Origin of the sequence: uncultured Cyclobacterium sp., assembly GCF_963977555.1 — a bacterium.
Taxonomy (GTDB): Bacteria; Bacteroidota; Bacteroidia; order Cytophagales; family Cyclobacteriaceae; genus Cyclobacterium.
The window spans coordinates 1-115,343 of sequence record NZ_CAXBPD010000004.1; the positions used below are offsets into that span (position 1 = coordinate 1).

Annotated in this window: 100 protein-coding genes (1 of these 100 running past the window's edge); 57 read left to right on the forward strand and 43 right to left on the reverse strand. The window is 38.8% G+C overall.

The window, feature by feature from the left end; all coding sequences use genetic code 11:
* The first annotated feature begins 186 nt into the window (after positions 1-186).
* Entirely contained in the window at positions 187-1,065 is an 879-nt protein-coding gene (fabD, locus tag AAC073_RS05690) for an ACP S-malonyltransferase (RefSeq protein ID WP_339922882.1), read from the forward strand.
* A 204-nt stretch (positions 1,066-1,269) separates the two neighbouring features.
* Here the strand turns inward: fabD and AAC073_RS05695 are convergent, their stop codons facing one another.
* On the reverse strand, positions 1,270-1,536 hold the full coding sequence (locus AAC073_RS05695) for a hypothetical protein (RefSeq protein ID WP_339922883.1): 267 nt from the start codon (positions 1,534-1,536) through the stop codon (positions 1,270-1,272).
* 77 nt (positions 1,537-1,613) lie between these two features.
* Positions 1,614-2,102, reverse strand: a complete 489-nt coding sequence (gene folK, locus AAC073_RS05700; protein ID WP_339922884.1) for a 2-amino-4-hydroxy-6-hydroxymethyldihydropteridine diphosphokinase — start codon at positions 2,100-2,102, stop codon at positions 1,614-1,616.
* Between the two features lie 78 nt (positions 2,103-2,180).
* Here folK and sppA point away from each other — a divergent pair, with 78 nt between their 5' ends.
* The 3 genes from sppA to AAC073_RS05715 all read left to right on the forward strand — a co-directional run bounded on the left by sppA (position 2,181) and on the right by AAC073_RS05715 (position 7,585).
* The gene (gene sppA, locus AAC073_RS05705) at positions 2,181-3,941 is read left to right on the forward strand and encodes a signal peptide peptidase SppA (protein WP_339922885.1); all 1,761 of its coding nucleotides are present in this window, start codon (positions 2,181-2,183) and stop codon (positions 3,939-3,941) included.
* A gap of 12 nt (positions 3,942-3,953) precedes the next feature.
* The gene (locus AAC073_RS05710; RefSeq protein ID WP_339922886.1) at positions 3,954-4,850 is read left to right on the forward strand and encodes an endonuclease/exonuclease/phosphatase family protein; all 897 of its coding nucleotides are present in this window, start codon (positions 3,954-3,956) and stop codon (positions 4,848-4,850) included.
* Between the two features lie 110 nt (positions 4,851-4,960).
* Positions 4,961-7,585: a valine--tRNA ligase gene (locus AAC073_RS05715; RefSeq protein ID WP_339922887.1), complete on the forward strand. Its 2,625-nt coding sequence runs from the start codon at positions 4,961-4,963 to the stop codon at positions 7,583-7,585.
* Between the two features lie 160 nt (positions 7,586-7,745).
* Here AAC073_RS05715 and AAC073_RS05720 read toward each other — a convergent pair whose 3' ends face one another.
* The 5 genes from AAC073_RS05720 to AAC073_RS05740 form a co-directional block, all read right to left on the reverse strand.
* Complete coding sequence (locus AAC073_RS05720) at positions 7,746-8,285, reverse strand: inorganic diphosphatase (protein ID WP_339922888.1); 540 nt, start codon at positions 8,283-8,285, stop codon at positions 7,746-7,748.
* Between the two features lie 190 nt (positions 8,286-8,475).
* Positions 8,476-9,564 (reverse strand): hybrid sensor histidine kinase/response regulator, encoded by a 1,089-nt coding sequence (locus tag AAC073_RS05725; RefSeq protein WP_339922889.1) that lies wholly within the window; start codon positions 9,562-9,564, stop codon positions 8,476-8,478.
* Between the two features lie 3 nt (positions 9,565-9,567).
* Entirely contained in the window at positions 9,568-11,700 is a 2,133-nt protein-coding gene (locus AAC073_RS05730; RefSeq protein WP_339922890.1) for a 7TM diverse intracellular signaling domain-containing protein, read from the reverse strand.
* Positions 11,690-12,397 (reverse strand): hypothetical protein, encoded by a 708-nt coding sequence (locus AAC073_RS05735; protein WP_339922891.1) that lies wholly within the window; start codon positions 12,395-12,397, stop codon positions 11,690-11,692. The genes AAC073_RS05730 and AAC073_RS05735 overlap by 11 nt, the downstream gene beginning before the upstream one ends.
* The gene (locus AAC073_RS05740) at positions 12,387-13,496 is read right to left on the reverse strand and encodes a ThiF family adenylyltransferase (RefSeq protein ID WP_339922892.1); all 1,110 of its coding nucleotides are present in this window, start codon (positions 13,494-13,496) and stop codon (positions 12,387-12,389) included. Before AAC073_RS05740 ends, AAC073_RS05735 begins: the two co-directional genes overlap by 11 nt.
* A 260-nt stretch (positions 13,497-13,756) precedes the next feature.
* Between AAC073_RS05740 and AAC073_RS05745 the strand changes: the two genes are divergently transcribed.
* On the forward strand, positions 13,757-14,221 hold the full coding sequence (locus AAC073_RS05745) for a response regulator (RefSeq protein ID WP_339922893.1): 465 nt from the start codon (positions 13,757-13,759) through the stop codon (positions 14,219-14,221).
* Between the two features lie 24 nt (positions 14,222-14,245).
* Here AAC073_RS05745 and AAC073_RS05750 read toward each other — a convergent pair whose 3' ends face one another.
* Genes AAC073_RS05750 through AAC073_RS05760 form a run of 3 tightly spaced genes read right to left on the reverse strand, consistent with a single transcriptional unit; the run spans position 14,246 to position 17,451 of the window.
* Positions 14,246-15,466, reverse strand: coding sequence for an alanine dehydrogenase (locus tag AAC073_RS05750; RefSeq protein WP_339922894.1), 1,221 nt, complete (start codon positions 15,464-15,466; stop codon positions 14,246-14,248).
* The gene (tsaE, locus tag AAC073_RS05755) at positions 15,463-15,891 is read right to left on the reverse strand and encodes a tRNA (adenosine(37)-N6)-threonylcarbamoyltransferase complex ATPase subunit type 1 TsaE (RefSeq protein ID WP_339922895.1); all 429 of its coding nucleotides are present in this window, start codon (positions 15,889-15,891) and stop codon (positions 15,463-15,465) included. Before tsaE ends, AAC073_RS05750 begins: the two co-directional genes overlap by 4 nt.
* Before the next feature lie 6 nt (positions 15,892-15,897).
* A complete protein-coding gene (locus AAC073_RS05760) occupies positions 15,898-17,451 on the reverse strand; it encodes a PglZ domain-containing protein (protein ID WP_339922896.1) in 1,554 nt (517 codons plus the stop codon).
* Between the two features lie 52 nt (positions 17,452-17,503).
* On the opposite strand from AAC073_RS05760, the gene AAC073_RS05765 reads away from it, so the two are divergent.
* The 7 genes from AAC073_RS05765 to AAC073_RS05795 are packed head-to-tail and all read left to right on the forward strand — an operon-like array spanning position 17,504 to position 23,606.
* Entirely contained in the window at positions 17,504-18,745 is a 1,242-nt protein-coding gene (locus AAC073_RS05765; RefSeq protein WP_339922897.1) for an HD domain-containing protein, read from the forward strand.
* 17 nt (positions 18,746-18,762) lie between these two features.
* Positions 18,763-19,785: a UDP-3-O-(3-hydroxymyristoyl)glucosamine N-acyltransferase gene (lpxD, locus tag AAC073_RS05770; RefSeq protein ID WP_339922898.1), complete on the forward strand. Its 1,023-nt coding sequence runs from the start codon at positions 18,763-18,765 to the stop codon at positions 19,783-19,785.
* A 48-nt stretch (positions 19,786-19,833) separates the two neighbouring features.
* Positions 19,834-21,228, forward strand: coding sequence for a bifunctional UDP-3-O-[3-hydroxymyristoyl] N-acetylglucosamine deacetylase/3-hydroxyacyl-ACP dehydratase (locus AAC073_RS05775; protein ID WP_339922899.1), 1,395 nt, complete (start codon positions 19,834-19,836; stop codon positions 21,226-21,228).
* A complete protein-coding gene (gene lpxA, locus AAC073_RS05780; protein ID WP_339922900.1) occupies positions 21,225-22,004 on the forward strand; it encodes an acyl-ACP--UDP-N-acetylglucosamine O-acyltransferase in 780 nt (259 codons plus the stop codon). Before AAC073_RS05775 ends, lpxA begins: the two co-directional genes overlap by 4 nt.
* A gap of 1 nt (position 22,005) precedes the next feature.
* A complete protein-coding gene (locus AAC073_RS05785) occupies positions 22,006-22,641 on the forward strand; it encodes an ATP-binding cassette domain-containing protein (protein WP_339922901.1) in 636 nt (211 codons plus the stop codon).
* A 43-nt stretch (positions 22,642-22,684) separates the two neighbouring features.
* Entirely contained in the window at positions 22,685-23,164 is a 480-nt protein-coding gene (locus AAC073_RS05790; RefSeq protein WP_339922902.1) for a hypothetical protein, read from the forward strand.
* Between the two features lie 16 nt (positions 23,165-23,180).
* Positions 23,181-23,606 carry a nuclear transport factor 2 family protein gene (locus tag AAC073_RS05795; protein ID WP_339922903.1) on the forward strand — a complete coding sequence of 142 codons (426 nt, stop codon included), beginning with the start codon at positions 23,181-23,183 and terminating at the stop codon, positions 23,604-23,606.
* Between the two features lie 34 nt (positions 23,607-23,640).
* Here the strand turns inward: AAC073_RS05795 and AAC073_RS05800 are convergent, their stop codons facing one another.
* Positions 23,641-26,034, reverse strand: coding sequence for a Smr/MutS family protein (locus AAC073_RS05800; RefSeq protein WP_339922904.1), 2,394 nt, complete (start codon positions 26,032-26,034; stop codon positions 23,641-23,643).
* The gene (locus AAC073_RS05805) at positions 26,035-26,385 is read right to left on the reverse strand and encodes a DUF4296 domain-containing protein (protein ID WP_339922905.1); all 351 of its coding nucleotides are present in this window, start codon (positions 26,383-26,385) and stop codon (positions 26,035-26,037) included.
* Between the two features lie 106 nt (positions 26,386-26,491).
* Here AAC073_RS05805 and AAC073_RS05810 point away from each other — a divergent pair, with 106 nt between their 5' ends.
* The 3 genes from AAC073_RS05810 to AAC073_RS05820 are packed head-to-tail and all read left to right on the forward strand — an operon-like array spanning position 26,492 to position 29,298.
* Positions 26,492-27,370, forward strand: coding sequence for a DUF58 domain-containing protein (locus AAC073_RS05810; protein WP_339922906.1), 879 nt, complete (start codon positions 26,492-26,494; stop codon positions 27,368-27,370).
* Positions 27,363-28,265, forward strand: a complete 903-nt coding sequence (locus AAC073_RS05815) for a hypothetical protein (RefSeq protein WP_339922907.1) — start codon at positions 27,363-27,365, stop codon at positions 28,263-28,265. The genes AAC073_RS05810 and AAC073_RS05815 overlap by 8 nt, the downstream gene beginning before the upstream one ends.
* Positions 28,258-29,298, forward strand: a complete 1,041-nt coding sequence (locus AAC073_RS05820; RefSeq protein WP_339922908.1) for a VWA domain-containing protein — start codon at positions 28,258-28,260, stop codon at positions 29,296-29,298. Before AAC073_RS05815 ends, AAC073_RS05820 begins: the two co-directional genes overlap by 8 nt.
* Positions 29,299-29,429: 131 nt before the next feature.
* On the opposite strand, the gene AAC073_RS05825 is transcribed toward AAC073_RS05820, so the two are convergent.
* The 4 genes from AAC073_RS05825 to AAC073_RS05840 form a co-directional block, all read right to left on the reverse strand.
* On the reverse strand, positions 29,430-30,851 hold the full coding sequence (locus tag AAC073_RS05825; RefSeq protein ID WP_339922909.1) for a Gfo/Idh/MocA family oxidoreductase: 1,422 nt from the start codon (positions 30,849-30,851) through the stop codon (positions 29,430-29,432).
* Positions 30,852-30,944: 93 nt separating this feature from the next.
* Complete coding sequence (locus AAC073_RS05830) at positions 30,945-31,877, reverse strand: amidohydrolase family protein (protein WP_339922910.1); 933 nt, start codon at positions 31,875-31,877, stop codon at positions 30,945-30,947.
* Positions 31,878-31,897: 20 nt separating this feature from the next.
* Positions 31,898-33,268: a TrpB-like pyridoxal phosphate-dependent enzyme gene (locus AAC073_RS05835; protein ID WP_339922911.1), complete on the reverse strand. Its 1,371-nt coding sequence runs from the start codon at positions 33,266-33,268 to the stop codon at positions 31,898-31,900.
* A 20-nt stretch (positions 33,269-33,288) separates the two neighbouring features.
* Positions 33,289-36,627 carry a VCBS repeat-containing protein gene (locus tag AAC073_RS05840; protein ID WP_339922912.1) on the reverse strand — a complete coding sequence of 1,113 codons (3,339 nt, stop codon included), beginning with the start codon at positions 36,625-36,627 and terminating at the stop codon, positions 33,289-33,291.
* A gap of 426 nt (positions 36,628-37,053) precedes the next feature.
* Here AAC073_RS05840 and AAC073_RS05845 point away from each other — a divergent pair, with 426 nt between their 5' ends.
* Positions 37,054-38,550 carry a hypothetical protein gene (locus tag AAC073_RS05845; protein WP_339922913.1) on the forward strand — a complete coding sequence of 499 codons (1,497 nt, stop codon included), beginning with the start codon at positions 37,054-37,056 and terminating at the stop codon, positions 38,548-38,550.
* A 103-nt stretch (positions 38,551-38,653) separates the two neighbouring features.
* On the opposite strand, the gene AAC073_RS05850 is transcribed toward AAC073_RS05845, so the two are convergent.
* Both AAC073_RS05850 and AAC073_RS05855 read right to left on the reverse strand, forming a co-directional pair.
* Positions 38,654-40,258 carry a SusD/RagB family nutrient-binding outer membrane lipoprotein gene (locus AAC073_RS05850; RefSeq protein WP_339922914.1) on the reverse strand — a complete coding sequence of 535 codons (1,605 nt, stop codon included), beginning with the start codon at positions 40,256-40,258 and terminating at the stop codon, positions 38,654-38,656.
* A gap of 18 nt (positions 40,259-40,276) precedes the next feature.
* Complete coding sequence (locus tag AAC073_RS05855; protein WP_339922915.1) at positions 40,277-43,501, reverse strand: SusC/RagA family TonB-linked outer membrane protein; 3,225 nt, start codon at positions 43,499-43,501, stop codon at positions 40,277-40,279.
* Between the two features lie 558 nt (positions 43,502-44,059).
* Here AAC073_RS05855 and AAC073_RS05860 point away from each other — a divergent pair.
* The 5 genes from AAC073_RS05860 (at position 44,060) to AAC073_RS05880 (ending at position 48,247) form a co-directional block, all read left to right on the forward strand.
* Positions 44,060-44,743 carry a YggS family pyridoxal phosphate-dependent enzyme gene (locus AAC073_RS05860; RefSeq protein ID WP_339922916.1) on the forward strand — a complete coding sequence of 228 codons (684 nt, stop codon included), beginning with the start codon at positions 44,060-44,062 and terminating at the stop codon, positions 44,741-44,743.
* 5 nt (positions 44,744-44,748) lie between these two features.
* On the forward strand, positions 44,749-45,123 hold the full coding sequence (locus tag AAC073_RS05865) for a DUF423 domain-containing protein (RefSeq protein WP_339922917.1): 375 nt from the start codon (positions 44,749-44,751) through the stop codon (positions 45,121-45,123).
* 16 nt (positions 45,124-45,139) lie between these two features.
* The gene (locus tag AAC073_RS05870) at positions 45,140-46,429 is read left to right on the forward strand and encodes a D-alanyl-D-alanine carboxypeptidase (RefSeq protein ID WP_339922918.1); all 1,290 of its coding nucleotides are present in this window, start codon (positions 45,140-45,142) and stop codon (positions 46,427-46,429) included.
* 8 nt (positions 46,430-46,437) lie between these two features.
* Positions 46,438-47,487 carry an LD-carboxypeptidase gene (locus AAC073_RS05875; RefSeq protein ID WP_339922919.1) on the forward strand — a complete coding sequence of 350 codons (1,050 nt, stop codon included), beginning with the start codon at positions 46,438-46,440 and terminating at the stop codon, positions 47,485-47,487.
* 100 nt (positions 47,488-47,587) lie between these two features.
* On the forward strand, positions 47,588-48,247 hold the full coding sequence (locus tag AAC073_RS05880; RefSeq protein ID WP_339922920.1) for a GDSL-type esterase/lipase family protein: 660 nt from the start codon (positions 47,588-47,590) through the stop codon (positions 48,245-48,247).
* A 110-nt stretch (positions 48,248-48,357) separates the two neighbouring features.
* Here AAC073_RS05880 and AAC073_RS05885 read toward each other — a convergent pair whose 3' ends face one another.
* A complete protein-coding gene (locus AAC073_RS05885; protein WP_339922921.1) occupies positions 48,358-49,206 on the reverse strand; it encodes an SDR family oxidoreductase in 849 nt (282 codons plus the stop codon).
* 303 nt (positions 49,207-49,509) lie between these two features.
* On the opposite strand from AAC073_RS05885, the gene gntA reads away from it, so the two are divergent.
* Positions 49,510-50,199 carry a guanitoxin biosynthesis heme-dependent pre-guanitoxin N-hydroxylase GntA gene (gntA, locus tag AAC073_RS05890; protein ID WP_339922922.1) on the forward strand — a complete coding sequence of 230 codons (690 nt, stop codon included), beginning with the start codon at positions 49,510-49,512 and terminating at the stop codon, positions 50,197-50,199.
* Positions 50,200-50,272: 73 nt separating this feature from the next.
* Entirely contained in the window at positions 50,273-50,860 is a 588-nt protein-coding gene (locus AAC073_RS05895; RefSeq protein ID WP_339922923.1) for an urea carboxylase-associated family protein, read from the forward strand.
* A 96-nt stretch (positions 50,861-50,956) separates the two neighbouring features.
* Here AAC073_RS05895 and AAC073_RS05900 read toward each other — a convergent pair whose 3' ends face one another.
* Positions 50,957-51,349, reverse strand: a complete 393-nt coding sequence (locus AAC073_RS05900) for a DUF1573 domain-containing protein (RefSeq protein WP_339922924.1) — start codon at positions 51,347-51,349, stop codon at positions 50,957-50,959.
* Positions 51,350-51,388: 39 nt separating this feature from the next.
* Positions 51,389-52,816 (reverse strand): AAA family ATPase, encoded by a 1,428-nt coding sequence (locus tag AAC073_RS05905; protein WP_339922925.1) that lies wholly within the window; start codon positions 52,814-52,816, stop codon positions 51,389-51,391.
* A gap of 16 nt (positions 52,817-52,832) precedes the next feature.
* On the opposite strand from AAC073_RS05905, the gene AAC073_RS05910 reads away from it, so the two are divergent.
* The 4 genes from AAC073_RS05910 to coaD all read left to right on the forward strand — a co-directional run bounded on the left by AAC073_RS05910 (position 52,833) and on the right by coaD (position 55,289).
* Positions 52,833-53,342 carry an NUDIX hydrolase gene (locus AAC073_RS05910; RefSeq protein ID WP_339922926.1) on the forward strand — a complete coding sequence of 170 codons (510 nt, stop codon included), beginning with the start codon at positions 52,833-52,835 and terminating at the stop codon, positions 53,340-53,342.
* Between the two features lie 62 nt (positions 53,343-53,404).
* Positions 53,405-53,986: a hypothetical protein gene (locus AAC073_RS05915; RefSeq protein ID WP_020891805.1), complete on the forward strand. Its 582-nt coding sequence runs from the start codon at positions 53,405-53,407 to the stop codon at positions 53,984-53,986.
* A gap of 56 nt (positions 53,987-54,042) precedes the next feature.
* Positions 54,043-54,837: a DUF3822 family protein gene (locus AAC073_RS05920; RefSeq protein WP_339922927.1), complete on the forward strand. Its 795-nt coding sequence runs from the start codon at positions 54,043-54,045 to the stop codon at positions 54,835-54,837.
* Positions 54,834-55,289 (forward strand): pantetheine-phosphate adenylyltransferase, encoded by a 456-nt coding sequence (gene coaD, locus AAC073_RS05925; protein ID WP_339922928.1) that lies wholly within the window; start codon positions 54,834-54,836, stop codon positions 55,287-55,289. Before AAC073_RS05920 ends, coaD begins: the two co-directional genes overlap by 4 nt.
* Here the strand turns inward: coaD and AAC073_RS05930 are convergent.
* A complete protein-coding gene (locus AAC073_RS05930) occupies positions 55,277-55,966 on the reverse strand; it encodes an NUDIX domain-containing protein (protein ID WP_339922929.1) in 690 nt (229 codons plus the stop codon). The genes coaD and AAC073_RS05930 overlap by 13 nt on opposite strands.
* 82 nt (positions 55,967-56,048) lie before the next feature.
* Between AAC073_RS05930 and pyrE the strand changes: the two genes are divergently transcribed.
* Positions 56,049-56,693 (forward strand): orotate phosphoribosyltransferase, encoded by a 645-nt coding sequence (pyrE, locus tag AAC073_RS05935; protein WP_339922930.1) that lies wholly within the window; start codon positions 56,049-56,051, stop codon positions 56,691-56,693.
* Positions 56,694-56,766: 73 nt separating this feature from the next.
* Here the strand turns inward: pyrE and AAC073_RS05940 are convergent, their stop codons facing one another.
* Together AAC073_RS05940 and AAC073_RS05945 are read right to left on the reverse strand one after the other, a co-directional pair.
* Complete coding sequence (locus AAC073_RS05940; RefSeq protein WP_339922931.1) at positions 56,767-57,552, reverse strand: TIGR02757 family protein; 786 nt, start codon at positions 57,550-57,552, stop codon at positions 56,767-56,769.
* Positions 57,545-58,105, reverse strand: a complete 561-nt coding sequence (locus AAC073_RS05945; protein ID WP_339922932.1) for a hypothetical protein — start codon at positions 58,103-58,105, stop codon at positions 57,545-57,547. Before AAC073_RS05945 ends, AAC073_RS05940 begins: the two co-directional genes overlap by 8 nt.
* 149 nt (positions 58,106-58,254) lie before the next feature.
* Here AAC073_RS05945 and AAC073_RS05950 point away from each other — a divergent pair, with 149 nt between their 5' ends.
* Genes AAC073_RS05950 through AAC073_RS05960 form a run of 3 tightly spaced genes read left to right on the forward strand, consistent with a single transcriptional unit; the run spans position 58,255 to position 61,464 of the window.
* Positions 58,255-59,835, forward strand: coding sequence for a peptide chain release factor 3 (locus AAC073_RS05950; RefSeq protein ID WP_339922933.1), 1,581 nt, complete (start codon positions 58,255-58,257; stop codon positions 59,833-59,835).
* A 24-nt stretch (positions 59,836-59,859) separates the two neighbouring features.
* Positions 59,860-60,591, forward strand: a complete 732-nt coding sequence (locus AAC073_RS05955; RefSeq protein ID WP_339922934.1) for an RluA family pseudouridine synthase — start codon at positions 59,860-59,862, stop codon at positions 60,589-60,591.
* Positions 60,592-60,606: 15 nt separating this feature from the next.
* The gene (locus AAC073_RS05960) at positions 60,607-61,464 is read left to right on the forward strand and encodes a TraB/GumN family protein (RefSeq protein ID WP_339922935.1); all 858 of its coding nucleotides are present in this window, start codon (positions 60,607-60,609) and stop codon (positions 61,462-61,464) included.
* On the opposite strand, the gene AAC073_RS05965 is transcribed toward AAC073_RS05960, so the two are convergent.
* Positions 61,459-62,178: a VTT domain-containing protein gene (locus AAC073_RS05965; protein WP_339922936.1), complete on the reverse strand. Its 720-nt coding sequence runs from the start codon at positions 62,176-62,178 to the stop codon at positions 61,459-61,461. The genes AAC073_RS05960 and AAC073_RS05965 overlap by 6 nt on opposite strands.
* Before the next feature lie 102 nt (positions 62,179-62,280).
* On the opposite strand from AAC073_RS05965, the gene AAC073_RS05970 reads away from it, so the two are divergent.
* The gene (locus AAC073_RS05970) at positions 62,281-63,420 is read left to right on the forward strand and encodes a cystathionine gamma-synthase (protein WP_339922937.1); all 1,140 of its coding nucleotides are present in this window, start codon (positions 62,281-62,283) and stop codon (positions 63,418-63,420) included.
* Position 63,421: 1 nt separating this feature from the next.
* Here the strand turns inward: AAC073_RS05970 and AAC073_RS05975 are convergent, their stop codons facing one another.
* The 5 genes from AAC073_RS05975 to AAC073_RS05995 all read right to left on the reverse strand — a co-directional run bounded on the left by AAC073_RS05975 (position 63,422) and on the right by AAC073_RS05995 (position 70,268).
* The gene (locus AAC073_RS05975) at positions 63,422-64,258 is read right to left on the reverse strand and encodes a hypothetical protein (protein WP_339922938.1); all 837 of its coding nucleotides are present in this window, start codon (positions 64,256-64,258) and stop codon (positions 63,422-63,424) included.
* 2 nt (positions 64,259-64,260) lie between these two features.
* Positions 64,261-65,223, reverse strand: coding sequence for a Smr/MutS family protein (locus AAC073_RS05980; protein ID WP_339922939.1), 963 nt, complete (start codon positions 65,221-65,223; stop codon positions 64,261-64,263).
* 220 nt (positions 65,224-65,443) lie between these two features.
* A complete protein-coding gene (gene leuS, locus AAC073_RS05985) occupies positions 65,444-68,218 on the reverse strand; it encodes a leucine--tRNA ligase (RefSeq protein WP_339922940.1) in 2,775 nt (924 codons plus the stop codon).
* 126 nt (positions 68,219-68,344) lie between these two features.
* The gene (locus tag AAC073_RS05990) at positions 68,345-69,289 is read right to left on the reverse strand and encodes a hypothetical protein (RefSeq protein WP_339922941.1); all 945 of its coding nucleotides are present in this window, start codon (positions 69,287-69,289) and stop codon (positions 68,345-68,347) included.
* An 82-nt stretch (positions 69,290-69,371) separates the two neighbouring features.
* Entirely contained in the window at positions 69,372-70,268 is an 897-nt protein-coding gene (locus AAC073_RS05995) for a mechanosensitive ion channel domain-containing protein (protein ID WP_339922942.1), read from the reverse strand.
* A 211-nt stretch (positions 70,269-70,479) separates the two neighbouring features.
* Between AAC073_RS05995 and AAC073_RS06000 the strand changes: the two genes are divergently transcribed.
* The 4 genes from AAC073_RS06000 to AAC073_RS06015 are packed head-to-tail and all read left to right on the forward strand — an operon-like array spanning position 70,480 to position 75,106.
* Positions 70,480-72,021 carry a bifunctional GNAT family N-acetyltransferase/carbon-nitrogen hydrolase family protein gene (locus tag AAC073_RS06000; RefSeq protein ID WP_339922943.1) on the forward strand — a complete coding sequence of 514 codons (1,542 nt, stop codon included), beginning with the start codon at positions 70,480-70,482 and terminating at the stop codon, positions 72,019-72,021.
* Positions 72,021-72,566, forward strand: coding sequence for an HAD hydrolase family protein (locus tag AAC073_RS06005; RefSeq protein ID WP_339922944.1), 546 nt, complete (start codon positions 72,021-72,023; stop codon positions 72,564-72,566). The genes AAC073_RS06000 and AAC073_RS06005 overlap by 1 nt, the downstream gene beginning before the upstream one ends.
* Positions 72,567-72,587: 21 nt before the next feature.
* On the forward strand, positions 72,588-73,436 hold the full coding sequence (kdsA, locus tag AAC073_RS06010) for a 3-deoxy-8-phosphooctulonate synthase (RefSeq protein ID WP_339922945.1): 849 nt from the start codon (positions 72,588-72,590) through the stop codon (positions 73,434-73,436).
* Positions 73,433-75,106: a L,D-transpeptidase family protein gene (locus AAC073_RS06015; protein WP_339922946.1), complete on the forward strand. Its 1,674-nt coding sequence runs from the start codon at positions 73,433-73,435 to the stop codon at positions 75,104-75,106. Before kdsA ends, AAC073_RS06015 begins: the two co-directional genes overlap by 4 nt.
* Positions 75,107-75,125: 19 nt before the next feature.
* On the opposite strand, the gene AAC073_RS06020 is transcribed toward AAC073_RS06015, so the two are convergent.
* Positions 75,126-75,854: a murein L,D-transpeptidase catalytic domain family protein gene (locus AAC073_RS06020; protein WP_339922947.1), complete on the reverse strand. Its 729-nt coding sequence runs from the start codon at positions 75,852-75,854 to the stop codon at positions 75,126-75,128.
* A gap of 595 nt (positions 75,855-76,449) precedes the next feature.
* Here AAC073_RS06020 and AAC073_RS06025 point away from each other — a divergent pair.
* From AAC073_RS06025 to AAC073_RS06050, 6 genes are all read left to right on the forward strand, one after another.
* Complete coding sequence (locus tag AAC073_RS06025) at positions 76,450-76,860, forward strand: 6-carboxytetrahydropterin synthase (protein WP_339922948.1); 411 nt, start codon at positions 76,450-76,452, stop codon at positions 76,858-76,860.
* Positions 76,820-77,521: a GTP cyclohydrolase I FolE gene (gene folE / locus AAC073_RS06030; protein WP_339922949.1), complete on the forward strand. Its 702-nt coding sequence runs from the start codon at positions 76,820-76,822 to the stop codon at positions 77,519-77,521. Before AAC073_RS06025 ends, folE begins: the two co-directional genes overlap by 41 nt.
* A 178-nt stretch (positions 77,522-77,699) precedes the next feature.
* Positions 77,700-78,380, forward strand: a complete 681-nt coding sequence (locus AAC073_RS06035) for an SDR family oxidoreductase (RefSeq protein ID WP_339922950.1) — start codon at positions 77,700-77,702, stop codon at positions 78,378-78,380.
* An 80-nt stretch (positions 78,381-78,460) separates the two neighbouring features.
* Positions 78,461-78,724 (forward strand): hypothetical protein, encoded by a 264-nt coding sequence (locus AAC073_RS06040; protein ID WP_339922951.1) that lies wholly within the window; start codon positions 78,461-78,463, stop codon positions 78,722-78,724.
* Between the two features lie 55 nt (positions 78,725-78,779).
* The gene (locus AAC073_RS06045) at positions 78,780-79,223 is read left to right on the forward strand and encodes a hypothetical protein (protein WP_339922952.1); all 444 of its coding nucleotides are present in this window, start codon (positions 78,780-78,782) and stop codon (positions 79,221-79,223) included.
* Positions 79,223-79,852, forward strand: coding sequence for a flavin reductase (locus AAC073_RS06050; RefSeq protein ID WP_339922953.1), 630 nt, complete (start codon positions 79,223-79,225; stop codon positions 79,850-79,852). Before AAC073_RS06045 ends, AAC073_RS06050 begins: the two co-directional genes overlap by 1 nt.
* 80 nt (positions 79,853-79,932) lie before the next feature.
* Here AAC073_RS06050 and AAC073_RS06055 read toward each other — a convergent pair whose 3' ends face one another.
* Positions 79,933-81,393, reverse strand: coding sequence for a trypsin-like peptidase domain-containing protein (locus AAC073_RS06055; protein WP_339922954.1), 1,461 nt, complete (start codon positions 81,391-81,393; stop codon positions 79,933-79,935).
* Between the two features lie 252 nt (positions 81,394-81,645).
* Between AAC073_RS06055 and AAC073_RS06060 the strand changes: the two genes are divergently transcribed.
* The 4 genes from AAC073_RS06060 to hslU all read left to right on the forward strand — a co-directional run bounded on the left by AAC073_RS06060 (position 81,646) and on the right by hslU (position 88,207).
* Positions 81,646-82,809, forward strand: a complete 1,164-nt coding sequence (locus AAC073_RS06060; RefSeq protein WP_339922955.1) for a 1-deoxy-D-xylulose-5-phosphate reductoisomerase — start codon at positions 81,646-81,648, stop codon at positions 82,807-82,809.
* Between the two features lie 3 nt (positions 82,810-82,812).
* On the forward strand, positions 82,813-84,132 hold the full coding sequence (gene rseP / locus AAC073_RS06065; RefSeq protein WP_339922956.1) for an RIP metalloprotease RseP: 1,320 nt from the start codon (positions 82,813-82,815) through the stop codon (positions 84,130-84,132).
* A gap of 193 nt (positions 84,133-84,325) precedes the next feature.
* Positions 84,326-86,809, forward strand: a complete 2,484-nt coding sequence (gene lon, locus AAC073_RS06070) for an endopeptidase La (RefSeq protein WP_339922957.1) — start codon at positions 84,326-84,328, stop codon at positions 86,807-86,809.
* A gap of 6 nt (positions 86,810-86,815) precedes the next feature.
* On the forward strand, positions 86,816-88,207 hold the full coding sequence (hslU, locus tag AAC073_RS06075) for an ATP-dependent protease ATPase subunit HslU (protein WP_339922958.1): 1,392 nt from the start codon (positions 86,816-86,818) through the stop codon (positions 88,205-88,207).
* Between the two features lie 21 nt (positions 88,208-88,228).
* Here the strand turns inward: hslU and AAC073_RS06080 are convergent, their stop codons facing one another.
* The gene (locus tag AAC073_RS06080; RefSeq protein ID WP_339922959.1) at positions 88,229-90,361 is read right to left on the reverse strand and encodes a molybdopterin cofactor-binding domain-containing protein; all 2,133 of its coding nucleotides are present in this window, start codon (positions 90,359-90,361) and stop codon (positions 88,229-88,231) included.
* Positions 90,358-90,819 (reverse strand): (2Fe-2S)-binding protein, encoded by a 462-nt coding sequence (locus AAC073_RS06085; protein ID WP_339922960.1) that lies wholly within the window; start codon positions 90,817-90,819, stop codon positions 90,358-90,360. Before AAC073_RS06085 ends, AAC073_RS06080 begins: the two co-directional genes overlap by 4 nt.
* Before the next feature lie 300 nt (positions 90,820-91,119).
* Here AAC073_RS06085 and AAC073_RS06090 point away from each other — a divergent pair, with 300 nt between their 5' ends.
* From AAC073_RS06090 to AAC073_RS06120, 7 genes are all read left to right on the forward strand, one after another.
* A complete protein-coding gene (locus AAC073_RS06090) occupies positions 91,120-92,121 on the forward strand; it encodes a beta-ketoacyl-ACP synthase III (RefSeq protein WP_339922961.1) in 1,002 nt (333 codons plus the stop codon).
* 17 nt (positions 92,122-92,138) lie between these two features.
* The gene (efp, locus tag AAC073_RS06095) at positions 92,139-92,702 is read left to right on the forward strand and encodes an elongation factor P (protein WP_339922962.1); all 564 of its coding nucleotides are present in this window, start codon (positions 92,139-92,141) and stop codon (positions 92,700-92,702) included.
* Between the two features lie 114 nt (positions 92,703-92,816).
* On the forward strand, positions 92,817-93,275 hold the full coding sequence (accB, locus tag AAC073_RS06100) for an acetyl-CoA carboxylase biotin carboxyl carrier protein (RefSeq protein WP_339922963.1): 459 nt from the start codon (positions 92,817-92,819) through the stop codon (positions 93,273-93,275).
* A 29-nt stretch (positions 93,276-93,304) separates the two neighbouring features.
* Positions 93,305-94,657, forward strand: coding sequence for an acetyl-CoA carboxylase biotin carboxylase subunit (gene accC / locus AAC073_RS06105; RefSeq protein WP_339922964.1), 1,353 nt, complete (start codon positions 93,305-93,307; stop codon positions 94,655-94,657).
* A 634-nt stretch (positions 94,658-95,291) separates the two neighbouring features.
* On the forward strand, positions 95,292-97,607 hold the full coding sequence (locus AAC073_RS06110) for a PSD1 and planctomycete cytochrome C domain-containing protein (RefSeq protein WP_339922965.1): 2,316 nt from the start codon (positions 95,292-95,294) through the stop codon (positions 97,605-97,607).
* Between the two features lies 1 nt (position 97,608).
* Entirely contained in the window at positions 97,609-99,066 is a 1,458-nt protein-coding gene (locus AAC073_RS06115; protein ID WP_339922966.1) for a DUF1501 domain-containing protein, read from the forward strand.
* Between the two features lie 38 nt (positions 99,067-99,104).
* Complete coding sequence (locus tag AAC073_RS06120) at positions 99,105-101,246, forward strand: c-type cytochrome domain-containing protein (RefSeq protein WP_339922967.1); 2,142 nt, start codon at positions 99,105-99,107, stop codon at positions 101,244-101,246.
* A 29-nt stretch (positions 101,247-101,275) separates the two neighbouring features.
* Here the strand turns inward: AAC073_RS06120 and prfB are convergent.
* The 8 genes from prfB to AAC073_RS06160 form a co-directional block, all read right to left on the reverse strand.
* A protein-coding gene (gene prfB, locus AAC073_RS06125) for a peptide chain release factor 2 (RefSeq protein WP_339922968.1) occupies positions 101,276-102,380 on the reverse strand; the annotation gives its coding sequence in 2 pieces (ribosomal slippage) (positions 101,276-102,319 and positions 102,321-102,380; 1,104 coding nt in all).
* Positions 102,381-102,684: 304 nt separating this feature from the next.
* Entirely contained in the window at positions 102,685-103,200 is a 516-nt protein-coding gene (locus tag AAC073_RS06130; protein WP_339922969.1) for a hypothetical protein, read from the reverse strand.
* A gap of 40 nt (positions 103,201-103,240) precedes the next feature.
* Entirely contained in the window at positions 103,241-104,308 is a 1,068-nt protein-coding gene (locus AAC073_RS06135) for a branched-chain amino acid aminotransferase (protein ID WP_339922970.1), read from the reverse strand.
* Positions 104,309-104,314: 6 nt separating this feature from the next.
* Positions 104,315-104,863: a cob(I)yrinic acid a,c-diamide adenosyltransferase gene (locus AAC073_RS06140; protein WP_339922971.1), complete on the reverse strand. Its 549-nt coding sequence runs from the start codon at positions 104,861-104,863 to the stop codon at positions 104,315-104,317.
* 15 nt (positions 104,864-104,878) lie between these two features.
* The gene (locus tag AAC073_RS06145; RefSeq protein ID WP_339922972.1) at positions 104,879-105,595 is read right to left on the reverse strand and encodes an ABC transporter ATP-binding protein; all 717 of its coding nucleotides are present in this window, start codon (positions 105,593-105,595) and stop codon (positions 104,879-104,881) included.
* A 78-nt stretch (positions 105,596-105,673) separates the two neighbouring features.
* Positions 105,674-108,448 carry a tetratricopeptide repeat protein gene (locus AAC073_RS06150; RefSeq protein WP_339922973.1) on the reverse strand — a complete coding sequence of 925 codons (2,775 nt, stop codon included), beginning with the start codon at positions 108,446-108,448 and terminating at the stop codon, positions 105,674-105,676.
* On the reverse strand, positions 108,448-108,735 hold the full coding sequence (gatC, locus tag AAC073_RS06155) for an Asp-tRNA(Asn)/Glu-tRNA(Gln) amidotransferase subunit GatC (protein ID WP_339922974.1): 288 nt from the start codon (positions 108,733-108,735) through the stop codon (positions 108,448-108,450). The genes AAC073_RS06150 and gatC overlap by 1 nt, the downstream gene beginning before the upstream one ends.
* 319 nt (positions 108,736-109,054) lie before the next feature.
* Positions 109,055-110,422: an NfeD family protein gene (locus AAC073_RS06160; protein ID WP_339922975.1), complete on the reverse strand. Its 1,368-nt coding sequence runs from the start codon at positions 110,420-110,422 to the stop codon at positions 109,055-109,057.
* Between the two features lie 147 nt (positions 110,423-110,569).
* Here AAC073_RS06160 and AAC073_RS06165 point away from each other — a divergent pair, with 147 nt between their 5' ends.
* The 4 genes from AAC073_RS06165 to rpmF all read left to right on the forward strand — a co-directional run bounded on the left by AAC073_RS06165 (position 110,570) and on the right by rpmF (position 113,752).
* Positions 110,570-111,715, forward strand: coding sequence for a LysM peptidoglycan-binding domain-containing protein (locus AAC073_RS06165; protein ID WP_339922976.1), 1,146 nt, complete (start codon positions 110,570-110,572; stop codon positions 111,713-111,715).
* Between the two features lie 186 nt (positions 111,716-111,901).
* Positions 111,902-112,921 (forward strand): 4-hydroxythreonine-4-phosphate dehydrogenase PdxA, encoded by a 1,020-nt coding sequence (gene pdxA / locus AAC073_RS06170; RefSeq protein ID WP_339922977.1) that lies wholly within the window; start codon positions 111,902-111,904, stop codon positions 112,919-112,921.
* 69 nt (positions 112,922-112,990) lie between these two features.
* Complete coding sequence (locus tag AAC073_RS06175; protein ID WP_339922978.1) at positions 112,991-113,542, forward strand: DUF177 domain-containing protein; 552 nt, start codon at positions 112,991-112,993, stop codon at positions 113,540-113,542.
* 18 nt (positions 113,543-113,560) lie between these two features.
* Positions 113,561-113,752, forward strand: a complete 192-nt coding sequence (gene rpmF / locus AAC073_RS06180; RefSeq protein WP_020891741.1) for a 50S ribosomal protein L32 — start codon at positions 113,561-113,563, stop codon at positions 113,750-113,752.
* A gap of 54 nt (positions 113,753-113,806) precedes the next feature.
* Here the strand turns inward: rpmF and AAC073_RS06185 are convergent, their stop codons facing one another.
* On the reverse strand, positions 113,807-115,343 hold the 3' portion of the coding sequence (locus AAC073_RS06185) for a hypothetical protein (protein ID WP_339922979.1). 47 nt of this gene lie beyond the right edge of the window; the window shows 1,537 of its 1,584 coding nt (coding positions 48-1,584); its start codon lies off the right edge, out of view — the gene reads right to left on this strand; the stop codon is at positions 113,807-113,809.

A 115,343-nucleotide genomic window follows, 5' to 3' on the forward strand; every position in this document is an offset into this window, starting at 1 on the left:
AATAAAATTCCGATATTTTTACAACATTTTTTCCGCTACTAACTTAGTATGACGTAGCTTGTTATTGTTTTCGGAATAAAATACACCATTGGTTTCTTTCTTAGAATTGGCTCCCCAGTTAAAAATTGAGCCTACCCAATTTTTTACTTATCTTTGAGGCTTTATTTAAAACTTGAACCAATTACAATGGTAGCCTATATGTTTCCGGGCCAAGGAGCCCAATTTCCAGGAATGGGAAAATCACTTTATGAGAGCAGTTCAGAAGCCAAAAAGCTTTTTGATCAGGCCAATGAAATTCTTGGCTTTCGCATTACCGACATCATGTTCGATGGCACAGCAGAAGCGCTGAAGCAAACAAATGTAACCCAACCTGCGGTTTTCCTTCATTCTGCCATAGCCGCTTTAACGGCGCCTGATTTTCATCCGGATATGGTAGCGGGTCATTCATTGGGAGAATTTTCTGCCTTGGTCGCCAACAAATCCTTACAGTTTGAGGATGCTTTAAAACTGGTTCACCAAAGGGCTTTGGCCATGCAGGAAGCCTGTGAAATTAATCCATCTACAATGGCTGCTATTCTCGGATTGTCCGATGAGAAAGTAGAAGAAATTTGTGCTTCGATAGAAGGCCACATAGTGGTGCCTGCCAATTATAACTGTCCAGGACAGTTGGTGATATCAGGTAGTTTAGAGGGCATTCAGATCGCCTGCGAAAAACTAAAAGAGGCTGGAGCCAAGCGTGCCTTACCATTGCCTGTAGGTGGCGCCTTCCATTCTCCATTGATGGAGCCTGCCAAACTAAAACTAGAAGCTGCCATTAATTCCACCACCTTTGCTGATCCGATTTGTCCTGTATATCAAAATGTAAGTACCACTGCCGTCAGTGACGTAAATGCGATCAAAGAAAATTTAATCGAACAGCTTACAGCTCCTGTAAAATGGACACAGTCTGTGCAAAACATGACCAAGGATGGCGCCAAGCTTTTTATAGAATGTGGCCCTGGGAAAGTATTGCAAGGTTTAGTCAAAAAAATTAACAATGAAGTAGAGACCAAATCACTTGATTAATGCGGGAAAACTAATTCTGCTAGCAAAACAAATTGAGTCTATCTTCAACATTAAAGATAGACTCAATTTTTATTTTCAATACTTTGGTAAACTTCAGTAGTAGACAAAAGTTTTACGCTCGACAGCTTGCGTCCCAAAATACAAATCATTTGTAATTTCTTCAATTAATCTATCGTTCAAATAATATTTGTATTCAAACGCGGGTCAATATTCTGGGCTTATTATCTTTAAGGATCTGGCTATCAATAAATCTCTTTCATTGTATAAATATCTGTACCGATAAAAAGGGTTCTCCATTCCTGCTTCCCGGAAATGCTCTTCTCTAATTAATCGGTCATTATCATCTATGTAAAAATATTCGTGCAACTCATACATTTCATCATCACCACGCCGATAAGTGACTTCCCTACCCAGTTCATCGTACTCAAAGCGCTCATATTCTTCAAATATTCCATCGCTGTCCTCCTCCACGCGTATGGTACGACCATCATCTTCATAAAACCGTTGAAAATCAAAATCGAAAAACAGCCCCTCAGTTCCTGACCCTTTTAGCTTATATCACACCATGGCTTCACCTTCAGGCTATCCTCACATTCTTCCCTCAAAACCATAGACGACTTTCCCATCTGTGGATGTACAAAGTCAGGCAAAACCTCCGCCAAAGGCACAAGAACGAAGTTTCTATCTACCATATAAGGGTGAGGCACTTTTAATCTTTCAGTATTGATTATTTCATAATCATAATATAGAATATCGATGTCCATCGTTCTATCCCCCCATTTTATAACCCGCTCCCTTCCCAATTGATTTTCTATATTAAGAATAAAATCCAGACAATCTATAGCATCTAAATTGGTAGTCAAGACAAGCACTTGATTGAGATAAGGCGTCTTTGATTCCCCACCCCAAGCTGCTGTTTGATATATTAACGATTCCTTTTCGAGGCTCATTTGTTGAGTTAGCAGTTTTCTTGCATTTTTTAATAAAGAAAGTCTATCTCCCATATTCCCCCCTAAGCCCAATACCACCTGATGCATACTGAATTAATTAAATCAAAATCAACAGTTTTGTTAAAAATAGGTTAATTTTGAAGATTATAAAAAGAGGATAAAGATATGAAATTTTTAAGCAATGTATTGGCTGTCATTGTTGGATTGCTGATTTTCTGGGTAATTGGCTTTTTTATGCTGGCCGGAATAATCGCTATCAGCTCCAGCGGAGACCAAACGGAAATTGAAGAAAATTCTGTTCTACATATTAAACTCAATGGCATCCCAATTGTAGAAAGCGCCCCAGACGATGACTTAGGGCTGCCTCCTCTACCGTATATTGGCAACACAACCACTATAGGCCTTAATCAAATAATTAAAGCCATCCGGACTGCCGCTGAAAATGATGATATCAAAGGCATTTATCTCGAGAGTGGTATGCTATCCGCTGGGCAGGCACATATTTTAGAAATCAGAAATGAGCTCAATTCATTTAAAGAGAAGGGGAAGTTTATTGTTTCTTATTCTGAATATTATTCCGAACCCGGCTATTTTCTTAGTTCTGTAGCAGATGAAATCTACCTCAACCCAATTGGGGATATAGAATTCAATGGATTTTCCAGTGCTCCTGTATTCTTCAAAGGCATGTTTGAAAAATTGGAAATTGAACCTGTTATTTTTAGAGTAGGCGAATTTAAAAGTGCCATTGAGCCATTTATTTTAGAAAAAATGAGTGAAGAAAATCGTCTTCAAACCAGGACCTATCTAAATGACATGAATACGGTGATGGTGGAGCAAGTAGCCAATAGCCGTAATCTAGAAACTGAAAAGGTTAGAGAAATCAATGATGGCATGTTGGTTAGAAACGGACAGGATGCTTTGGATTACAAATTAATTGATGGCCTTTGGTACGATGACCAGGTAATCACACGCTTAAAGGATAAACTAGAGATTTCAGAAGAAGATGAAGACATCAATACCATTGGTATTACTGCCATCAATCAATCCGCCAAATCCAAGAACAGGCTTTCTGAAAATACCATTGCCTTGATCATTGCGGATGGGGAAATCGTAGGTGGAGAAGCCATAGACCAAATTAGTTCTGAACGGTTTCTAAAGGAAATCAGGAAAGCAAGGAAAAATGAAGATGTAAAAGCAATTGTAATACGAATAAATTCCCCTGGTGGATCGGTGGTTGCCTCTGAAGTAATTTGGAGAGAACTTTCCGAGGCCCAAAAAGAAAAGCCTTTAATCGCTTCCATGTCCAATTATGCTGCATCGGGTGGGTATTACATTGCCGCACCAGCTGACACCATCGTTGCCTATCCAAACACCATTACTGGTTCTATCGGTATTTTCGGACTTTGGTTCAATGCCAAAGGGTTATTAAACAACAAACTGGGCATCACTACAGATGAAGTCAGCACTGGAACCTACTCTAATTTGCTAGACCCTACCAAAACCATTTCGGAAGCGGAAAAAGCCATCATGCAGAAAAAGGTAGAAGAAGGTTACGATACCTTTATCAGTAGGGTTTCAGAAGGAAGAAACATGAGCCGGGAGCAAGTCTTAGCCATCGCTGGAGGTAGGGTTTGGTCAGGAAAAAAAGCCAAAGAAAATGGATTGGTAGATGTGCTTGGTGATTTTGACGATGCCATAGAAATTGCAGCTAAAAAAGCGGGAATAGCAGATGATTACAGACTTGTTGTCTATCCAAAGCAAAAAAGTGTTTTTGAACAGATAATGGAGGATTTGGGAAGTGATGTACAAAGCACCTACCAACGAATCAAATTGGGTTATTCTTATGAGATTTTCAACACACTTGAAAAAATCGAAAAATTGCAAGGAAGAATGGTTCTATTACCATTTCAATCAGAAATAAAATAACTACCTATAAAAATGAATATTTTCACCTCTTTCCGATTAAAATTGCGGTATTTCAAACTTTCTGGTTTCACGCTTTCTATAATCCTAATACTGTTTACTTTTATTCAGGCTCAAACATCATTGGCTCAAGGAAAATACAATATCGCTACTTATAATATTCGCTATGCCAATCCAAATGACGAGGGAAATCTATGGGAAGATCGAGCACCACATTTAATAAATCTCATCCGTTTTCACGAAATGGATATCATAGGCATTCAGGAAGGGCTATTTAACCAACTTGAAATGATTAAGGAAGGGCTAGACTTCCCATACATAGGCGTGGGAAGAGATACTGGAGAGAAAGAAGGAGAATTTAGTGCTGTTTTTTACAATCCTGAGAAATTTACACTTCTTGATCAAGACACCTTTTGGCTCTCTCCTACACCAGATAAACCCTCAAAAGGTTGGGATGCCTCCTTAAATAGAATTTGCACCTGGGGTAAATTCAAAACGCAAGAAGGTCAAGAATTTTATGTATTCAATGTACACTACGACCATAGGGGTCAAAAAGCTAGAGAAGAAAGCAGCAAATTAATAATCCAGAAAATTCAAGCCATTAACACACAAAATCTCCCTAGCATTTTAACAGGAGATTTTAATATAGAAGACGACAATCCTGCGTACAAGGAAATTGTAAAGGACGATAGGATGAAGGACAGTAAGATGGAATCCAAGAATCCTCCCTACGGCCCATTAGGTACTTTCACCGGTTTCAAATGGGACATGCTCCCAGAAAAAAGAATTGATTATATTTTTGTCAACGATGGTGTAAGCGTCACGCACCAAGGTACTCTTTCCGACAATTACGGTAAAAAATACCCTTCAGATCATTTCCCTGTGATGGTGAAAGTTAACATAGGCAACTAAAAATTCATTCACTTTTCCTTAGCAAAATATACAACTTTTGGTAATCCTTCTCATAAAGGTGCTCCAAAGAGTATAATTGTATTATTTTTGCACCTCAAATTGATTAGACCATGGCATTACCTACCAAATATACCCCCTCAAGCATTGAATCTAAATGGTACCAATATTGGATGGAGCACGGAATGTTTCATTCCGAACCTGACGCCAATAAAGAACCTTATTCAATAGTAATCCCCCCTCCCAATGTGACTGGCGTACTGCATATGGGCCATATGCTCAACAATACCATTCAGGACATCCTGATCCGGAAAGCGAGAATGGAAGGTAAAAATGCTTGCTGGGTACCTGGTACAGATCATGCATCTATTGCTACTGAAGCAAAAGTAGTGGCCATGCTAAAGGAACAAGGGATTGAAAAAAAATCGCTTTCCAGAGAATCTTTTCTAACCCATGCCTGGGAATGGAAAGATAAATATGGCGGTATAATACTTGAGCAGCTTAAAAAGCTAGGCGCTTCTTGTGATTGGGAAAGAACACGTTTCACCATGGACAAGGACCTTAGTGAAGCAGTGACCAATGTATTTGTAGACTTACACAAAAAAGGTAAAATTTACAGGGGCATCCGGATGGTGAACTGGGACCCAAAAGGCCGAACTGCTCTATCTGACGACGAAGTTATATTTAAGGAGATTCCTTCTAAGCTCTATTATATAAAATACCAAATAGAAGGCGAAAATGAATACCTAACGATCGCTACCACCAGGCCTGAAACCATAATGGCCGATGTGGCAATTTGTATTCATCCAGAGGATACACGTTTTTCGCATTTGAAAGGAAAAAAAGCATTGATTCCATTGATCAATAAAGCCATCCCCATCATTGAGGATGATTATGTAGACATGGAATTTGGTACTGGTTGTTTAAAAATTACTCCAGCGCATGACATTAATGATTACGAAATTGGCATCAGGCATCAATTGGAAGTAATTGATATTCTTAGCGATGACGGAACATTGAATGAAAAAGCCCAATTACTTGTCGGAGAAGATCGATTTATAGCAAGGAAAAAGATAGCAAAATTATTAAAAGAAGCAGCACAACTAGAGAAAGAAGAAGCTTATAATTCCAATGTAGGCCACTCCGAACGAACTGATGCTGTAATAGAGCCAAAACTATCGATGCAGTGGTTTATGGCAATGGAGCAAATAACCCAACCTGCTCTTAAAGCAGTTATGGATGACAGCGTGAAGCTCTTCCCGCCGAAATTCAAAAACATGTACAAAAGCTGGATGGAAAATGTAAGGGACTGGTGCATTTCTCGTCAGCTCTGGTGGGGTCACCGTATACCTGCTTTTTATCTTCCTAATGGCGAATATGTAGTTGCGGCTTCAATAGAAGAAGCGGTAATTTTGGCCAATGATAATGGGGGCAATTTCACTGCAGCTGACTTAAGGCAAGACGAAGATGTTCTGGACACTTGGTTTTCTTCTTGGTTATGGCCTATCTCAGTTTTTGATCCGGAATTCTTTAAAACAGGTAAAAAGAATGAAGACCTTGCTTATTATTACCCAACAAATGACTTGGTAACTGCCCCAGAGATATTGTTTTTCTGGGTAGCCAGAATGATAATTGCAGGATACGAATATACGGGTGAAAAACCATTTCAGAATGTATACCTAACGGGAATCGTTAGGGACAAATTGGGTAGAAAAATGTCCAAGTCACTTGGCAATTCTCCAGACCCGCTCGCTTTAATTGAGCAATATGGTGCTGATGGTGTGAGGACAGGCATGCTATTTAGTAGTCCTGCTGGTAATGACCTCCCTTATGATGAAAAACTAGTGGAGCAGGGCCGTAACTTCTCCAATAAAATTTGGAATGCCTATCGATTGATAGAAGGCTGGGAAGTTATTGAAAAGGATGAAAGCACCAATCAAACAGCAATTGACTGGTTTGAAAACCGTTTTAACCAATCCCTCGCCGAAATCGCTGACCACTTTGATAAGTTCAGGATTTCAGACGCTTTAATGTCCGTTTACAAGCTTATCTGGGATGACTTCTGCTCTTGGTACCTGGAAATGGTCAAGCCGGAATATCAAGCTCCAATAGACAAGAAAACTAAGGATAAAACCATAGTCCTTTTCGAAAACCTGATGAAGGTATTACATCCTTTTATGCCTTTCATCACCGAAGAGCTTTGGCAACAATTGGGGAAAAGAGAAACCAATGAAGCACTAATGTTATCAGATTGGCCTCAATTAGGATCGTTTGATACTAAAATCATAGAAGAGGCTTCAAAGATATTTGAGATCGTATCGCAAATCCGTAATGTAAGGGCTTCAAAAGGGATTTCTCCTAAAGAGGCTTTCGAACTTACCATACACACAAACGATCCAAAATTATACACAAAGTATGAAGCAATTGTCTCCAAACTAGCCAATATAAGCGCAATACAGTTTGGGGAAAATGTAGCCAATGCCGTTAGTTTTGTAGTCAAATCTGATGAGTTCTTTATTCCTTTGAATGAGAAAATCGATCTTGAGCAAGAACGAGAGAATTTGCAGAAAGAACTAGATTACACTTTAGGCTTCTTGAAGGCTGTTTCTAAAAAACTGCAGAATGATAAGTTTGTCAACCATGCTCCAGAAGCCGTGGTGGCCAAAGAAAAGCAAAAGATGGAAGATGCCATATCTAAGGTAAAAGCATTGGAGGACAACATTAACAAATTAGGCTAGGCTTAAGCATTTTATGCGATCCTATTTCCTCAAAAAGGGCCGCTGATGAAGCGCTTCCAAACACTTACCATATAAATACAGTAGCCCGAGTTGTGAAATAAATAAATTATTTCGCAACTCGGGCTAAACTAATATTTCAATAATTAGAGAGAGTAAACCCCTATTTAATAGTCTTAAAGGTTTTATTGTAGAGCTCTACGGATTCATTAATAATGCGCATAGCATCTTCTTTTCCTAGGAAATCTTCCACCTTCACTTCCTTATTTTCGAGTTTTTTATAATCCTCGAAAAAACGATGAGTTTCCTTCATTAAATGGGGAGGAAGTTCAGAAATATCCTCATAATAATTTACAGACTGGTCATCAGCAGCTACAGCAATGATTTTATCATCGGCTTCACCACCATCAATCATTCGCATAACTCCAATAACTTTTGCCTTTACAAGCGTCATCGAAGGAATGTCTATTTGGGAAATAATCAATATGTCAAGGGGATCACGATCCTCACAGAAAGTTTGAGGTATAAAGCCGTAATTGGCAGGATAGTGCACAGCTGAAAAAAGCACACGATCCAAAAGTAACATACCTGATTCTTTATCAAGTTCGTACTTTCCTTTACTTCCTTTGGGTATTTCTATTACTCCAGTTACGTATTCTGGTGAGTTTGGCCCAATACTCACATCATGCCAAGGGTTAATCATAAAAAAACATTTTTTAATAAAAATTAATGTTGCAAATTACCTCCATTTTATATCTCAACAAAGAACTTTGGAGAATATTAATAGGGTATCAGGATATTTAAACGTACCATACAATAGAAAATTGCGAGTTTTAACTTGTTTAAAATTCAAACATTTTTCTTTGAATAAGATTGAAGCTACTTAGGTAAAGTTATAATTCTAACAAGTCAGGAAGGTGTACATGGACTTTAGTGCCTATTTTAGGAACGGAATTAAGAATAACATGACCTTTAAGCTGTTCTATTGATTCTTTCACCATGTATAGCCCAAGGCCAGATCCCACGTTTCTTTGAGTAGCCCTGTGAAATAGATTAAAGACATCATTTTTATGCTTGTCCTCAATGCCTATTCCATTGTCAGAGACTTCAATCATCGCCCCTTTAGGATTCACTTCAATATTGATCTTTATCCATTTGCCTTCTTCGTCCTTCTGAAATTTGAAGGCATTACTGAACAAGTTATTAAGAATCACCCTAATCTTTGATTCATCTGAATGAAACACGTCTTTCTGGTCAATGGACAAAAATATTTCAATCCCATCTAGTTTCCATTTTAATTTGTATTCATTCAGTAATTGCCTAAGGATATCTTCAAATTTTATCGTGACAATTTTATTTTCGATTTTTGTTGACCTGTAAAAATCTAGCATTTTATAAATAAAATCATCTAGCTTCAAGGTCGCAGAATCTATCATCTCAAAATACTCAATTATACCCGGATCCTTTACTTCCATTTTTGCAAGTTTGGATATGCCTGATATACTCATCAGTGGGCCACGCAATTCATGTGACAAACTGTATACAAACTGATTCATCTCAGAATGAAGCTTTTGCAGTCGATTGTTCTTCTCTTTTAACTCTTTTCTGGCATTGAAAATCTCTGCTGCATTTAGGATTGCATTTTTTATCTGCTCAATGTTCCATGGTTTATCTATAAATCGATAGACCTCGCCTCTATTGATAGCGTCAATAACACTAGTAATATCGGAGTATCCTGTTAAAAGAATTCGAATCGGATCAGGATTAATTTCAACCAGTTTTTCAAAAAACTCAACCCCGGTCATACCTGGCATCCTTTGGTCCGCTATGACAACTTGAAACTCATGGTTCTTGGCAAGAATCAACCCATCCTCAGCATCTATTGCCGTTTGCACTCTAAATTCTTTCCTCAATGCTGCCTTGAATGAGTTTAGATTATTGTCTTCATCATCAATATACAGCACCTCAATCCTTTTCGTCATCTGTTATCCTTTTTGGTTAACTGGCAATGCGATATTAAAAACAGTTCCTACACCTTGCTCAGAATCCACCTTAATGGACCCTTTGTGATTTTCAATGATTGTATAAACTATAGATAGCCCTAAACCCGTACCTTGACCAACGGCCTTGGTAGTGAAAAATGGTTCAAATATCTTCTCCTTCACTTTATCTGGCATACCAACTCCATTGTCTTTAATTTGAATTCCAACCATCTCATCTTTAAAGAAAACATTTATGGTAAGTTCAGGCTCTCTACCTTCAATAGGATGATCAAGAAGTGCATGAATAGCATTGCTAATTATATTCATGAAGACCTGATTTATCTTTCCAGCCAAACATTCTACCATAGGAACGTCTTCATAATTCTTGGTTAACTTAATAACACCAGACATAGTACTATTAAGGAGAATCAATGTACTATCTAATCCTTCACGAAGATCAACTTCTTTGACATCTTGTTCATCCACTCTTGAGAATAATTTCAGACCACGTACTATCTCTACTGTCCTTTTAGCACCATCTTCCATCCCATTAAGCAATTGCTCAACTTCTTCTAATAAGTAATCGAACTCAATTTCTTCCTCCATCTCATCGAGCTGCTCTTTACTTTCCTCAGAAAACTCTAATTTGCCCTTCTCCCTATACACATCCATCAATTCGAGAATGTCTTTGAGGTCACGTTTTAAAGGAGAGATATTTGAACTAACAAAATTTATGGGGTTATTGATTTCATGGGCTATTCCTGCTGTCAACTGACCTAGAGATGCCATTTTTTCTTGATTAACAAGTTGAGTCTGCGTGTTTTGGAGATTCTTCAAGGTCAATTCTAATTCCTCTGTTCTGGATTTGACCATGTCCTCCAAATAAACGTTTTGTTCCTTGATTAGTCTTTCATTCTCTTTGACAGCTTCAAGCTTGTCTAACTGCTCATCTTCTTTCTCCTTCTTCAAAATATTAATTTTATCAGCCAAAGCAAAAGAAAGCAATAATGCTTCAATGGCAGTTCCCGCAAGTAAAGGTGCATTCGCATAGGAACCCAAATTAATTATCATCAGGTTATGAAGTATTAGCACTACCAGCCCGATCAAAAGGAAACTCCAGGCCAGCAAAAAGAAATAAGCAGACCTATTACCTCCTCGCGCGGCTACTATCCCTATAGTGAAAAAACAAACAACAAATATAAGCCCGTTCAAATCCATCATGGAATAGCTTATTTCAACAAAGCCCATTTGCCACAGCACCAGGGATATCACATAGGACAAGGGGATTAGGTAAAGGTATTTCTCATATTTAGGAATGTATTCATTGGTTCTCAGGAACAACTGAATAAATGGAATAACAAAGACACTGGACAGGGTAGTAAACCCAATTATACTCAACTCATATAGGAATACGTCCTTTTGAAGCAGGAAGTAAGAATGTCCAGAAATAGAGAGCTGAGCCAGCCCAATAAACAAAATATAGAAACAATAAAATAAATAAACCCTATCCTTAACAGCGAAATAGAGGATCAGGTTGTAAAGAAAAAGCGCAACCATTATTCCAAAGTAGAAACTTATGATAATGAGGCGCAGACTATAATTTGAATAAAAAGAGGAGTAGGGATAAATAAAGGCCTCAAATTTTAAAGGCACTTTAGAATAAACTCTTAGAACAACTGAAGAACTAAATTCATTGTCAAGCTGAAGATTAAAATATGGATTTGGGTTGCGCAGGGAGTTTTCGCTCTTCAAGACAGTACCTGACAACTCTTTATAAACCAGTTCTCCATTTCTATTGAACCGGTATAATTCCACCTCCCTAAATGATGGGTTGCTGATTTCAAGAAAGTAAACACTGTCTTTATTTAACCAGCCAAAATCATCTAGATCGAGTTTTACGAATAAATCCTTTTTAACGGCCCCAAGGTCCACACCTCCCAGAGCTATAGAATCGAAGGCAGTTAGGTCTAAATCCTCACCAATGGCATCTTGTTCTCCAAAAAAATAGGAATAATTGGTAAATCGTAAATCATCATCCTGTTTTAACATCCCCAAAAAGGAAATTATTGGCAATATCACCACCACTAATGAAAGGATTGTTAAAGATGCATATTTGAAATAAGTCTTATTTTTCATTCTGTGGCTTAGGGATTTGAAGTTCAAACTGTAATTCCATTTCACCTTTCGGACCACTCTCTACAGTATTAAAATTAATTTTATTCCTTAATTCAAATATATAATTCCTTTCCGTTTCCTGAGCGTGAGACAGTTCAGGTATATCATTGATCTCTAAAGCTGTTGCTATCAATCCTTCTTTTGGATAATAAAACGAACCATTATCTCCTAGAACGGTAATTATCTCATAGCCAACGCTCTTAGAGATACTCAATGTTACAGGAGAACTTAGACCAAAAAGCTTTTTCAAATTCAACTGTGGAAGAATGGCAATTCCAACCCTAACCAAATAAATACTTCCAATCCCATATCCTGCAACCTCTCGGCTATTCCACAAGCCACAATACTCGGCTACTTCCAGGTCTTTAAACTCTGCCAGATAAGCACCAATTTTAGGATCAATTTCTTTAATTGCCAATTCAAAGGGCAAGGGGAAATATTCCGTTCTTAATTGAATTCTACCTCCACCTAATATTCTTTGATCCTCCATGGACTCAAAAAGAATCAGGTAAACATGGGGATTCAAAGCCCATGACCTATCAGCGGATGTCACTTTCGTAATTCCATAAGATTCTAAAACCTTATGGTGACCGAAAATATACTTTTCGGTAGCATCGACATCATCAATGGCTCTAACTATCCTAACTCTAACTTTCATTAAAATCGATTATCTTGTCCAGATCAACATAAAACCTTCCTGATTTTACTTTGTGATTCAAAAGTAACAGTCTTGCATAATGACAACAAGCTGCTCCACCTAAAAACACAGAGGATGCAAGTTGAGGCCACGATGTTATGGTTTTTCCCAATTCAGAAAAACTAAATTTTACCCTTGGCGAAAGGTTATCAAATTGTAATAGAGACATCATTATATCCTTAGCCTTTTCTTGCAGCTTAGAAATAATTTCTCCCTCTGGGCCATATTCAGTTAATAGTCCATGAAAAATCAATCTCTCCGGTTCCTGATCAAACCTTTCGATATCAATCATACCACGGTCACTTGTATCCATCATTACAGGTATTTTAAGAGCCTTTGCTTTTATTCTACTCAGAATTTTAATTGGTAAACTATCACATTCTTCAATCAATAGATCCATTTTTCCGTTTAAGTTAAAAAAATCATTGATATTATCCTCGATAATCCCCTCATTATATAATGTAACTTTTAAATATGGGTCTATTTCAGCAATTTCTCTAGCAACAATCCATGATTTCTTTATACCAATATTGTACACACCAGTTCTTATGCGATTCATATTGCTCAAATCCAAGGTGTCAAAATCAGCAATTCTCAACTCTCCGAAACACCTTTCCATCGCCAGACTTATTGCCACACTCTGCCCGACAGATAGACCTATTATGCCAATAATCTTATTCTGAAGCAAGTCCTGCTCTTCATCTGTGATTTTGTAGCGATTCCGAATGGTACGTAATTTTACAAAATCTTTTTCCTCCAATATTCGTACTGCCGTATTGCGCCATGGATAAAAAACCCAGACCCCATTTTCAGATTCGGAAAATCCAGAATTTGAGAAATATTCATTTTTTTTTTCTGCTGCTTCCTCATGAGACAACTTTCTCTTAGGGTTTTGCGTTTTTATGAGTTCTGAAAGTTGTAAATCAAAAGAATCAAAAAACATTACCTTACCTGTTTCTTTAAGCTGTTTGAGATCTTTTTTGTCCTTCTTATTTCGAGGTGAGAACAAAACAGGCTTATAGGCCTGATTAAACTCATTAATCTTAATTGAGTTTTCCATAAATATTAATAACTGAAAAAAGGATATACTGTAAGTAAAGTTATATTTTTGTAATTACAAATAATCAAGTGAGTAGAATTAATTTAATATTTTTTGATTTTCAGGTTTAAATTTATTAATTTATAGAATAAACTTTTGAATATAAATATATTAAGTTTAAACTAGTAAATTATATTTGAAGAAGAGCGATAATTTGCTTAAAATTAAAAATTGAATTTCTTGTTCTTAGCAATTTATTGTGGTATTTCGAAACTTAAGGTATGGAAAATAATAAAATCAGAATCCTCTATGTGGATGATGAGGTCAACAACTTAAAAGCGTTTAAGGCCACTTTTAGAAGGGAATATAAAATATTTTTAGCAGATTCTGCTGACGAGGGAAGAGACATACTGCTTCAGGAAGACATTGACATTATCATTACTGATCAAAGAATGCCTAAGGAAAACGGGGTAGATTTTTTGGAGTCAATTATTCCTATGCATCCAGATCCTATGCGTATTTTACTTACGGGCTATACTGATATTCAAGCGGTTATTGATGCTATCAATAAAGGAAAAGTGTATCATTATCTTACAAAACCCTGGGAAGAAGACTATCTCAGAACGGTAGTAAAAAATGCCTATGAAGTTTTTTCGTTAAGAAAGGAGAATAAGCAATTAACAGACAGCTTGCTCAAAGCCAATGATCAATTGGAGTTTCTCCTTAGGCAAAACCTCCTTTCCTAACTTTGTTTTAAGGATAGTCCTTTTTTAATATCTGGCGGCCAGTAACAATTGAAGCTCCTTGTGGGTCATTTGAAATTTTCGGCCCAAATGTGCACTAGTAAGACTGCCACGGTAGGTATATACCCCTTTCATGAACCATTTATAATTGAAAACCATTTCTTCTGGCCCTCCTATATCTGCCATCTGAAGTAAAATGGGGGTAAAGATATTACTAAGGGAATAGGAGGCTGTCCTTGAAACTCTCGATGCGATGTTTGGTACGCAGTAATGGATAACGCCATGTTTTTTAAACACTGGCTCGTTATGGCTGGTCATTTCTGCTGTTTCTATACATCCGCCTTGATCTATACTTACATCAATGATAATGCTTCCTTCCATCATTTGAGAAACCATTTCCTCAAACACAACTATTTTTGACCTACCCTTCTCTGCTCTAAGCGCTCCTATGACAACATCTGACTCCTTTAAGGCCTGACCTAAGACGTAATTGTCTATGGTAGATGTAAACACTTGCTGACCGAGGACCTGCTTAATTCGCCTTAATTTATATATTTGGTTGTCAAATATTTTAATGTTAGCACCAAGACCTAAAGCTGTTCTGGCCGCATACTCAGCCACTGTTCCAGCACCAATAATTACAACCTGAGTAGGCGGAACCCCAGTTATCCCCCCTAGAATTAATCCTTTACCGTCATTCACGCTGTTGAGGTACTCCGCAGCCACTAGCATGGCAGTGCTACCCGCTATTTCACTCATGGCCCTCACCACAGGCATGCCTCCTACTTTATCTTCCAGATTTTCAAAAGCTACTGCGGTAATTTTCTTCACATTCAGTTGCTGAATAAATTCGGCTTTTTGCTTGCCTAACTGGAGAGCTGAAATCAAACATGAACCTTGGCGCATATAGCCAATTTCCTCAGCAGAGGGGGGCTCAACCTTTAAAACTACCTCAGCATCAAAAGCCTCCTGACTGGTATAAACAATCCTTGCTCCAGCATCTGAATAATCCTTATCAGAAAATTTTGATAATTTACCAGCATTGGTTTCAACGACTACCCGCTGTCCATTGTTAACTAACAAAGTCACTGCCTCGGGCGTAAGAACGACCCGCTTTTCTTGATCAGCCGTTTCCTTAGGTATGCCAATCAATATTGGAGGACCTTTCCTCTTTAAACGGTCCATAGATTCCTGGGTGTACACCAAAGGCTCTTCGGCAATTTCGGTAAAACCTGTTTTACCTATCATTGATTGATGGTTTTAATGGCAATATTTCTTTTTTCAACTTGATCACTCTCAATCGTAATTAATGCGAATTTATCTGGCAAAAACATAGGGATTTTTTCTGCCCATTCTACAAAACAATAATTGCCACTGGAGAAATATTCTTCTATCCCCATGTCCAAGGCTTCCATTGGATCCTCTATTCTATAGAAATCAAAATGATACACTGGATCCCCTTGATCACTTGTGTACTCATTAACTATTGAGAATGTAGGACTGCTTACAGGGTCTATGATATTGAGTTTTTCGCATATCGCTTTTATCAAAGTGGTTTTACCCGCTCCCATATCTCCTTGGAAAACCCAAATTTTCATATCCCTGCATAAATCAATGATTGCCTCAGCAGCATTTGAAATCTCACTAATATGATCGCAAAATATTCGTTTCAATTAAAATTATTTTGGCTGCAAATGTACAATAGGAATAATCATTTCTTCAAGAGAAACCCCTCCATGTTGGAAAGTATCCCTATAATAGTTTACGTAATAATTATAGTTATTGGGATAGGCAAAGAAATAATCCTCTACAGCAAATACATAACTGGATGAAATATTCAAACGAGGAAGCCTCGCTTCATCCGGATTATCTATTTCAAAGACCTTTCCCGATTCAAAATTAAGGTTTTTTCCTTGTTTATACCTTAAGTTGGTGGTAACGTTTCGATCTCCGATGATTTTATAAGGTTTATTCACACGTTTGGTTCCATGATCAGTTGTTACAATCACCTCTGCACCTGCGGCGCTAATTTTCTTAAAAAGCTCAAACAAAGAGCTATGCAGGAACCAACTTATGGTCAAAGAGCGATAGGCAGATTCATCTGGGGCCAATTCTCTGATCATTTTCATATCAGTCCTGGCGTGTGACATCATGTCCACGAAATTATACACCAAAACATTCAACTCATTTTTCATCAAGTTGGGAAACTGATCCAATACTGCTTTCCCTTGGTTGGTTTGCAATATTTTATTGTAGCTTGAACGAATAGAAAGACGGTTCTTTTTTAAATTAACCTTCAAAAATTCGGCTTCGTTGTTGTTTTTCCCTTCATCTGTATCTTCACCTTCCCATAAATCAGGATGCGATTTAGCCATTTCAAGAGGCATCATACCACTGAACAAGGCATTTCTTGAAAAGGCTGTCGTTGTAGGCAGTATGCTATAATAGGTCCCATTCTCCTTAACCAAAAAGTAATCTCTCAGTTGGGTTTCTATCATCTCCCATTGATCCAGTCTTAAATTGTCAATTACAATAAAAAACAAAGGCTTATCCGTTTCAATTTTTGGAAACACATGTTTCTTCATCACCTGATGGGACAAAACAGGCTTGCTAACGTTAGGCACATTTAGCCATTCCAGGTAATTTTCTTTTATAAATCGGGAAAAGTTTGCATTTGCCTCTACTTTTTGAGTTTCAAGCACTTCCTGCATACTTTTATTTTCGGTTTCATCTATTTCAAGTTCCCAATAGGTAAGCTTTTTATAGATATCTGCCCACTCTTCATGGTCAATAGCATCATTGTAAGCCATACTTATATTCCTAAAATCCTGTTGATAGGATAAGTTGGTCTTTTCACTTATCAGTTGTTTGTTTTGAAGGATCTTCTTCACTGAAAGCAAAATTTGATTCGGATTTATGGGCTTGATTAAGTAATCAGCAATTTTTCCACCGATAGCATCATCCATGATATGCTCTTCTTCACTCTTGGTGATCATCACCACAGGTATTTGTGGTTTAATGGTTTTGATTTGCTGAAGGGTTTCTAGACCTGTCATACCAGGCATCATCTCATCCAAAAAAATCACATCGAAATTATCTTCCTCTACCTTTTCAACAGCATCTAATCCACTATTCACCGTAACAATGTCATAGCCTTTTTGTTGTAAAAATAATATATGTGGTTTTAGGAGATCGATCTCATCATCTGCCCATAATATTTTGAAATTTTGCATATCAATTGGTTTAATTCTTTTTTAGTTTAATTACTTTTGGCAAGATACCTCTATGAACAGGACATTGAAAAGTTATAAAATCATAAATGACCCAGTATACGGGTTTATCAACATTCCTAGTGAGCTGATTTTTGCCGTCATTGACCACCCTTACTTTCAAAGGTTACGTAGAATCAAGCAGCTTGGTTTGACGGATATGGTTTACCCCGGCGCACTGCATACACGATTCCATCATGCCATTGGAGCGATGCACCTTATGAGCATCACTTTAGACCAGCTCCGGAATAAAGGTATAGAGATTTCTGAGACCGAATATGAAGCTGCACTACTCGCCATCTTGCTCCATGATATTGGCCATGGCCCATTTTCTCATGCTTTGGAATCAATATTACTAGAGGGCCAACATCATGAAACACTTTCACTCCTCTTTTTTGACGAATTAAATAAGCAATTTCATGGCCAGCTTTCACTGGCGAGAAAAATATTTGTTGGAAGTTACGAAAGAAAATTCTTTCACCAACTTGTATCTAGCCAATTGGACATTGATAGGTTGGATTATTTACAAAGAGATTGTTTTTTTACAGGGGTATCAGAAGGCACTATAGGGGCAGATCGTATCATTAAAATGATGACCATCGTAAATGATGAAGTTGTCATCGAGGAGAAAGGAATTTACAGCATAGAAAATTTCTTAAACGCGAGAAGACTTATGTACTGGCAAGTTTACCTGCATAAAACGACTGTCTGTGCCGAGAAAATGCTAATTAATCTGATCTTAAGAGCAAAGGACCTTGGGCGTGCAGGGTATCCACTGCCAGGCTCCATTGAGTTCATAGGTTTTTTGAATAATGACCTACCCAAAACAGGTAATATTGAAAACCCAGATTGGCTGGATGATTTTGCGCAACTAGATGATTTGGATATTTGGGGAGCCATCAAACTTTGGAAAGACCTTGACGACGTAGTACTAAGCCAAATCTCAAAAATGTTTTTGACTAGAAATTTGTATAAAATACATCTTAGCAACCTGCCACTAACTACTAGCAAAGTAGCTGATATGAAATCGAAAGTTCAAAAAAAGCTAATGGTTTCCGACAAAGAATTAAATTATTTTTTCTCAGAAGGTGAAATAAGCAACTATGGCTATTTGAAAGAAAATAAAATTTTAATCCTGACTAAAAAAGGGGAAGTTTTGGATGTAGCAACGGCAGCAGATTTACCAAATATAAAAGCCATGAGTAAAATTGTTAAAAAATACTATGCTTGTCATGCTAAAAACATAACTTTACGTTAAAAATTAATTAATACCTAATGGAATTTACCGTCGATCAAATTGCTCAACTTTTGGATGGAACTGTAGAAGGTGATGGTTCGCAGGTGATCAATAACCTGGAAAAAATCCAGGAAGGAAAACCAGGAAGCATAGGTTTCCTCGCTAATTTAAAATACGAAAAACACCTATACAGCACCAATTGCTCAGCAATTATTGTTTCAAAGGACTTTGTACCACAAAAATCCTATACGGCAACATTGGTAAAAGTGACAGACCCTTACTCTGCTTTTTCCAAGTTATTGGAAAGCTATGCAGCCCTCACCAGACCAAATCCACTTGGTATAGAAGAGCCCAGTTTTTTTGGAAAGGACAGTACCATTGGGGAGGGATTTTACCGAGGAGCATTTTCCTACATAGGTAAAAACTGCACAATCGGAGACAATGTTAAAATTTATCCTCAGGTATTTATTGGGGACAATGTCACCATTGGTAACAATTGCGTATTTCATCCGGGTGTAAAAATTTACGCTCAAACAAAAATAGGTAGCTACTGCGAAATCCACGGCGGAACGATTATTGGTAGCGATGGTTTTGGTTTTACCCCTCAGCCGGACGGTACCTATAATAATGTACCTCAGTTAGGAAATGTCATCTTAGAAGATCATATTAGCATAGGTTCTAATTCCACCATAGATTGTGCTACTATGGGGTCAACGCTAATTAAAAATGGGGTAAAAATAGACAATCATGTTCAGATTGCTCACAATGTCACTTTAGGAGAAAACACAGTTATTGCTGCTCAAGCAGGTGTAGCTGGCTCTACAGTAATAGGTAAAAACTGCGTTTTAGCAGGGAAATCTTCTATTGTTGGGCACATTGAACTGGCCGATAACACTACTATTGGAGGTAATACTGGTGTAATGAAATCAGTAACTGAACCAGGAACAACTTTATTTGGTTTTATAGGTTTTGATGTAAAAGCTTTCTTAAAATCTTATTCTGTATTCAAAAAACTACCTTTACTTCAGGACAAATTAAGAGAGCTGGAAAAAAAACAATAAATTCGCAATCTGAATTGGTCCACCTCTAGTAAATAGTTATTTATTTTAATGAAAGTAAAACAGCATACCATAAAAAAACAAGTTACCGTGAACGGTGTAGGTTTACACACGGGAATTGTAGCTAACATGACCTTTGTACCAGCGAGCCCTAACCATGGATATAAATTCCAAAGAATGGATCTGGAGGGTCAGCCTATTATTGATGCAGATGTGGATAATGTTGTAGACGTTTCTCGAGGCACCACCTTAGAACAAAGCGGTGCAAGAGTATTCACAGTCGAACATGTGCTTGCAGCGCTTGTAGGGATGGAAATAGACAATGTACTTATCCAGCTTAATGGCCCTGAGCCTCCAATTTTGGATGGTAGTAGCATACAATTCATAAACGTCCTGGAAGAAGCAGGGCTTGAGGAACAAAATGCGCTAAGGAGATTTTTTGAAGTCCCAGAAAGCATTCATTACAAAGACAGCGCGAGAGAAGTAGAGATGGCAGCTTTGCCGCTAGACGACTTTAGGGTTACGGTGATGGTAGATTATAACTCACCTGTTTTGGGAAGTCAGCACGCTTCTATTACGGACATTGGCCAATTTAAAAGCGAAATCGCTTCCTGCAGAACATTTTGTTTCTTGCATGAGTTAGAAATGCTATACAAAAACAACCTGATACAAGGTGGAGACCTTAACAATGCCATAGTGGTTGTGGACAGGGTTGTCGAGGAGGCCGAACTAGCTAATCTAGCCAAAATGTTTAACAAGCAAAAGGTTGAAGTAAAGAAAGAAGGCATTTTAAACAATGTAGATCTAAGGTATAAAAACGAACCAGCGAGGCATAAACTGCTAGATGTGATCGGTGACCTGGCTTTGGTAGGGCGTCCACTTAAAGCTCAAATTTTAGCAGCCAGACCTGGGCATGCGGCCAATGTCGCTTTTGCAAAAAAAATAAAGCGGGCTATGGAAAAGGCAGGCCCTATGCATATCCCATACTACGATCCAAAATCACCTCCAGTTTTAGATATAAATCAAATAAGTAATATTTTACCTCATAGGTATCCTTTCCAATTATTAGACAAGGTCATATACCTGGATGATAAAGTGGTAGCAGGCGTGAAAAATGTAACCATCAATGAACCTTTTTTTATGGGACACTTCCCAAATAATCCGGTCATGCCAGGCGTTCTTCAAGTGGAAGCCATGGCGCAAACAGGGGGTATTCTCGTTTTGAGTACTGTTGAGGATCCTGAGAACTATTGGACCTATTTCCTTAGCATAGAAAATTGCAAGTTTAGGAAAATGGTTATACCTGGTGACACATTAATTTTTAAATGTGAATTACTGAACCCAATCAGAAGAGGAATAGCAAAAATGAAAGGGGAGGCATTTGTAGGTAATGCCTTGGTTTGTGAAGCCATAATGACTGCCAGCATTGTAAGAAAAGACGCATGATCAGTAAACTATCCGAAGTAAGTGAAAAGGCCCGTTTGGGAGAAAATGTTTCAATAGAAGCTTTCTCGTCCGTTCATCCTGATGTTGAAATTGGTGATGGCACATGGGTAGGCTCTAATGTAACCATCTACCCTGGAGCCAGAATAGGTAAAAATTGCAGAATTTTCCCTGGTGCAGTAATCTCTGCTATTCCTCAAGACTTGAAATTCAGTGGTGAATCGTCCCTTGTGGAAATAGGAGACAATACGACCATTCGTGAATTTGTAACTATTAACAGGGGAACTGCTGACAAACAAACCACCAAAATAGGGCATGACTGCCTGTTGATGGCCTATGTACATATCGCACATGATTGCTTGATTCAAAATCGCGTAATTATTGCGAACTCTGTGCAGGTTGCAGGACATGTAACCATAGATGACTGGGCTTTTGTAGGAGGCAGTAGTGCCATACACCAATTTGTGAAAATTGGGATGCACAGTATGATTTCAGGCGGATCTTTGGTAAGGAAAGATGTGCCCCCATTCACTAAAGCAGCAAGGGAACCTTTAAGCTATGCAGGTGTAAATTCATTGGGGTTAAGGCGAAGAGGGTTTGAAAGCAAAACCATCAGTGAGATTCAAGAAGTTTATCGTTTTCTTTTTTTAAATAACTGGAACAATAGCAGGGCCTTGGAAGAAATAGAAATTAATCTTCCTGCCACAAAGGAACGTGATGAGATAGTTAATTTCATTCGATCATCTGAAAGAGGTGTAATGAAAGGATATATTCAGTAATATGTTATCTGTAAAGCTGGAAGGAGGAGGAAAGAAATTTCAGCGTGAATGGATATTCAGAAACCTAGACCTTGACTTCACTGAAGGTACAAAATCGGCAATCATAGGAAGTAATGGTTCTGGAAAATCCACATTAATCAAATGCCTCTCCTCTCAAATGCCACTTACTGAGGGAAAGTTGCATTTTACTCTGAATAAAAAAGAGGTGTTAGAAGAGAATATTTACCAGCACCTGACCATTAGTGCTCCCTATCTGGATTTTCCTGAAGAGTTTTCTTTAAAGGAATTTTTGAGTTTTCATTTTAAATTCAAAAAACTTATAGATGGAATTGATATTCCTCGGCTAATCGAACTGATGTACCTTGAAAACTCAATAAATAAACCATTAAATTATTTTTCTTCGGGCATGAAACAAAGGCTAAAATTGGGCATTTGTTTTTTCTCCGATGCGCCATTTTTACTATTGGATGAGCCTACCTCAAATCTCGATGAGCGAGGAATTAGCTGGTACAGAGATTTAGTAGAAAAATACAGTAGCAAAAAGTGCCTGCTTATCGCCTCAAATGACACAAGAGAATTCGATTTTTGTGAAAAAATTGTTTCAATTGAAGATTATAAACTAAAGCGAATACTTTGATAAAATTCGGAAATGATTAATTTTACTTTTTAAGGATATGATTATGAGAACGCTAGTAAACAATTATTTGATTTTTATTTTGTTCGTGTTTGCAGCTTGTACGGAAAGTGGGACCGAAGATCCTAAAAAAACACCTGAAGAAATTGCAACCGAGCTGCTGACAGGTGCAAGTGGCAGCCAAACCTGGTCCTTAGAAAATGGAGGCTCCGTTTCGAAAGATGGGGCTACGGTTACATCCGACTTTAGCGGTTTTGAAATTCGCTTTATTGCCAATAATGCGGGCAATACCTATACGTCAAAAAACAGTAACTTGCTTTTCGACACCAATGGTAACTGGGCCTTTTCAGGAGCTAACTTTGATAAAATTATTCTTTCGGGAATTCAGCCAGCATCAAACAAAGAGATTTCCTTTACTAAAAATCAGGAGAAATTACGTTTGGAGTTTGTGGTTCCTGCACCTCAGAATGCCCGAGTAGATGCATTGGCAGGCTTCTATGTTTTTGACTTGACAATTATTAATTAAACAAACCCGATTAAAAATGTTCAAATACCTCTTTACCCTTTGTTTCCTTTTTTCTTCAGCATTAATGGCTCAGGAAAAGCAAGTAGCGGCAGTAGAAAGTGCCGTCACCGAATTGGTCAATGCCATGGTGGCAGGTGATGCTTCCCGTCTAGAAAAGATCACAGATTCTGAATTGACTTATGGGCACTCTAGTGGCTTATTAGAAAACCAAAGTGAATTTATCGAAGCATTAAGTTCAGGCAATTCCAATTTCACAGAAATAAACATCGAGAATCAAACCGTAAACATTACTGGAAAAATTGCACTTGTTAGGCATTTTTTAATTGGAAAAACTCTCAATAAAGGTAGCGGTCCTGAACCTGTAAATCTTGGCGTTTTGACCGTTTGGCACAAAAAAGGAAAAAGCTGGATTTTACTTGCTCGTCAGGCATACAAAAGATAATTAGATGGGGAGGGGTAACATTCATCAGTGCTTTTTAATTTTTAAACTGCACCAATGTTACCCCAGAGCCTCCTCTATCCGCATGCTCGTCCGAAAACCCTGCCACCGAGGAAGTACTTCTTAAGAGGTTCCTTGTTAGCTCCCTTAGAATACCATCCCCTTTTCCATGAATTACTTTGACATCATTGATGCCCAACATAAATGCGTCATCAATGAAATTTTGAACCAAAATTAATACTTCTTCCCCTCTTTTCCCTCTTATATCCAGATTTGGTGAGAAATTTGCCATCTTTGAAGAGGTGTCGTAAGTAATTCTTTTTTCTATCGCTCTCTTTTCCTTTTTAAGAGACGTATTTGATATTTTTTCCAATCGATTTAGATTCACCGTAGATTTAAGGTCACCAATAGTGACAGATACCTGCTTCCCTTTAATTCCAAGGACTTCTGCTAAGGCTCCATTGTCTTTAATTCTCACTTGGTCCCCTACGCCAATTGCCCCACTTTCAACCTTGATTGTTTCTCTTGGTTCAACAGGCTTTTTCTCGGGCTTTATTGCTGCCTTATGTGCATCAAACTCTTTCCTTATCTGTTTGGTTGTTTCTTTGTTTGCTTGAGATTCTTTGATAGAACGAATGGTATTCTCGATTTTCCGATTGGTATCATCTAGCAATACCTTGGCTTGCGCTTTGGCTTCATTTAAAATAACCTTTTGTTGACCATCTAAAGTCGCTTTTAGTGAATTGTACTCCCTTAGCTTGATGGCAAGCAACCTGTCTTTCCGCTCCACTTCAGCCATCAGGTTTTCATATTTACTTTTCTCACTTTCAACTTTGAGCAGCAACTTATCATACCGTACTCTCGTTTCTCCGATTTGTGCTTTCGCATGAAGAACAATTTCTTCAGGTATTCCTATTTTACCGGCAATTTCAAAAGCAAATGAGCTTCCTGGCTTTCCAATCTCAAGCTCATAAAGTGGCTCAAGCCTATCCACATCAAACCTCATTGCACCATTTACCATTCCCTGACTTTTGGAAGCCAGTTGTTTCAAGTTACCATAGTGAGTGGTAACCAAGCCAAAAGCACCTGACTTGTTCAAGGCCACCAATAGGGCTTCCGCTATTGCACCACCAAACTGCGGCTCTGTTCCAGTACCAAATTCATCAATGAAGAATATCGTTTTTTTATTGGCAAAGAAAGTAAAGTGCTTCATGTTCATCAAGTGTGAACTGTAAGTACTCAAATCGTTCTCTATATTTTGTTCGTCTCCTATGTCTATAAAAAATTGATCGAAGATGGCACATTTTGATTTCGGCTCCATCGGAACAAGCAAACCACATTGGTACATAAATTGCACAAGGGCTACAGTTTTAAGGGTAACGGACTTTCCGCCTGCATTTGGGCCTGAAATTACCAATAACCTATTGTTAGGATTCAGGTGAATGGTTACAGGTACAATTTCTTTCTTCTGCTGCTTGAGCGACATTTCCAGGAGTGGATGTCTGGCTTTTACCCAAGACATTTCTCTTTCTTTAACCATCTCCGGATTTATGCCATTGATTTTTACAGCAAATTTGGCCTTCGCTCTAATGAAATCAACCATTCCTAGAAAATAAAAGGCCCTTCTTAAGGTTGGTATGAATTCTCTGAGCTCGTCAGTTAGTCTCATAAGGATCTTCTGAACTTCCCTCCGCTCCATGTATAGGAGATCTTTGATATCATTATTGATGTCCAGAACTTCTGCAGGCTCAAGGTACACTGTTTGCCCTGTTGCCGATTCATCGTGGATAAATCCTTTGATACGCCTTTTATACTCAGCCAATACAGGAATGACCATTCTGCCTCCCCTTATAGTAATAGAGGCATCTTCAGGGGTAAACCCTTGCGCTTTTGCTGTCCTATAAATACTATCAAGTACTTTCCGAATTCTATTTTCTTCGTAAGAAAGTTGGGTTCGGACAAGGTTCAATTCCTTGGAAGCATTGTCCTTCATTCTACCCTTGTCATCAAGTACTTTATCTATACTAAACTCTAAAGGTATATTGTCTTCTACCATTCCCAAAAGTTGGTACAATTGGGGGTATTCTTCTGCATTTTTCTTAAAAAAAAGAACACAGCCAGAAAGTGTTTTTAATCCGAGTCGAATCTCATGAAAATCTTCTTCAAAGAGAAAAGTCCCTTCAATCTTCGCTTTGTTTAGATAAGGGTAAATATTAATATAATTATTACTAGGGAATGGATCACCTGAGACCAATATCTGTCTAAACTCCTCAGTTTGAGACAAAAGCCTACTAAGTAATCGTCGGTCTTTCGAAAAAGCAATTTTTTTTACAAAATCAGCCCCCAGAATACCTGTGCATTCTTGTCTGATTAAATCTTTGATCTTGTCAAAGTCTATTTTCTCCTCTAAATTATCAGGATATAATTTCATTTATGGCTGTTGGTTTTGCTGCGCTTCTTTTTCTTTGACTGACAATGAATCAATTGCCCGTTCATATAAATATTCCATTTTGGCGGCATCCCTCAAATAAAATTCCAAACTTTTAACATAAACTGAATCAGGGATACCGTACTTTTCAAAAATACGCCTTTCCAAAATCGGATAAAGGACCTTGGAAGAATCATACGGAATGGAGAGGGACTGCACAAAGCCCTCTGTCATATGTATTTCCACAAGAATATTGACCATGGTGTCTTCAGATAAAATATCATCTGAACCATTATTATCGCGACAGGAAATCGTCCCGAGAAGAAAAGCAAAAGCTATACATAGGTGTTTCACATTTCAAAATTACCTAATTCCTTTTAAAATTGACAATAAGTATAGGCTAAGTCGTTTTATTATTCGAATGAGACTGCTAAATTAGGCCTCTGATTCAAAAATGAAAATGAACCAACTGATAAAAAAGCTTAGAAAATATGAAATCCTACTCAGGAAAGTGGCGAATAGTCATCTCCAAGGGGATCATCTCTCTATTTTCAAGGGTGCCGGCCTAGAGTTTGACGATCTTCGTCCCTATCAGTATGGTGATGATGTGAGAACTATTGAATGGAAAGTTTCTGCAAAAGGACATGGGACATTTGTCAAAACCTTTAAAGAGGACAAAGACCAAAGCATTTATTTCCTTTTAGATGTCAGCGGATCCCAAGATATCGGTAGCAAAGTGCGTAAAAAAATTGACCTCGGTAAAGAAATTGCAGGGGTATTGACACTGGCATCCGTTCATGAAGGATCACAAGTGGGACTAGTAAGTTATTCTGATCAAAAAGAAACCATTATTACCCCAGGTAAAGGAACTCGACAAGCAGTTAAAATCATAAAAGGAATATTTAATTCAGAAACAAAATCAAAAAAAACAGACCTTAACGGCTTGTTTACATTTTGTCTCAACCTTATTAAAAAAAGGTCTATTCTTTTCGTCATATCAGATTTTATAGATGAAGAATATGAAAGGCCTTTAAAAGCCTTGGCTTTCAAACATGATTTAGTTGTATTGCAAATGACTGATCCAATAGAGTCGGCTTTGCCTTCTTTAGGTATAATTCCTGTTTTTGATAAAGAGGAAGATAAAACCACTTGGGTAAATACTGCTTTCGGTGGATTTTCGAAAAAAATCGCCACGTCATTTACTAGCGACAGGACCAACCTCAAAGATTTTTGCAAAAAGAACCAGATCAATTATCTTCAGATAGCAACTGATCAGGACATCGTCCTACCTTTGATGGAATTATTTAAGTTGAGAAATAAAACCATGAAACGTGGATAGAATAGTAAAACTAGGTTGTTTGGTTATCTTTCTTATCTCATCTATTCCCTTTGCTCAAGGGCAAGATGTTGTGGTAGAAGGATATTTTTTGCAGGATTCTGCAAAATTAGGGGAAAGAGTAGGCTATGTTTTAAAATCTAGCTATCCAAGTGATGTACCTGTAATATTCCCAGATTCAACTTATAACTTTGGGAATTTTGAATATTTGAACAAACAGGTATTTTCTTCCCTTTCAGAAGACAGTCTCACCTTGGACAGTGCCGTTTACTGGATTTCAAATTTCTCTTTAGATTCGGTGCAAGCTTTTCGCATGCCTGTGTTTGAAGTGCTAAACTATGACAGTATCAGTCATTTCCCTCAACCTGCTATGCTGGGGCTGACACTAACAATAGATGAAATACCTGAAGAACTGGCTTTCGAAGAAAACAACAGCTACCTCAATATACCTGTTGCTTTCAATTACCCATATTTAATCATTGGCATTTCAGTTCTGGTAATTCTAATAGTGCTCGCCTTCCTGGTATTTGGAAAAGGCCTCTTTAAGCGTTGGAAAGCTTATAGGGAACGAAAAAAATGGCGCACATTCATCTCCAATTGGGAAGGCTCTATGAATTCCCTAGTGAAAAACCCAGGTATTCAGGAAGCAGATGAGTTGTTGGGATTATGGAAAAATTATTTAGAGAATTTAACCGGCCTACCCTACAAGGAGTGGACCGCTACCGAAATCTCGGTTCACCTAAATAAACCAGAGATAATTAAGGACTTTAGAAAAGTCGAACTCATTATTTATGCCAACCGCGTAGATGATAATATTCAGGAAGCCTGTGATAATCTATTAAATATATCTGAAGGTCTATTGGAAGAAAAAATAGATAAAATTTACAATCATGACTGATTTCTCTTCCTTTTTCTCTTGGAGCTGGTTTTCTCCGGAAACCCTCCGCAGCTTTGAGTGGGAAAACTTTTTCTTACTTCATCTAATTTGGGTCATTCCAATAGTACTTTTAATCAGGAAGTTGATTAAAAAACTGCAAAAGCCAGTATTAGAACTCTCTCTACCGAAAATTGTCCCTTCCAAAAATCCATGGACTTACCTTCGGCTTATTCCTTCCCTATTCTTTCTGCTTGCTTTATGGATGGTGATAATAGCCCTCGCAAGACCACAACGAACGAATGAAAAGGTAGAACAATACACCGAAGGAATAGACATCATGCTGGTATTGGATATTTCCGAATCCATGGACTTACAAGATTTCACACCCAATAGATTAGAGGCAGCGAAAGAAACTGCAATTGATTTTATCAACGGTAGAATCGCCGATAGAATAGGCATGGTAATCTTCTCAGGTGAAGCTTTTTCTTTAGCCCCACTTACCACTGATTATGAACTTTTAACAGATTTGGTAAATAGCATTACCTTCAACATGATGGACGCCAAAGGCACAGCAATTGGCAGTGCTGTATCCACTGGGATCAACCGCATGAGGGAATCTGAAGCCAAATCCAAAGTAATGGTCTTATTGAGTGATGGAGACAATAACGCGGGAAACGTGGACCCGGTTTTCGCCGCCCAGCTTGCTGAAGCTATGGATGTGAAAATTTACACCATTGCTGTAGGTAAAGATGGGATGGTGCCTTATGGTACTGACTTTTTTGGCAGGCCACAGATGATAGAAAGTTACCTCAATGAAGAAACATTAAGGAATATAGCCCGCATCACTAAAGCTGAATTCTTTAGGGCTTCAGATGACCAGGCATTGGAAAATATATTCACGAAAATAGACGAATTAGAGAAGGCTGAAATCATAGAGTCCAGGTACAAAGAAACAATGGACTATTACAGGCCTTACCTCATGTGGGGGATACTGTTTTTCTTTGCGTGGATGGCTTTAAAAAGTACATTTTTCAACAATTTTCTATTGGATTAAGGATAGCAAAGAAACCTACAGACAAACCTTGAGATGCGCCAATGACCTAACCCATCTTTTCTATTTTTCATAAAATAGACCAAAAAAAGCCGACTTATTTATTAAGTCGGCTTTTTTTGGTCTATGATGGCTTAGCTCATCTCCCATCCATTTCTAACTGGTTCTTTAATGTATTGATCCACTTCACTTAAGCCAATTGCTTTAAGATTTTTGGCATCCCATTTAATTTTTTGTCCTTTCATTCTTAAGGAAAGCACGCCTAATAAAGTGATTTCTGTCAAATGAGCACCATACTCGAAGTTTGAACTTGCTGCCGGTCCTCCTTTTATAGCATCCACCCAATCTCTAAAATGACCATTGGAACGTGGAATAACTTCTTTAGGCTTTTTCAAATTTGCCGCTAGGCTCTCTGGAAAAACATGAGGCACTCGATCTCCTCCATTCACTATTACTCCTTTATCACCTACAAACAAAGTTCCTCTTGAAGGCCACTGATATCCTTCAGGCAAGGATGGATGAAGTTTGGGTTTAAGTCCACCTGAATACCAAGTCAATTGGATGGGCTTACCTGTATTGTTGTCAGGGAAATTATAATAACCAATCTCTCCATAAGGTGCGATATTTTCATTGCTAAATCCTGCAGGAAAAACCTCGATAGTATCAGGGTGACCAAGCTCAAAAGCCCAGGTCGCTGCATCCATATCATGGCAGCCGAAGTCTCCCAGAGCACCACAACCGAAATCCCAAAAATCTCTCCATGTCACAGGGGTATACCACTCATGAAAGGGGCGGTTGGCTGAGGGGCCCAACCATAAGTCCCAGTCAAAGCCATGAGGCTTTTGTGTATTGGTAGTAGGTACGGCTTGCATTTCGTCTATCCACCTTGAAGCTGGCACCCAAGAGTGGGTTTCCTGAACATTTCCAATGACACCAGCCCTAAGGTACTCAACTGTTTGACGTATGCCATCCGTACTATGCCCTACATTCCCCATCTGAGTAGCCAATCCAGTTTCTTTAGTCAAATCCTTGATCATTCTGGCTTCCCAAATATTATGGGTAAGGGGTTTTTCGCAATAAACATGCTTCCCTAGCTTCATAGAGGCGTAGGTGACAACGGCATGGGTATTGTCTGGGGTCGAGCAACAAATTGCATCCAAGCCCTTTTCCTTCTCGAGCATTTCCCGAAAATCAAGGTATTCATTTACTTTATAGTTTTCCGATTTGTCTTCAAAATGGTCTTCTACCATTCTTTTCACAGGGTTTCTTCCGGCGATGGACCTGTAATAAAAATTGGCAAGATCCCAGTACTCAGCAGGATCAGCAATGGCAGTGATTTGCACATCGTCAAGTTTCATTAAATCCTGGGCATTTTGTCGACCTTTACCCCCTACTCCCACCATGCCAACATTTACTTTATCACTTGGTGCTACATGACCTTTACCCCCGAGAACAAATCTTGGTACTATAAAAAAACCCGCAGCACTTAATGAAGAGGTTTTAATAAAATCCCTCCTGGAGCCAGGCTTTTTATCTTTATTTGGTTTATCAAGCATTGTTAATTTTTTTGTTTAATAAATATAAAAAAACTATCGATAATCTCCTTAAAACATTGAATTCCTAGCTACAACAATTTTATACCTGCCTTCTCATAACCTATATATGGATGCTGCATTTCTGTAATACAATTTTTTCTTTTCACTGAACGTCAAACCCTGAGTCATTGTATAAAAAACTTTTATCCAATCACGGTAACTTGCGGCTCTTAACAAAACCGGCCAATCCCCACCGAAAAGTACCCTATCAATCCCAAAGACCTCTAAGACGGTATCAAAATAAGGTTCCATCTGTTCAATACTTCCAACCGTTAAATCTGTTTTGGTCAGCATTCCTGAAATTTTGCATGAGACATTTTGCAAGGATGAAAACGGTGAAATGGCTTTTTCCCAAGTTTCCCAATCGTTGTTTCCAATATCAGGATTGGCTATATGGTCCAAAATTATCACCAAATTTGGGTTTGATTTAGCAAATTTAAATGCTGCCGGAAGATCCCTAGGTCGTATATTGAGATCATAAGACCAATTAAATTGACCAAGCAATTTAATACCCTCCAGAAAATTCTGGTGGCCTGGCATAAAAGCTTTCCGAATACCTTTAACAATTTTTCTTTCTGCCATTACCTCCATTTCCTTGGCCCCTGACATGCCCTTCTCTAATGGGAAATAGGCCACCATTCCAGAAATCCTCTTGTCTTTTTCTTGAATCCCTCTCACCCAATCTACTTCCTGAAGGTATTGACCAGGATCCCTCGCACATTCTACGAAAACCATTTTCTCAATCGGTAATCCAGCAGTCGCTTCCTTATAGTCTGCCAATAAGTAGTTTCTGGAAAGAGGGTTTTCAGGATTCTGTAGCCAAGGATAATCCAAGTGATTTAAATCCCATAAGTGGAGATGGGTGTCAATCAAGGGAATATCCTTTTCAACATCATTGGGATCAATGTCATAAAACGGAACTCCCCCAGGTAATGTCAAGGCAGCACAAGCTAAACCTCCTTTTTTTATAAAACCTCTTCTATGCATAGACTAAATAAGCTTATCTCTTAAACAGGAATTGTAGGCGTATTTAATTTTGAAATAGAATTGTCGATCTCTTCCTGGCTAAGTTCATGGCTTTTTATTTTTCCAGAAAAATAATCATCGTAGGCCTTCATATCAAAATTACCATGTCCACAGAGGTTAAACAAGATGGTTTTGGATACCCCTTCCTCCTTGCATATTTTGGCTTCCTTAATGGCTGTGGCAATACCATGATTGGCTTCAGGAGCAGGTATTATTCCTTCTGATCTGGCAAAAAGCACCCCAGCCTCAAATATTTCAAGGTTATCGTGCGACTGCGCCTCAATCAGGTTATCCTTTAGCAATTGGCTAACAATTACCCCTGCTCCATGATATCGAAGACCTCCAGCATGAATTGGGGCAGGAATAAAGTCATGTCCAAGGGTATACATTGGCAACAATGGTGTCATCCCTGCGGTATCCCCAAAGTCGTACCTGAATACGCCACGGGTAAGTTTTGGACAGGAGGCCGGCTCACTGGCAATGCATCGAATTTTTTTACCCCCTTCCAGGTTTAACCTCAAAAAGGGGAAAGAAAGTCCAGCGAAATTTGATCCTCCACCAAAGGGAGCAATTACAATGTCTGGCATATCACTGCCCGCTTTTTCCATTTGCTTGATCGCTTCCAATCCGATAATCGTTTGGTGTAATTTCACATGGTTAAGCACAGATCCTAAGGCATATTTAGTATCCTCCCGAGTGGCTGCCATTTCTACTGCTTCAGAAATAGCGATCCCAAGGCTTCCTGGAGAATCGGGATGCTCCGCAAGGATCTTTCTACCCGCAGCTGTTCTATCTGAGGGAGAAGGGTAAACATTGGCTCCCCAGGTGTTCATCATCATTTTCCTGTAGGGCTTGTCATTATAGGAAAGCCTAACCATGTAAACATCACACTCAATACCAAAATGCTGACAGGCAAAGCTCAGTGCACTTCCCCACTGCCCAGCACCAGTTTCTGTGGTAATCCTTTTTACACCCTCCTGCTTATTGTAATAAGCTTGTGGGATAGCCGTGTTGGGTTTATGAGACCCAGAAGGACTTACGCCTTCATATTTATAATAAATCTTTGCAGGTGTATCCAGTGCTTTCTCCAAACCATATGCCCTGTACATAGGAGTAGGTCTCCATATAGCATACATATTCCGAACCTCATCGGGTATCGTCACCCATTTATCGCTTGTCATCTCCTGCTTGATCAAAGCTTCTGGAAACAAAGGAGCCAAAGCCTCAGGACCTAGAGGTTCTAGGGTTCCAGGGTTTAATGGTGGCAATGGTTTATTAGGCATATCTGCTACGATATTGTACCAGCTTTCTGGTATTTCCCTTTCCTCTAAATTTATCTTTCTGTTTTTCATTGAATGAATACATAATAGGTTTACTGATTTTTTCTAGACAAGTTTTTCAAAGGCTTTTTTGTTAAACTATTGTTGAGGACATAGGCCTCCACTCCTTGATTGTTTATACCAACCAACAATACTTTAAGATACGATAATGCTATAAATTGTATATTCTTCACATCGCCTATAAAGTTTAATCCAGTTTCCAATGGGGGAACTGTTGAAAACTGGCCCTTTCCATCTCCGAGATAAATTTGACCAAAATTGGCATCTATCATGCCTAATCGAAGCCTGGCTGTATTCTGATTTCCACCAAGAATAAAATCCAGATGCCCATCCTCATCAAAATCCATAGCACTAATCGCAAAAACAGGGGCATATTGTGCTTCTACCGGCAATTCATGTCTTTCGAATTTATCACCTTTATTTTCCAAATAAATCGTTTTCAGTTCATTAACTTCTAACTTTTGAGCTTTAGCTAGCGCTTCTTTGCTAAATAGGTCCTCAAGTGTGGCTTTTGAAAAGGAGGCATAATCGGTAAACTTACTACGCATTCCGTACATTTGATCCAATAATTCATCCCTGCTCATAAAAGGTACAAGCTCTCCCTCGAAATAGTAATTTAAAATGGGGTCTACTGAACCATTGCCATCAAAATCAGCATATACTAGGGTCAAAGGCTCCTTCACATTGGCCTTTAACTGACTATTTGTACCAAAATTTCCCACAATAAAATCCAAATCCCCATCACCATCAAAGTCGGCCGGCGCCAATTTTGACCATTTCCCAACCAACGGGACTTCAAAGTATTGGGAAGTCTGGTTAATGAAACTTTTCCCCTCCTTGTTCAAAAAAACACTTATAGGCATCCAATCGCCAACAATTATCAAATCCTGCCATCCGTCTTGATCAATGTCCAGCCATGAAGCATCGGTAACCATGCCTAGGTCTGATAAACCTGGAAAAAGCACAGTGGTATGGTCTTCAAACTTACCTTTTCCGTCGTTGATAAAAATAAAAGACGCGGCAGGTTTTGGGTATTGTCCTGGAACAGCTCTTCCTCCAATAAAAAGATCCAAATCTCCATCATTGTCAAGGTCTATGGGCTTCACCACGCTCCCACTGCTCAAAGCTTCCGGCAATGCATCTGCTTGAAACTTAAAGTTTCCACTACCTTGATTGATGTACAATTGGTCCTTTAATTCAGGAGAATCTCTTTCAAAGTCGTGATACCCTCCTTTTACAATATACAAGTCCTGCAAACCATCTCCATTCGCATCAAAAAAAACAGCATCAGTAGTAGCACTTCCAATTTCATCCGTTAAATTCAATCCTTGAGACTCCAAAAATTGACCTGTAGAAACCTGAAAATATAATTTTCCCGGTTTTTCAGTAGTGCCCCCTATAAATACATCTGCATACCCATTCTTATTCACATCTCCCACAGCTATCACTGGCCCACTAGGAGACAACATATGTGACAAAAGTGGTTGACGCTTAAAATCATTGAATCCAGCTTCTGTGTGTGTATAAGGAATGGGGGAAACAATTTTAGTAAAAAGAGGTGGTTTTTTTTCTAAAGCATTTGGCAGTTTGGTCTTTGCATTGCGTTCTTCGAGAACAAGTAATTGATTGCTTTCGATATCCATTATCCATTGCTCTTTGCCTCCAGTCCAGCTAATCTTCAAAGAGTCGACATTGGCTACGCTTCCTAAGCCTATATGCAAAACATGGCTGACCGAGGATTGGAAGCCCCGAGTAGGTTGCTGTTCAAAATACTGCTGTTCACTACCCGTGTACACAGAGACTTTCGCTCCTACGCCACTGGTATTGAAGCCTTCACCCTGCAGCTTTATTTTAAGGTAGTTCCCTGCACTTTTTTCAGGTTTCAACACATTGGCATAAACACCTGCATAGTCATTTAAATGGTTGACAACCAAATCCAGTGCGCCGTCATTATTAAGGTCAGCATAAGCCGCTCCATTCGAGAAATTCGGTTCAGAAAAGCCCCAATCATCGGAAACATCTTCAAAAACTAGCCCATTCTTATTTCTATACATATAATCCTGAATAGGTGTAGAACTCATACTTGTCACGAGGTGTAGGGTATCTGCTTTTTCCTTTGCCCTTGCTTTGCTGAAATAATAGTCCCCTTTGTACTTTAAAAAATCCCTGTTGGTATAATCTCGAAAATAGCCGTTACTTACAAAAAGATCTTTCCAACCGTCATTGTCAAAATCCGTAAAGAAAGCGGCCCAACTCCAATCCGTATTTGAAACTCCCGCAAGCTGCCCAATTTCGCTAAACAAACCAGTCCCTTGGTTAATATGGAGCATATTTCGCATGTTTTGATGGTAAAACCCTTTCATCACCATCAATGCATATTGCTCATAATTCTCCGGTCCATAAAGTAATTTTTGTCGCTCATTGTCCTTAGGAAGCATGTCCAGGGTAAAAATATCCGATAGCCCGTCGTTGTTTACATCACTGATATCAGAACCCATAGAGTAATAAGAAATGTGTTGTAAATATTCCGTCAACTTTTCCGAAAAAGTGCCATCCCCGTTGTTTATATACAAATAATCAGGCTCTATATAATCATTTGAAATGTGCATATCAGGAAAGCCATCCCCGGTAATATCTGCAATTGCTATACCCAAGCCAAACCCCATAGAATTCCCAATAATACCAGCCGCTTCACTAATATCAGTAAAGACGCCATTATCATTCCTAAAAAGTTTGTCTCCTGAAAGGGAATTTCTGTCCTTCCTTTTCGCGTCAAAATCTATTTCATTGATTACTTGCGTATTGTGGTTGAGCAAATACATGTCAAGATCACCATCCAGGTCATAATCAAAAAATGCAGCCTGAATGCTATTGGCTGGATCCGCCAATCCGTACTTTTCGGCCTCATCTATAAAAGTATTGTTCTTTTGATTGATCAGCAATTCATTTTTTCTGGATATGGCGTCTCCTTTCCCCGAATAACAAACATAAATGTCCAGGTAACCATCTCCATTGACATCCGCCATAGTAGCTCCGGTAGTCCAAGCATTTTTACCTTGCACTCCTGCAGCCTTACCAATATCCTTGAATTTAAATTCCCCTTGGTTTAGATAAAGGCCATTGGAAGTCATGTTTCCAGTAAAAAAGAGGTCATCCAAGCCATCATTGTTAATATCACCTATGGCTACACCTCCTCCATTATAAAAATATTCATAGGTTAAAATATTGGTGTGCTGGCTCTCTATCAATTTATTTTGAAACTTAACTCCAGTTTTTCGACTTGAGATTTTATCAAAACCTTGTGCCATCATCCAAAAAGGACTAAGGTATAAGAACAATACAAAAACGACGTAAATATTATTGTTTTTCATAACGCAATTTTCTCCCCTATTTCCCACTAAATATTTAACCATGGAGCTCAGTAGTAAATCTACATTTTTTCGAGGGATCGCACAATAGGTATAATTGCACTTTAAAAGGCTAAAAATAGACTTTTCGCAGTTTTTCTTCCCTTCTTACAATTAATTTAGAAATGCTGATGGCAGACATCCCTTAGCTAAGGGTAAGGCTAAAATATTCTGTAATAAAAGAGTTTATTAACTTTGGCTATTTAAGCGCTATTTTCACGATTAATCATCGTACTATCCTGCTATTTTTCTTCATAAAAACAGGTACCAACATAAAACCCAAAGCAATTGCCTCACTAAAGGGAAGTATTCAATTGAGTAGCTTCACTCTCGGTTTGTTCAATGTTTAAAATTTCTTTATTATTAAACAACCTTAAGTAAACCTGAAAAATGTCCTACTATAAGTTACCTACCTGTATAATCTTGCTCCTTATTGTTTCATCATGTAACAAAAAAGAGAAGAGTTTATTAATCTGGGAAGCTAACTTCCCGGTGATCGGTTCGCAATCATCACCTAGGTCTGCAGACCTAAATGGGGATGGAATACTGGATTTTGTAATCGGGGCAGGAAAGAATGAATTGGAGCACACAGAATCAGGTATTTTAGCCATTAACGGCTTGGATGGTGAGCTTTTGTGGACACAGGAAACGGAAGACCAAGTATTTGGATCAGCTACTTTTTTGGATGTAAACAAAGATGGAATACCCGATGTTTTTATTGGAGGTCGGGGACCTCACCTTAAGGCCATCGACGGTCAGTCTGGAAGTTTGATTTGGGAATTTGATACATTGGATCATTTAAACCATCCCGTTCTAAAACATGCCAGGTTTAACTTCAACAATAGCGTCACTATACCTGATCAGAATGGAGATGGAGTAGAAGAATTGCTTTCTAGTAATGGGGGAAATGCTAAAATTGCTCCCAATGTTACTGAAGGCAGGTATCCTGGGGTTTTAATGGTGATCAACCCTGTAAATGGTGAAATCATGGCAGCGGATACCATGCCAGATGCCGGAGAAACTTATTTGTCACCTTTGTATATCCACCAGGAAGCTACAGGTTCTCAGCAAGTACTTTTTGGGACAGGTGGAGAAACCTTACCTGGAAGCCTTTATATAGCAGAACTGAGTGATCTTATGGATAATAACTTGTCCAACGCTAGACCCTTGGTAAGTGAAAAGGGACATGGCTTTATTGCTTCACCGGTATTAGTAGATCTGAATAAAGATGGATTTTTAGATTTTATCGGCATTTCTCATGCAAGTACCATTACGGCTATCGATGGTAATCGCCTAAACACAATATGGCAACTTCAATTGCCTGACACCGAATGCAGTAATAGTTTTGCGGTGGGTCAATTCACCGACGATGACATTCCTGACTTATTTACTTTTGTGAGTAAAGGAATATGGCCAGAAAACACGGGATTAGTGCAAGTAATGATAGATGGTAAGTCCGGTAAGCCTTTAATAAAAAAAGAAATGGGATGTACCGGGTTTTCCTCACCCATAGCCTATGACCTCAATAATGACGATATGGATGAGGTGATATTCAGCATCAATGAATACGACTGTAGTAGAGCCATCGACGATCGGTCAGCTTTTCTGATCGAAAACAAATTAATGTTGATGGATTTCAAAGCAGACACTACCTTCATTCTGGATCAAGCAAAAGGGTTTAAAAATGTGTTTTCTACACCGTGGATCGGGGACCTGGACAGCGATGGTTATTTGGATTTGGTACATTGCCAGTATTTTAGTCACGGAGATATATTATCCTTTCTCGGAATGAAGATTAAAAGAATCGACTTGCCTATAAAAATAAGAGACAAACCACTGTGGGGGGCTATCATGGGATCCGATGGAGATGGAATATATAAACAATAAAAAGGCTGCCCATGGGCAGCCTTTTATAAAACACTAAATTAACCAAGTAAAAACATTCTTTGTTTCTAAAACATTGATTTTTTTTTCAAAGCAAAACCTCACTTTAGTTTGCTACGTCCCACCATACACGAGTAGTGTTTATATCTGGCAAAGTAGCTCCTTCTTGAAAATTCGCATTGGCTGCAACTTCAGATGATGGGTACCTAAGTTTTCTCATGATCTGTCCTTGCGTAATATTTCCAGGGTAGTTGGTAGGAGTTAACTGAGGATATCCAGTTCTTCTCCAGTCAGACCATGCTTCCCACCAGTTGAAAAACTTGCTCACCCACATTTGCTCTCCAATCATTTCCAATGCAGGCTTTTCTACACCATAAGGATGTCTTTGAAGGTAAGCGGCTACTGCCTCATCAGAAACAGTTAAAGAAGCATCAAAGGGGGTATACATTTGCATGGCACCTTTCACACCAGCCTCATAATGATCCTCAGCAGCATTTGGAATTCCAGAACCAATTCCTCTTTCCAAAGCTTCCGCCTGCAAAAATGCAGATTCAGCATAATTCATGAAGATATAAGGCGCATCTAATTGAAGCATCAGGTAATTAATTTTGGAATAGGTTGTTACCAAATTTACTTGCTCTCCTTCCAGCTCATCCAAGCCAGAGGCATCATATCCATTTGGCATCCCTCTTTGTTCCAATGGATTGGTATTGGTAGGAGTCCATGCAACTGCTGACCAATCAGCTATTCCTCCACTAATGATCATTAATCGTGGGTCTACCTCATCTGCTGTAGTTGCACCAGCTTTTAACCAATCTACTAGGGTATTGCTTAGGTAAGTAGGCTGTCCTCCATCACCTGGATAGAAAGCCCTAGAAATACCATTCTGATTGATCCAAACGCTAGGACCTTCTGACATGGGCACCCAGGCATTGTCATCATTGCTTTCCATAACGCCTCCTGCAATTGCCTTGGTAACATATTCATCGGCCATTTGAGGCGCTACATTTGAAACCCTCATCGCTAACCGCAGCATCAGTGAATAACCAAATTTTTTCCATTTGGCTATATCCCCTTCGTAAATAATGTCTGCTTTTGAAAAGCCATCATCTGGATTAGAGGTACTCATTGCCGCAGTCGCTTCCTCCAATTCTTTTAATAAATCAGGATAAATGGCTGATTGCTCATCGTATTCAGGAAAGAAAACACCTTCCATTCCTTGGAGCGCATTGAAATAAGGGACATTCCCATAAAAATCCGTAAGTCGATGGAAATTCAAAACCCGCATAATTCGTGCAGCGTTTCTAGTATTTATTTTATTCCCTTCATCGTATCCTCCCGGACCTGTTTGTTTGATTACTTCTGAAATATTTTTCAATGCATCTCCATAGAAGAATTCGAAAGGTGCGCTATTTGACTCAAAATTTTCAGTGTATTTATCCCCAGGAGCGATTCCACCACCAGCATTGGCCAAATGCTGAATCAAGTAGGCAGTCATGCCTATATTGGTTCTCCAATCAAGGTACCTATTGTCTCCAGCAGATCCTCCTGAAGCAGATCCTAGCTGAGCAGCCGTGAACATGAAATTCAAATCTATTTCATTTACTGCCTGTGGATTAATATTTAGATCCTGTAGTTCTTCTGTATTGCAAGAGGTAAAGCATACACTAACCGCCAAACCAAACAGAAGAAATTTATTTATAATTTTCATAATTCTTTCTTTTAACGATTAAAATGAAGCCCTTAAGTTGAACCCATAAGACCTTGATTGAGGCATGCCAAAGAAATCAAGGCCTTGCCCATTTCCTGAAGAATAGCCCGACTCCGGATCTATATTATCCACGTTTTTCCATAGGATGGATAGGTTTCTCCCTACAAAGGAAAGGCTCACATTGGTAAAAGGCGTTTTCTCCATTAAGGATCTAGGGAAATTATAACCGAAGGTAATTTGCCTTAACTTGGCAAATGACCCATCATAGATAAAATGATCCTGCACCCTGTTGCCCATTTGGTTCCAATAATTATTGGCTTCACCTGGCGAAAGTGTTTTAGAAAATGCCTCATAAATAGGAGTTCCATCAGAGGTTGTGCCTGATTGAATAACGCCGGATACTGAAAGCGGGTCTTCCCCTTCTCTACCTTGTATTGTTTGCTTGTGCAATCCCCATTGGGTTAATCTAACATTAGTACCTGAATAAATCTCTCCTCCTACTCTGAAATCAATCAACGCAGAAAGGTTAAAACCTTTATAAGTAATACTATTGTTAAATCCTCCGGTAAAATCGGGAATACCGTTTCCGATTACTTCCATTTGGTCGGACTGTACAGGCGCTCCATTTTCTTCGAAAACTGGTTGCCCATCAGGTGAGGTTTTTTGTACCCAGCCTGCCAGTACGCCAAAAGGCTGTCCGGTTCTATGTTGTACAAATACCGTCCTTGTTCTTGGCTCCTCTACGTTCAGGATATCCGTCCCTTCAATTAAGGATAAAACTTTGTTTCTGTTTCTGGCAATGTTGAATGAAACATCCCAATTGAAATCTTTGGTGCGTACTGGGGAACCGGTTAATAAAATTTCAACTCCTTTGTTCTCCATCTCTCCTAAATTCACCAATGTTGATCCAAAACCTGAAGCCCTTGAAATTTGTGCATTCAACTGGTCATTGGTACTTTTCTGATGGTAATAGGTGAAATCCAAACCCAATCTGTTTTGGAACATTCGAAAATCTAAGCCGAATTCTATCTCTGTGGACAACAAGGGTACTAAAAATGGATTTGGAATGGTTCCATTGTTATTCCCAGCAGTTGCATAAGAGGCCATTGGTACCGTATTGCCTTCAAAACCAACAGCAGGAGCACCCAATAAAGTATAGGTATTTTGAATCTGATAGGGGCTTACGGTAGAACTACCCACTCTGGCCCATGAAGCTCTAACTTTTCCGAAACTTAACCAGAGAGGAAGATCCTCCATGGCATCAGAAAATACAAAACTACCTCCCACTGAAGGATATGTTATATCATTTAAAGAAGGATCTAAAGTAGAAAACCAATCTGTCCTACCTGTTCCTGTAAGGAATAGTATGTTTTTATAATTAATTTCTGCAGATCCATAAACCGAATTAATTCCCCATCCGGAATAACCATATCCAAAATTTCTGGTGACTGTATTATTGATCGCATGGAAGAATGGCACATTAAAATTAGTACCGTTAGCTGAAATGGTTTCATCTTCTCGACGCATTCTATTGGCTCCTAAAAAGGCTACTACACCAAAATCACCAAACTGTCTATTATAACCCAACATGGCTTCCAGGTTAATTTCATTTACCCTTCGCTCAGCCTCCGACATGTTCCCACCTCTTGAGTACCCCGTTCCTTGTGGAGTCAGTGAAGTACCTCTTCGGGTATACCAGTCCATCCCTGCTCTACCTGATAAATAAAGATGCTCTGTAATGTCATACTTCAAAGACCCCGAGGTGATAATTCGATCCCTGGTATCACTGATTGACAATTGGTAGGTCGAAAAATAAGGATTTTGACCCCAAGGATTATTGGTCATCAAGTATTCCTCTTGTTCTGCAAAACCCCAAGTGCTCAATAATGCTGGATCCGTTCCAATAGGAATAGTTCCCAACCTATCTGGATCACCTTGTCCCCAAAGTACATTGACATTTGGTGGCAAAGCAAAAATAGACTGAAAGGCATTACCTGGCGAATCTGATAGCCTTGGCCGGTTTTGAGTTCGTTCATTGGAATAAAGCACTTTGGCATCAAAGGTTAACTTTTTACCAAATTTACCGCTTGTGGCCAATGACATATTGATGCGATCAAACCCTGCATTTGGAATAACGGATGAACTCCTTAAATCGGTCACATTGAATCGGAACGTTTGTGTGTCGCTTCCTCCAGACAATGAGAGGCTGTTGGTAAAAGATTTACCGGTTTGATAAAAACGATTCCAATTGTCCCCTGCATCCACATAGGGTCTTTCTATTCCATCAAAATGCATAGAGGTACCAGAACCTAATCGTTCTCCCCAAGCTTGGGTTCCCCAATCATAACCATCCCTTACAGAAGTTGGTCTTACAGCGCTTCCTGTAATTTGATCACCTTGAAACCTTCCAGATCCAAACTCCCTTTGCAAGTCGGTTTGATTGTTAATTCTTTCAAACACCACATTGGAATTGAATTCTACGCCAATTCCTTTTCGTGAAGTTCCTCTTTTGGTCGTAATAAGAATTACACCATTTGCTGCTCGCGAACCATATAGTGCTGCTGCACTGGCCCCTTTTAGTACCGACATGGATTCAATGTCATCAGGATTGACACTGGTCATGCCATCTCCCTGATCTGCACCACCCCAAACTCCGGCTTGTCCAAAATTGGTATTGTCCATTGGCACCCCATCAATAACATAGAGTGGTTGGTTTCCCCCTTGCAGAGAAGTATTTCCTCGAATGATTACACGCGAAGAGCCTGCTGGTCCAGAGGCCACATTACTCACATTCACACCAGCTACCCTACCGGCAAGCTGATTGGCAATGTTATTTTCTCTGGCTTGAGTGAATTCTTCTCCTCCTACTTTTGTCATTGAATATTGGAGGGCTTTGACATTTCTTTCAATACCCAAGGCAGTTACTACGACTTCGTTCAATTCCGAAGCATCTTCTGCTAAGCCAACATTAATTGTGCTACGGTTTCCAACCGTTTCTTCAACGGCCTCAAAACCCAAAAAGGAAAAGACTAACACAGTCTGCGCACCTTGAACATTGAGACTGTATTTGCCATCCACATCTGTAGCAGTACCTGTGGAAGTACCCTTAATAAGAATTGACACCCCGGGTAAAGGTGTTCCGTCTGAACTGTCTGTGACTGTTCCCGTAATAGTCTGTCCTATAACACTACCTCCCATAGAAGTCAGCAGTGCCATAAAGACGATAAGTAATAGGTTTTTCATAAATGGTTATTTTGGTGTTAAAAACAAAACTTAAATATCTATTAACCCTCTCCTCTCTTTTTACACCAGTGGAAAACACCCCCGAAGACTCTTTTTAAAATAAAGGACTTAAGTCACTTTACTGAAAACGGAAATATTTACAACTGGCTCCAAATGATGATGAAAGGTTAAATAAACTTAAATTTCTCAGAAATGTAGAATATTAAAAACATAAAAAAAAATTGTGCTTGTCATTTTTCAAATTTTAATCGGGAAAATATTTACACGACCGGAAATTGCTATTAAAACTTTTTAAAGAATTTCTCCTTGGCCTCATGAAAAAATGATTTAAAGATACATTCACACTTATTAAATATTTTTGGCCTCTAAAATGGTAATAAAAAAACGTGAAAACATCAAATTCATCCAAAGTTTACTATTATAAATGCTAAACGAGAAAGCCTCTTATTAAATAAAAATAATTTTTAAGCTCGTTTAAGCCTCTAATATTTTAGTAATGTCTATAATATACCAATATCTTTGTTCTCAGAATCGAAACTGATGTAATTACATTAGAAAATGCAAAAAACAGAAATAAGCCAAAATTTAGAAGCCGTAAAAGCCACTTTTCCAAATCCAGATTGCCTTCTGGTAGCTGTAAGCAAGACAAAACCAAATGCTGCAATTCAACAAGCCTATGAGGCAGGCATACGAGACTTTGGGGAAAACAAAGTCCAAGAGATCACTGATAAAGCTGCCCAGTTGCCCAAAGATATAAAGTGGCACATGATAGGACACTTGCAGCGCAATAAAGTGAAATTTATTGTCCCGTTTATTCATTTGATTCACAGTGTGGATTCTTTGCGATTACTAAAACAAATTAATAAAGAGGCAGGAAAAGCGGGTAAAACAATCAATTGTTTGTTGCAAGTCTATATAGCAAATGAAGAGACAAAATTCGGCTGGGACAAAGAAGAGTTAAATTGCTTCCTTTTAGGAAATGAAGTAAGCACCATGCACCATATCCAAATAGTGGGGTTAATGGGAATGGCTACTAACACTAAAGATGAAGAGGTAATTAGAGGAGAGTTTAAATCTTTAAAGGCTCTGTTTGACGCCTTGAAAAAGGCTATCCTCCCTGAAAATGTCGAAATGAGAGAAATTTCAATGGGCATGAGTGGTGATTACCTGCTGGCACAAGAAGAAGGAAGCACTATGGTAAGGATAGGAAGTGCTATTTTTGGTTCTAGAAATTACAATTAAACAATATGAAAGCTAGTCAAATAATTCAAACAGCAGCAGTTTTTGGTGCGCTTGCTGTAATTTTCGGGGCATTTGGAGCCCATGCATTAGAGGAAATTTTGGTGAGTACTGGCAGATTGGAGACCTATGGAACCGCTGTTAATTATCATTTCTACCATACTTTAGCACTTTTACTTATCGGTATTTTATACCATTTATTCCCTGATAAAAAACGGCTGAATTACAGCGCTATTTTCTTCATTGTAGGAATATTAGTCTTTTCAGGCAGCCTGTATTTCCTTTGTTTGAGCCAAGTCACATGGTTAGGTGCCATCACACCCTTAGGAGGGCTTTCTTTTATTTTGGGATGGGTGATGTTACTATTAAGTTTCGGTAAATAATAGCTAATACATATTTATGAAGTTAAAGTTTTTATCAGCGATTTTAATATGGCTGTTTATTTTTCAAAACGTTCAGGCACAAGATGTAAAGTCATCATTTTTAGGTTTAGATAAGTTAATGGGGGAGAATTCCTTTTTTGACAATCACCTTACGGGATTCATGCTCTATGATCTTGATAGCCAGACGGTCCGTTACGAGAAAAATAGTCATTTGTATTTTATCCCTGCCTCTACCACTAAACTGTTCACTTTTTTTGGGGCGATGATGGTTCTTACCGACAGCACTACTTTTTTAAGATTTGTACCCAATGGAAAAAATGTAACCATATGGGGGACAGGTGATCCTTCCTATAAATACCCTGCTCTACCCAATCCAAATATTAAAGCATTCCTAGCGACTTACGACACAATAAAGTACTCAGAAAGCAATTGGAAAAACGATCCTTTTGGTTTTGGATGGCAATGGGACGACTACTATTATTCTTATGCTGCAGAAAAATCACCTATACCATTGTATGGTAACCTAGCAAGTTCCAGAAACGTCAATAACAAGCCTGTTTTAACTCCAAATATCTTCTCTGTCGAATACTCAGACAAGTCAGTAAGAAATGTGCAAAGAAATTGGCGAAACAATCAATTTTACTATAACCCGAGAACATATAATGGAAGGGACAGTAAGGTACCTTTTATGACCTCCCCTGAAATTTTTGCAACTTTGGCTACTAAGGATTGGGGAATTCCCGTTAAACTTTCTGATTCGAAATTACCCCCAGACCACTACCTTCTAAAGGGCATTCCAACCAAGGCACTGTATAAAGAAATGTTATTGGAAAGTGATAACTTTATTGCCGAACAACTGCTTTTACAAATTTCCGATCAGGTCTTTTTAGAACTGGACAGTGAAAAAGCAATTGAATACATTAAAAAAACTTATCTTTATGACTTACCGGATGACCCACAATGGGTAGATGGTTCTGGCCTGTCTAGGCACAATTTGTTCACTCCTCGTACTATGGTGGCCTTAACAGAAAAAATTTATCGCCTATTCCCAGACAAAGAACTTTTCAGTTTATTACCAACTGGGGGAAGAACTGGCACATTGAAAAATAATTATTCCGCTTCTATACCATATATTATGGCTAAAACGGGAACCATTAGTAACAACCATAGTCTGGTCGGTTATTTGAAAACAAAAAAAAATAAAATTTATGCCTTTGCATTTATGAACAACAACTACCCCTACAAAGCAACAGCGGTAAGGACTGAAATGGAAAAGGTACTGTTATATATCCGTGATAATTTCTAGATACCACCATGAAAAAAAGACGCTTCTTGCAAACTGTTGGACTTGGGATTTTGCCAGTTTTAGGGTTTTCGCATCCATTTCAAAAGACCTCTCTGCCTAAAAAATTATTACCCAATGCTTTGAAACCAGGAGATTTGGTGGGGCTTGTAAGCCCATCTTCTGCTACTGCGGACCTGATGCAATTTACTTTTGCCAAAGAAGCCATGGAAGGATTAGGGTTTAAAGTAATCGAAGGAAAGCACCTCCGAAACAGAAATGGACACTTGGCGGGGACAGACAAAGAAAGGGCAGCAGACTTAAATGAGATGTTCGCCAATAAAATGGTAAAAGCAATTATTTGTATAAGAGGTGGCTCTGGTGCTTCCAGAATACTTCCCCTTATCGATTACGAAAATATTAAAAAAAATCCCAAGCCTATTCTTGGCTACAGTGACATCACCGCTTTACACAATGCCATCCATTCAAAAACTGGCCTCATAACTTTCCATGGACCGAATGGCTCCGGAACTTGGGGGGAATTCAATGTCGCTCAGTTTAAAAGCGTTTTTTTTGAGCAAAATGACAATATCCATTTTGAAAATGAGGTAGAAGAAACGGATGACCTGGTCATAAAAAAGAACAGAACAAGGACAATTTACCCCGGCAAGGCTACCGGAGACCTTATAGGAGGAAACCTGACAGTACTTACCTCCCTCGCAGGTTCCCCCTACCTTCCGTCGTTCAAAGATAAAATTCTTTTCCTTGAAGACATAGGCGAAGAACCCTACAGGATAGACCGCATGATGAGCACCTTAATGTTAATGGGCGTTTTCGAGGAAATAAAAGGTTTTGTTTTTGGTCAATGTACAGACTGTGATCCAAGCGGAGGTTATGGAAACCTCACCATAGATCAGATTTTTGATGATTACCTCCTTCCCCATAAAATTCCCGCTTATCGGGGAGCTATGATTGGCCATGTGCCAAAACAATTCCTTTTGCCATTTGGCGCTAAAGTTATGCTGGATGCTGACAAAGGCACATTGACCACCATGCAGCCCATTTTCCAACAGTTCAGATAAATCAGTGAAGGTCTATTTGAGTGCCATTCGACCCTGGAGCGTACTTGCAATTTCTATTTTGTGCGTATCGGTAATCGCTTCATGTAAATCCAATGAACCTATGATCGAAAATAATAACATCCCCATTACGAAAGCCCAGACCGATGGATTAAAATACCTGGCTTTGGGAGATAGTTATACTATAGGAGAAGGCGAAAGGACTGAAAACAGTTATCCCTTTCTAGTAGAAAAAATGCTTGAAAAAGAAGGCTTCAACTTCTCCTTTATCAAGGTAATCGCAAAAACAGGATGGACAAGTGGAGAACTGCTTGACGCAGTAAACCAAGAAAACATTGGAGCAAATTCTTTTGACATCGCCAGCCTCCTTATAGGAGTAAACAATCAATACAGGAACCAAACCTTAGATCAGTTCAAGAAAGAATTGATTGAATTGATAGTTATTACACAAGGGTTTCTTGGGGATAATAACCAAAAAAACTTAGTGCTCATTTCAATCCCTGATTGGGGAGTTACCAGTTTTGCCCAATCCGCAGCAAAACCTCAACATCAAATTAAAAAGGAAATAGATGCCTTTAATGCTGTAATAAAAGATGAAGCTTCAAAATATGGACTGCATTTTTTAAATATAACAAACAGCTACAGAGAAATAGGTGGTTTAGAAAAAAATCTGGTGACTGACGGATTACACCCCAGCAAGCATATTTACAGCCAATGGGCATATCAGATCCGTGAAGTATTCAAAGGGATGGCAGACCATTAAAAGCAGGAAAAAGGCATGTAATCAATTGATAACCATAATTGTAGTCGTCTTACTAATGAAGCAACAAGCTTTATTTCCTGTCAGGGGAACAGCAAATTAGGGTTGCCCATTTAACCACCAATCAGTTCCCCTCCATTAACGTGGATAAATTGCCCTGTTACATAACTGCTATCCTCACTCGCAAGGTACACATAGGCAGGTGCCACCTCACTTGGCTGCCCTGCGCGCCCAAGAGGAGTATCTTGTCCGAAATCTGATACCTCGTCAAAAGTAGCAGGAATAAGAGGGGTCCAAATAGGCCCTGGTGCGACGCCATTTACCCTGATTTTCTTTTTTGCCAAATTTTGAGAAAGAGAACGCGTGAAACTTACAATTGCACCTTTAGTGCTCGAATAATCGATTAAGTGTTCGCTGCCCCTGTAAGCGGTAACTGAAGCTGTGTTGATTATAGCATCCCCTTCCTTTAAGTGTGACAAAGCTGCCCTCGTTATATAAAAAAATGAATAGATGTTTGTTTCAAATGTTTTATGCAGTTGATCACTGTTAATTTCCGACAATGAATTCTTTGGAAACTGCGTAGCAGCATTGCAAACTAAAACATTCAACCCACCCAAGGAGCTCACACATTCTTCAACAAGAGCTTTGCAAAAGCTTTCCTGCCTCACATCTCCTTCTATCAAAAGACATTTTCGCCCTTCTTTTTGAATCAACCTTTGGGTTTCTTCTGCGTCGGTAATTTCATTTAAATAAACAATAGCAACATCCGCACCTTCTCTTGCAAAATGTACCGCCACACTTCTTCCTATACCGCTATCTCCCCCTGTTATAAGTGCTACTTTATTTTTCAATTTGTCACTTCCCTTATAATTTTCTCGGATGATCTCAGGAACCGGCTTCATCTTATGTTCCTCACCAGGTTGTTGCTGCGATTGACTTGGAAACTCCTTTGGTTTATTCATAATACTGTTTAGTTATAGAAGCAAATTAATACTGGGAAAAGCAATTCAATGACGCTATTAATGAATTCTTTAACTCATGAGAACAGGAAATAGAAATAAATGAAAAACTGTATTTCAATATGGTATCATTTACCATTTAATAGGGATGACTAACCTAGATTTTAAGCTATAATTTGGTAAACAAGCTTGCAGCTTATCCCTATTGAATTAAAAATTAGCGCTAAAGCATATCAAGGTGTAAAAGGTCTGAAAGTTGTACTAATAATTCAAGATTAAAAATAAACCAACTTAAATTTAATTATCATGGAACCCACTAATAAGAATCCAAAAAGTGGTCCTAAACCACTGGAGATAAAACAGGAATTAGAGGAATTTATTATTGAGAATGAACACCCATGTATAATGGCCAATGCGGTGTTCAAATTAAATAATTTCGAACTCAACCTTTTTGATAAATTGGCTTCAAGAACCACCGCTGGTAAAATGTTAAACGCGATTAAAACTTATTTGTCCAATTACCAATTTAACAAGAATACGTTTAAATCCTTTATAGCTGTTTTTCCTCAATCAGAGGTAGATTCAGAAGAAGAATTCGAAAAGTTGTTGTGGAAACAATTGCAATATATCCACGAAATAGATGAGCAGCCTTGGGATCCAAATGTAAGTAGTGACCCTGAAAATGCTAATTTTAGCTTCAGCATAGCAGGCCATGCTTTTTATGTTGTGGGTATGCATCCTCATAGTTCACGAATGGCCAGAAGATCTGCCTACCCCACGCTGGTATTTAATTTGCACAGTCAGTTTGAAAAGTTACGGGAAATGAATGCTTTCCGTAAAGTACGTGATAAAATCAGAGCCCGGGATATTGCATTTCAAGGTTACATAAATCCAGTATTGAAGGATTATGGGGACAATAGTGAAGCCATTCAATACAGTGGTCGAAACACAGCCGAAAATTGGAAATGTCCCTTTCACTCAAAAAGTGAATTTTAAAATTTAGGCGCAAATCAAACTATCCAATGTTATCCATACAATTAACAATTATTGAAAACCTCAAAAGCTTAGCATGAATATTATTAAAAAACAGTCGGGAACTGCCTTTAAATTATTCAAAGGTCAAAAGTTAAAAGTCATCGACCCAGAAGGGATGCAAGTGAGTGACATGGTGCTTTTTAATGCAAATGATATTGGTGAGAAATTGTCCTCTGGGAAGACTTTGGATTTTGAAGAAACAATTCTCGTATCTACCAATAATTACCTTTGGAGTAATAGGTGTAATCAAATGATGCAAATAATAATGGATACCAATGGAAGAAATGACTTTCTACTTGCGCCATGTAGTCCAGAGACATTTAAAATCATGTATAAGTTTGACGACTATCACCCGAGTTGTTTTGAGAATTTGTATACCAATTTAGCACCCTATGGAATTAAACCAGATGACATTCCCACGGCATTTAATCTTTTCATGAATGTTCAATTTGATCAAGATGGAAAAATAAAAGTCCTTCCACCAACAAGCAAGGCAGGAGATTACCTACTTTTCGAAGCCAAGATGGACCTTATTATTGCCTTGACAGCCTGTTCAGCAGAAGACAGCAATGGTGGGACTTTTAAGCCCATTCACTTTGAGATTTTGGATGAATTGGTTTAGGTACGCTCTTCATCAGAATTGACAAATTAAAATAAAAAACCTACCCAATTTAATTGGGCAGGTTTAAATCAATTGCTGGAAAGCAATAGTTCGTTTTTATTTAGGGAGGACATTTGAAATGAGTGATACCTTTTCGATAGGCTCACTAGCATTGGAATATATCCTCACCACGCTATTTTGTTTGCCCATTTTCCCCGCGGAATTAAAAGACACTTTTATCTCAGCTGTTTTACCGGGTGCTATTGGCTCTTTGGGCCAGCTTGGCACTGTACAGCCACAAGTTGCTGCTACATTTGAAATAATTAATGGAGTTTTGCCGGTGTTTTCAAATTTGAAAACATTCTCCACTTTGTCTCCTTGCTTGATGTCTCCAAAATCTTTTGAATCAGACTCGAAGGTAATTACGGGACCATTTACTGTTTTTTCTTGGGCGATCACAAATGCTGTACTTAAAACAACCGCCAATACTACTGTTAGTAACCTTTTCATATTCATCAATTTAATTCATTCCTACTTACTGGTACATTATTATTTAATAAAAAAATTGTTGTGAAAGTTCACCATAAACAATTCTTTTTTTGCTCTCGTCATGGCTGTATACAACCATCTGACATAATTTTTATCAATTTGCTCTTCGTTCAGGTATCCCTGATCAACAAAAACAGCATCCCACTGCCCACCTTGTGATTTATGACAAGTTAAGGTATAGGCATATTTCACCTGAAGGGCATTCAAATAAGGGTCTTTACTCATCGCTTCCCTAATCTTGCTCTTCTGTTCCAGATCCTGATAGTCCTCAGCCACTTGCTGATAAAGCGCCTTCCATTCCTCAAATGTCAAAGCAGGCTTATTGGAGTGCAAGGTATCCAATATAACGCGCGCCTCAAAAGGTACCTCATCTGGATAATCTATCAATCTTAATTCAAGTGTAGCAAACCTTAGGCCATATAACTCCTCAAATGAACGAATTTTAAGTATCTCTACAAAATCCCCATTGGCCAAAAAGCTCACCTTATCAGAAGATTCCATATAAGTATAATTGTTTTTAACAATCATTAGCCGCTCTCCGGCACTTAATTCGTCTTCATAATAAAAAATAGAATTCCTAATGTATTTATTGTATTGAACCGCAGCCTTATTGGATCTGGTAATGATCATCGTATTGTCTAAGCCAAATTTATCATAAGCATACCTCAAACCATCTTCTAATCTTTCGCCGGTCATTCGGTAAAAATCCTTAAACCCTTTGGAAGTAAATAATATTTTTGGCTTGACATTTAACACCTCATTCCTCAGAGAGGTTGCATTGGCCAAAATTCCTGAATCCTGCTCTTGCCTCGTAACGATGGTAAGCAAGGCTTCATTTACGTCAAGTTTGTAATTCCTTATGAGGTAATTTTTATCTAAGGCAGGGCTATCTTCACTCCCTACCGGTGGCAATTGGGCAATGTCTCCTATTAAAAGCAGGCGGTTCTCTGGGTTTTGAAAGACAAAACCTATAAGGTCTGCCAAGAGCGACTTCCCACTCATTCTATCATCGGAAAGCATGGATGCTTCATCTATAATAAATACAGATTTCTGATAATAATTCTTCTGCACCGTAAAACTCTCAGCCCCTTCAGCAGCTCCTTGCTTGGCCCGGTAGATGATCTTATGAATGGTATAGCCTGTCTTATCGGCATAGGTACTCATTACTTTTGCGGCGCGTCCGGTAGGAGCCAGCATTACAGCACGCAATCCCAATGATGGCAAAACCTTGACCAAGGCAGCCAAAACCGTGGTTTTTCCTGTTCCTGCGTACCCCTTTAGAATAAATGTTGCGCCCGAAGGCGCTGTTTTATCTAAAAATTTATCCATCGAACCAAAGAAATTATCCTGATCAGAGGTTGGCTCATGCGGGAAAAATTTTCTAATTCTTTCTGATGGCTTTGGACTTGCTTGCTTATCTTTATGCATCTATTGCGAAACTAAGATGAAAAAGCCGAACATAAAAAAGGACATTGTTGATAATTTCGGAAACCGGCTCAGAACCAGAGTAAACGGCCTTCTCATTCAGGACAATAAATTATTAATGATCAAACATCATATGGGCGCCGACCACTGGTTTTGGAATGTCCCTGGTGGTGGCATGCAGTTCGGACAGGATGCCAAAGAGAATTTACAAAGGGAATTTCTGGAAGAAACTGGTTTATATATTGATGTTGGAGCGTACCTATTTGTGCATGAATTTTTGGAACCACCATTGCACGCAATTGAATTGTTCTTTGAAGTTAGCCAAACAAATGGTAAATTAGAAGTTGGAATTGATCCTGAGCTAGATACAAACAAACAGGTAATAGAAGAGGTGAAATTTCTTAGCATTGAGGAAATCAAAAAAATACCCTCCCATCAAAAACATGCTTTATTTGGAAGAATAAATTCTCTGAAAGATGTAAGAATATGGAAAGGATATTTTAATTTTGGAAATAAATGCATAAAATAGCATTCTAATTACGAACCATCAATTCTTTATAATAATTTAATTACGCTTTAAAGATATTCAAAATGACATTGAGTAAAATCTTATCGATTGTTTTTCTATTGGGAGCCTTAGGTCTCGGGTACAAACTTTATCTGGGAGTGGACGAAGTTGTAGAAGAAGAAAAAGTACTAAATAGGACTGAAGAAAGGATTATTGAAAAGCTTGAAATGCTTAGAGATGCCCAAATTGCCTACCAAGCTGCCAACGATGGTTATGCTTCCAATTGGGAAGAACTTAAAAAGTTCATTACAGACGGTAGTATATACTTGGTTCAAAGAACTGAAACCACCAAGTTGCTAGACTATGGTAAAGAAGAAACTACTGTAACGTTAGATACTTTAGGTTCTGTTAATGTTCAGGATTCTCTTTTCAACGAAGCCAAATATCCTGATTTTGACCTGGAATTATTAAATGTTGTACCTGGATCAGGAGGGAAAACATTTGAATTCTTCGCTGACAAAATCGAACGAAGCAGCAGAGAAATCGCTGTGTTTGAAATCAGAGACCCAGCACCTCGTAATCCAGAGAGAAGAAGAAATAACAATGAAAAAGCTTTAAGAGTTGGTTCAAGAACAGACTCTTCTACTTCAGGAAACTGGGAATAAATTTGGATACGGTAGGTTCCCATATCCAAAGCAAATTCATTAGCGATAAATTTGATATGCAAGCCATATCAAGTTTATCGCTTTTCTTATATGAAAAATTACTAGTTGTCATCGCACACGAAGGTGAGAAGAAGGACATAACAGCTACTTATACTTATTCTTTTCAAGACCAGAATACCATTCAGCACCTCATAGAAACGGAAGCAATTTTCAATGCGCCTAATACTGTAGGAAAGCTGTATGTTCATCACCAAAAATTCACTTTGGTCCCCACCTCCCTATTCAACCCCTCCCAAGGGGCTAAGTACCTAAGCTTTGCCACTGAGGTCAATGAATTGGAGGATAGTGTCACTTATACCGGTGTTTCTAATAATACCATTCAAATTCTTGGGACGGTAAATAAAAACTTAATAAACAGTCTTGACAAAAAATTACCTGAGCTGGAAATAACCCATGGCGCAGCACATGTGTTGGGCTTCTTTCTGACTCAAACACATGACCTACTTAACCAAGAATTATTTATACACGCTTCCCCAGACTGTATGTATTTGGCAGCTTTCAGTGAAGGTGAACTGAATCTTTTCAACCGATTTATTATTACGGATGAAGCTGCGTTTTTACGCTATTTGTTCACCTTTATCCAACAGATGGCCTTTGATCGATCCCATTGTAAAATTCGTTTCTTTGGCAACCCTGAATGGCTCCATACCAACATGGATAACATGGAGCTCTATTTCAAAAACGTACATTTAAATACCCCCATTCAAAATATTTCCTACCTCAAGGGGGCAGAATCCTTTATGAATACACAACTTTTAGAGGCTTTCTGGCAACAAAAAAATTTTTCATGAAGAAAACAGCCCTTTTCCCAGGTTCTTTTGATCCTTACACCAATGGTCATCATGACATAGTCATGAGGGGATTGAATATATTCGATGAGGTTATTATCAGCGTAGGGCACAATACAAGTAAGAAAAACAGGTATTTTGACATTGATTTTATGGTCGAAAAAATCAAAAACACCTATAAAAAAAACCCATCTGTTAAAGTGATTGTTTATGATGAGTTAACCTCATCTCTAGCCAAAAAGTACGAAGCCAGGTATTTGCTCCGTGGACTAAGAAACACTACTGATTTTGAGTATGAAAACACTATCAGTCAGATGAACAGATACCTCAACGAATCATTAGAAACAGTATTTCTGATCACCACCCCTAAATATGCTGCCATCAGCTCTACTATCATTCGGGAAGTTCATAAGTATGGCGGAAATGTGAACAAATTCCTACCCTATAAAGTCTGAAGAATCTCTGGATTTGTCTTTAAAAACTGCTTGTAAAGGTACCGCATTGATGGGTAAGAGTTAATTAATGCTGTTTTAGCTTCATGATGCTTCAACCACTTGGTATCCATAATTCCTTCCTCAATCTGAGGTTTCATTTTTGAATCATTAAGAGATTTCATATTGTACCAATAGGTCTTCTTAAGTATGCTTTTCCTGTTTTGAGTATAGGTATGCCATGTTACACAGATAAGATCTTCAAGCTTCACTTTAATGTTGCATTCTTCTTCTACCTCCCTGGCAGCACATCCTTCAGGCGTCTCTTTCTTTTCAAATTTCCCTTTTGGCAGATCCCATTTACCTAGCCTATAAATAAACAATACCTTATCTTCCTTGGTCACTACACCCCCTGCGGCTTTAATGATTACAAACCTGCTTTTTATGAATTTTTTAAGTTCAGATTTTGCTTCAGTCACAAGGGTAATACTATCCAAGTTTTTAAGTTTCCTCGTTCGCATTAAGAATAGTAGCTGAACAATTATGTCTTTAGAAGGGTTTTTTATCAGAACGTCATCATAAAAATCTGCTGACGCTGGTAATTCTACGGGATTATCATAAACACACTCAAATGACTTTTTTGGCAGGAAATCCTTTGTTGCCACAAGGTCCAGTGGTTTATCGTTGATAAAGATTTTCATAAAATGATCTAATTTTTTCAAAAATGCATTTTTTTTCCAGTGTGCACAACCCTGAGTAAATTTTAAATGTTAAATTTATCGCATGGAAATTTATGATCAAAGCACCGCTTCTCTAATCGCAAAAAAGCTACTTGAAATAAAAGCCATCAAACTGTCACCAAAGGATCCTTTTACTTGGGCATCTGGATGGAAATCCCCTATTTACTGTGACAATAGGCTTTCTCTTTCATATCCAGAAGTTAGGAAAATTATTCAAGAAAAATTAACAAGTGTTGTTCGTACTCACTTTCTAAATATTGAAGCTATAGCAGGAGTAGCTACAGCAGGTATTCCGCAAGGAGTGTTAATTGCCGACAAACTTGATGTTCCTTTTATCTATGTTCGTTCCAAAGCAAAGGGACATGGGATGGAGAATATGATTGAAGGGAAAATCACCCCCGGCCAAAAGGTGGTGGTCGTAGAAGACCTTGTCTCTACAGGAGGAAGTTCACTTAAAGCTGTTAAAGATCTACGAGCAGCAGGCTTTGAGGTATTGGGAATGGTTGCTATTTTCACCTACGGTTTTGAGATATCCGACATCAATTTCGAGAAGGAAGACGTGAAACTTTATTGTTTGAGCGACTACAGCTCTTTGCTTCCTCAAGCTTTAGAACAAGGATATGTATCCGAAGAGGACATGAATACCTTGGCAGAATGGCGAAAAAGTCCAGATGTGTGGCAGCCATAAAAACTTAAGAGCCTAAGGTGGTTATTAGAGTGGGCCAGTACTCTATTTTGAGGATCAAAATCTATGAAACCTTTTACTTTAAGCCTGTCTTTTCCTCATTTTGCAACACCCCTAATCCAAATAAAGCGAAATCATATTTAACGGGATCTACAGCGTCAAAAGCGCGTAAATTCCTTGTTAATTCCATGGCTGTAAGCCAGTCTGTTTGTTTCCTTCGAATCAACCCCAAGGACCTACCTATTCGATCTACATGAAGGTCGCAAGGGCATATTAATTGAGAAGGAGCTATTTTATCCCAAAGGCCAAAATCTACTCCCATATTGTCCTTTCTCACCATCCACCTCAAAAACATATTGATCCTTTTGCATGCGGACTTCTTCTTTGGGGTTGCAACGTGCTTTCTGGTGCGTTGGGGTGCATCGGGAGATTGAAAAAAATTGTCGTGAAAATTAGTGAGAAGCGCTTCCATGACATCTATATCAGGAGTAAAACCAATGGAAAAAGCTTGCTCAAGGCTGTGGTTTTCGCGGTAATACCTCGAAAAAAAATCGATAAAATAGAGCGTATCTAAATCATTAAACGTGCGGTGTTTGAATTTCATCAATTGTTTTAGTTCATCCTCAGAATGGTTTAAAACAAAATCATAAGGGCTATTGCCCATCATATCCATTAACTCCAAACTTTTATTGATAATGGTTTTGCGCTGGCCCCAGGCGAGAACAGCAGCAAAAAAACCAGAAATCTCAATGTCTTGCAATTTCGAAAATCGATGGGGAATGGAGATGGGGTCATTCTCAATAAATGATGGTTGATTAAAAAGCATTACCTTTTCATCTAGAAAACCCTTTAAATCATCCATCCGTAAGTGCCACTTTTACTTCACCGCCTTGGGTACCATCAAACCACTTGAGCAATAAAGATTGCTCGTCTTGCTCAGCAACATGCCAGTCAAAGCACTTAATATTTGTTAGTCTAGTTATCTTATCCTCTTCAGGATCATATAGACAAATGTCAAAATCGGGGATGTTTGCCAATTCTGTCGTGTTCCATTTTTCAAGCAACCATCCTTCTTTTAAAATTATGACTCGTTTCCCAAAAACATTATCTTCAAGCACGGAAGGTATTCCATCTGTCCGACGAATATGGTAACACTCAGGGCCAAAAATTATTTGCTTATGAAGCTTTCCCTCAATCAGGTTAGATTCATTAGTTAGTAAAACCCATTCTGATTTATTCAATATTTTAGGTACTGAACCACTGAATTTGGTTAAAAAGGAGGAAACCCACGAAAAGAATAAGGTAAAACCGATAAACACTAACCCAAAAGTTGCCAGAATGGGATAAGTCAGCACGAAGATGGCATTCCAAATAAATTTGAAAAACCTGTGGAAGAAAAGTTCAATTGAATTCATTTATTAATTAATACAATTTCAAAATTAAGGCAAATTAAGCAAACAAACAAAATTCAACTTTTCCTAAACAATACCTATACCCATCGGGATAATGTCTGACATTGTCAACTGATTTACCTACCTTTGCACGCTGAAAACACCTATGCACCATGACCCTAACTCAAGAGATAGCAAAAAGAAAAACTTTTGGAATTATAGCTCACCCTGATGCGGGTAAGACCACATTAACAGAGAAGATGCTGCTTTTTGGAGGTGCTATCAAAACAGCGGGGGCGGTAAAATCAAATAAGATAGATACTGCTACCAAATCCGATTGGATGGAGATTGAAAAGCAAAGAGGAATATCTGTGGCTACTTCTGTAATGGGTTTTGAATATAAGGGGCAGAAAATAAATCTCCTTGACACCCCAGGTCACCAGGACTTTGCAGAAGACACCTACCGGACACTCACTGCTGTGGATTCAGTAATTATGGTTATTGACTGCGTAAAGGGGGTGGAAATTCAAACTGAAAAATTAATGGAAGTATGCAGGATGAGAAAGACGCCTGTTATTTGCTTTATTAATAAGCTCGATAGAGAAGGACGTGACCCTTATGACTTGCTAGATGAAGTGGAGTCCAAATTAAATATAAAGGTAAGACCACTCTCCTGGCCCATTTCTATGGGGAAATCATTTAAAGGTGTTTACAATCTTTATGACAAACAATTGAATCTGTTTACCCCCAGTCAGCGAAAACTCAGCGATGACAGGGTTGTTATTGAAGACCTAAGTTCTGAAAAACTAGATCAGCGTATAGGAACCAATTTGGCAGATCAACTCAGAGAAGACGTGGAGTTAATTGAAGGGGTATATCCCGATTTTGACCCTAAGGAATACTTGGAAGGTACTGTTGCTCCTGTATTCTTTGGCTCTGCGGTCAATAATTTTGGCATAAAAGAAATGTTGGATACCTTTATCAAAATAGCTCCTGGCCCAAAAAGCCGACAGACGGATGAACGTGAAGTCAAACCTGATGAAGATAATTTCAGCGGATTTATTTTCAAGATTCACGCCAACATGGATCCTAAACATAGAAACCGTATCGCATTTTTACGTATCTGTTCAGGGACCTTTCAAAGAAATAAACCTTATAACCATGTAAGGGGAACTAAACCACTTCGCTTTTCAAATGTCACTTCCTTTATGGCTCAGGACAAAGAAATAATCGAAGAAGCTTTCCCCGGTGATATCGTAGGGCTTTACGATACAGGTAATTTGAAAATTGGAGACAGTTTGACTGATGGTGAAAACCTAACTTTCAAAGGCATCCCTAGTTTTTCCCCAGAGATTTTCAGGGAAGTTGTAAATAAGGATGCCATGAAAACCAAGCAACTAGAAAAAGGCTTGCAACAATTGATGGAAGAAGGGGTTGCACAACTCTTTACCTTTGAAATAGGATCTAGAAAAGTGGTAGGCACCGTAGGTCAACTTCAATTTGAAGTAATAAAGTTCAGGTTAAAAAATGAATACAATGCCACTGCTGACTTCGTCCCAATGAATCTATACAAGGCTTGTTGGATCACCAGCACGGACAAAAAGAAATTGGATGAGTTCATCCGTTCTAAACAAAGACATATTGCAAAAGATAGAAATGGTAAATTAGTATTCATGGCTGAGACCAAGGCCTGGTTACAAATGGTTCAGGAAAATTTCCCTGAAATTGAATTCCATAATACATCAGAATATTAACCTATTTATCAAACCTGAGAAAACATGAAAAAACCATTTAATGTAATATTTGAGGACAATCATTTGCTGATAGTCAACAAATCTGCTGGGATTTTGGTCCAGGGAGATAAAACAGGAGACAAAACCCTTACAGATCTATGTAAAACCTACATAGCAAATAAATACAATAAACCAGGCGCTGTTTTCTTGCACCCAGTACATAGACTAGACCGTCCTGTGAGTGGCGTGGTGGTTTTTGCAAGAACCTCCAAAGCATTGGAAAGAATGACTGCTTTGTTCAGGAAAAGAGAAGTTCACAAAGTTTACTGGGCATTGGTTAAAAGAAAGCCAAGAGAAGAAGCAGGTAAATTAACCCATTGGTTGGTTAAAGATGCTGATAAAAATGTTTCAAAAGCTTACGATAAGGAAGTTCCAGAGTCCAAGAAATCTGAAATGACTTACAAAAGGTTGGGTAAATTAAACGATCATTGGTTACTAGAACTCCGCCCTGTTACAGGTAGGCCACATCAGTTGCGAGTGCAATTGGCCTCCATGGATTGCCCCATAAGAGGAGATGTAAAGTATGGCTTTCCAAAGCCGAATCCTGACGCAAGTATAAACCTACATGCTTTTCATTTGGTCTTTATTCATCCTATAAAAAAGGAAAAATTAATCTTAAGGGCCGCTTTGCCAGAAGAAGCATTTTGGGAACAATTTTTGGAATTTGAAAACGTAAAATCAAGTGACCGCCACTTAGACAAAACCTATAGCGGTTGAAAAGATAATATTATAATGTTAAAGGGAGCTTACTTTATTTGGCTGTTTTTCCTAGGATATTTAAGTGCATTTGGACAAGAAGAAGAGGGCGTTTTTTGGGAAATATCAAGTCAAAACAATCCTAAGCCCTCCTATCTTTTTGGGACCATTCACCTTATTTGTGAAGGAAATTTTACGATAAACCCCCAGATTTCTGAGAAGATATCAGAAACTGATGTGCTTGTGCTTGAAGTAGACCTGGACGACCCTGCCCTGCAGGGAAGCATGAGGGATAACCTTTACAATAAAGATGGGCAAAAAATAAAAGATTTCCTATCTAAGGAAGAGTACCTTACCGTGTATACTTTCCTAAAGGAAAGAACCGGCATGGACATGGACATGCTACAGGAAATGCGTCCAATGGTATTGATGTCACTGATCTATAATAACTTACTGGAATGCGAAACAAAGTCTTTTGAGAATGAATTAATGATTCTTGCAAAAGAAGCTCAGATTGAAGTAACAGGATTAGAGACATTTGACGACCAAATGTCTCTTTTTGACCATATCCCACTTAAGAGCCAATACCGAAGTTTTTATAGCTATGTGAATGACATAGACAAGGGGCAGGAAGAGTTCAGAAAACTAATAAAAGCCTATAAAGAAGAGAAAATTCTCGCTCTTTTAAAGATGGTTTCAGAAAGCCCTGAATACAACGATTACCAAGATTTATTTCTCTCTGATAGAAACAAAAAATGGGTGGCCCCCATGACTCAAATCATGAATGAAGGCAGTGCTTTCATTGCCGTTGGAGCAGGACATCTAGGAGGGCCAAATGGAATCCTTAACCTCTTAAAGAACAAAGGGTATGAAGTCAATAGGATTTACCTATGAATTCATTTTTTTGCCTGGTTTGGTGAAGAAACTATAAATCCCCCAAACGCTTAGTATTAGTAGCCCTCCTATCAATAAATATTGCCAAAAGGGAGCATTGGAGGAGAGTGCATCCTGGATATTGCCAGCAAATGCACCTGAGGAAAATGCAAGCAAGGTTCTCGGTAGCATCCCTATTAAACCAAACCACAAAACCCGCTTCAAACCGGTATCTAAAAGTGCGAAAACCAAATTAGAAATAGCAAAAGGAATTACTGGGCTGATCCGTATATAAAAAATCAATACCCCCATTTGATCCTTTTTATTGTGAATCAATTGTCTTGCCTTTGGATAGGGCTCCAAGATCCATTCAAGGCTGTCTTTCTCCAACACTCTCCCTAACAAATACCCAACCGCACTTGCTAGTGTATAGGATAATACCAGGTACGGAAAAGCTAACCAGCCAAACAAGAACCCTGTCACTACTGCAAAAAAAGTCGTCGGAACCAATGCAAAGCCCATTAACACCGTACCTATAAGGCAGTAAAGGAAGGCAATATTGGGTTGATCAATTGGCAATATTTCTAGCTCTGCCCAATTCTTGTATATCCAATTACCAAGGGTAATAGCACCTATTGTTGGAAGTATGCTGACCCAGAGAATTGACGCTAAAACCCAAGGGCTTTTGCTATAGATATTTCTAAAATGCTTGAAAATAGGAGGTTTTTTGTCCATCTTTGAACAAAACTAAAAATAATTTTGACTAATATTTAATCAAATAATGCCTTTGGATAGGAAATAGCCTTATTTGGTTAAATAACCCTATATATATAACATATGAAATTTGCTACAAAAGCCATACATGCAGGGATCAAACCAGATCCAGGCACAGGGGCAATCATGACTCCTATATTCCAAACCTCAACATACGTACAGAAATCGCCCGGTGATCACAAAGGTTTTGAATACTCCAGAACTCAAAATCCAACCAGGCAAGCTTTAGAAAACAACCTGGCAGCATTGGAAAATGGCAATCATGGATTGTGTTTCTCTTCCGGGATGGCCGCTATCGACTGCCTATTGAAATTGTTGAAGCCAGGAGATGAGGTCATCAGCACTAATGATCTTTATGGAGGTACTTACAGGATTTTCACTAAAGTTTTTTCAAAATACGGAATAAAATTTCATTTCGTAAACATGGAAAAGCCGGAAGACATCTTATCCCTTATCAACGAGAATACCAAGTTGATATGGGCAGAAACACCCACTAACCCAATGATGAACATTATTGACATCAAAGCATTAGGGGAGATCGCAAAAAGGCATAAAGTACTTTTTGGCGTTGACAATACTTTCGCCACACCCTTTCTACAAACGCCTTTGGATTTAGGTGCTGACCTGGTCATGCATTCAGTGACCAAATACCTTGCTGGCCACTCAGATGTTGTCATGGGGGCTCTAGTTGTCAAAGACAAGAAACTTGCAGATGACCTGGCCTTCATTCAAAATTCCTGTGGAGCTGTACCGGGACCTCAAGATTGTTTTTTGGTCCTACGTGGAATAAAAACTTTGCACATTAGAATGGAAAGGCATTGCCAAAATGGAAAAACAATAGCGGCTTATCTAATTAATCATCCAAAGGTAGATAAAGTCTTTTGGCCAGGTTTTGAAGACCATCCTAACCATCTGATAGCTAAAAAACAAATGAAATATTTTGGCGGCATGATTTCGTTCACTTTAAAAGACAACAAAATAGAAGATGCTATTAAAGTTTTGGAAAGTTTTGAGATTTTTGTTTTGGCAGAGTCACTAGGTGGTGTTGAATCCCTTTGTGGTCACCCGGCAACAATGACACATGCAAGTATACCTAAATCTGAAAGAGAAAAAGTAGGCTTATCAGATTCTTTGATTCGATTAAGTGTAGGAATTGAGGATGCTGAAGACTTAAAAAATGACCTTGCCCAAGCTTTAGATTAAATCAAGGCAACATTTTCTTAAACAGATATTGACATTTATTGTCGATATCTGTTGTTAAATCTTTGTGGTTTTTCTTTAGAAGGGTAAGTACTGGTTGGTACTTTTTACTTATATCTTCTTTTTTACCTAAATGACTACCAAGATGTTGGAGTAGCAAATGATTTTTATGCCAATTCACCATCACTGTTCCCAGGGCATCAATCTCCTCATGAACCTCATGGGTAAAAATACTATTCAGGCCTATGGATAACCTTATTTTTTCTAAAACAGTAACTTTCTTGAGGCCTTTATAGATTTCACTTATTGTTTGGGCGTCGAGTTTTGTTTTAGTCCCGAATTGGAAGTATTCCACTTCCTCATTGATTATTTGATTAATAGCCGTGTTAATACTCAAAATAGACATCCCTTTTGAGTATTGCCAAATTTTCTTGTAAAGATCTTCCCATTTTTGCAATGGGATTGATAAAATCAATTCATAAACATCAGAATAAACCCTGTTTTTATCTGAAGAGATCAGTTTTTCGTAATCTGAATAGTGCCACTTATTGACATGCATGTAGGTTAAAAACCCATCTTGAATAAACCGAATATGCCTTACTTTGCGAAGGTTTTTGTGCAAAACCTTAAATGGAGAAAGTATTTGACTTATCTCTCGCTTCTTTTCAAAATGTGCTCTTTCTAGCAGTTGAATATAGACACTGAAAAAATCCAAATGAGATTCAAGCTCAATTGATTTTTTTGATTTCAACTTTTTCGAGAGCTCCTCAAACAATGCCTTACCGGCATCATAGTGCTTATCAAAAACATGTAAAATCAGCGGTAAGGTAGACGATTCCATCGCTATTCGTTTATTTTTACTGTTGTAGCTCCATATCCAAAATTGGTCTTCTGACTGTCCTTAAAATATTTGATCCCTTGTAACTGACTCAAATATTTATGGATATTTTTTCTTAAAACGCCATTCCCAATGCCATGAATAAAAACAATCTCATCCATGGCTGAAACAATTGCATCATTCAGATTGGTTTCAAACGTTTTCATCTGCAATTGTAACATTTCACTATTGCTCATCAAGTCGAAATCATCCGTCAACTTCTCAATATGAAGATCCACCGACGCGGGAGGCCTCTTTACTTTAGCGGTAGGATAAATGTCCTGAGGCTTTGGATTGAGATCCTGATTTAATTTACTGACGTTCAGGGTATTTAGGGTATCATCAATCCTGAAAAAATAGGCGTCTTTATTCAGTAATGGAGCTTTGCCCATACTTTTAAAAAAGGATGAGGCTTTTAATTTGATATTCCTTACCTGAACGGGCTGCTGCTTTTCAAATTGCTTGTTCAGTAAAACCATCATTACACTAAAAGGTGGCCATTGCTCAAACTCCTGAAGCATCTTCTCACCAATCTTGGTAAATGACTTGGCTTTAACCACACCTGCGCCTATATTTTTTGTCTTAACGCTTTGACTCTCGTCAAAAGAATAAAGGCAATCTTTGGAGGAGTTATTTACAAGCACCAAATCATGCAGCTGATCGTTATAAGGAACATAGGCCAAATAAACCCCTTCCTCTTTGTCAGCAACATTACTTTTAGGAACACTGGAAAAGTAACTTGTGGACTTTTTGGGCTTTGGGTCAAAATAAGTTTCCTCAGCTTCGTTGATAAGCACCAACTCAGTTTTTAATACCGGAATTCTAAACCCGTCTTCAATTTCAATTTCAACCTGCCCACCAGAAGAAAGCTTGGTAATAACACCTTCCTCCTTTCCATGCAATAACCTTACCTTATCCCCTATGTTCATATTTCAAATTTACCAAATAGATTGTGGATATCCTCAATTAATTCCTTTTGATTCCCCATATTCATTTTTTATCTCTGTTTGAAAAAATTTCATGCCAATAACCAAAGATTATTTTTGGATAAATTAAATAGCAAAAAGCCCAAATCAGATTGAATTGGGCTTTTAAAATTTTAAATTTGAACGAAGCAATAGAAATAATTTTACAAATACCTATTTCGGCTTAGAGTACAATGTTCACGATTTTACCAGGTACGACGATGACCTTTTTAGGTTTTTGGCCATTAGTCCATTTCAGGATATGTTCGTCAGCCAGCGCTGCTTCTTCTATTTCTTGTTTTGAAAGGCTCAATGACAATTCAATTTTTGCCCTCATCTTACCATTGATAGACACGGGGTATTGGTGGCTTTCTTCTGCAAGGTATTTTTCTTCTGCTTGAGGGAATTTAGAATTAATAATTGATTCTTCATGTCCTAAGCGTTCCCACAATTCTTCAGCAATATGAGGTGCATAGGGCGACAACACTACCAACAGTGGCTCTAGCACATCCTTATTATTGCATTTCAAGGCAGACAATTCATTTACACAAATCATAAAGGAAGAAACAGAAGTATTAAAAGCATGTCGCTCTATATCTTCCTCCACTTTTTTCATAGTTTTATGTAAGGATTTTAACGCTTCTTTGGAGGCGGGTTTGTCAGATACATTCCACTCTCCTTTTTGGTCATGGAAAAGTCTCCAAAGTTTTTTCAAAAACTTAAATACACCATCAATCCCGTTGGTATTCCAGGGTTTAAACTGCTCTAATGGGCCAAGAAACATTTCATAAAGCCTTAAAGTATCAGCACCATAGCTCTCAATTACATCATCTGGATTGACCACATTGTATTTGGACTTGGACATTTTTTCAACTTCCGCCCCACAAATGTACTTGCCATTCTCAAGAAGGAATTCAGCCTCTTTAAGATCAGGTCTCCAACTTTTAAAAGCTTCCAGATCCAGTTGATCATTGTAAACGATGTTTACATCCACATGCATTGGGCTTACTTCGTGCTCGCCGATTAATCCATGGCTGACAAATGTATTGGTTCCTTTCTTGCGATAAACAAAGTTGGAACGACCCTGTATCATTCCTTGATTAATCATTTTTTGAAAAGGCTCCTCAATAGAAACCAGATCTCTATCAAATAAGAACTTTGTCCAAAACCTGGAATAAAGCAAGTGACCGGTAGCATGTTCAGCACCTCCTATATACAAATCAACAGCTCCCCAATAATCAGCGGCGGATTTACTTACAAACTCCTCTTTATTATTGGCATCCATGTACCTGAAAAAGTACCAACTTGAACCTGCCCAACCTGGCATGGTACTCATTTCCAGTGGATAAGTTCCTGATTCTGTTTTATAAGTCCATTCTTTCGCCCTGCCTAAAGGTGGAGCGCCATCTTCTGTAGGTAAATATTTATCTACTTCAGGTAACCTTAGAGGTAAATCACGCTCATCAATAAGGTAAGGTAAATTATTTTTGAAATAAACAGGAAGTGGCTCGCCCCAATATCTTTGACGTGTAAAAATAGCATCCCTCATTCTATATTGAATTTTGCCTTTTCCTATTCCTTTTTCTTCAAGAAAGGAAATGGCTTTATCCATAGCCGGCTGCATTTTCAATCCACTTATAAAGCCTGAATTCATGATGGTCCCACCTTTGCCTGGAAAGGAACCATTGGACATATCTCCTTCTATTACTTGTCTTTTCTCTAAGCCAAAGTGATTCGCAAAATTATAATCCCGCTCGTCATGCGAAGGAACAGCCATAACAGCCCCTGTTCCATAACCAGCCAAAACATAATCAGCAATCCAAATTGGGATTTTTTCGCCATTGAACGGATTTAAAGCATAACTACCCGTAAATGCCCCTGAAATGGTTTTCACATCCGACATTCTGTCTCGCTCGGACCTGTTTTTAGCCTGAGCTACATAGTCAACAGCCGTTTCCCTTTGATCCTCAGTGATCAAATCAGCTACCAACTCATGTTCTGGAGCCAAGGCCAAGTAGGTCACTCCATAAATGGTATCAATCCGCGTAGTGAAAACCTTGATTTTGTCATTTTTCCCCTCTACATCAAATACCATTTCGGCACCCAATGACCTACCGATCCAGTTTCTTTGCATTTCTTTGACAGGATCAGGCCAGTCCAGACCTTCCAAACCCGTGAGCAAACGTTCTGCGTAAGCAGTTATCCGCATGCTCCATTGCATCATGCGTTTTCTTTCTACGGGATGTCCACCTCTTTCAGAAAAGCCATCTTTGACTTCGTCATTCGAAAGCACCGTTCCCAAGGCACCACACCAGTTCACAGTAGTTTCTGCCAAATAGGTTAGTCTATACCTTAAAAGTGTCTTTTGCTTTTCCTCATCAGAATAATTATTCCAATCATCTTTGGTAAATCCTTCAGTATCCTCATCGCAAGCTGCTCTGATGCTTTGATTTCCCTCTTTTTCAAAAACTGAGATAAGATGGCTTATGGACTGCGCTTTATTGGCTTCTAAGTCATAATAGCTGTCAAAAAGCTGCATAAAGATCCACTGTGTCCATCGGTAGTATTCAGGATTTGATGTCCTTACTTCCTTGGTCCAATCAAATGCAAAACCTATGTTTTTAAGCTGTTCGGTATATCTTTTAATATTCTCTTCGGTCGTTATCGCCGGATGCTGACCAGTCTGTATCGCATACTGCTCAGCTGGTAAGCCAAAAGAATCATACCCCATTGGGTGTAGTACGTTGAATCCTTTTAACCTTTTATAACGCGTGACAATATCAGAGGCAATATACCCTAGTGGATGCCCTACATGCAGCCCCGCTCCTGATGGATATGGGAACATATCCAAAGAATAAAATTTAGGCTTATTTACCTCAGGATTGGCATTGAAAATTCCCGTTTGCTCCCAACGGTCCTGCCATTTTTTTTCAATGGTGCGAAAATTATATTCAGACATTTTCAGTAATTGTAAAATTATTGGTCGATTCAATTCCAAAAGTATAAAAAATATCCCTATTCATTTCGAATATAGATGACTATATGTGAATCACTCGTTAATTAAGAAAAATAACCTGACACAAAATCACCTGAATTTGAACCCTCTATTCCTTTTGCTAAATATCCAATTGTCCCAAATATCCAGAGAGAAATAAATTTCAGCCCCAAAGTTTAATGTAAAATAACCATCGTATCGTGCTCCAGGTTCATTGATTCTAGGGTCACCACTACCTCTTCTGGCACTCCCTTTCGTATTCCTTATTAACTCGACATTGGGCTCCCCATTTGGCAATAAAAATCTGTCTTCTCTTATTGAAAAACGCAAACGGTCAGGGTTCAGCCCTGTAATATAATCTTCTATTAATTCCTCATAAAAACCAGAGATGTTGAATGCACTAACATCATCAAGATGGTCTGAATAGGTAAACCGATAACTCCCTTCAATAAAAAAGTCCATGTAAACATTTGCTTTATATTTAAAGCCAAGTCCCATGGGAAAAACGGTAACTATTTCATTGTAATATTCATTTTCAGTTCTTAACGGGCGCAAATTCACCCATTCTCCGTTGTAAAGTGTTTGTGGGTTATTGGTAGTCGCTCCTATTCCAAAAAACACATATGGATTATAAAACTCTCTAGAGACGTAGTACACTTTTACGGGATACAAATAGTATTCTACCATTAATGCAGCTTCAAAGTTTCTACTTCTAAAATTCAAATTTCGCGGTATTCTTCCACTTTCAGGGTCTGCATGATCATCTTGCCCGGAAATCTGATAAAACCCTATATCTCCTCTGGCTTTCAAATTTGTACCAAAAGTGTACCGAGCACTTAAACCAACATTATAATCTGGCTGAACGCCTTCTTTGTATTCCCAAAGGGCATAGAGGTCTCCGAAATACTGAGAAGGTCCGCCCTGTAAAGAAAAAGACCATGCTTTCTCCCGTGCATACCGGTTAAAACCTTGAGCAAATATTTGATTTGAAATCGCTATAAAAAAAAATGCTATAAAAAATATTTTCCTGGTCATCGTTCTCTTATCCCTTATCCCTAGCCATTAACCTGTTGGCAATAACCCCCCTAAAGGTAAATAGAAACAGGAAATAAAAAAATTAGTCTGGTGCAATTTTATCTAAGCCCGAACGGATATGCAAATCCCTTTGAGGGAATGGAATCTCTACTTTCTCCTCGCTAAATTTTTTAAAAATCTCGTAATAAAGTTGGCTCTTCAGGACACTTGGTTTATTGGTATACTCCGTCGTCCATACCCTGAGATTAAAATCAATACTACTATCATTGTATTTATCAAAAAGCACATCAGGTTCCGGTATTTTTAGCACACCAGTATTTCTTTTCACCACTTCCAGCAAGATCTCCTTTATTTTCTCAGGATCTTCCCGATACGATACCCCTACAGGTATATTAAACCTAATATTACTATCATTGTGTGACCAATTGATGACTGCATTGTCTATAAATTGGCTATTAGGAACTATTATTGAAATATTGTCATTTGTAAGTATAGTGGTAGATCTGGCAGATATTGACACTACGTCCCCATATACCTCATCTACCTCTATTCTATCCCCAACTTTTATCGGCCTTTCGAACAGTATAATTAATCCACTTATAAAATTATTTGTTATATTCTGCAGTCCAAAACCAATACCCACACCAATCGCTCCAGCCAAAATTCCAAGAGCACTCAAGTCTACATTACTGTTTTGCAAAATGGTAACCAAGCCAATAATGATAAGAAGGTACTTGAAAATAGTTGCAATGGACTGGCGAACACCAATTTCTAGCTTATACTTGGTTAATATCTTATTGGCGAGAAATTTACGCGCCAATTCAGAAACAACGAATACTAGAACAATTGAAATGGTTAATCCTAAAAACAAACCTATGGTTAGCGTTGTTTCTCCAAACATTATTATTTTCAAGTTGAGAAACTCATTTATTTTCTCCAGAAAATTCCCCTCTTTGACTTCTTGTATTAATTCATTCATAAAGTATGGTTTTAACCAATGAAACCTAATAAAGCTATTTGTAAGCTACAGAAAAATAAATAAAAATTCTTAATTGAATATTCTTCAAATTAACACGCTTAGGAGCAAAAAGTTAAATAAAACTTATTGAGGGCTAAAATTCCCCTTAATTTTTCTTAACTACTCCCATTAAGCGTGCAATTTAGGTACATTTGTTGCTAATTTTATCCCCATGAGTAAACAAAAGGAAGAACTCGAACACAGGCTTAAACTCAGAAATATCAAACATTCTGATTTTAATGACATTCGTGAAATAATGGTTTCTACTTATAAAACCCAGGCAATGTCTTGGACTAAGGAGGAATTTAAAAATCAACTTAATGCCTTTCCTGAAGGGCAGATTTGTTTGGAGGACAATGGCAAGGTAGTAGCCGTAGCCATGAGCCTTATAGTAGATTATGCTAAATATGGTGACAACCATTCCTATGACCAAATCACTGGATTTGGAAAATTTGATACGCATGATCCGGATGGAGACACTCTTTACGGCACTGATGTATTTGTAGACAGGGAATACAGGGGCTTGCGGCTAGGAAGAAGGCTTTATGATGCGAGAAAAGAACTTTGCGAAAACCTAAACTTAAGGTCTATAATAGCCGGAGGAAGAATACCAGGTTACAGTAAATTCGCTGATCAAATGTCACCGAGGAAATACATTGAATTGGTGAAGAACAAAGAAATATTTGACTCTGTACTTTCCTTTCAACTGGCCAATGAATTTCACGTTAGGAAAGTAATCACCAAATACCTGCCTGAAGACACGGACTCCCGCGCCTATGCCACCTTGCTGGAATGGATCAATATATATTATGAGAAGGATGAGAAATTAATTGGCAATAAAAAAACAATTGTAAGGTTAGGGCTTGTCCAATGGAAGATGAGGCGATTCACCGATGTAGACGATTTGATGCAGCAGGTAGAGTTTTTTGTTGATACTGTTTCTGATTACCAATCAGATTTCTGTTTGTTCCCAGAGTTTTTTAATGCACCATTATTAGCAGGTTTTAACAAAATGGATGCTTCTGAAGCAATTAGAAATCTTGCCGATTATACTGAGGAAATTGTAAACCGCATGCGTGACCTGGCACTGTCTTATAATGTCAACATTATTGCTGGGAGTATGCCTGAATATGATGGGAAAAAACTGCGAAATGTAAGTTATCTATGCAGAAGAGACGGCACCATGGACAAACAATACAAGCTGCACATCACTCCAGATGAACAGTCCTACTGGGGTCTCCAAGGGGGAAATCAAATAAAAGTTTTTGATACAGATGCTGGGAAAATAGGCATACTCATCTGCTATGATGTAGAATTCCCTGAATTGGGACGCATATTGGCAGAGAAGGAAATGGATATTCTTTTTGTACCATTTTGGACAGACACTAAAAATGCTTACCTGAGAGTAAGCACCTGTGCCAAAGCCAGAGCCATTGAGAATGAATGTTATGTTGCTATTACCGGATCTGTAGGTAACCTCCCACGCGTTGAAAACATGGACATTCAACATTCCCAAGCAGCAATCTATTCCCCTTCAGACTTTTCTTTTCCGCATGATGCAATCATAGGTGAAGCCTCCCTAAATACTGAGACCACAATTGTCGCAGATGTAGATCTGGGATTGTTGACCAAGTTACGTAAAACTGGTAGTGTAAGAAATCTTGAACAACGGAGGTTGGACTTGTATTCCATCCAATGGAAAAACAAGCGATAATGGAATACTTCAATGCCAACTTTGAAGAGGTTCTCAATAAAGCCAGAGAAATAAAACTTCTGGTTACTGATCTGGATGGTGTCCTAACTGATGGAGGAATACTTTTGGACGACAATGGGATGGAGTACAAGAAGTTTCAGGTAAAGGATGGGCAAGTCATTCCTTACCTTCGTGAAAATGGAATAAAAACTGGAGTCATCACTGGTCGTAATGTATCCGTATCCAAAATCCGATGCGAACAAATGGGTGTAGATTTCCATCTTCATGGCATTCGGGAAAAGTGGCCTACCTTATTGGAGCTTATAGCAGAAATGGAATTAAATCCGAATCAAGTTGCTTATATTGGAGATGATATTATCGATCTGGAATTGTTGTTAAATGTTGGCTTTTCAGCAGCTCCTGCTGATGCCATACATTATATCAAAGATAAAGTAGATTATATTACCTTGAAAAAGGGAGGGCAGGGAGCCTTTAGAGAATTGGCTGACTTAATCCTCTTTGCTAGTGGAAACCTACCTTCAATAGCTGTTAAAAACCATACCTAATAATTAATTTTAAAGTCAAAAATGGAAAGAAGTCAGCATACAATGACCATTGGGGAAAACCTGCTATTGGGTGGAAATCAACCTATTTTATTTTCCGGTCCATGTGCAGTAGAAAGCCTTGACATTTGCCTCGAAATCGGCAGCACTGTTAAGAAGCTTGCCGAAAAACATGGTTTTGGATATGTCTTTAAGGCTTCTTTCGACAAAGCCAACCGAACCTCATCTGATTCTTATAGGGGTATTGGGCATGAAAAATCTTTGCAAGTACTTCAAAATGTAGGCAATACGCTTAAGGTACCTTTAGTGACAGACGTACATGAAAGCTATCAAGTAGATGCTGTGGCAGATGTAGTCGACGTCTTGCAGATCCCTGCCTTTCTTTGCCGGCAAACAGATCTTTTGGTAGCCGCAGGAAAAACCGGCAAGGCTATCAAAATTAAAAGAGGTCAGTTTATGGCACCCGAAGACATGCAATATGCTGTAGACAAGATTCGATCTACTGGCAATGACAATGTAGCACTTACGGAAAGAGGTTTTTCACTCGGCTATCATAATCTAGTGGTAGACATGCGCGCTTTACCAATAATGCGGCAGTTTGCCCCTGTAATATTTGATGTCACCCATAGTGTACAGCAGCCGGGAGCAAACAAGGGTACCAGTGGGGGTCAACGGCAAATGGCACCCTACCTCGCAAGAGCAGCTGGCGCAGCTGGTGTCGATGGCTTTTTTATAGAAACCCATCCAAATCCAACCGTGGCCTTGAGCGACGGCCCTAATATGATCCCCCTTGCTGATATGGATAGCTTTCTCGCTATGCTGAAAAGTGCATGGATTGTAGGAAATCAATTTAAAGATTATTCACTTTCATGAGAAAAGCAAAGTATAGTTTCTATTTCCTCCTCTTAATCCAAATGGTTTTTTTAAGGATCGGTGCCTTTTCACAAAGCCAAATGGTGACCAACGAAATCAGAACGATACTGGAAGGAGATAGTACTTATTTGAATAATCTTTTCAATAAAAGCCCTTTATATTCAAACACGGAACTACTTGTCTTTTATTCCGACAGGGCATTTGAACCTGGATGGTCTGAAAACCAAACATTGACATGCAATGCCTTGGAATTGCGATTGCTTATACAAAATGCTGCATTAGAGGGTTTAGTTCCGGAAGACTACCACCTGAATGCAATCAACCCCTACTTTGAAAAATTTTTTTCAGGATCCCCTTTAACAGCTCATGAATTGGCCAAGGTTGATTTCTTGCTAAGCGATGCATTTATCGTTTATGCCAATCATATTTATGGGGGGAAAGTTCATCCAGAGCATATCAATGGTTCTTGGGAAATTATGCAAAAAGAGAGCGAGCCTAAGGTTGTAGAAAAACTTATCTTAGCTGTTTCCCAACGCAATGTCAGGGCACAGTTATTCAGCCTTCAACCTAAGTTTGCCATTTACACGCGCATGAGGCAGTCCTTGATCAAGCACATAGGTCTTCAAAAGAAAAAAGACAGTCAAACCTGGGAAAAGATATCGATAAAAGAAAAGATTGAGCTGGAACAGACAAGCCCAGTGGTGGAAATTATCAGAAAAAGGCTACTGTTTTGGGGAGATTTGAAGAATTCCTCCATTCATTCCGGGACTGAAGAGGTTTATGACTCTCTTTTATTTGCAAGTGTCAAGGTTTTTCAGAAAAGAAATGGCTTACAGGCAGATGGTGTTTTGGGAAAGGCCACGATTGATGCGTTGAACAAGAGCCCTCTGGAAGTCATCAAACAGATCAGGGTAAATATGGAACGTTTAAGGTGGCTTCCTGACACTACGGTCCAGGAAATGATACTTGTAAACATTGCCAATTATGCCATGGATTATATCAGTAAGAAAGACACTTTGCTGCACTCCAATGCCATCGTAGGAAAATCGTATAGAAAAACACCTGTTTTCAATGCCGCCATGTCTTATTTGGTATTTAGTCCTACATGGACGGTCCCTCCGACCATATTAAACAATGATGTCATTCCATCAATCAAGAAAAATCAAAATTACCTGTCTGCTAAAAACATGCGAATTCTTGATTATTCAGGAAAGGAAATCAATCCTTCTGAGATTAACTGGAATTCAGTAAATAGCAAAAACTTCAAATACATGGTAAGGCAAGATCCGGGAGAAAGCAATTCTCTTGGCCAAGTGAAGTTTATGTTCCCGAACAAGCACAATGTATACATTCATGACACTCCATCCAGAGGTCTTTTTTCTAATGAAGACCGAGCTTTGAGTTCAGGATGTATTCGAATTCAGCAGCCATTTGAATTGGCAAAATTGTTACTTGCCGACCAACCTTTGTGGACAGATGATCTGATAAAAAAAGCAATGGAGGCGAATAAAGAGAAATCTATCACCCTTACCAGAAAAATCCCCGTCGTTATTCTCTATCTTACTTTTTGGACAGACAGCAAAAATACTGATCAAGTAAGAAAAGACCTCTATTCGAGAGATGATGAACTTTTTGAATTGCTGCAGAAGCCATTGATGAGCTTCTATTGAATTTAGGAGGTATTTGGGATCAGCTCGCCGTCAAACGTTCAATATAAGCAGATTGGGAGCTATAGTTGTTTTCACTGGAGTGGATAAACAGACAGCTTTTATCCTTTATCAAATTAATTATTTCTTTAAAATTTTCATCGGGTAATGCTGGACAACCCAGGCTTCTACCTAGCCTGCCATGAAGTTTAACAAATGAACTTTCAGCATAATCAGCAGCATGTATTACGATTGCCCGTAACCGAGCATTATCATTGATTCCTTCCTCCATTCCATCCAACCTTAAAGATTGCCCATGCTTACCTATGTAAGTCTCACCAGTTAGGTAAAAGCCAAGGCTACTCATATAACTCTCCGGGACATTGGAGAATTTTTTGGCGTGAAGTCCACCGGAGTTTCTTCCATGAGCCACTAAAGACACGTATTCCAAATCTTGATTCTGAATGTCTATTATCCAAAGCCTTTCCTCCGAGGAAGGCAGGTCATAATCAATAATTGTCAAGGGCTTACCTTCTTCAAGTAAGCCATTATCCAACATTTTCTGGTAACCTTCAACTGCCATCAGCAATACCTCCTTCTTCAACGAGTTTTGATCCGAACGAATGCGCTCCCAAATAGTCGCTACTGAGGAGGCTATTTTACCTGATTTTGAATTGGGCTCCACTTTTTTAACAAGCTCAGGTAATTGTGTATTTTCAAAAGAAAAAACCGGACAAACAATAAGTAGTGTAAAGAAAATAATTTTAATCATAAATTTTTAGTTGAAAAGAAGATGTAGAATAAACCAAACATGAAAAAATGAAAACCTTCTCTAAAAGTAAAATTAGCATCCGAAACATTCGCTTTAGAACCAATCCTCCCATTTCATTAAATATAACAGCTCTATCTATTCAAAGATTCCTACTTTAACGAAATCTTCTCCTCTAGAAAACCCAGACAGTCAAAGGGTAGACAAAAACAACTACAGAATCACAACAGTTTTTAAATGGAAATATTATACTTCCCTTGAAAAAAATTAGCTGCCTTTATCCCGCAATTTTAAAATGTTTCGGGAAATTTGATATGCTTAAATCAGTGAAAAACAATTTCTAAAATGAAGCTTACCATACTTCAATCAGCCAGCTTTTTCACCAAGTTAAATTTAGCCAATAAACCAACATCATCCATATTTTAATTAATTTTGAACCGATACCCCCTAATTATTTGTTCTCTCGGTTGGTATAAAAAAATCAGGATTAAAGCGAGTTATCAGTCATTTAGCAAATTAGCTACTTTGCAATTTTAATCCTTTGGTGATATAATACGATCAAGATAAACAAAATTACAGATAGTCTGTTAGATATTTTATGAAAATAGCCATCTACCGAAAAGAACATTTTAATGCTGCCCATAGGCTTCATAACCCAAAGTGGTCAGAGGAAAAAAACAATGCCATTTTCGGGAAGTGCAACAATCCCAGCTATCATGGTCACAATTATGATTTGGTCGTAAAACTGTCTGGTCCTATAGATCCTGACACGGGCTATGTCTATGACATGAAGAAACTGAAGGAGGTAATAAAGGAACATGTAACAAACAAATTTGATCACAAAAACTTAAATTTAGATGTCGATGAATTCAAAAACCTTAATCCAACTGCAGAAAACATTGCTGTGGTTATTTGGAATATTTTGAGAGAAGAAATTGAATTAAAATACGACTTAACAATTCGATTATATGAAACAGAAAGAAACTTTGTTGAATTCAGCGGGGATTGATCTCAATCAAACCATTGACGACTTTGGCGACGAACATATTTCTTCCTCCCATGAAACACCATTGAGGGAAGATGCTTTTGAAATGGACGATGACCTAAAGATGGAATTGATTGAAAACCATTTTAAAGGAATCATGAACATTCTTGGCTTGGACCTCACAGACGACAGCCTTAAAGGAACGCCTAGGAGAGTAGCAAAAATGTTTATAAAAGAAGTTTTTTCGGGCTTAGACCCAAAAAACAAGCCTGAGGTAAAATTATTTCAGAACAAATACCGGTACAATGAAATGTTGGTAGAGAAAGACATTACTTTTTTCTCCCATTGCGAACATCATTTTGTCCCTATTTATGGAAAAGCACATGTAGCCTATATTTCCAATGGCAGTGTAATCGGATTATCTAAAATCAATCGAATTGTACAATACTTCGCCAAAAGGCCTCAAGTTCAGGAAAGGCTTACGGTCCAAATTGGCAATGAGCTAAAAGCAGCATTGGGAACAGACGATGTTGCAATAATTTTAGATGCAGATCATATGTGCGTATCAAGTAGAGGTGTACGGGACACCACCAGTAGCACAGTCACTTCCTTTTATAGTGGACAATTTGAAAATGATCCTCAAAAAAGAAATGAGTTCCTGAAATACATTTCAATGGCCAGGTAATAGGAACTTTATTACCACTATAGTATTCAACAAGCTTCATGAGCAAAAGCTGCCACCCTTTTATGGCAGCTTTTTCTATCTACTTTCAACTTTTTCATAGGATATCCGACTTTTCAGTAAGATTTATTAAACAATTTGCTCATTAATTCATTCTTATAGGTAAATAATGAATGGATCAATGAAGGGAAAGAACATAGTAATTATCGGAGGAAACAGCGGTATAGGTAAAAAAGTAGCCGAAACACTTTCAAGCGAAGGTGCTAGTATTTATTCTTATTCAAGGTCTAAAACGGGTGCCAATCAATTGGATATTTTAGATGATTTTGAAGAGATACCAAACCTACCGGATGTGGTACACGGCTTGGTTTACTGTCCTGGAACCATTAATCTCAAACCTTTCAAAAGGCTTAAAATTTCAGAATTTAGACAGGATTTAGAAATAAATTTTTTGGGGGCTATTAAAGTACTTCAAAGTCTGGAAACCTTGTTAAAAAAAGCCGAATCTGCTTCTGTGGTGCTTTACAGCACCGTGGCTGTTCAGACAGGTTTGGGTTTTCACAGCTCGGTAGCTGGGGCAAAGGGAGCCATTGAAGGACTTACGAGATCCCTATCTGCTGAATGGGCGGTCTCGGGAATACGAGTAAATGCTATCGCCCCATCCCTTACTGATACCCCCTTAGCAAATGCTTTACTTTCGACTGATGATAAGAAAGCGGCTGCTGCGAAAAGACATCCGCTTGGAAGATTTGGAACAGTTAAAGACATTGCCTCCTCAACTGCATTTTTATTGTCAGACAAATCCTCTTGGATTACCGGACAGGTATTAAAGGTCGATGGTGGTATGTCAGTTATTAAATAATTATTTAGGTCACTCCTACTAGGGGATTATTAAAGTCAAGATCGCAAAAGGATCGTTCCTAGCACCAAAACAGCAGAGAAATGAGGACTCCACCGGAATCATATTTAATTTTTAAAGCAGAATTAAAAAAGGCAAAACTTGAAAAAGAGCAATTACGACAACAGTATGAAGAAAATTTGGCCGATATTAATCGAGAACTTTCTCGGTTAAAGGAACAAATTTCTGCACAACAAGAATTGATGAAAACTACTATCAATTATGCCATAAAGCTGGAAGATGATTTAGGAAATTTCAAAAAGGAAGTTGAAAGCAAAAAAAACAAAAGCAAAAGCTCTTTTCATTGAATCTATTACTCATTTTAACCGTAAAAATAGGTAACAGGTAAGAAATTAACCAATTATGACCGACACCTTGAATAAATCTGCACTGCAAAATTTCGAAGTTTCTCTGGAAGAAAGGTACGCCCAAGTTTTGACGAATAAATCTGAGGGAATAATCATTTGCACATTATTGGTCGACTATGTACCCATAGCCGATTTTAAAGCAATCTTTCATCAAATTACTTCAATCGTTAAAAAAGGTACATACCATAAATTTATTTTTGACAAAAGGGCTTTGAGGGCTTTCCACCAGCCAAGCATGGAATGGTATTTTATAGACTGGAAAAAAGAAGTTTACCATTATGGAATCAAAACCCATAGAAAAATATTGCCCAATGAAGCCTGGTTTAAAAAAATGGTGATGATCGCAAAAAAACAAATTTTGGAGGACTATCCAGGAAATATAATCAATGATTTAGACATGAAATATTGTGACACCATAGAGGAGGCAATCAAAAATTGATGAAACATTTCACCAAAGTAACACTACTAACAGCGGGTAAATCCTACAATCGGAATTTCGTAAATTGCTTAAGCGGTTATAAAAGCTTAAATTTAATAGGCAGTATAAATGAAGAAAATTCAGCAACCAACCTGGCGCCATTTAGCCAGGTTTTCCATGTAGGCGCAAACCCTGCTACTGTAGGTATTTTATTCCGCCCGCATTCAGTGGAAAGACACACCCTGGAAAACATACTACAAAATGGCCATTTCACACTAAATCAAGTGACGGAATCCTTTTATAAAGAAGCGCACCTCTGTAGTGCGCGATGGGATAAATCAGAATTTGAAGCAACGGGACTTGAGGAAGAGTACCTGAACAATTTTAAAGCTCCCTTTGTAAAAGATAGCCCATTAAAAATCGCTTGCCTTCTAAAAGACAAGATTACATTGGCTGTCAACGAGACTGTTTTAATTATCGGGAGCATTGAAGAAGTGTGGGTAAGGCCTCAGGCGGTAGAAGAAGATGGATTTATTTCACTTGACAAATTGGGAACAATCACCGTATCAGGTTTAGACAGCTATCATACTGTAAATAAACTGGGCAGGTTACCTTATGCCAAGCCAATAAAATCGACTGAAAAAAAATAACAAATCCCTATCGGGGTAGTATTTTTTCCCGATAAGGATTTAATTTGTGCTCAAGTCAAGCATTCATCATTATTTTCTCACTATCTAACTGAATAAGATTGTGCAAAGGAACGTCCTCCTGGCGTAAGCCCTTCCACTCTCAATTGCCCACTAAAGTCTTCTAAAAATTTACCTACCACTTCTGGGTCTTTTGCAGGCTCGTCATTCAAACTGGTAAGGATAAAACCTTCTCCAAATCCTAAATCTCTTAGATATCCTCTGGTCATTCCGCTTAGTTTTATCCCGTAAGGAATACCAAAACGATCCATTTCTATTGCGTTGATGGTTTCTAACTTAGCCCCCAATAGAGGGGAGGAATAAAAAGATCTTTTGATCACACCAGTGCCGCCTAGTAAGTTTTGCAGTGTAAGTTCAATACTGTTCTTTTTCCCTCCTCTTAAATAGCTGATACTTATTTTATCACCAGGATAATAATAGGACAAGGCTTCCTCAAAGCTTCCTTTACCTGATATTGCGTTTCCATCGACTTGAACGATAACATCATTTACTTTGATTCCTGATTTCTCTGCGGCACCATTTCTGATAACGTGAGAGACAATGACACCGTCTAAAGTTTTAAGGTCCATTTCGGTAGCACGATCTGGAGTAATGACGCTTACCTCGACCCCGGGTATTGCTTTTTGAACTTCCCCAAACCGAATGAGGTCATTGGCGATTTTTGTAGCTATATCCACAGGAACAGCAAAGCCATACCCTGTGTAGGACCCCGTTCTACTTAGAATTGCAGTATTGATCCCAACCAATTCACCCCTGGTATTTACCAAGGCTCCTCCAGAATTCCCAGGATTAATAGGAGCATCAGTTTGAATGAAAGATTCCAACGGAAATTCTCCCCCCATAATGTTAATCTGTCTCTCCTTGGCAGAAACAATCCCTGCCGTCACTGTAGAGGTGAGGTTAAAGGGGTTTCCAACTGCCAAAACCCACTCTCCTATCTTTAAGGAACGGCTGCTACCTATTTCAATGGCTTTTAGGTTTTCGGCTTCAATTTTCAGCACAGCAATATCCGTATTGGCATCCGAACCTATTAAACTCGCTTTATACGTCCTCTTTTTATGGATTACTTCTATCGTTTCGGCTTTATCTATGACATGGTTATTGGTAATTATATAGCCATCGGCTGAAAAGATCACACCCGATCCAGTGCTAACGGTTTGTTGTGCCATTCCCTGACCGAAAAAGTAATCAAAGACACTGTACCTTCGGGAATCTGTACCTGAGAAATTTTTTATAAACACGACTGAGCTGGTACTGTTTTCTGAAGCCTCAACAAATGAATCCGGAACAGGAGAAATTTGAGATTCTGCCCCCCCATTCGAATGTGTTAAATTAGTAAGCTGGGAATTAGGGAGATCTTGAAGCAAAGTATAACCATCCTTTTTCTCAACAGATAATTCAGCACTTAAAAATTCCTGAAAAACCCATGCGCCTATTAAACCACCAGTAAACGCAACTAAAACCAATAGAACATTTTTAAACATAACTTAAAATATTGAGTTCAATACCAAATACGACTTTTCACATTTTTAAGTCAATTAATTTAACATTTTTTAAACTTTTTATAGTGAAAAAATTAGCAGCATACTCTTTCGCTAAATTGCTGAAAAAAAAACATCTTCTTTAAAAAGCATGAAAAAAACGGGAATACTGGTTTTACCTTGTAAATTTGCCAATTAAAGATAACGTAAAGTGCCATGTTCAGCACTGTGCTTTTTTGAAAGTAAAAAATTTCCATGTCTACAAATAAACGTGTGGCCATCTTAGGCTCAACAGGCAGTATAGGTACCCAAGCTTTAGATGTAATTCAGCAACATTCTGATAAATTTCAAGTAGAAGTACTTACTGCTCATAATAACAAAGACCTCCTGATAAAGCAAGCAATTGCTTTTCAGCCAAATGTCGTAGTTATTGGCAATGAAAGTCATTATCAGGAAGTAAAGGAAGCACTCGGTAACCATCCGATTAAAGTTTATGCTGGCGAAAAAGCCATAGCTTCGGTAGTAGAAATGGAAACCATTGACATAGTTCTGACAGCTTTGGTAGGCTACGCAGGATTGATACCTACCATCAAAGCCATAGAAGCAGGAAAACCAATTGCCTTGGCCAATAAAGAAACTTTGGTGGTTGCGGGAGACCTTATCACTAAGCTTGCCAAAGAAAAAGCGGTAAACATCTACCCGGTAGATTCCGAACATTCGGCAATCTTTCAATGCCTAATTGGAGAATTTCACAACCCTATTGAAAAGATCATCCTAACTGCATCTGGTGGTCCTTTTAGAGGAAAGAACCGTGATTACTTGAAAAATGTCACCAAAGAGCAAGCCCTCAAACATCCCAATTGGGAAATGGGAGCCAAAATTACAATTGATTCAGCTTCTTTGATGAACAAAGGGCTGGAAGTTATAGAGGCAAAGTGGCTTTTTGGTTTAGAAACAAATCAGATTGATGTAGTCGTTCATCCACAATCCATCGTTCATTCTTTGGTTCAATTTGAGGACGGATCAATAAAAGCGCAACTTGGACTTCCAGATATGCGTATTCCTATTCAATTTGCCTTATCTTACCCTGATAGAATCAAATCTAATTTTCAAAGATTCGATTTCATGGATTATCCTAGCCTTCAATTTGAAAAGCCAGATAGGGAAACCTTTAAAAACCTTGACTTGGCTTTTATCGCCTTAGAAAAAGGTGGAAATGCCGCATGTTCTTTAAACGCTGCCAACGAAATTGCGGTGGCAGCATTTTTGCAAGACAAAATCAAATTCCTTGAAATGTCTGACCTTATTGAACATAGCATGGATAAAATCAGTTTTATAAAAAGACCTAGTTTGGACGACTTAATTGCGACCGACAGAGAAACGAGAATAATTTCAGAAGAATTAATTAGTAGAAAATAAAGAATGGATACATTAATAATGGTAGCGCAATTGCTACTCGGCTTGTCGATTTTAGTCGGCCTACACGAATTGGGACACCTTCTAGCAGCAAAAATGTTTGGAATGAGAGTTGAAAAATTCTCTATAGGATTCCCTCCAAAAATAATCGGTTTCCAATGGAAAGAAACTGAATATTCTATCGGCGCCATCCCTTTGGGAGGGTTTGTCAAAATTTCCGGAATGGTAGACGAATCACTCGATGCCGAACAAATGTCTGCAGAGCCTCAGCCTTGGGAGTTTCGCTCCAAGCCTGCATGGCAAAGGTTGATCGTGATGCTGGGAGGAATTATTGTAAATGTTGTTACCGGTATCATCATTTTCGTCTTTCTAGTATACAGTAAAGGTGAAACTTATTTCTCTAGAGACCAGGTAATTGAAAATGGTATCGTAGCCTACGATATCGGTCAACAAATAGGCTTTGAAGATGGAGACAAAATACTGGATATCAATGGCTTTCCTTACGAGTCTTTGAACGACCTAAGCGGTGGAAACGCTTTACTCAGCTCTGATGGCTATTATACGGTTGAAAGGAATGGTGAAAAAATGAAAATTAATATCCCCAGAGGTTTTATTAATTCCTTCTCTAATGAAGAAAGCATGTCTAACTTCATTAGTATTCGCTTCCCGTTTACCATCCTAGAATTAAATCCCGAAGGGACAGCTATAAAAGCTGGGATTGAAAAAGGAGATAAAATTACTGCCGTAAATGAACAGCCTATTAACTATTTCAACGAACTACAGGAAGCTCTCGGGGAGCATAAAGGCGAGTCCGTAGAATTAACTTTATTGAGAGACCAGCAGGAAATCATTACAAATTTAGATGTAATGGAAGATGGAACCATAGGCATTGCTGCAAACAACCTACTTGAACCAGTAAGCAAAAAATATTCATTTGCACAATCTATTCCTATTGGAACAGAGAGAGCATTTAGTGTGGTCATAATCAATGCCAAAGCCATGGGTAAAATGTTTACTGGAGAAGTTTCCACAAAAAATGTCAGTGGGCCAATAGGGATGGCCAAAATTTATGGTTCTACATGGGATTGGACAAAATTCTGGTCCATCACAGGTCTAATTTCCATGATACTGGCCTTTATGAACTTGCTTCCAATTCCTGCATTGGATGGTGGTCATGTTACGTTTCTATTGTATGAAATGGTATCTGGTAGAAGCCCTTCTGATAGATTTCTTGAAAATGCACAAAAAATCGGAATGGTCCTTTTGTTAGCCATCATGGTTTTCGCAATAGGAAACGACATACTTAAGCTTTTCACAGGTAGCTAATAAATGCATATCTTCAAAATGGGGAATAATATATCCCCATTTTTAATTTACCCCTAATTTTTATTGTCTGCCAATTTGTAAAAGGAAATAAATTGGCATAAGCCTTGGACTGTACTTGTTTAATAGCCTGTTTAATAGGGGTTTTTCTTATTTCCATAAAATAACATGACACATTATCTGTCATAATGTCTGTATGAACAATAACGACAATCAATTATACCATTCACTTATGTTAGGGGATTTTTCAGGAGAAGGAGATCTTATCCAGTTAATTACTGATGACGAAGATGAAACTAGCATAAAAGAAGAAAACTACGCAAAAGAAATTCCCATACTCTCAGTCAGAAACACTGTATTGTTTCCTGGTGTAGTTATTCCGATCACTGTGGGAAGGCAGCGTTCTATTAAGCTCATTAAAAAAGCCCATAAAGGAGATAAACTTATCGGAGTCTGTGCCCAAAGAAATCCAAACATTGAAGATCCATCTTGGGACGATATTTATCATGTTGGAACGCTTGCTAAAATTGTCAAAATGATTGTTTTGCCGGATGGTAATACAACTATAATTATTCAAGGCAAAAAACGCTTTAAGATAGAGGAAGAATTAACAGAAGATCCTTATTTCCAGGCGAGGGTATCCTATTTAGATGAGACCTTCCCTAAGAATGACAAAAAAATAGAAGCCTTGGAGCAATCTCTCAAGGAATCAGCATTTAAAATGCTGCAGTTAAACCCAGAAATCCCGAGAGAAGCCCAAGTAGCGCTTGATAATATCGACAGCACTTCCTTTCTTACACATTTTCTTTCCTCAAACATCAATGCGCCGGTAGACTCCAAACAAAAACTACTGGAAATAAATGATGGCATAGAAAGGGCCACGCTATTGCTTGAGTTCATGATGAAAGACATTCAGATGCTTGAACTCAAAAATGAAATCCAAAAAAAGGTGCATACTGACATCGATCAGCAGCAGCGAGATTATTTTTTGAGACAGCAAATGAAAGTCCTTCAAACAGAATTAGGTGATGAAGGCCCAGATAAAGAAGTTGAAGAATTAAGGCTTAGAGGAAAAAAGAAAAAGTGGCCGAAAGATGTAGCCGTTCAGTTCAATAAGGAACTGGATAAAATCATGAGGATGAATCCTGCTACTGCAGAATATCCCATAGCCATTAATTACGCTGAAGTATTGGTAGATCTTCCATGGAATGATTTTACGACAGATAATTTCGACCTTAACAGAGCCAAGAAAATTCTAGACAGAGATCACTCTGGACTAGACAAGGTAAAAGACCGAATCATTGAATACCTGGCGGTTTTAAAATTAAAGCAAGACCTTAAAGGCCCTATTTTATGTCTTTATGGCCCTCCTGGTGTTGGTAAAACATCTCTAGGCAAGTCCATTGCCAAAGCCTTGGGCAGGAAGTATGTAAGAATGTCCTTGGGTGGTCTTCACGACGAATCAGAAATAAGAGGGCATAGAAAGACCTATATAGGAGCTATGCCTGGCAAAATTATTCAAAACATGAAAAAGGGGAAATCCTCAAATCCTGTTTTCGTTTTGGATGAGATAGATAAAATAAGCACAGACTTTAGAGGAGATCCATCTTCTGCATTTTTGGAGGTTTTGGACCCTGAGCAAAACAGCGCATTTGTAGACAATTACGTTGAAGTAGACTACGATTTATCCAAAGTACTCTTTATTGCTACTGCCAATACGCTGGAAAATCTACAACCTGCTCTAAGAGACAGGATGGAGATCATTGAGGTTACGGGCTACACAATGGAAGAAAAGGTGGAAATTGCCAAAAAGCACTTGGTACCGAAACAAAGGAGAGAACATGGCCTTAAATCTAAAGACATTTCTTTTTCCAATGATTCCTTAATCAAAATCATAGAAGATTATACTAGGGAGTCAGGTGTAAGAAGTTTGGAAAGGCAAATCGGAAAAGTAATTAGAAACATCGCTAAATCTATAGCGATGGAGGAAACCTACCAGAAAAAAATAACCACTGCCCAAGTAAGAAAAATTCTTGGGGGAGAGATATTTGACAAGGAAATTTATCAGGACAATTCCATCCCAGGAGTAGTGACAGGATTGGCATGGACTTCAGTGGGAGGAGAAATTCTTTTTATTGAAGCGAGCATTAGTAGAGGTAAAGGAAAACTGACGCTTTCTGGTCAGTTAGGTGATGTCATGAAGGAGTCAGCCATGACCGCCATCTCTTACTTGAAATCCCATGCAGAGATGCTGGACATAGATTATCGCGTATTTGATCAATATGACCTTCATATACACGTGCCTGCCGGCGCGGTACCCAAAGATGGTCCATCAGCTGGGATTACCATGCTAACTGCCATAGCCTCCATTTACACCCAAAGGAAGGTCAAAACGAAGTTGGCAATGACAGGAGAAATAACCCTAAGAGGTAAGGTAATGCCAGTAGGAGGCATTAAAGAAAAAATACTAGCCGCTAAAAGGGCTGGAATTGAAGACATTATTCTTTGTAAAAGAAATCAAAGAGACATTGAAGAAATCGATGATTCTTACCTAAAAGGGGTACAGTTTCATTTTGTCGATCAGGTAAATGAAGTTTTAGCGTTAGCTCTTCTTGACGAAAAAGTTTCCAACCCTGTGAAATTTACCTTCGATGAAGGGGAAAAGAAATCTGAAGCATAGTAAAGAATGGAAAAAATGAACGATTTAACACCAAGGCAAATTGTTGCTGAACTGGATAAATATATCATTGGCCAAACGGAGGCCAAAAGGAACGTCGCCATTGCTTTAAGAAATCGGATTCGCCGACTAATGGTGAAATCTGATCTTCAAAAAGACATTGTACCAAATAACATCCTTATGATCGGCTCTACTGGAGTCGGTAAAACGGAAATTGCGCGTAGATTGGCTAAAATCGCCAATGCGCCATTTACAAAGGTAGAAGCTTCCAAATTTACAGAAGTAGGCTATGTTGGAAGAGATGTAGAGTCTATGGTTAGGGATTTGGCAGAACATGCCGTCACCCTGGTAAAGGAATCAAAGAACGAAGAAGTAAAGGAAAAAGCGGCAATAATCGTAGAAGACATGCTACTGGACATATTGATTCCCCCTGTAAGAGGGACGGGGTTCGGTACATCTAATCAAAAGGAGGACTTCAACCCTGACAATGCCAGTGAACAAGAACTCAATGAAAAGACGAGGGAAAGGTTCAAGGAGAAGCTGAAAAATGGAGAGCTTGAAGAAAGAAAGATTGAAATCAATGTGAAACAATCTTCTCCAGCCGGCATTGGCATGGTAGGCAATGGCATGATGGATGAAGCCAGTATGGCAGGCATTCAGGACATGCTCAGTAATATGATGCCTAAGCGTACTAAAAAAAGAAAAGTTACCATATCTGAAGCTAGAAAAATCTTAATGGAAGAAGAGGCTTCAAAGCTTATTGACTTTGATGAGGTAAAAGAACAGGCGATACATCTTACAGAAAACAATGGCATAATTTTTATCGATGAAATTGATAAAATTGCCTCAAGTTCGGGTAAATCCGGTGGACCAGATGTCAGTAGAGAAGGTGTTCAAAGAGATTTATTACCAATAGTAGAAGGAAGTGCGGTCAACACTAAATACGGTTTGGTACATACAGACCATGTATTGTTTATCGCAGCAGGTGCTTTCCACGTAAGCAAACCATCTGATCTAATTCCTGAATTACAGGGAAGGTTCCCTATTAGGGTGGAACTGACAAGCCTCACACAAGAAGATTTTTATAAAATCTTGAAAGACCCGAAAAACGCTCTTACAAAACAATATCAAGCATTGTTTGGGTCAGAAGAGGTCTACTTGGAATATACTGATGATGCCATTCAGGAGATTGCTTCTATAGCCTTCAGCATCAATGAGGAAGTTGAAAACATTGGCGCACGAAGACTTCATACTGTGATGAGCCATTTATTAAACGACTATTTGTTTGATGTCCCAGACAGTATAGGGCCAAACAGCAAGATCATGATAACCAAAGAATTGGTTAATGAAAGACTAAATTCTTTGGTGAAAAACAGGGACCTTTCCCAATATATATTGTAAAATAAATGTTGAAATTTTCCATCAGGCCTTGTCAGGAACAATGCCTGATGGCAACATTGGTAACTTGTAGAGTTTTACCCCTGAAGCATCATCAATAGCATTGCGCAAGGCAGGTGCTATACCTACAATAGGAGCTTCTCCTGCTCCTGAGGAAGGCAAATCAGTTCTGTTTAGCAGTACAACGCTCATCTTAGGCACATCTTTAAATCTGGGAACCCGGTAAGACCCTAGGCTGGCATTGGTCAGGTTTCCATCTCTAAAATCAATTTCTTCAAAAAGAGCACCTCCTAATCCTTGAAGTACACAGCCTGTCACTTGACTTTCCAAATGTCGGGGATTAATGATTACACCACATTCAAATGCCGTCACCACTTCCCGAACAATTAATTTTCTTGAGCCTTTTTCGACTTCGACCTCTACAAAAGTAGCGACAAAACCACCCTTAACTGTCCCGCAAGCCATTCCAAAACCTATATTTTCTTGACTTCCTTGTCTTTCCCATCCAAAGGTTTCAGATGCCGCCTTAATCACAGCTTTTAACCTGGGGTTCTCCAAATTCCTTAACCTAAATTGTAAAGGGTCCTCACCTGCAGCAATTGCCAGGTCATTTACAATCGACTCCATGGCAAAAACATTAGCCGTAGAAGACAGAGCCCTGTAGGAGCCTTGCCTTAATGGCGTAGAAGAGCGGTGAAATTCCAGATGTCTTTTTCCACCTATATAAGGAAAGTCAATTCCTGCTGAACCTGAATTAAAATTGTGAAACTCCCATGAAGAAATTTCACCGTTACTTAAGGAGGCCCGTACCTGAATCACTCCTGCTGGCCTAAAATAAGCCCATTTAAACTCCTCTTCTCTAGTCCAACATACTTTTACTGGCTTCCCAACATGTTTGGCTAATCTAGCAGCCTCCAACCCTACCTCACTCGTTTGTTTCCCTCCATAACCTGAACCTGTATCAGGCACATAAACCCGAATGCTATCCTCAGGCAAATCAAAGGTTTTCTGTAAATCCTCATGTAAGCCAAATGGTCGTTGCGTTCCCGCCCAGACTTCCAAATGCCCCAATTTCCAAGACGCTAATGCCGCCCTGGTCTCTAAAGGTACATGTGCAATATAAGCTATCTCAAAATTTCTATCCAGCTTTACATTCCCCTGATCATAGGCATCACCCATCGCTTCACTTACTATTTTCTTCTCCGCAGCAGTATCCACTAAATGCTTAAATAGTTCTGAACGCTGCACAGGAGCACTGCGGTCCCAGGAACTCTCAATTGAGGCCAAAGCAATGGCAGCAGTTAAGGGATTCGCTGCCGTAACACCTATAAAGTTATCTTCCTTACATACAATAACGCCAGGGATTTTTTCAGCTTCACTGGTATCCGCACTCAGTAATTTCGCGCCATAAGCAGGCGGCCGTAAAACTTTTCCGAAAACCATACCTGGCAATACCATGTCGGAAACATACCGGTGTTTTCCGGTGATAAAATCTTTGCCATTCATTTTAGGGATTGAGTGGCCTGCAACTTTCCATTCTTCTGGAGCGATGGTTTTTACCTTTCTATTGACTTTTTTGAAGAGTTTCTTGTCCTTCACCAGGTCACCATAGGCCAGCATCTTATTGGATGCTGGATCTATGACCATCCCATCGCTTAAGGTTAAACTAGAGGACTTAACTCCCCAAGTCTTTTGTGCCTCTTCCACCAAAATTTCTCTAATATTTGCAGCTGCTACCCTTAATATGGGAGAAATCTGAAGAGTAGTTAGGCTTCCGTAGGTTCCTCTATCATAAGGTGTCAGTGCAGTATCCCCCATGACCATGTTTATAGCTTCAGGAGCAACGAATAATTCTTCCGCCACCACCTGGCTCAAAGAAGTCCTTATATTTTGGCCAATTTCCACCTTACCAGTGAAAACTGTAATGTCACCAGTTGGAGCAATATGAATCCAAGATGAAATGAGCTCCTGGTCAGGAAATGTTGAATGCTTAGGATTGGTTTGAACGGCGGATGCGACGAAAATATCTGACCAAACAATATAGGCAGCGACCCCTGCCCCCATATATTTAAAGAAACTTCTTCTGGAAATGTCACCAATTACCTTTGCGGGATTACTGGTTACTGGTGATTCCTTTTTACTTGGCTTAGATTTCATAGGTCACCCTCCTTTTGAATTAATTTTTCAAGTGCATTGATTATTGCCGGGTAAGTACAGCAGCGACAGATATTTCCATTTAACCCATCTATTAAATCCTGGATACTGGCGTCAGGTTGCTTTTCCAGCAAAGCGGCAGCAGTGATGGTCATGCCTGGTGCGCAATAACTACATTGAAAAACATCTTCTTCCAGAAAAGCCTTTTGTACAGGATGAAGCTCACCATTCTTGGCCAAACCCTCTATGGTAATGACCTTTTTACCAGAAAGGGAAGTAACTGGCGTAATACATGAGGGGGTAGGTATACCATTTACTAAAACTTTGCAGGCTCCGCAAGCCCCTTCGCCACAGCCGTATTTAGTCCCTGTAAGGTCCAATCTATCCCTTAGGACTTCCAGTAGACTTGGGTTATTGGTCACTTCTACCGAATATTCTTTATTGTTTACACGTAGTTTCATTATATAATCTGGAAGTATAGCACTGATTTATAATTTATGAATTTTTTCACGCTATACCAACAATCAGCCTGAATCAGTTAAAATATTGATTCTCATTGGGATTTATTTTTCACATATCCATGATTTCTTTGGTGGACAAGCACATTTTAAATAATTTTGGGATTCGAAATTTTAATACTGTACACATCTTCTAATAAAAACAGTATAAATTAACATGGGATTTGCCCTAAATTACTTTCAATAAAATATCGCACGAAAGACAGGACAACCCGTTTCCAATGTGAGACTAGAACCAATCAGATGAAAAAAAGAGCTGTTATTACAGGAGTGCATGGCTGGGTACCCGAGTATGTACTTGACAACAAAGAACTGGAAACCATGGTAGATACCAATGACGAGTGGATCACCAGTCGTACAGGTATCAAGGAAAGAAGAATTCTAAAAGGAGAGAATCAAGGCACTTCAGTCATCGGCACAGCAGCAGTAAAAGGTTTATTAGAAAAAACCAATACCAACCCAGAAGACATCGATTTGATAATCTGTGCAACGGTAACTCCAGATATGTTATTCCCTGCTACAGCCAATATCATTGCAGACAATGTAGGGGCCAAAAACAGTTACAGCTTCGATATTTCTGCTGCTTGTTCTGGATTTTTGTATGCACTATCCATAGGTAGTAAATTCATCGAAACTGGTGCACATAAAAAGGTAATTATCATTGGGGCGGATAAGATGTCTTCAATTGTAAATTATCAAGACAGGTCTACCTGCATCATTTTCGGTGATGGCGGTGGTGCCGTATTGCTAGAAGCCACAGAGGAAGATCTTGGCGTTATGGATTCAATGCTTCATACTGACGGATCAGGAGCCAATTACTTAAGAATTGAAGCAGGAGGAAGTAAAAAGCCGGCAACAATCGACTCAGTTACTGCCCGGGAACATTATGTTTTCCAAGAGGGCTCTACCGTATTTAAATTTGCCGTGACCAATATGGCAGACGTAAGCGCTCAGATCATGAAGAAAAACAATTTGACTGCAGATGATATCGCATGGTTGGTACCACATCAAGCAAACAAAAGAATAATTGATGCTACCGCAAAGAGAATGGGTGTTGGTCCTGAAAAGGTAATGCTAAACATTGAAAAATATGGCAATACCACCGCAGGGACCCTTCCGTTATGCTTGTGGGATTATGAATCCAAATTAAAAAAAGGAGACAATCTTATTTTAGCTGCTTTTGGTGGTGGATTTACCTGGGGAGCAGTATATTTAAAGTGGGGATATGACCCTAAAAGCGTTTAATCAAAAACTAAACAAATATGGCAAGTACTGCTGATTTTAAAAATGGCCTTTGTCTGGTGTTTAATCATGACATTATGACAATTGTTGATTTCCAACATGTGAAACCTGGAAAAGGGCCAGCATTCGTTAGGACAAAGCTAAAAAGTCTTACCAACGGAAAAGTCCTTGATAAAACTTTCAATTCAGGCGAAAAAGTAACAACCGCCCGCGTAGAAAAAAGACCCCATCAGTACATATTCAGTGATGATATGGGCTATCACTTCATGGACACAGAGACTTTCGAACAAATTCCAATTGAGGAAAAATTAATTGAAAGACCAGGACTATTGAAGGAAGGACAATTAGTAGATATACTCATCCATGATGAAACCGAGACACCTTTAGGTGTGGAACTTCCTGCATTTGTAGAATTAATGGTGACTTATACTGAGCCCGGCATCAAAGGTGATACAGCTACTAACACACTAAAGCCTGCCACACTTGAAACCGGTGCGGTGGTAATGGTGCCTCTATTTGTAGACCAAGACATAATGATCAAGGTAGACACACGTGATGGATCCTACTCAGAAAGAGTGAAATAATCCGCTTAACGTCAAAATTATTCATTAATTTACATAGTTTTACTTAAGTTAATAACCAAGTATATTTGAAACAGGGTAGCCAAAGATTGAGCTTACTCTCAAAGAGATAGATTTATGAAAGCAAAAGAGATACAAGAATTAATTGACTTTATTTCCAATTCTGGACTAGCAGAGGTAAAAATTGAGACGGACGAGTTCAAGCTTTCCATCAAAAAGAATTCGGACACTCCTGTAGTGAAACAGTCTGAAAACCACAACCCTCAATTTACTCAAGCTGCTCCTGCACCAGCTCCTGCTCCAGCCGAAACGGCAGCTCCCCCAGCGACAAATTACTTAGAAGTAAAGTCTCCTATGATAGGTACCTTTTACAGGTCTCCTAATCCTGATGCTGAATTCTTTGTAAACGTAGGAGACTCCATTCAAAAAGGACAGCCTGTATGTATCATTGAAGCAATGAAACTATTTAACGAAGTTGAATCAGAAGTTTCAGGTAAAATTGTTAAGATTTTGGTGGATGATGCATCCCCTGTTGAATATGACCAACCGCTGTTTTTGGTTGAACCTCAGAATTGATTGTTTTCTAACCAAACCGACTTTATATAGTGTTTAATAAAATATTAATAGCAAATAGAGGGGAAATTGCCTTAAGGATCATTCGAACCTGTAAGGAAATGGGGGTTAAGACTGTCGCTGTCTACTCTACTGCCGATAAGGACAGCCTACATGTTCGTTTTGCTGATGAAGCAGTTTGTATAGGTGCACCATCCAGCAAAGATTCCTATTTAAATATTCCCAGAATAATAGCTGCTGCAGAAATAACCAATGCAGACGCCATTCACCCTGGCTATGGTTTCCTGTCTGAAAATGCTGAATTTTCACGTATTTGTGAAGAATACAATATAAAATTTATTGGAGCCAGCCCAGACATGATCAATCAGATGGGGGATAAAGCAACCGCAAAAGCCACAATGGCTGCAGCAGGAGTACCAACAATCCCTGGTTCTGAAGGTTTATTAGCATCAATAGAACAAGGACTTCCTTTAGCAGAAAAGATCGGTTATCCAGTTATCCTCAAGGCAACAGCCGGAGGGGGTGGTAGAGGAATGCGAATAGTAAAGGATCCCTCTGGATTCAAAAAAGCTTGGGATGATGCTAGACAAGAATCTGCAGCTGCATTCGGCAATGACGGACTGTACCTGGAAAAATTTGTAGAAGAGCCAAGACATATTGAAATTCAGATCATCGGAGACTCCTCAGGTAGGGCATGCCATTTGTCCGAAAGGGACTGCTCCATTCAAAGGCGTCACCAAAAATTGGTGGAAGAAACACCTTCTCCGTTTATCACAGATGAATTGAGGGAAAAAATGGGAGTCGCAGCAATCAAAGGTGCTGAAGCCATTGCATATGAAGGTGCAGGAACCATTGAGTTTTTGGTAGATAAAAACAGAGACTTTTACTTTATGGAAATGAATACCAGAATTCAGGTAGAACATCCAATTACTGAAGAAGTAACTGATTTTGATCTTATCAAGGAACAAATAAAAGTAGCGGCAGGAGAAAAAATTAGTGGAAAAAATTATTTCCCTAAATTGTACGCTATGGAATGTAGGATCAATGCTGAAGACCCGGCAAATGGTTTCAGACCTAGTCCTGGAAAAATTGTAAACCTTCACCTGCCAGGTGGCAAGGGAGTGCGGATTGACAGTCACGTATATGCTGGATACGTTATCCCACCAAACTACGATTCCATGATTGCCAAGCTTATTGTAAGTGCTCAGTCCAGACAGGAAGTCATTGTAAGAATGAAACGTGCATTGGAAGAGTTTGTAATTGATGGCATTAAAACTACAATTCCATTCCATTTGGCTTTATTAGAAGATCCTGAATTTATTGCAGGGAATTTCACTACTAAATTTTTGGAGGATTTTGATTTCTCGAAGATTAAAAAATCATAATTGATTTACAGTAAATCAATCACATGAATCATTTGAAAAGGAGAAGCGTTTTGCTTCTCCTTTTTTATTATATCACCTTCACCCTATAATAAAACGCTATACAACCCGGATTATCTAATAGAATTACTCCGCCCAGACAATAGTCAGGGGTGAGGACTATCCCCTGCTTACGGGAAGGATTGAAATCGCAAAAAAATCAAGCTGTTTGAATATATTAGCATAGCATTGCCATGGTGAAATTGATAACGGGTGCAAAGTGGCTGATTTTGTCGGCCGCGGCTTATCGGTACGTAATAGCAGGCCTATTGCATATTTAGGGTTCAATCAAGACTCTTAATGCCATCGCCTAAATACTCAGTAGGTTCTTTACAACAACCTTCCTCGTATCTTGATAGGGATAGATGCTATTGCTGTAAAGCAAACTTTTAGAAAAAAAATACAGGGAGATGAAAAACACAAACGATCGATTGATTTCAAAGCGATTCTAACCCCTAAAAATGGGCAATTGCCCATTTAGTAAAAAAAATTAAAGGATTGATTATTGATACACAATATTAAACATTGCTTGTTTATTCAGGTTAAAATTAGGAAATTGTTCATTATTAACAATTTAAGCAAAGCAAGATATATTTATATGCTTAAGCACCTAACCCAAATACTACTAATTACAATTGTAATTTTCACTTCTTGTTCAGAAAAAGAGTCAGAAGCTGATATATTGACCTCAGGGGATCAGATCAGTTACAATTTTCACATCCGACCTATTTTATCAGACAATTGTTTTGCCTGCCATGGGCCAGATGAAAACAAAAGAGAGTCAGGTTTGAGGCTAGACACTGAAGAAAGTGCCTTTGCAGCTCTAAAAGAAAACCCTGATGCACACGCAATAGTGCCAGGAAAGCCTGGTAAATCAGAAGTCGTTCTCAGGATAGAAGCGACAGATGAGGCGGAAATTATGCCTCCACCCGAATCAAATCTGAAACTCAGTAGTAATGAAATTGAAACCATCAAAAAATGGATCAAACAAGGAGCTAAATACCAGCCCCATTGGGCATTCGTAACTCCTACCAAAAGCACCCCTCCTAAAACTTCTAATGCAGATTGGCCCAAAAATGAGATTGACCATTTCGTCATGGCAAAGCTTGATCAATTAGGCCTTAAACCCAACGAATCGGCAGACAAAATGCTCCTTCTTAAGAGATTGAGTCTGGACATCACAGGCCTACTCCCAACACTAGAAGTAGCACAATCATATGAAGGAGACAATTCGGAGAATGCAACCGAGAAAATCATCAACAAACTACTAGACAGCCCTTCCTTTGGTGAGCGAATGGCTGTATTGTGGATGGACATAGCGCGTTATTCAGACTCATATGGCTATCAGGACGACAATATTAGAACACAATGGCCGTACAGAGATTGGGTTATTCATGCTTTCAACAAAAACATGCCCTATGATAAATTCATTACCTGGCAATTAGCAGGTGATTTGCTACCCAACCCGAATAAAGAACAAATACTGGCTACTGCTTTCAATAGGAATCATAAATACACCGAAGAAGGAGGTGTAATACCTGAAGAATACAGGGTTGAATATATTTTAGACAAGACCAATACTTTTAGTAAGGCAATACTTGGCATGACCGTGGAATGTGCACAGTGCCATGACCATAAATTCGACCCAATTTCTCAGGCCAATTATTTTCAAATGTATGCTTTTTTCAACAATACACCGGAGCAGGGTTATGAAGGAGATGTAAGTATTTCCAAACCAGCTAAGCATCCCATCATGTGGGTAGAAAAAGAAGACTTAGATGGCATACTTGATTTTGTAAATCACCAAGACTCCAGCAAAATCATGGTTTCAGTCATGGAGGATTATAAGGATACTTTGAGGCAGACTTTTGTGCTGGACAGGGGAATATATGACCAACCGACGACCGAAGTCTTCCCCTCTACTCCAGAGGCTATACTTAAATTTGATGAGAGCAAATACGAAAAAAATCGATTAGGATTGGCTGAGTGGACGTTTTCAGACGACAATCCATTGACTGCTCGAGTATTTGTCAACCTTATGTGGCAAGAATTTTTCGGTGCTGGAATTGTACGATCAGCTGGTGACTTTGGTATGCAAGGTAAATTACCTTCGCATCCAGAATTGCTAGATTGGCTTGCTGTAGATTTCCGAGAAAGTGGTTGGGACGTGAAAAATTTAATTAAAAAAATTGTGAGTTCAGCCACCTACCAGCAATCGGCGACAGTAGACAGAAAGAAGACAGAGATGGATCCAGATAATTTTTATTTGGCCAGGTACCCGCGAATAAGGTTAAATGCTGAAAACATTCGAGACATGATTATCGCTAGCAGTGGCTTAATGTCCAAAGAAATCGGAGGCCCTAGTGTAAAGCCTTACCAACCCGAGGGTTTATGGGAAGCCGCCACCTCCGGCAGAGGAGAATTGGCAGAATACCGACAGGATGAAGGAGCCGACCTTTACAGAAGAGGGCTGTATACTTTTATCAAACTAACTTCTCCACCTCCAAAGCCTATTATATTTGATGGCAGCAACAGAGATGTTTGCGAAGTAACCCGAAATAGAACCAACACACCCCTACAAGCTTTGGCGATGCTAAATGACCCATTGGTACTTGAGGCCTCCCGTGTTTTAGCCAATAATTTGATAAGTGAAGGGAAAAAAAATGAAGAGGCGATTAAAGAGGCCTTTTTCAGGATTTTATGCCGTGCCCCTAATGAAGAGGAAATTGCCCTCCTAACTGAATACCATCAGGAAGAATTAAAAAGGTTCAAGCAGAAGCCTGAAACTGTGCTAGAGACGGTAAAAGCTGGAGAGTTTCCCTTGGATCAATTTAGTGATACACCCGAGACAGCTGCCCTAATGCAAGTAGTGGTGGCCATTTATAATGTAGAAGAAGCGATTACCAAAACTTGATATGGAAAAAGAAATTGTAGAAAATGGATTAAATGAAAATAGAAGGAAGTTTCTATCCAAATTAAGTCTTGGGCTAGGTAGTGTAGCCCTTGGCTCTCTTTTAATCCCAGACCTCTTAACTGGAAATAACCAGTTGGATACGGATAAATTAATGGCAGCGGTACCTCATTTTGCCCCTAAGGCAAAAAGAGTTATTTACATGTTTCAAAATGGAGCTCCAAGCCAATTGGAATCTTTTGATTACAAACCAATGCTTAACAAAAAAATTGGTGAAGAACTTCCTGATTCGATTCGACAAGGACAGCGACTAACCGGTATGACTGCCGGACAATCCTCTTTCCCTTTGGTTGGTTCGGCTTATGGGTTCAATCAATATGGACAATCTGGGGCTTGGGTAAGTGACCTTTTTCCTCATACCGCTAAAATCGTAGATGACATTTGCATCGTAAAGTCTATGCACACGGAGGCCATTAACCATGACCCCGCCCTTACTTTTTTCCAAACAGGAGCACAAGTAGGAAACCGCCCAAGCATGGGAGCATGGCTAAGTTATGGCCTTGGAAGTGAAAACAACAATTTACCGAGTTATTGTGTACTCTTGTCAAGAGGAAAAGGAAATGGGCAGGGAGTTTACTCCAAGCTTTGGACCAATGGATTCTTGGAATCCGTACATCAAGGAGTGCAATTTTCTAGCGGTGATGATCCTGTGCTTTATCTCAATGATCCTGAGGGGATGAACAAAATGGACAGACGAAGGATGCTGGATAAGATAGCAGCACTTAACCAAATAAATTACAAATCGTTTGGTGACCCTGAAATAAATGCCAAAATTCAACAATATGAAATGGCTTACAGGATGCAGACGGCTGTTCCTGAAGTCACAGATGTAAGCAAGGAACCAGACAGCATCGTCAAGCTATACGGCCCTGAATGCCTTGTTTCCGGCACCTATGCAGCAAACTGCCTACTTGCCAGAAAACTATCCGAAAATGGCGTCAGGTTCATTCAGCTATACCATCAGGGATGGGACCAGCATGGAAACCTACCCAATGAAATGGCCATGCAGGCTAAAGATACAGACCAGGCTTCTGCCGCACTGATTACAGATTTAAAGCAAAGGGGTTTATTGGACGAAACCCTGGTCATTTGGGGTGGGGAATTCGGAAGAACCAATTACTGCCAAGGAAGATTTTCTGCGGACAACTACGGAAGAGACCATCACCCGAGAGCCTTTTCCATGTGGATGGCTGGCGGAGGAGTAAAGCCTGGAATTACCTATGGAGAAACCGATGAACTTGGGTACAACATTATCAAAGACCCAGTACATGTGCATGATTTTCACGCAACCATGCTACACCTCCTGGGAGTGGAGCATGAAAAACTCACCTATAGACATCAAGGAAGAAGATACAGGCTTACAGATGTTGCCGGAAATTTAGTCAATGGCATCTTGGCCTAACAATTTAAATCCTTGGTATAAAATCGATTTCCCCTTTTATGTTTACATCCAAATTGAAGGCCATACTGGGCCAAGTGCTTTTTACAGTAAATGTCTTCGTATTGTTCTTAGTACTTGCAGAAAACCAAGTATTAATTCCTGACTGGCTCCATGTATTTGGTAGGATGCATCCTTTATTGCTTCACTTTCCCATTGTAATTATCCTGTTGGCTATTTTATTGGTTGGGATTCCTGAACTTTTAAAGAAAAAAGAAGAAAGTCATACCTATGGCACTGACCTTCTCCTTATAGGAGCGCTTACTGCAGGATTCACAGTCATCGCAGGGCTTTTGCTTTCTCATGAAGCCGGATATGTGAAAGAAGCGCTTTTCTGGCACAAGTGGACAGGCTTGGGCATCTTCTGGGGATCCTCCATATTGTACTATTTTATCGATAGTCAAAAGCACCTTATGATCAAAATAGGCGCTTCATTCTTGGCATTGATTGTAATCGTATCTGGCCATTTGGGTGCTTCTATTACTCATGGTGAAAATTTCATTACCGCTCCTATTGAAAACAATGATGTGGTGATCGTAAGTCTGGAAGAAGCAGAAGTTTTCCCACACCTGATCTACCCCATTATCGAAAACAAATGCCTCAGTTGTCATAAAGCCTCCAAACAGAAGGGGGAGCTGAGAATGGACACACCTGAAAATTTATTGAAAGGAGGGGAATCGGGAGCCGCTGTTGAGCCATTTGATTTGGAAAACAGCCTGATGTCGCAGAGAATAAACCTACCAGAAGACAATGAAGACCACATGCCTCCGGAAGGTAAACCACAGCTTACTGAAGAAGAAAAAATGATTCTGGATGCCTGGATTAGTTCAGGGGCCATTACTGATAAAAAGGTTTTAGCGCTTTCTGATACTAGCAGTATCTACAAATTGGCTGTACAAAAATTTGCCGCAGCCCCAAAGGTTTATGAATTTGACGCCGTTTCTAAAGATAAACTAGACGACCTTAATAATTTTTACAGAAAAATACAGCCTTTGGGAATTGAATCCCCTGCCCTATCTGTCAGTTATTTTGGCCGTGCGAATTTTGACCCAGCCTCACTTGCTGAGCTTTCCGAAGTCAATGTGCAAACGGTCTCTATTAATTTAAATAATATGCCGATTAAGGATGAAGATTTATCTTCTCTCAGTTCATTCCCTAACCTCGAAAAGCTTTATTTGAATTTTACTGAAATAAAAGGACAAGGTTTACAAGCCTTAGTTGGTCTAGAGAATCTTTCTCTACTTTCACTCTCTGGAAGCAATTTAACGGATGAAGCGGTAGCACCCTTGTCTCAACTTAAACAGGTAAAAAAGCTATTTCTTTGGAATACGGGGCTCTCTAAAGAATCTTTGGAAAAAATAATGAACGCCTTGCCTCAAACTACCATTGAAATAGGAACGGAGGAAAAGTCGACTTTACTGATGCTTAACCCACCAGTAATTGGTTTTGACAAAGCATTTTTTAAGGACAATCTTGAAGTTAAACTTACCCATCCTATTGGTACAACAAGCATTTACTATACCCTAGATGGTACTGAACCTGACAGTAGCAATTTCACGCTTTATGATAAGCCGCTACAAATAAAAGAGAACGTGGCAATCAAAGCAAGGGCATTTGCGGAAGGCTGGATAGGCAGCAGTGTTTCAGAAGCTGAATTTATCAGTGCCACCATCAGTCCTTCTACTTATGAAATGACTTCCCTACCAGAAGACAGGTACAAGGGGGATGGGGGAAAAAGCCTCTTTGATAAAAAGAAAGCCATTCCCGATGTATGGAACCTTAATTGGCTTGGGTTTTATAATAACCCTCTTGAAGTAGAGATGGAATTTGAAGAGCCCACAGATATCTCATCCATGGCCATCTCACTTTGGCAGAACTTAGGTTCAAGGTTTTTCCCGCCTCAGGAGGTAGAAATTTACACAAGGACGGACACCGGCCAAAACTGGAAACTTTCAAAGTCCTACCGACCAAAGGCACTTCAAAAAGAGGATGACACCTACCTTCGGCAGGTCCAGGTACCCTATACTGAAAAAGGGGTGCAATACCTCAAAATAATTGCAAAACCATTAGAAAAACTCCCTTCTTGGCACAATTCAGCAGGGAAAAAAGCCTACCTCATGGTAGATGAGATCGTATTAAATTAAAAAAGGCCTGAAAATTCAGGCCTTTTTATTTAATCTTTATCTTTTACTTCCTCTTCGCTTTGGGCCAAAAGGTAAGACTTAATAAATTCATTTAGTCCCCCGTCCAGCACTGCCTGAACATCTGAAGTCTCATGAGCTGTTCGAGCATCTTTTACTAATTTATAGGGATGCAGCACATAATTCCTGATTTGTGAGCCAAAATCTATTCTCATTTTTCCAGATTCCACCTTTGCTCTCTCGGCATTCCTTTTCTCCATCTCCAATTGATACAACCGAGATTTCAACATTTGCATCGCCTTCTCCCTGTTAGCTAATTGTGATCGCTCTATTTGGCATACCACTACGATTCCGGTAGGTTTATGCGTTAGCTGAACTTTGGTTTCTACCTTGTTTACATTTTGCCCACCAGCTCCGCCAGAACGGGAGGTATGCAATTCTATGTCTGCAGGGCTGATATCAATATTAATGGTATCATCTACCACAGGATAGGTATAAACAGAGGCAAAAGAAGTATGTCGTCTGCCTCCACTATCAAAAGGAGAAATCCTTACCAAACGATGAACCCCACTTTCAGATTTTAAAAAGCCATAAGCAAGTGGACCTTCAAATTCCAAGGTAGCAGACTTAATCCCTGCTACTTCACCTTCTTGAAGATCTACCTCTCTAACTTTATAGCCATTTTTCTCTCCCCACATAATATACATGCGAAGAAGTATTGAGGCCCAGTCATTGCTTTCAGTACCTCCGGCACCTGGATTGATTTCCAACATGGCGCTAAGCTGATCCTCTTCACCACTTAGCATCTTTTTCAATTCCAAGTCCTCAACGAGCTTGAGGTACTTGTCAAATTCAACGTCCAATTCTTCAGCCGAAACTTCTCCAGCATTATAAAACTCCCACAATACTTCCAGATCCTGGATACCTGTATCGATGGTTTCGTATTGAGAAGTCCAAGCCTTACGGGATTGAATTTGCTTCATCATTTTTTCCGCCTCTTCAGTATCATTCCAGAAACCTGGTTGTGCTGAAATGGCTTCAAACTCTTCTATTTCTGATTTCTTACGATCGTAGTCAAAGATACCTCCTCAAGGCCGTTACTCGGGCCTTCAAATCTTTCAATTGATCTGATGTCATAATGTTAAATTTATTTATTTATTTAAAATGCAAATTTGCTTAATTACTACTCAATAACCAATTTATACGTAGATTATGGTATAGCAATAAAAATACAGGTTTTAACCCAAAGAAAATCTGCAGACTATAGAGGGCGAGGTCCTTTAGAAACCTTTTCTAAAGAACAATTTTCAACACTAATAAGCGATTACAGAATCTTTGAACCTTAACAAGTCCTATGAGTAAATGCTTAGGTCTCGTTTTAAACCCTGAACTTTTTCGATTGGACACCTTTATATGTGTTAATAGAACCTGCCCTTTCTCTTTACTCCAACCTCACATCAGTGATTACCATTAGTTTCCTCTTGCCCCCTACTTTGAACTTCCTATACCTTAGAGATTTAATTAAAATCCCGGCACCTATCAACGCTGCTGAAGTTACCCAAACACCAGTACTGTAATGGATAGCCCCATCCTCAGCCAGGCTATTTATCCCTCCAGCAAGCAACAACAAAGTACCCCCTGCAATTGGAAGCAAGGTAAAATTACCTAAGGTTTGATTTCTCTCATCTTTATATCGAATGTCTATGGCCTGGATTTGCTTCAAGCTTAAAACATTTTCCTTCAACGCGATGTAGTCTTTTTCAATTTCAACAATTACGTCCTGAATGTAGTAATCATTTCCTTCTTGCAAATAGATAAAAGTATCCCCTACTTCATAGGTGATACGTGATTTTTGATTGGCACCTTTTTGTAAAGCCAAATAATTCTGGGCGTATAAACTACCCTGAATCAGATAAAATAAACCAATCAGGGCAAAAACCCTAGCAAGAACGCGCATAAGCTAATTGAGAATCAAAGACCGATAAACCTGGAACTACTTAATACTTCATTATCCAGTTGTATTTATCCGGAACTTTTCCATATTTGATATTGTCTAGGGCTTCCAGAACCTGGACAGAAAATGCATTGGGTGAAACGTCTGGTAATTCATAGTCCTTGCCATGAATATTTATCAATCGGACAAAAGCAACCGTAGCTGCAGTACCAGTACCAAAAGCCTCTTCTAATTTCCCGGAATTAAGTGCTTCTTCTAGTTCTATTACCGTTAAAAACCGCTCTTCAACTGGCATTCCCATTTCTTTGGCCAGGATCAGGATACTGTCTCTGGTTATTCCTTTGAGAATTGTTCCCGTGGTTGTAGGTGCCGTTATCAAAACCCCATCTATTACGAACATCACATTCATGGTCCCACTCTCTTCGATATACTGATGAGATTTACCATCCGTCCACAACAATTGGTCGTAACCGTCCTTTTGAGCTTTGAGCGCAGGGTAAAGCGAACCAGCATAATTACCAGCTGCTTTGGCAGCACCTGTGCCTCCTTCAATGGCCCTAGCAAACCTGGTCTCTACTTTTACTGCAACTGGTTTAGCATAATACTTCCCTACAGGAGAAGCCAAAATCATAAACTTATATTTCTTTGAAGGTCTTATCCCCAAGTAATCGTCTGCTGCAAACACAAATGGTCTAAGATAAAGTGAGCATCCTGACTGCTCAGGTACCCATTCTCGGTCCACTTTTAATAATTCTCGCATTCCCTCCATGAAAAATTCTCTTGGAACTTCGGGAATGCACATCCTCTTCGCAGATTCATTAAGTCTTTGCTGATTTGCATCACCTCTGAAAACCAAAATCTCGCCCTCTTCATTCCTGTAAGCTTTCAATCCTTCAAAAACCGATTGCCCATAATGCAAGGTCGCATTAGCAGGGTTAAGTTGAAGTGGTGCATAAGGCACTACCATTGGGTTTTGCCATTCTCCATCTATGTAATCTGCCACAAACATGTGGTCACTAATAGTCTGTCCAAAAGCAAGTTCATCAAAATTAGTAGTTGCCAATTTTGATGTAGAAGCCTTAGTTACAGTTATATTTAATCTCTTATCCATATCTACTTACTCACCTGAATGCCAGGTAATTTCATTTACATTTAATTCCTTTGCCAATTGCCTTCCTAGAACGAACAGAAAATCTGAAAGCCGATTAATATATTCCAACAATATTTCATCCACTGGAGAACTATCTGATAACAAAACCATTGCTCTTTCAGCCCTTCTACAAACCGTACGCGCAATATGGGCCAAAGAAACCACTGGATGTCCGCCAGGGATAATGAAATTTTTTAAGGGAGAAAGAGTTTCTTCCATTTCATCAATTCTCGATTCAAGAAAATAAACATCTTCCCCTTTTATATCAGGAAGCTTCAGCGCTTTCTTTTCAGGGTCACAGGCCAAAATAGCACCTATAACAAAAAGTCTGTCCTGGACTTTATAAAGTATCTCTGAAATGGATTTGTTAGAAACCTGATCTCTCAATAATCCGATATTGGCATTTAATTCATCGATAGTACCGTAGGCGTCAATCCTTAAGTGCGATTTTTTTACCCTTGTCCCTCCAAAAAGAGATGTATTGCCTTTATCACCCGTTTTGGTATAAATTTTCATTTAATTTAAATTGGTTCACACAGTTGCTCTATCCACTACGGTAGGGTTAGGATTTCTTTCATCAGACTCTACTAGCCCATCCCTAAGCCGAATCACCCGATGCGCATAATGGGCAATGTCATCTTCATGGGTAACCATAATGATGGTATTCCCTTTTTGATGCAATACATGAAAAAGGTCCATTATTTCATAGGAAGTTTTACTATCCAAATTACCAGTTGGCTCATCTGCCAGAATGATACTCGGATCATTTACCAAAGCACGGGCAATGGCTACCCTTTGCCTTTGTCCACCGGACAATTCATTGGGTTTATGATGAATTCGATCATCCAGGCCAACGCTTTTTAAAGCAAGAAAAGCCTTTTCCTCCCTATCTGCCTTGTTATACCCTGCATAAATCAAGGGCAAAGCCACATTTTCTAAACAAGTAGCGCGGGGTAACAAGTTGAAAGTTTGAAAAACAAAACCGATCTCCTTGTTCCTTATTTCTGCCAACTCATCTTCAGTCATGTCACTTACATCCTTGCTATTCAAGATGTATTTCCCGGCACTTGGAGTATCCAAGCAACCTATAATATTCATCAAAGTTGACTTCCCGGAGCCAGAAGGTCCCATAAAAGCCACATACTCTCCTCTGTCTACCTCAATGCTAACAGATTTCAGTGCTTTCACCTCCTCTGTCCCCATTCTGTAAACTTTACGTATTTCCTTGGTTCTGATTATTTCTGGCATAGATTGGGATTTAAAATGTGAAGATAGCGTATATTGCTCAAAAACAGGAATTCAGCTTGTTAAATTATACCAAAGGGTTTATAGGAATTTTAGCTGTAATTCAGTCAAGTCATCTTGACTAATCCATTCACTCATAAGCCTTAGGTTAGCACTCGCATATTTATCTAATCCAATTATACGACAATACTTCACTAACGTTACCCACAATATTGGATCCTTGTTGAATTGACAGGCGCCTTGTAGCATTTCATACTTCTTTTCATCGTCCTCTAATTGATCCACTTTTGCTAAAACCAAAGGAGTCAAATATGGGTTGAGGTCTTCTTCTCTATTTTTTTCGATAGCTTTATCACCCCCCAATTTCACACTTTCAAGAAAATTTTCCATGAAAAATTGCTGTCCCGTAGCTTTTTCATAATTTTCAACCAGTGCAAGCATGCTTTTAATCTCTTCTTCCTCTAGCCAATGTGATTTTTTCTGTAAAATTTCTTTGGCAAGTATCCCTTTATTTACATTGTTTTCTAGGGAATCCAAGGCAGGGAGCAGCTCCTTACCTAGCAAACCAGGTAAAGATGCCAAAGTTTTATAGAGCTGTACAGTATCATTGTACAATAATCCCCCTGAACTATCAAATTTCATCCATTCTGGAAAATCTATTTTTTGAGTTCCAGAAATAAAGACGGCCTCTTCTTCCATTTTACCGAAATACAAATATGGTAAATGGGATGGGGTGAACATAGAATAGCCCTTTAAGGATGCCTGTTTCCATTCAATTGCTGCTTTTTCAAAATCTCCCTGCTCAGAAAGTACCCAGCCAGCAAAAGCATGGTAAAAGCCTGCATCCTGACTAAACCTAAAAGCCATACCATTTAGATGTTCGAGTAATCGTTTGATGTCTCCTGATTTATATTTAAAAATTAGGCCGGATTCTTTTAAATTTTGTTCGATAGAAAGCGGAAGATTTACATTCAATAACATTGAGTCAATTTGGGTTCCGAAGTCAAATCCAGAAGTACCTTTACTGGTACTGGTTAGATAATTCCTTATCAATGCCCTTCCTATCACATCATTATCAAAAAGTTTATTATTTGGATCAAAATCTAAATCCTTCCTCCCAAAACCTTTATTATTCCCTGCCAAAAGATTGATTTTATTCTTAAGCTCTGGTAATAAGATTTCATCTTTCAAAGGGAGATCATGGGCAATCATGACACCCGTAGCATTAAGTAACCTAACTTGCTTGAACCCATCCATTTTATCCAAGGCATTTAAAGCTTCCTTGGGAAGGTTCATTCTATGGTATATCAAGGCCAAATTATTGGCTAAGTAGGGATTTTCTGGGTAATATTTCAAACCTTCTTCCAAGTAAAAAACTGCCTCATTGGCTCTTGATCGTTTTTCTAATAACCAGCTCAATAATACTATATCAGTTACCTGGGGGTTTTGTTCAAAACTTCGTTCCAATGTTTTCAGGGCCAAAGTGGGTTGATTTTGCTCCAAATAAATATTGCTCATGGCATAAAGAGCTTTGTCATTTGCCCGGTACCTATCAAAAGCGTTTTCGTAAAGGACAGATGCCTCAGCAGGCCTTTGGGTGGTGTAATAATAATCCGCTGACAGTTGTGTAGACGAAGTACTGAACTGTATGGCTATTATCCCTTGCGCATAAACCATGAAAATCAATATTGCAATCGTCCCTCCTAGCCTCATATGGAAATAAGGAAAAAACGGAGGATTGTACATTATTTTTTCAATGGCATTTCCGCTATTAATGATGGCAGAAAAATTTACCCAGATGTACAAAGTAAACAGCAGTCCAAACCCTAACTGGCTATAAGCAAATATATGATTCAAAAAATCTACCATGGGCGTATTTCCTGATAGTTCTGCCTTGAAAAGAACCAGTAGACAGATAGCAAAGCCACCCAAATAAAATGCTTTACCTACCCAAGCTTCGCTGAAGGTCTGGGGATATTGTTTTATTTTAAAGTGGGTATCCAAGAAGCCAATTATACCAATCAAAACGAGCAAAATCTGGAAAGGTGGCAATGGCCATTTGATCCAATCTCCCGTAGCTTCCAGGAAAACCAGTGCCATCAAAGACAAAAATAAGGTTGAAACAATGGCAAAGTGCCAGCCTATTTTTATACCAACATCTCGGTTTAACTTAGCTAAAACCAAATAAGTACTTGAAACGAAAGCGTGACCTATATAGAGAATAAAGCCGCAGGCCATAACCAGGGCCATCAAAAATATGTTTTCTGAAAACAAATAAGTTGGAGAGGGGGCTTGAGCCAAATATATTAAAACCGCTAAGCCCAGAATACCCAACCCCATTATCAAAGCCATCCTAAATCTTAATGACAGGTAATCAAAGAAGAGGCGAACTATAGCTGCAGGAGCCAAAAGAAAAAGCAAACAAATGGCCATGGCATAGTTGGTGCCTACGCCACCAATATTCAAGCTATTCACACCACTAATGCTTAGCAACAGTATCAACAGGCCTGCTCCAATCAAAAAAGCCTGACGCTGTAGCAGGGTTATTAATACAATAAACAATAATAAAAGTGCCCACACACTAATCCCCATGACCTGGGTTAGGGCAGGATAAGTAATTGGTGGCACAGCAATGAATTGGTCAAAGAGAAGGAAATTTTGCACCTCCAATTCAAGAAAACCAGCGCCTGACAAAAATTCACCCAATGGCACATTCACCTCTTCAGAGAGGGTTATGGCTTCAATTGACTGAAAAGAACTCCCCGATACAACTATCCAAAGCAGTCCAACCACGGAACCAATAAGTACAACCAGAAAGATAAAAAAAAATGAGCGCTGCCAAATTGACCAGCGCATTACTCCATAACTTTTGGAACGCGGAAATAATCAGAATCTCTTTGAGGAGCATTCTTCAAGCCTTTTTCGTGATCCAGATGCGCTCCAACTTCGTCTTTCCTCATGATGTTTTCTTCAGAAGACATGGTAATTAAGGGCTCCACATTGCTAGTATCTACCTCATTTAGTTTTTCTACCCAATCCAAAATTTGAGTCATGTCAGCCGTCATTTTTTTCGCACTGTTCTCGTCAAACTCAAGCCTTGCTAGGTGAGCAATTTTTTTAAGAGAATTGATATCTAGTTTCATGTATTGTCTTTTTTATTCACTAATGAATTATTGTCTTTGCCAAACTGCCGCTGTATCTTATTGAAACATTGGCACTTTATCACTAATATTTCTTAAAGCCTACATTCTTCTACGAAAATGGGTTCATGTAGGATTGCTTTTATTGGCTTGTAGCGCAATTATAACGCTCATTCTATGACAAAATTAAGGGATTGTAAGATAAAGTGACAGGAATTCTTAGAATTTGTTTATCCGAAGCCAATTTTAAGCGTCTTGGTATAAACTTAAACTATTTTGTAGAGAAGACTTATAACTACTTTAACCTAATCAAGTTTAGGATTTAGGCCTCTAGTTTTTTTATTCTCAGCGAGGTGCCCTCAGTACTTATCACCTTAATTTTCTCTCCTCTTTCAATGAATTCGCCTCTGGAGTAGGCGTCATACATCTCATCATCAATGATCACTTTTCCACTTGGCATCAAGCGCGTATGAGAAATGCCTACCTTCCCAAGCAAATCCTGAGAATAGGAAGTTGATGTATATCCATCCGATTTCTGCTGGGTATCTGCTAATGATATCCTGCTAAAGCTTTCCCATTGATTGATTTTTGGCGTCAGGGTAAAAATCAATACAGTGGCAATGGTAGCAGCTAAAATTACCGTTAACAAGGCAGCAAAAAGTTTCCCAGAACTTACGAAAGTGAAATCAAACTGCTCATTAGGCAACATCCCCATGGTTAGCCCAGAAAGAATACAGATAATCCCCAGGATTCCAAAAACACCAAATCCTGGCACAACAAATATTTCCAAAGCCAATAAGACTATCCCTACGATAAAGACCACCAACTCCCAATTGCTCGCTAGACCTGTCAGGTAATATGGTATAAAATACAGTATTATGGCTATTGCGCTTGCAGCAAGTGGAAAGCCTATACCAGGTGTCTGTATTTCAAAATAAATCCCCGCAAATATGATTAAAATTAGAAAGCCACTTACTGCTGGGTTAAGAAATAAAGAGATAATGTCTTCGGTAGCGGATGGGGAATAATTGTAAACCTCATAGTTCTCAAGCCCATACCTTTCAATTATTTGTTCAATGGAAGATACTTCAGCTTCACAAAAACCATTCTCTATGGCTTCTGAAACTGAAAAGGTAATGACTTCCCCCTCCTTGGACACTCCCTCCACTTCAATATTTTCATCCACCATGGCTTCCGCAATTTTAGGGTCTCTTCCCCTTGCCTCAGCAGTACTCCTCATAATGGAGCGCATATAAGATTGGTATTTGTCAGGCGCCGCCTCACCGGATCCACCCATCACCACGGTGGCGGCTCCTATGCTCCCACCCTTGGCCATGTAGATACTATCACATGAAATTGAGATCAAAGCTCCTGCGGAAGCAGCATCTTTGTCAATAAAAGACACAATAGGTATTTTCGATTCCAAAAAGAGTGTTCGAATATCATCAGCATCATTTACTGCCCCGCCATAAGTATCCATATGAACAACAATCAATGCCGCTTTTTTCTCCGCGGCATCTTCCATAGCCATTCTTACTTTCCTATTCATTCTAGGGTCTATATCGTCCTTCATTTCAAACACATAAACTGTTTGTAGAGAGTCCTTAGATGTTTCTGATTGCCCTTGTGCAATTGGGGCCCCTACACAATTCAATAATATATAGAGCGTTAAACCAAACGAGAATTTCATTTTAAATACCTGTTTAATATTTATGATTGAATATACCAATAAAAATGATCATCCCCCCTATTGGTGTAAAATGGAGTTGCAATTGATAAAATAAATATCAAATTTGCATGATTATTAGAAATTTATTGTTAAAAAACCGTTAGTAAAATGAAGTGCTGGATATTGATTATAGGGATAATTGGCTTTGCTGTCCCATCTAAAGGAGCATTACTTGTGGGATCAGATTCTGTGGGGATAGAGAAAATTGGAGGTAAATCCTACATTATTCACCAGGTGGATCCACAAGAAACTTTGTTTGGGATTTCAAGAAGGTACAATACTCCTGTAAATGAACTTGTCCAAAACAATGACGCTTTAAAGGATGGTTTAAAAATAGGCCAACGCATAAGGGTACCTTATATAGAGCCGAAGATGATCCCTGAAGGTGCGAAAGTTCATCATGTCACTCCAGGGGAGACCCTTTTTTCCATTGCCAAATCCTATAATATTAGCATGGAAAAACTAATGGATACCAATGGCCTAAAAGGAACCGACCTGAGTGTAGGGCAAGCACTTATAATAGAAGGCATTGAGGAACCTTCAAAACCTGTTGTTGTGAAAAAGGTGGAAGAAACAGCCGCCATCGCGGATCAAACAATTGCTGTCACTACAGCAAAAGTAAACAGCCCTAAAAAACAGCCTAAGGAAAAAACAGTAAAAGCAAGTGTTCCTGTGGTCACAAGCCCCAATGTAGAGGCTTCACCTACAGTTTCTACCACAGGCAACTGGATATCTCATCAAGTGGTTCAGGGGGAGACATTGTTTGCCATTGCCAAAAAGTATGAAGCCAATGTAGGCGATATCATTAAGTGGAATGGCCTTTCTTCAAACAACCTGTCCGTGGGACAAACCTTAAAAGTTAGCAGAGAGACCAACGCGAATATCCTTGTAACTGAGTTACCTGGAAACAGTAAACCTACAGCTGAACCTACCATCTCTGAAAGCGCACCAACGGCTCCAACAAACAATATCAGCACATCCACTGCTTTTAAAAATGTAAGCGAGAGTGGTCAGGCAGAAGTGATAGAAGGTACAGGGAACCACAAAAAATTTCTAGTGCTGCATAGAAACGCTCCAGTGGGAACGATAATGAGGGTCAGAAATGAAGAGAATGATGTGACTGTTTTTGCACGTGTTGTTGGTGTGTTACCTGAAACAGGCGACAATAATAAATTACTGATCAAATTGTCTAAGGCAGCTTTTGATCAGTTAAAAGCAGTCAACAATCGCTTCAGAGTTGAAGTCTCCTATTAAGGTGCTTTTATCAGAAAAGGCTTAGCAAATTAATGCCATTTTGACTTGATCAAAACAAGGATAATCTATAGAAGAGTAAACGCTAACGCTGAATTCACACCGCATTCTAACTGATAAAACCCATTAAATTAGAATAAGGATTAAATTATATTATAATTTTGTCATTTAGCCAAAGATAAAAAGTCCATGAGCATAAAAAAGAATAAACCCGTAATCGGAATTAGCATAGGTGATATCAACGGTATCGGCACAGAGGTTACAATGAAGGCTTTGCTGGACAATAGGCTTCAAAAAATGATTACCCCTGTCATTTATGGCCATGGAAAGGCGCTTACCTTTTATAGGAAAGCGCTAGACATGAATGATTTTAATTTTATTCAGATCAAAAGTATCGAAGAGGTTCATCACAGAAAGATTAATGTGATCAATGTCGTACAGGAATCACCTGAGGTGATGCCAGGGGTTGAAACCAGAGATGCAGGCAGTATGGCGCTAGCAGCTATAGATCAAGCCATAGTGGACTTAAAAAGCGGTCAACTGGACGCATTGGTAACCGCTCCACTAAATAAAAACAATATTAACAGTACTGAAACACCCTTCGTAGGGCATACTGAGTACTTGACCAATGCATTTGACACAAATGAGAGCATGATGTTCATGGTTTCCGAAGACATGCGAGTAGGCTTGGTCACTGGACATATTCCTCTGAAGGACATTGCGGCTGGGGTCACAGAAGCAAGTATCAAGGCCAAATTAAATATAATGATCCGTTCACTCAAGAATGATTTCGGGATTTCAAAACCTAAAATCGCTGTATTGGGCCTTAATCCACATGCAGGAGAAGATGGGCTATTGGGTAATGAAGAGCTGGAAATCATCCAACCTGTTGTAAAAAGTTTTAAAGAAGAAGGAGCCTTGGTTTTTGGCCCTTATCCCTCAGATGGTTTCTTTGGAATGATGCATCAGAAAAAGTTTGATGGTGTTTTGGCCATGTATCATGACCAAGGACTAATCCCTTTCAAGGCTTTATGCTTCGATTCAGGGGTAAATTTCACCGCTGGACTACCAATAATAAGAACAAGTCCTGATCATGGCACAGCCTACAATATTGCTGGGAAAAACGATGCAAACCCCGGTTCTATGCGTTCTGCGATTTTTCTTGCGCATGATATGATTAAACGAAAAGAAAACTTAATGGCCACTTAATGAAATTATTGAAGGGTAGATTTTATTAATCAGAAATATTTATCTAAATTTGCGGTCTTAATTCAGAAAATGAAATTCATAAGGAAATTCGATATTGACATTATCTCACTGAAAGAAGGGAAGCACAATTTCACTTTTGAAATTGATTCCGAGTTTCTTGAGCATTTTGAAAACAGTGGTGATATCGTAAATGACGTAGCCATTAAGGTGGACCTAGAACTCGACAAAAGAATTAACTTAATTGAAGCTAATTTTGATTTGAAGGGAAAGGTAAACCTTACTTGTGACAGAAGTCTTGAGGATTTTGATCAACCTACTGACCTGTCTCATAAGATCTTGTACAAGTATGGACAGGAAGAGGCGGAAATAGACGACGAGATCTTTTTCATAACGCATGACACACAAAGCATAAATGTGATGCAATTGATCTATGAATTTATTTTGCTCGGAATCCCTGCAAAAAAAATTCATCCTGATCACCTGACAGAAGAGGATGAAAATGATGAGGACGAGGGCTGGATTGTGTATGAAGCAGGAGACAGTGACTTAACAGAAGAACAAATGAAAGACGACCAAAATCCGTTTTGGAAAGCTTTAAAGAATTTAAAAAATAACGAATAATCTAAAAATTACATAGATATGGCGCATCCTAAAAGGAAAATTTCCAAAACCAGAAGAGATAAAAGAAGGACACATTATAAATTAAACGCACCTGGTTTGGCTCAATGTCCTACCACTGGAGAGTTTCATTTACCTCACAGAGCTTTCTGGCTTGAAGACAAATTGTATTACAAAGGTCAGGTAATCATGGAAAAAAAGGTTTTAGCCTAATTTCCTAAATATTCCTGTAGGGCTGCCTGATCTGCTAAAGACCAGGCAGCTTTTTCATAAACCATTATTAGATATTCTGTACTTTTCCCGCTTAATTTTCTCTGAAAATTTTTGTCGGATTATTTCCTGTACAAGTCTGTTTTCTATTTTACTCTCTAGCCAGGAAATAATATCTAAATATAAAAAAGCCCTTTTTTCAAAGGGATGGTTTTCGTAGACAAGCAACTTTTCTCTTAGCTCTATGAATGCTCCTTTAAGTTCATGGTCATAAATTCGACTTAAATTCCGAATAAAGCGCATCATCTCTTTTTGGACTTGGTGTAAATCATCCATTTTAATTAAAAAACGGTAGACATTCCTGATCTGCCCATCTAATTTCTCATCAATTCCAGCCTCATAGCTTGCTATTAATTTTAGGATATGGGCAAAACATTGCAAATCTTCCCGTAAACCAATTTGGCTATTCTGAATCACTTGGTCCAAGTAAACTATAGCCCTTTCATTGTCCCCACTTCCAAAGTAAAGGCAAGCTATCTTATAATGTAAAACCATAAGGTGATGCACATCAAGTTTTCGTTTGAGCGGCGCAATATCCCTTAATAAATCAGGCACGATTTCTTTAACCCCTTTCGTAAAGTCACCTTTAAGGAAATAGAAATTAATCATATTAGAATAGAGATACAGAAAGGAAAGAATCCTACTGTTTCCATCCAAAATAAAGTCCTTTTGCTGCACACTAACCTTGAATTCCCTCAATACCATGGCAAAACGTTCATAATACCCTAAATAGAACAGCGTATCCAACAAATAATGATAGGCTTTAAGGTAACTGCCCGTGGCTACTTTTATCATCTGGGGCTCTGAATGAAATAGATCTACCCAGTGCTGGGCCGCCCTATAGCATACCGGGAAATCTTGAATAATATGGAAATACCAAACTTGGGCTTGAAACAGATACATTTTCTCATAAAACCCCAGTGTCATAAAATCATATACGGGCATGTTTTGCTTGTAAAAACTCTCCAGCATTTCCCTACCCTCCCTATCCTTGATATAACCTGTTTTTAAATAGATACCATATAATTGCAATGAAAGGCTTGAAAACCGATTCTTTAAGTCTACCCTTTTCGATAAGACCGAAGCCTCCTCACTCAGAATATCTGCTCTGTTTTTAATGCTTCTGGTGATGTGCTGTGACTCGATAACTTTTTCCATCTCCACAACCCTGAGCATTATCGTATCGAGACTGTACAAACTTGCAACCTGTTTGGCTTTGTCCAGGGTTTTCAGGCTTTGCATGTACAATCCCTTATTGAACAGAATCCTGCCAAAATCTATTTGTTCATTCAACTGCAACTCTATGTTCCTATCGGCATACAATAGTCGCAGTGAAGTCAAAACCTGCTTGTACAAATGCGCTTTCATGTTTGACAATTGCTTTTTCGTAACCGGCGCTTTTTCGAGCAATTGCTGCTCATTGTAGGCACTCATTTTGTCCAAAGCATCAAAAAGCAAAAGAAATTTAGCCCCTTCATTTGCGGCGAGCCGCTTGGCAAATAATTTGAAATTTCTTTTTTCAGAAGGAGACAAG

Coding starts and splice junctions, on each gene's coding strand:
- fabD (WP_339922882.1), top strand. CDS start 187: ATGGTAGCCTATATGTTTCCGGGCCAAGGAGCCCAATTTCCAGGAATG.
- folK (WP_339922884.1), bottom strand. CDS start 2,102: ATGCATCAGGTGGTATTGGGCTTAGGGGGGAATATGGGAGATAGACTT.
- sppA (WP_339922885.1), top strand. CDS start 2,181: ATGAAATTTTTAAGCAATGTATTGGCTGTCATTGTTGGATTGCTGATT.
- AAC073_RS05710 (WP_339922886.1), top strand. CDS start 3,954: ATGAATATTTTCACCTCTTTCCGATTAAAATTGCGGTATTTCAAACTT.
- AAC073_RS05715 (WP_339922887.1), top strand. CDS start 4,961: ATGGCATTACCTACCAAATATACCCCCTCAAGCATTGAATCTAAATGG.
- AAC073_RS05720 (WP_339922888.1), bottom strand. CDS start 8,285: ATGATTAACCCTTGGCATGATGTGAGTATTGGGCCAAACTCACCAGAA.
- AAC073_RS05725 (WP_339922889.1), bottom strand. CDS start 9,564: ATGACGAAAAGGATTGAGGTGCTGTATATTGATGATGAAGACAATAAT.
- AAC073_RS05730 (WP_339922890.1), bottom strand. CDS start 11,700: ATGAAAAATAAGACTTATTTCAAATATGCATCTTTAACAATCCTTTCA.
- AAC073_RS05735 (WP_339922891.1), bottom strand. CDS start 12,397: ATGAAAGTTAGAGTTAGGATAGTTAGAGCCATTGATGATGTCGATGCT.
- AAC073_RS05740 (WP_339922892.1), bottom strand. CDS start 13,496: ATGGAAAACTCAATTAAGATTAATGAGTTTAATCAGGCCTATAAGCCT.
- AAC073_RS05745 (WP_339922893.1), top strand. CDS start 13,757: ATGGAAAATAATAAAATCAGAATCCTCTATGTGGATGATGAGGTCAAC.
- AAC073_RS05750 (WP_339922894.1), bottom strand. CDS start 15,466: ATGATAGGTAAAACAGGTTTTACCGAAATTGCCGAAGAGCCTTTGGTG.
- AAC073_RS05760 (WP_339922896.1), bottom strand. CDS start 17,451: ATGCAAAATTTCAAAATATTATGGGCAGATGATGAGATCGATCTCCTA.
- AAC073_RS05765 (WP_339922897.1), top strand. CDS start 17,504: ATGAACAGGACATTGAAAAGTTATAAAATCATAAATGACCCAGTATAC.
- lpxD (WP_339922898.1), top strand. CDS start 18,763: ATGGAATTTACCGTCGATCAAATTGCTCAACTTTTGGATGGAACTGTA.
- AAC073_RS05775 (WP_339922899.1), top strand. CDS start 19,834: ATGAAAGTAAAACAGCATACCATAAAAAAACAAGTTACCGTGAACGGT.
- lpxA (WP_339922900.1), top strand. CDS start 21,225: ATGATCAGTAAACTATCCGAAGTAAGTGAAAAGGCCCGTTTGGGAGAA.
- AAC073_RS05785 (WP_339922901.1), top strand. CDS start 22,006: ATGTTATCTGTAAAGCTGGAAGGAGGAGGAAAGAAATTTCAGCGTGAA.
- AAC073_RS05790 (WP_339922902.1), top strand. CDS start 22,685: ATGAGAACGCTAGTAAACAATTATTTGATTTTTATTTTGTTCGTGTTT.
- AAC073_RS05795 (WP_339922903.1), top strand. CDS start 23,181: ATGTTCAAATACCTCTTTACCCTTTGTTTCCTTTTTTCTTCAGCATTA.
- AAC073_RS05800 (WP_339922904.1), bottom strand. CDS start 26,034: ATGAAATTATATCCTGATAATTTAGAGGAGAAAATAGACTTTGACAAG.
- AAC073_RS05810 (WP_339922906.1), top strand. CDS start 26,492: ATGAACCAACTGATAAAAAAGCTTAGAAAATATGAAATCCTACTCAGG.
- AAC073_RS05820 (WP_339922908.1), top strand. CDS start 28,258: ATGACTGATTTCTCTTCCTTTTTCTCTTGGAGCTGGTTTTCTCCGGAA.
- AAC073_RS05825 (WP_339922909.1), bottom strand. CDS start 30,851: ATGCTTGATAAACCAAATAAAGATAAAAAGCCTGGCTCCAGGAGGGAT.
- AAC073_RS05830 (WP_339922910.1), bottom strand. CDS start 31,877: ATGCATAGAAGAGGTTTTATAAAAAAAGGAGGTTTAGCTTGTGCTGCC.
- AAC073_RS05835 (WP_339922911.1), bottom strand. CDS start 33,268: ATGAAAAACAGAAAGATAAATTTAGAGGAAAGGGAAATACCAGAAAGC.
- AAC073_RS05840 (WP_339922912.1), bottom strand. CDS start 36,627: ATGAAAAACAATAATATTTACGTCGTTTTTGTATTGTTCTTATACCTT.
- AAC073_RS05845 (WP_339922913.1), top strand. CDS start 37,054: ATGTCCTACTATAAGTTACCTACCTGTATAATCTTGCTCCTTATTGTT.
- AAC073_RS05850 (WP_339922914.1), bottom strand. CDS start 40,258: ATGAAAATTATAAATAAATTTCTTCTGTTTGGTTTGGCGGTTAGTGTA.
- AAC073_RS05855 (WP_339922915.1), bottom strand. CDS start 43,501: ATGAAAAACCTATTACTTATCGTCTTTATGGCACTGCTGACTTCTATG.
- AAC073_RS05860 (WP_339922916.1), top strand. CDS start 44,060: ATGCAAAAAACAGAAATAAGCCAAAATTTAGAAGCCGTAAAAGCCACT.
- AAC073_RS05865 (WP_339922917.1), top strand. CDS start 44,749: ATGAAAGCTAGTCAAATAATTCAAACAGCAGCAGTTTTTGGTGCGCTT.
- AAC073_RS05870 (WP_339922918.1), top strand. CDS start 45,140: ATGAAGTTAAAGTTTTTATCAGCGATTTTAATATGGCTGTTTATTTTT.
- AAC073_RS05875 (WP_339922919.1), top strand. CDS start 46,438: ATGAAAAAAAGACGCTTCTTGCAAACTGTTGGACTTGGGATTTTGCCA.
- AAC073_RS05880 (WP_339922920.1), top strand. CDS start 47,588: ATGATCGAAAATAATAACATCCCCATTACGAAAGCCCAGACCGATGGA.
- AAC073_RS05885 (WP_339922921.1), bottom strand. CDS start 49,206: ATGAATAAACCAAAGGAGTTTCCAAGTCAATCGCAGCAACAACCTGGT.
- gntA (WP_339922922.1), top strand. CDS start 49,510: ATGGAACCCACTAATAAGAATCCAAAAAGTGGTCCTAAACCACTGGAG.
- AAC073_RS05895 (WP_339922923.1), top strand. CDS start 50,273: ATGAATATTATTAAAAAACAGTCGGGAACTGCCTTTAAATTATTCAAA.
- AAC073_RS05900 (WP_339922924.1), bottom strand. CDS start 51,349: ATGAAAAGGTTACTAACAGTAGTATTGGCGGTTGTTTTAAGTACAGCA.
- AAC073_RS05905 (WP_339922925.1), bottom strand. CDS start 52,816: ATGCATAAAGATAAGCAAGCAAGTCCAAAGCCATCAGAAAGAATTAGA.
- AAC073_RS05910 (WP_339922926.1), top strand. CDS start 52,833: ATGAAAAAGCCGAACATAAAAAAGGACATTGTTGATAATTTCGGAAAC.
- AAC073_RS05915 (WP_020891805.1), top strand. CDS start 53,405: ATGACATTGAGTAAAATCTTATCGATTGTTTTTCTATTGGGAGCCTTA.
- AAC073_RS05920 (WP_339922927.1), top strand. CDS start 54,043: ATGCAAGCCATATCAAGTTTATCGCTTTTCTTATATGAAAAATTACTA.
- coaD (WP_339922928.1), top strand. CDS start 54,834: ATGAAGAAAACAGCCCTTTTCCCAGGTTCTTTTGATCCTTACACCAAT.
- AAC073_RS05930 (WP_339922929.1), bottom strand. CDS start 55,966: ATGAAAATCTTTATCAACGATAAACCACTGGACCTTGTGGCAACAAAG.
- pyrE (WP_339922930.1), top strand. CDS start 56,049: ATGGAAATTTATGATCAAAGCACCGCTTCTCTAATCGCAAAAAAGCTA.
- AAC073_RS05940 (WP_339922931.1), bottom strand. CDS start 57,552: ATGGATGATTTAAAGGGTTTTCTAGATGAAAAGGTAATGCTTTTTAAT.
- AAC073_RS05945 (WP_339922932.1), bottom strand. CDS start 58,105: ATGAATTCAATTGAACTTTTCTTCCACAGGTTTTTCAAATTTATTTGG.
- AAC073_RS05950 (WP_339922933.1), top strand. CDS start 58,255: ATGACCCTAACTCAAGAGATAGCAAAAAGAAAAACTTTTGGAATTATA.
- AAC073_RS05955 (WP_339922934.1), top strand. CDS start 59,860: ATGAAAAAACCATTTAATGTAATATTTGAGGACAATCATTTGCTGATA.
- AAC073_RS05960 (WP_339922935.1), top strand. CDS start 60,607: ATGTTAAAGGGAGCTTACTTTATTTGGCTGTTTTTCCTAGGATATTTA.
- AAC073_RS05965 (WP_339922936.1), bottom strand. CDS start 62,178: ATGGACAAAAAACCTCCTATTTTCAAGCATTTTAGAAATATCTATAGC.
- AAC073_RS05970 (WP_339922937.1), top strand. CDS start 62,281: ATGAAATTTGCTACAAAAGCCATACATGCAGGGATCAAACCAGATCCA.
- AAC073_RS05975 (WP_339922938.1), bottom strand. CDS start 64,258: ATGGAATCGTCTACCTTACCGCTGATTTTACATGTTTTTGATAAGCAC.
- AAC073_RS05980 (WP_339922939.1), bottom strand. CDS start 65,223: ATGAACATAGGGGATAAGGTAAGGTTATTGCATGGAAAGGAGGAAGGT.
- leuS (WP_339922940.1), bottom strand. CDS start 68,218: ATGTCTGAATATAATTTTCGCACCATTGAAAAAAAATGGCAGGACCGT.
- AAC073_RS05990 (WP_339922941.1), bottom strand. CDS start 69,289: ATGACCAGGAAAATATTTTTTATAGCATTTTTTTTTATAGCGATTTCA.
- AAC073_RS05995 (WP_339922942.1), bottom strand. CDS start 70,268: ATGAATGAATTAATACAAGAAGTCAAAGAGGGGAATTTTCTGGAGAAA.
- AAC073_RS06000 (WP_339922943.1), top strand. CDS start 70,480: ATGAGTAAACAAAAGGAAGAACTCGAACACAGGCTTAAACTCAGAAAT.
- AAC073_RS06005 (WP_339922944.1), top strand. CDS start 72,021: ATGGAATACTTCAATGCCAACTTTGAAGAGGTTCTCAATAAAGCCAGA.
- kdsA (WP_339922945.1), top strand. CDS start 72,588: ATGGAAAGAAGTCAGCATACAATGACCATTGGGGAAAACCTGCTATTG.
- AAC073_RS06015 (WP_339922946.1), top strand. CDS start 73,433: ATGAGAAAAGCAAAGTATAGTTTCTATTTCCTCCTCTTAATCCAAATG.
- AAC073_RS06020 (WP_339922947.1), bottom strand. CDS start 75,854: ATGATTAAAATTATTTTCTTTACACTACTTATTGTTTGTCCGGTTTTT.
- AAC073_RS06025 (WP_339922948.1), top strand. CDS start 76,450: ATGAAAATAGCCATCTACCGAAAAGAACATTTTAATGCTGCCCATAGG.
- folE (WP_339922949.1), top strand. CDS start 76,820: ATGAAACAGAAAGAAACTTTGTTGAATTCAGCGGGGATTGATCTCAAT.
- AAC073_RS06035 (WP_339922950.1), top strand. CDS start 77,700: ATGAAGGGAAAGAACATAGTAATTATCGGAGGAAACAGCGGTATAGGT.
- AAC073_RS06040 (WP_339922951.1), top strand. CDS start 78,461: ATGAGGACTCCACCGGAATCATATTTAATTTTTAAAGCAGAATTAAAA.
- AAC073_RS06045 (WP_339922952.1), top strand. CDS start 78,780: ATGACCGACACCTTGAATAAATCTGCACTGCAAAATTTCGAAGTTTCT.
- AAC073_RS06050 (WP_339922953.1), top strand. CDS start 79,223: ATGAAACATTTCACCAAAGTAACACTACTAACAGCGGGTAAATCCTAC.
- AAC073_RS06055 (WP_339922954.1), bottom strand. CDS start 81,393: ATGTTTAAAAATGTTCTATTGGTTTTAGTTGCGTTTACTGGTGGTTTA.
- AAC073_RS06060 (WP_339922955.1), top strand. CDS start 81,646: ATGTCTACAAATAAACGTGTGGCCATCTTAGGCTCAACAGGCAGTATA.
- rseP (WP_339922956.1), top strand. CDS start 82,813: ATGGATACATTAATAATGGTAGCGCAATTGCTACTCGGCTTGTCGATT.
- lon (WP_339922957.1), top strand. CDS start 84,326: ATGAACAATAACGACAATCAATTATACCATTCACTTATGTTAGGGGAT.
- hslU (WP_339922958.1), top strand. CDS start 86,816: ATGGAAAAAATGAACGATTTAACACCAAGGCAAATTGTTGCTGAACTG.
- AAC073_RS06080 (WP_339922959.1), bottom strand. CDS start 90,361: ATGAAATCTAAGCCAAGTAAAAAGGAATCACCAGTAACCAGTAATCCC.
- AAC073_RS06085 (WP_339922960.1), bottom strand. CDS start 90,819: ATGAAACTACGTGTAAACAATAAAGAATATTCGGTAGAAGTGACCAAT.
- AAC073_RS06090 (WP_339922961.1), top strand. CDS start 91,120: ATGAAAAAAAGAGCTGTTATTACAGGAGTGCATGGCTGGGTACCCGAG.
- efp (WP_339922962.1), top strand. CDS start 92,139: ATGGCAAGTACTGCTGATTTTAAAAATGGCCTTTGTCTGGTGTTTAAT.
- accB (WP_339922963.1), top strand. CDS start 92,817: ATGAAAGCAAAAGAGATACAAGAATTAATTGACTTTATTTCCAATTCT.
- AAC073_RS06110 (WP_339922965.1), top strand. CDS start 95,292: ATGCTTAAGCACCTAACCCAAATACTACTAATTACAATTGTAATTTTC.
- AAC073_RS06115 (WP_339922966.1), top strand. CDS start 97,609: ATGGAAAAAGAAATTGTAGAAAATGGATTAAATGAAAATAGAAGGAAG.
- AAC073_RS06120 (WP_339922967.1), top strand. CDS start 99,105: ATGTTTACATCCAAATTGAAGGCCATACTGGGCCAAGTGCTTTTTACA.
- AAC073_RS06130 (WP_339922969.1), bottom strand. CDS start 103,200: ATGCGCGTTCTTGCTAGGGTTTTTGCCCTGATTGGTTTATTTTATCTG.
- AAC073_RS06135 (WP_339922970.1), bottom strand. CDS start 104,308: ATGGATAAGAGATTAAATATAACTGTAACTAAGGCTTCTACATCAAAA.
- AAC073_RS06140 (WP_339922971.1), bottom strand. CDS start 104,863: ATGAAAATTTATACCAAAACGGGTGATAAAGGCAATACATCTCTTTTT.
- AAC073_RS06145 (WP_339922972.1), bottom strand. CDS start 105,595: ATGCCAGAAATAATCAGAACCAAGGAAATACGTAAAGTTTACAGAATG.
- AAC073_RS06150 (WP_339922973.1), bottom strand. CDS start 108,448: ATGCGCTGGTCAATTTGGCAGCGCTCATTTTTTTTTATCTTTCTGGTT.
- gatC (WP_339922974.1), bottom strand. CDS start 108,735: ATGAAACTAGATATCAATTCTCTTAAAAAAATTGCTCACCTAGCAAGG.
- AAC073_RS06160 (WP_339922975.1), bottom strand. CDS start 110,422: ATGAAATTCTCGTTTGGTTTAACGCTCTATATATTATTGAATTGTGTA.
- AAC073_RS06165 (WP_339922976.1), top strand. CDS start 110,570: ATGAAGTGCTGGATATTGATTATAGGGATAATTGGCTTTGCTGTCCCA.
- pdxA (WP_339922977.1), top strand. CDS start 111,902: ATGAGCATAAAAAAGAATAAACCCGTAATCGGAATTAGCATAGGTGAT.
- AAC073_RS06175 (WP_339922978.1), top strand. CDS start 112,991: ATGAAATTCATAAGGAAATTCGATATTGACATTATCTCACTGAAAGAA.
- rpmF (WP_020891741.1), top strand. CDS start 113,561: ATGGCGCATCCTAAAAGGAAAATTTCCAAAACCAGAAGAGATAAAAGA.